The sequence below is a fragment of the Streptomyces hokutonensis genome, from assembly GCF_000376565.1.
Taxonomy (GTDB): Bacteria; Actinomycetota; Actinomycetes; order Streptomycetales; family Streptomycetaceae; genus Streptomyces; species Streptomyces hokutonensis.
This window is the reverse complement of the sequence record NZ_BARG01000090.1, coordinates 1-93926: the sequence shown is the minus strand read 5'-3', so window position 1 is coordinate 93926 and position 93926 is coordinate 1. Positions and strand designations below refer to the sequence as shown.

The following is a 93926-nucleotide window of genomic DNA, read 5'->3' as shown; positions in this document are numbered from 1 at the left end:
CTTGTGGCGGGGCGCGGGAAGCGGGGACTCATTGAATTCGCTAGGTTTCGAAAGGCGCTTTGAGGCGCGGAATGAAATTCACCGTGAGGTTACCGGAATGACGGTGGGGCAGATTCACGAACTCTGGGTGGCCGCTGGTGGCCTGGAAAACCGAGAGGATCAGCCCCAACCGCTCAGCACGGAGGACCGGCTGGCAGCGGTCCGGCGCAACGAGCTGAAGCGCATCTGGAACCTGATGACCGAGGACGGGTGGGAGACCTACTCCCCTGAGAGCGACCCGGAGGTACACCGCTGGCGCCAGGCTCAGCGGGAGCGTCGGGAGCGCGAGAGCCGTGCGGCCTCGGGACCGGCCCCGGAGCTGATCCGCTACCGGATCGTGGCTCAGGGGACCGATCCGGAGCACCCGGGCGCGTCCGTGCTGACGCACTACGCCTACGGGCGGTCGGTAGAGGAGGCCGTCGCCACGGTGCGCGAGGCGCTGGAGAAGCCGGGTGGGGTGTACGGGGACCAGGGACTGTACCGCGTGGTGGAGGTGGCAGAGGAGAGCTGGGACAGCGTGCTCCGGCAGCAGGAGGAAGCCCGCCGTCGGTACCTGACCACGATCCTGGAGAACGCCACCACGACCGTGCGCGGCCGTGAGCTGGACAGCCTGGACGCGGACCTGGTCGGCCGCCTGGACGACTTCTTCACCCGCGCCGTCGTCTTCCCCGACCCGCACACCCCCGGCGTACATCCCCGGCCCCACCAGGCCACGTTCGGCTGGACCAGCGAACAGCCCTACATCGAGCACGCCAGCGACCCCGGCCGCGCCCTGGCCCTGTTCCTCCTGTCCTACCTGGACCACTACGGCCTGAACCTGCAGGCGGCCGCCCGCACCGGTGAGCAGCCGGTGAGCGAGGGCCGGCCTTCCGCCCGTGAAGCAGAGGGCGGAGAAGCGCCGGCGGAACTTGTCGAGCGCGTCCTGGACATCTGCGGGCAGCACTACACGGCCGTCACCGGCACCAACTCCGAGCAGTGGGACCAGGAGTCGGACCGGGAGGTCGTGGGCATCGCCCTGCGGACCGTGCCCATGGCGGAGCGGGACGCCTACCCGCAGGCACTGGACACGTACCTACACGAGCACCTGGCGCTGCTGGAGCGGCTGTGGCAGCGCTACGGGCCCGACGGCATGTTCGCGGGTGAGCTCGTTCTGGTCGACCTGCCAGGGTGTTTCGTGCTGTGCGAGAGGATCGACAGCAGCCCGCTCTGGCTCGAAGGGGTATGGGTGCGGGAAGGCCAAGAGGAAAACGTGCTCGAAAGGCTCAAGAACGCCTGGCTGTACGACACCGGAGCGGGAGAGGGGGACGGACGATGAGCAGGATTCCGCTCAAGAAACACCAGGTCACTCAGAAGTCGGCCTTTCGTAAGTGGGTCGGATTCCCTGCAAGGTCATCCGTGCCCCCACAGGGTGCCCGTGGCACGATCGTGTCAGCGACCGGGTCAGGGAAAACGATCATGGCCTCTGCGTGCGCGCTGGAATGCTTCCCCGAAGGCCGGATCCTCGTCACGGTGCCGACCCTGGACCTGCTCGTGCAGACCGCCCAGGCGTGGCGGGCGGTCGGTCACCGCTCCCCCATGGTCGCCGTGTGCTCGCTGGAGAGCGACCCGGTGCTGAACGAGCTGGGCGTGCGCACCACCACCAACCCGATCCAGCTCGCCCTGTGGGCCGCCCACGGGCCGGTCATCGTGTTCGCCACCTACGCCTCTCTCGTGGACCGCGAGGACTACGAGGCCCTCCACCCCTACGGGCCCTGGCAGGGCAGCGGAGACGGCAAGACGCACAAGAAGACGCGCGGGCCGCTGGAGTCCGCGCTGGCGGGCGGAGAGCGCCTGTACGGGCAGCGGATGGATGGCTTCGACCTCGCGATCGTGGATGAGGCACACGGCACCGCAGGTGACCTTGGCAGGCCGTGGGCGGCGATCCACGACAACGCCCGCATCCCGGCGGACTTCCGGCTCTACCTGACCGCCACGCCGCGCATCCTCGCCGCAGCCCGCCCGCAGAAGGGCGCGGACGGCCAGGAGGCGGAGATCGCGACCATGGCCGACGACCCGGAGGGCACCTACGGCGCGTGGCTCGCAGAGCTCGGGCTGTCGGAGGCAATCGAGCGGGAGATCCTCGCCGGGTTCGAGATCGACGTCCTGGAGATCCGCGACCCCTCCCCCGTCATCGGGGAGTCCGAGGAGGCGCGGCGCGGCCGGCGCCTGGCGCTCCTGCAGACCGCGCTCCTGGAGCACGCCGCCGCGCACAACCTCCGTACGGTCATGACGTTCCACCAGAAGGTGGAAGAGGCGCAGGCGTTCGCGGACAAGCTCCCGGAGACCGCAGCCGAGCTGTACATGAACGACGCCTCCGACGCCGACCTGGCCGCCGCCGACAAGCTGCCGAAGTCCTCCATCGACGCGGAGTTCTACGAACTCGAGGCCGGCCGCCACGTACCGCCGGACCGGGTGTGGTCGGCCTGGCTGTGCGGCGACCACCTGGTGGCAGAACGCCGGGAGGTACTGCGCCAGTTCGCCAACGGTATCGACGTGGCTGGACGCCGGGTCCACCGCGCCTTCCTCGCCTCGGTTCGCGTGCTCGGGGAGGGCGTCGACATCACCGGCGAGCGGGGCGTGGAAGCCGTCTGCTTCGCGGACACCCGCGGCTCCCAGGTGGAAATCGTGCAGAACATCGGCCGCGCGCTCCGGCTCAACAAGGACGGCTCCACCAAGGTCGCCAGGATCATCGTGCCGGTCTTCCTGGAGCCGAACGAGGATCCGACCGACATGGTCGCCAGCGCCAGCTTCCGCCCGCTCGTAGCGGTCCTCCAGGGCCTGCGCTCGCACGATGAGCGCCTGGTCGAGCAGCTCGCCTCCCGTGCCCTCACCAGCGGCAAGCGCAAGGTCCACGTCCAGCGTGACGAGAACGGGCGGATCGTCGGGGCCGGCGGCGAGAGCGAGGACGACGACCAGAAGCAAGACGACACCGACGCCGCTGCCGAGTCGGCGCTGCTGCGCTTCTCCAGCCCGCGCGACGCGGCGACCATCGCGGCGTTCCTGCGCACCCGGGTCTACCGGCCGGAGTCGCTGGTGTGGCTGGAGGGCTACCAGGCCCTGATGCGGTGGCGGACGGAGAACGAGATCACCGGCGTCTATGCCGTCCCGTATGACGTGGAGGTCGAGGTCGGCGTCACCCAGGACTTCCCCCTCGGGCGGTGGGTGCACCAGCAGCGCAAGGCCCTGCGGGCGGGTGAACTGGAAGAGCGGCGCAAAACGCTGCTGGACGCGCCGGAGGCCGGGATGGTCTGGGAACCGGGCGAGGAAGCGTGGGAGGCCAAGCTCGCCGCGCTCCGCTCGTACCGGCGTGCCACCGGGCACCTCGCGCCGCGTCAGGACGCGGTGTGGGGCGAGGGCGAGGCGATGGTGCCCGTCGGGCAGCATGCGGCCAATCTCCGCAGGAAGGGCGGCCTCGGGAAGGACCCCGAGCGAGCGGCGGCACGGGCCGCGCAGCTGGCCGCCATTGACGAGGACTGGGACTGCCCGTGGCCGCTGGACTGGCAGCGCCACTACCGCGTCCTCGCCGACCTGGTCGACGCCGACGGCGTCCTGCCAGCCATCCAGCCGGGTGTCCTGTTCGAGGGCGACGACCTGGGCAAGTGGCTCGCACGGCAGCGCGAGGCAAGCACCTGGGCGCAGCTGTCCACCGAACAGCAGGACCGGCTGTCCCAGTTGGGCGTACAGCCGCTTCAGGCGCCGTCTCCCGCCCCGGCGGCGAGGCATACGGCGAAGGGGCCGACCAAGGCCGAACAGGCCTTCAAGCGCGGCCTGGCGGCCCTCACGCAATGGGTAGAGCGGGAAGGCGCCCACCGGGCGGTGCCTCGCGGGCACAGCGAACAGATCGCGGTCGACGGCGAGACGGAACCAGTGGTCGTGAAACTGGGCGTGTGGGTCTCGAACACGAAATCGAGGCGGGACAAGCTCAGCATCGCCCAACTCGCCGCACTCGCTGAGCTGGGCGTTGAATGGGCGTAGTGCTGAACGTCGAGGGGCTGGCCGGAACTGCCCACGAGCGGCCGGCCCCTCCTTCGCGTCGTTATTCCTTCGCCGCAGAATCCGTCTTGGAGTCCGGGCTTGACTGCGCCGAGTGTTCGCCAACTGCGCTCCGGCGGCTCCAGGCCCGCCGCCCAGCGGTAGCCCCAGCCAGAACAGCGGCTCCGGCTAGCTGCGCTGGAAGCTGAGTGAGCAAGCCCTCCATCAAAAGATCCACGACGCTCCGCACTGGGGCCCCTTTCTAGTCAGCCGTGACACTCCGTCAGTGCCAGGCCACCACGCTGCACCGTGCCTTGGAGTCGTAGAACGCCTTGCTACAGCCCAGGACGCCCTGTTCCACCTACGGATGGGATGGCATGCTGGCCGACAGTTTTGGACGGTTCTGGACGGCGAGGGGGAGCTGTTGTGGGACGGCCCGGAGAACTGAAACGGCCGCAGTTACCCGAAGGTCCTCTGAAGGACCTCGTTGACGCCTTACACGAACTTCATCTCCGAGCAGGGCGCCCCACGCTGTCCGACCTGGCCAGGTCCTTGGAGGGAGGGGTCTCCCGCAGCCGCCTGCACGACGCGTTCACCAGCGGTCGATTGCCGCGCTGGGAGGTGGTCGACGCTCTGGTGGAGACTCTTGGCAGCCGCGCCCGAGGGACTACTCCCGAGCAGGAGCTCGATCGCTTTCACGCCCTGTGGCAAAGCGCGGTTGCTGGCTCCGATCGCCCGGAGCCAGCAACCGCTTCCGAACCGAAGCCGAGACCGACGCCTCCCCCTCCGCTGCCTGGTCCCAGTGCGTCAGTTGTCGATGCAACCGGCAGCCAGAGTGAAGCGTCAGAGCCGGGTATATCGCTGTACATGTCGCGGGCGCTGTTCGACAGGATCAAGGCCGGCCCGTGGCAGGAGAGGATCGAGGACGGCTACCTCTGCTTTCTGACTGGCGACTTCCTCCCGCCCAAACCCGAGCACCTGTTTCCCCGCGAGGACATGACCATCGTCTTCGCGCCGGTGAATCCTCAACTGCGGGTGGCGGTTGCGGACTACGCCCACGAGCATGCCAGCGGTCTCGGATGGGTCCCGACCCCGAAGCAAGTGGCCGTCGCCTGGCTCATGCACACGCCTCCCCCAGCTGCAGGCGTGCTGGCCATGGTGCACTGACGGGCCCGGAAGGACTGGCGCCCCTTGCCTGCCACCGTCATGCGGATGCCCCGCGAACGCGAGACCCCACCGCAGCGAGCCCGACGGAGAGTTGACCAGGCGACGACGTGCAGCTGCCCCAGGCGAGGAAGCCTGGAGCCTCTGCTGTCGTACGGACAGGACACCTCGTCAGATAGACCACAGAGGATGCAGTTGGCACGCGGTGAACTCGCTTTCTCCTATGTGGAGTTACCGCCACCTGCGCGGAAACCAGGGCCTGCGTTGGCGCGGGGGGTTCGCCGTGGTCTGCGCCGTGGACGGTTCGTCCGGCCGGGCGTAATGGGGGTGTCCAAGTACCGCGGCCTGTACGGCCGGCCAGTCTTGAGCGCGCCACCATTCGAAGAGCTGGTTAGTGGCGAGCACCGGGAAGATGAGGGCGTCGACGAACTCCTTGCGCTGGTACGCGTCGGTGGGACGCTGGGCAGGGTCTAGCCGGTACTGGTGGTTAACGATCAAGGCGGAGCAGGTGAGCGGCTGGTGGGGGCGTAGCTGCGGCCAGGTGTCCAGATGCCTCTGAAGGTGAGAGACCAGTTTCTCCGGGGCTGCGCCAGAGGCGGATTTCACCTCGATCAGGCACGTCTCCTGATCCAGTACGGCGAGCAGGTCCGCCGATTTGGTGCCCAGCTCCGCGTCCAGTTCGGTAACGGTGAAACCGGCGGCGCGCAGCACGACAGCAACTGCGGCTTCCAGCTCATGGCCAGTGCCGAACAGCAGGCCCGACCGCACGGGTTCAGCTTCCTGTCGCGCCTGTTCGAGGTCAGTCTGGAGGCGTGCCTTGTCGTCGGCGTAGCGGGTGTCGAGTTCCTGAAGGGCGACGCGGGCTTCCGCCTCTGCGGGGGTCTCCAGGTCGGCATTGACGCTGTGCGGGGATCTGACGCGGCGCAGCGCGGCCGGGATGTGTTCGGGCAGAGCCTTCTGGACGATCCAGTCGATGATGGTGTTCCAGTCGACCGCGTCGGGGATCAGGTACCAGACCTCTTGGCGGTCGCTGGGTGCCCAGCGGGCCAGGACCGGCACGCCCAAGCTGTCCACCAAGATCGGCACCAGCTCCCCTTCAGGCCTGCGGGAAGTTGACCCCTGCGGTCCCTCGAAGCCGATCGACTGCAGAGCCATAGCCCACCAGGGGGCACTGGCTGGACGGTTGCGCAGTCGCAGACCCAGGTCATGGTCGGCTGCGTCCAGGTCGGAAGCCAGGAAGACGTCCGCCCCCGCAGGGAGACGCGGCCCACCGATCGAGCCGGTGAACCCGGGGAAGGCAACACTGGCTGCAGGGGGACCGAAGACAGACCGAGGGCCGTCATCGTCGGCGTTGCCCAGGGTGGCGATGATCAGCACAGGCTCGCCGCGTGAAGCCGCTCCGGCCAGGAACCGCTTGAACTCGTCAGCGCCTCGGTTGCGGAAGTAGCTCGGGTTGATGGCCACAGAGCACGTGCTGGTGTCCATACCGAGCCAGCGCGGCTCAGCTCCCCACTCACTCCACGAGACAGCTGAGTACTTGGCCGAGGCCGCGAAGAGATCGCGCGCGTAGTCAGCCGCCTCCGGCTCGGGTTCCACCATCGTCGCGGGGTCGTGAACAGCAACGTGGACATGAACGAGCCCTTTCGGACCTTGGGAGTGCGCAGCCATAGCGAGCACCGTATCCGCCAGGTACGACGCACAGCCGCCCTTTTCCACAGCGTCTGAGCGGCTTGCCCACCCGGCGTCGCGCGCGGCCCCGCCGTCGCGCGCGAGGAACACCGGCGGCGCCCGATCCCCTCACACGCCGTCCGGGACCTGTCCCACCCTCCCACTTCTCTTTCTTCCTGCTGTGGGGCGTGGACTCGGGGGCGTAGAGGGGATGTCGGCCTCCCGACCACGGCCTGACCAGGCGAGGTGACCTGCGGTTTCACGGACAGGCGCGGCAGAGCGTGCGGACGGTTGTCGGCCGGGTTGTCGGCGGGGATGTGGGGCTGGTCCACGGCGGTGTTGTCGCTCCGTGACCGTGGTCGGGTCTTCGTGGTCGGGGTTCTGGTCGGGTCCGGCTGCTTCCGTGCCCGGTACGCGCGGCGCCGGGAGGACGGTGCCGCACCGGACGGGAAGCGAGCGGATTGGTGATGATCGGCGTGGACGCAGGCAGCGGCGACCGACTGGCGTTGGCCGTGCTGGCGCAGTACCGGATGGCCACCACCGAGCAACTGCACCGGGTGATCGCCCCCGAGGTGCGGATCGAGCAGACGAGGCGACGGCTGGCCCGGCTACGCGCGGAGGGGCTGGTCGACCGCATCACCCTGCCGCAGGCCGGACGAACCCGGGCCTGGTTCCCGACCGCGTACGGCGTGCGACTCACCTCGGAGTGGCCCGAGATGCGCGGGCACCGGCCGTCCAGGACGGTGTCCGATCCGACCGCCGTGCGACTGAAGGCCGGCCACGCCCTGACCGTGACCGAGACCGCGCTCGTCTTCCTCGAGGACGCCCGCCGCCGCGGCGAGGTGTGCGAGCCGCTGGACTGGATGACCGAGGTCCACCACCCGATCGGGAGCGGCGAGGCCGTCATCCCCGACGCGCTCCTGTACTACCGGCGCGGCCCCGTCGACGGGGACAGCGGGGCGATGTTGAGGGCGTTCGTGGAGGTCGACCGGGCCACCATGGGCCCCGAACGTCTGGCTGCCAAGCTGACCGCGTACGAGCGCCTCTACCACTACGCGCCCGTGATCCCGGGGCGCCGGCCGACCCTCCAGGAACCGGCGGTGGAGGAGTGGCGGCGCCGCTACCCGCTCTTCCCCCGGATCCTGTTCGTCCTGGACGGCACCGGACCGGCCGGTGTCGAGACCCGGGTACGTGCTCTGCGCGCGGGGGCCGGGCTGCTGGCTCGCTTCCCGTACGAAGTCCCCGTGCTCGTGGCGCCGCTGGCCGACCTGCTCCGGCACGGCCCCTCCGCACCCGTGTGGCACCCCGTCCACGACCCCGGCCGACGAGTCCGCTGGACGGAGACCGGGCATCGGCAGACCTGACGTACGACCGCCACAGACACGGCACGGGTCTGTACTGCGCTCCGCTGGCAGACCCTCCGTAGTGAAGTAGTCGGCCACCAGACCTGCGTGTATCCGCCCCTTGTCGGCCTGGTCAGCCACGCATCCGAGCGCCAGCGGCCGACCGGTCGAAGCAACACGAGGGGCACTACGAGAGGCGCTTCGAGAAGCACTGCGAGGGGCGCCCGGAGGGGCCATACGAGAAGCAACCGGCCGCCTCGGGGTCCCCGCCGGGCGTCAGCGGTGCGCTGACCAGCCGTGGTCGGGGCTGGATGCGGCACGGCGGGAGCCGTGGTCGGGGTCGTGGTCGGGGCGACCACGGGGCGGCTCCCGGGCTCCGCCGGACGCCCGGACGGGTGAGTTTTTCCCTCGCGTACGCGAGCGGGTATCTAAGCGCATACGCCCAACTTACCTATTTTTATTGGTACTTGACACTGATTCATCCGTTATGCGAAGTTCCGTTGCGGTTGGTCGCCGCTAGGCCGAAGGAGGCAATTCGTGAACGAGGTGTTGACCGCGTCGGCGGGCCAGGAGGACGACGTCGACCCGGAGCGGGCAGCCCGGGGCAAGCCGCTGAAGTTCGTGAAGGGAGTACCGGCGTACGCGAGCGGCAGGGCACCGGCGTTCCTGCGGACGAAGGCCCAACTGGGCGCGGTGCGGCGCAAGCCCGCTGCGGGACAGCGGCCGGCCGCGTACGTCTACGCCCACTGGTACGGGACCCGGATCGCGCTGTGGGACCCGGAGCAGTCGGTGAAGATGCGGCCGTTGTCGGCTCTGCAGCGCCGGCAGATGCAGGCGCGGCGTACCTGTACCGACTGCGGCGAGGCGTTCGAGGTGCCGGTGTGGGGAATGTGCGGCGTGTGCCGGGACCGGGAGGACCGGCGCCGGGAGGATCTGCGCCGCCGGACGTGCCAGGACTGCGGCACCGTCTTCCGGACCCCGGCACCGGCCAGGAGCTGCGGCGAGGGGATGTGCCTGGCGTGCGACGAACGCCTTGAGCGCGGACGGCGGGTGGCGCTGTCGCTGTTGGATCGCTCCTGCCGGCGGTGCCTGGTGCAGCTGTTCCCGCGCGCTGTGTGGGCGGCGATGAACGAGCGGGAGCGGGCGGTGGCCGCCTGGCACTGCACTCCGTGCGACCAGGAGGCCGAGCAGGAGCGCGTCGCGGCGCGGCGGCGGGCGGACCGTGCCCGGTGGAACGACCTCGGGCCGGCCATCGCGTGGGCGCAGAGGATCCTCGCCGACCCGGACGGGTACGCGGTCCTGGACACCGAGACGACGGGCCTGACCGCGACGTCGCGGATCGTGGAGATCGCCGTCACCACGGCGTCCGGCGAGGTGCTGCTCGACACGCTGATCAACCCCGGCGACGAGCCGATCCCCGCGGAGGCCACGGCGATTCACAACATCACCGACGCCATGGTCGAAGACGCGCCCACCTTCACCGAAGTCCTCCCCCGCCTCACCGAGGCCCTCGCCGGGCGCCGGGTCGTGATCTACAACCGGGAGTACGACACCGGACGGCTGGGGTGGGAGCTCCACCTGCACCACCTCGCCCAGCGCACGGTCGACTTCACCAAGCACCCCCGGTACGGCACCCGGCGGCACACCGCCGCGCAGGCCTGGCTGGACGCGCAGGCGTGGGAGGAGTGCGCGATGGAGCAGTACGCCACGTTCTTCGGCGACTGGCACCCCTACTGGGGCAGTTACACCTGGCAGAAGCTGCGCGGCGGTCACCGGGCCCTGGGCGATGCGCGTGCCGTCATCTCACGGCTTGAGGAGATGGCCGCCTACCCCAGCCCCTTCAAGAACACGGAGAAGGCTGCCGCAGCGTGACAACTACAGGCCGTGCTCGGTTTCCAGGTCCTAGGGTGATCTCCTGCCCGTCCCTCTGCCGCTGGAGGAGCGCATGAAAACCCTCGAGCTGGCCCTGCCCACTGCGTGGTTACGGGGGGCGTCGTGAATCAGACCGCACCCTGGGGGCACTGGCGCCCGCAGTTCCGATCCGGCGAGGAATCGCAGCGGATCCGGGCCTGGTACCGGCGCATACCCTGTCCGGGCTGCAAGGCGGCCATCGGCCGCGCCTGCCGCAGTGCTTCCGGCCACCCGACCGACCACCACCGTGCCCGCCGTGACGCTGCCGGGCCGCTCCCCTACGAGGAATGGAGGAAGGAGGGGCTGTTCCAGAGTTCCGGGCCGCCGGTGATCCCGGCGATCCTCGAGGAAAGCCACACGGCCAGCGGCGAGTTCGGCATCGACCAGCCTCTCGGTGACGCCGTAGCGATCGTCTCGCACGTCCTGGCAGACCGGCTCGGCATCCTCCTCGCCGACGAGTCCACCCTGGACCGGTTCGACGACGCGGCCCGAACTCTCGTACTCGCTCGCGGGCCCATCGGGAGCGCCGATCTGGTGACGGTTCTGGCTTCCCAGGTCGCCAAGCTCGCCACCATCATCGCCGGGCCGTTCAACGATCCGGAGACGGTGTTCACTACTCTGATCCGCGACCAGGTCGGCCTTGCCCGTCAGCAGCAGAAGGCGCGCAAGAGCGCCGCCGAGTAAGTCCTGCTCCAGCGTTCAGGACGACGTTGCGCCCGCCGCGCCCCAGCCTCCGAGGAAGTCGGACAGGGCGCGGCGTTGCTGTTCCTCGCGGGCAATCTGTTCGGCAAGGACCTCGCGGTCGATGTACAGGTCGACGGCGGCGAGGTCCAGGCGCCGGAGTTCGGGTGCCCCGATCACATTGCTACGAGTCTGACTCCGCAGGTTCGCTGTCGTCCTCGCCGGTGGCGTTCTCTCCCCCGGATCCCCTCCGACCTGGACCGACATGATCTTCAACCGGCCGGGCTGACAGGGGAACGAAGCCTTCAGGCAACCATGGCACTTCGAACGGGACCGTCCATCCGAGAGGAAGTTCCGGCGCCAGGTTGCCCAAGACCGAACCAGGGTGCCGAAGGCGGTAGTAGCGCTTCAGCATCACCCCGACCACGTTGAGGGCGGTGTCGAGCTCCTCCCAGGACAGCGAAAGCCCGAGCGTTGCGCCATTCCGCTGGCGATGCAGCAGGATCTTGTTCGTGTAGCCGCGGACGGTGTCGAACGTCGTCACGAGGGTGTCGATGTCCGCCTGCACCCGCTGCGCCTCGATGTGGGGCTGCCCTCGCCCTGCGAACAGGTCGAAGCCCTCCTTGAGGCCCGCCTTCTGTTCATCGTCCGGCGCCGGGGCCTCGTCAATCGCCGACTCGTAGCGGACCCGGCTGGCGATCTGCGGAAACTTCACGAGCTCATCGAGGCACCATCGCAGGCTGGACGTGTTTGTCCCGGGATCGCACTCACGCCGGACTCCCGCGACCTGGGTCGCCACATAGAGCCTGGTGAACCAGTTGATGACGATGGTGTTGAGCTCGATGGCGGTCGGCGCCTTCCACATCTCTTCGAACGTCAACCAGACATGGCGGTTGTGAAAGAGCGTGGTGATGTCTCGGTAGGAAGCGTCGTATGCCTCGCACCAGCGGTGCCACCGTGCGTCCGGATCCATAGTCATATGGCGAAGCTATGGGGCCTCTGTGGCCCCTGCCCACGCTTTTGTTCGACTGGACGAAGCGAATCGCCCCGCCGCGGCCCCTGGTAGTTCAGCCCATGGACCTGGGTGCGAGACCACGGAATTCCTCCCAGTCTGACGACTGGACGCGGCCATGAGTCCCTGCGGGCTATGTGGCGGCGGCCTGGAGGGGCTCGGTGAGGCGGTCCAGTCGTGTGTAGAGGGCCCGTACGAGGCGGGCACGGTTCTGGACGCACTGGGCGGTGCCCGTGAGCGGTGTGGACAGGCGCCTGCCGGCTTCGCGGAGGATGACTTCGGCGAGGGCGCCGCGGCCGTCGTTCTTGGGCAGGGCGGCGGCGTGGCGCCGGACGTCGGCGGCCACGGCGCGGGCGTGCCCGGTGAGCTGGAGGGCGATCTGCTCGTAGTCGCGGGGTTCGAGGTCCGGGTTCTTCCATGCGAGGACGGCGGTGACGAGGGCCTCGTGCGGGGCGCGGTCCAGGGGGAGTTCGGCTTCGATCAGGCCCTGGGAGTCGTAGAGCACGGCGTGTGTGTCGTTCATCGGGTTCCTGCCGCGTCGTTGTCCTGGTCGTGGTCGCCGGTGGCGGCGTCCGGGGCCGGGGCGGCGAGGAAGCGGGTGTAGCCGCGGTCGGCGCGCGCGATCAGCGCCGGGGAAGGGCGGCCGAAGGCGGGCGGCTGGAGGCCGGGGCCGTGTGGTGCGGGTTCGGCGGGTGTGGGTGCGCTCATGGGCACCGCCTCCGTGTGCTGGGTGCGTCGGTGGCGTTCGACGCTACGGAGGCCGCCGCCCCGAGCTCAACGAAATTGCGGGTAATTGCGGAGGTTCACTCCAGGGTGTCGATCGCGGCCTGGATCAGGTCGCGGGCGGCGTCGCCGTAGACGGCCGTCTCCGCGAGGCCGGTGAACGCCTTGGCGTAGTCGGCGAGTTCGCGCGGCTGCGTCAGCTTGATCTCCGCCGTCAGCGTCTCCACCACGGCCACGGTGTCGTCGTGGAGGTAGAACGCCTCCAGCGGCCACACGGTGCGCTGCGCGGAGAACGGGATGATCCCGAGCGAGACGGACGCCAGCGGCATCACGGCCAGGAGATGGCGCAGCTGGCCGCGCATGGCGTCGGGGCCGGCGGTGCGGTAGCGCAGGACGGACTCCTCCATGAGGACGACGTAGCGGTGGCCGCCCTCGTAGAGGAAGCGGGAGCGGGCGATGCGGGCGGCGACCGCTTCGGCGACGTCGTCGGGGGTTCCCTGGAAGCGGGTGATCTGCCCCATGAGAGCGGTGGCGAAGCCGGGCGTCTGGACGAAACCCGGCGGCACGTTGGAGACGTAGACCCGGCAGACGCGGGTGCGCTCGTGCAGGGTGTTCAAGTCCTGCTGGACCTTGCGCATCCCGCCTCTGTGCAGGCGGCGCCACTCCAGGTACATCGAGTCGACAGCGCGGGCGGTGGCGATGAGGTCGTCGGCCTGGTCGTCCGCGCCGCAGGCCGCGCACCAGGCGCGGATGTCCGCGTCGGAGGGCGGGGCGTCGCCCTTCTGGATGCGGGTGGTCTTCGCCGGGTGCCAGCCGCACCGGGCGGAGAGCTCCTTCCCGGAGAGGCCGGCGTCCCTGCGCAGGTGCTGCAGGCGCACGGCCAGCGCCTCACGGGCTGCCTGTGCGCTGGACGATGGAGATGCGGTCACGGGGCTGCTCAGGTGCCTAGACGGTGTACTTCTCGTGCGGGACGCCGCGCTCCCAGACCGTCTCGAACGCCGTGGCGCACAGCGCGGCCGCGCCCGGGTCGACGGTGCGCTCCTTGCCGTTGGACGCCCAGTCGCCGCTGCCGGTGAAGTGGTGGAACTGCACGAGCTGTCCGTCCAGGAGCCAGAAGTCGTTGCCGGGCAGCGGGATGTCGGAGGCGCGGCGGCGGGGCAGCCAGCGCACGTCCTCGCCGGCCTGAAGGTTGAGCGGGGTGATGGCGTGCTCGTAGCGGATGTAGTCGGTGACCGGCTCGGACACGATCCGCGCGCGGCGCATCACCACGCCGCGGGCGACCGCACCCTGAACGAGCGGCATCCACTGGGGCCAGAACGAGCGGGCCGGATCGAGGTTCGGGACGCCGGTGCGCAGGAAGGCGGCGAAGTCGTCCGTCTCGTCACCGACGGCGTAGACGTCGCGCATCTCCAGGTGGACCGCCGTGTGACGGGTGTCGGCGAGCAGCTCAGCGAACGTCGCGGTGTTCAGCTGCTGCACGTTCCGCGGCATCGCACGCCTCCCTCAGAATCGGCACCATGCGGGCCGGAATCCGGATCACCCGCTCGTGCGCGGGGATCCCCGTCTTGTGGCCGGCCACCCACGCGGTGGAGCCGACCAGGGCCTGGAGGACACCGTCCGCTTCCTCGCCCTGGAGGACCAGGTCCGCGCTCTCCTCTTCCACCCACACCGTCGGTGATCCCTCGCCGCCGGTGTTGGGATCGATCCCGACGAACCGTAACGTCATCGCTTGCTCCCCTGTGAGTCGGTTGCGCGTAGTTGCGCAGACCGTCCCGCAGGCCGGTACCGACGTCAAGAGCGCCCACGGCGACACCTACAGCAAGGCCGCGGCCTACTCCGGTCCCGGGTCTCGCAGCGGATTTGGGTGGCCGCAGTCCCAGCGCTTCACGGTCTCGGGAGGTTCTCGAATCGCGTTCGCGTGAAAGGGCTTGTCGCAGTGGCCACCGAGCGCGTGACACGGAAGTTGCAGAGCCGCAGGACCACAACCTGACGAAGATTGAGATACTGCCTCCTCTTTGAGACGGGGAAGCCTTGATGATCATCTTTGATACGAACGCGGTGAACCTTCTACCGCCTGAAGGACCGCGTGCCGACATCATCCGGAAGCTGCGGCAGTCGAAGCACCACAGGGTCGCCGTGCCGTGGATGGTGCTGGAGGAAATGGCCGCCCATCAGGCGCACCTCTACCCGGTGAAGCATCAGTCGGTCCTGAACACCCTGGAGAAGCTGCGGGACATACTTCCCTGGGATTTGGAGAGCTCGCTGGAACCGCTGGACCTTGAGCGATACCTGGATCACTGGCGGAAGGTCTACGGAGAGATCTTCGAGGTGATCGAGACCAGCGACAGAGTCATCCGCAGGGCGTTCCAGCGGGAGGCGATGGCCCTGCCGCCGACGAAGCGCGGCAAGGATCACTCCGAGGGCGGCCGCGATGCGGCGATCTGGTTCTCTGTCCTGGAATTCCTGGAACAGAACCCGGACCAGCACGTCCACTTCGTCACGAACAACAGCAAGGATTTCACCGACGGGACCGGCTTCCCGTACCCGATGAACGACGACATCCGCGGCATGGAAGACCGGCTCATCTTCGTGCAGGACTTCGACCAGGTCGTCTCCCAGTTCACCATAGAGGTGTCCGGGAAGGAGGCAGAGACCGCGGCGGGTGAGCTCCTGAGGTCACTGCCTGTTCGGGAGCGGGTTTCTCAGACGGCCGTAGAGGTTCTCAGCTCCCCCGCCGGATTCGCCGGCTTGGGGACCACCAGCGTCGGGGTGGAATGGCGTGAGTGGCTCGCCTCACCCGAGGTCGATCTCCTCAGCGTCACGGACGTGAAGGGACACGAGATCGAAGGCGACGTCTGGTACACGGCCAAGGCCAGCTGGCTGCTGTACGGTCTCGCCCTCAGTGGAGAGGATGCGAGCGCCTCCTACATCGCCTGTGTGTGGCACATGAAGGTCCTCTTCTCGACAGTCGAGGGCGATGAGACACCGACGGTTCTCGCAACAGAAGTACCCTCGCCGCCGGACACTGATGACGAACCGTGCATGAGGATTCTGCAGGGCCTCAAGCAGCGAGTCGCTGGCGTTGCCGCAGATGCGAAGCAGAATCTCCTCGCCGCGCAGTCCTCAGTGGAACGCCTGGTCACCGAGCAGCTGCCGCCTTCCATGCGCAAGCTTGACCTGGCCACCAACCAGCTGGCTCGAAAGTTCGCTGCTGACAGGGCGGCGCTGCAAGCCCTGATGGACAGCCCGGGGGCACGATTTGCTCAGAAGGCTGCCGCAGACCGGGCCGCGCTACAGGCTCTGCTCGACGCCCCGGGGCGCAAACTCGCCCAACAACTCGCCGATAATCAGGCAGTACTTCAGGCATTGTTCGATACCCCAGCTCAAAGTCTCGCCAGGAAACTTGCCGCAAACCAGACAGCGCTACAGGCATTGATCGACGCCCCGGGGAGCAAACTCGCCCGCCAACTCGCCGACTCCCTGCCGAGGCTCGACATCGCCACCGCGGCGCCGCACCCCCATGCCGTTACCGATACGTCCGAGGACGATGCAGAGCAGCTGGAACCCCCAGGTGCCGACGACGATGTCCCCGAAAATGAACCAGATACCGACGGTGGCGACCGTGCTGAATGACAAGGCGGCCGTCGCCAGGGCGTCCAGCCAGCTGTGGAAGAAGTTCGGTCAGTCCCAGAAGCCGACGCGCGTCGATGGTCGCGGCCATGCCCACGGCGAGGGCTTGTGCGAGTTTGGGCCCGCTCTCGGATACTGAGGCTATGGGGGTGTCGTGCGCCGCCGCATCATCGGCCAGGTGCTGGAAGCCAGTGCACAGATGAACAAACGGAGCGAGCGGCGAAGAGCCGCCGTGCGGCTGAAGGTGGGTTCGTCTTCCTCGATGGCGCCCGCGCCGCCGCGGCGACGTGTGCGAGCCGCTGGACTGGAGCGGATGGCGCTGTACCGGGCCACCGACGCAGCGGACACCATGAACATGGCGGCCATGCTGATCGCCGCGTACTGGCCTATCAGGTCGTCGTCACTTTTTCCGCCATTTGTATTCATGCGTGGGAGGGTTGAGCCGGTCCGCCTCGGTGATGTTTTCGCACCTGACCCCCACTGCCCTTTCGGCTTCGAGCCTCGTATCGAAGGGTCCGTTGCCGCTTTCGTCGGTAACGAAGTGCGGCCACCCGCCGCTGTCGCTCCACGCGAGCGTGTAACCCCACCCGGCGTTCCTGTATTTACTGCCCACCTCGTAGCGGATTTCTATCTGGAACTCCATGACTCCATCGCCTCATCAAGTTGCATATCCCAGAACGGGCATTCGCTGTCGCCGCCATCGCAATACTCATCATCACCCTGCGGACGGTGAACGTGCTCGCCCTGCCGCAGCATGGCGTCCGTCACGGCCGTCCGACGTCTGGACATGCCCGATACGGGTTATCCGCAGGCCGGAACGTGATCGATGGTTCCTTCGTACGCTGCTGCCCGAGTCGATCACACGGAGGTGTGCGGGACGCGGTACGGCGTGGTGGTGGAAGAGCTCGCGGTGGAGGTCATGGCGCAACTGCCCGAGGACCGGGCCCGGCGGGAGGTGATGGCGCTCGTGGAGGTCGCGCGGTTGGATCCGCGGGCCTGGCCCGATGTCCGCGACGTCGGCTCGGTGGAGGAGATCCGGAAGGCGTTCGGCCAGCGGTGCTGGATCCAGTACCCCTCATGGACCGGCTCCCCGAGAGCGAGCGGTCGGACACCTGGCTGACGTACGGCGAGCAGGAACACCACGTCCATCTCAGCCACGCCTTCACCACCCTCGGGGACACCCGCCGCGCCGGAGAGAGCCACCAACGCGCGCTAGAGCTGTCCGCGCCGACCAGCACCATGACGCGCACCCTGCTGACCATCGACGGCGCCGCCTGCGCACACCACGACGGCAACAGCACAGAGGCGTGCCGCCGCACGGTCGCCGCTCTGGCCGCACTGCCCGGCGACTTCCGCACCGGCCTGGTCCACCGCCGCGCCCAGGACCTGTACGAAGCGATCCCCGCCCAGCACCACCGCGAGCGCGCCTTACGGGAGTTGCGGGACGTTCTCGCCGCGTGAGGGAGGGCCGCGGTCAGGGGGAGCCCATGATTACCAGTGCCCCGTCGCTCTCCCGCCGGGTCTCATGCAGGCGCAGCGGCGGAGACGAGTAGAGCAGCCTGCCGTCGTCGTAGAGGCGGTACCGATATGTTCCGGCCCGCTCCAGGTCGCGCCGCTGCTGCGGGTCACCGTCGGGCAGAACGAGCTCAACGAACCCGCGACCATCAACCAGGACGCCCCGCGACGTGATCTTTCCGGTGATGGTCGCCACGACACTGTCGGCCATGATCTCGACAGTGTCGCCGTGCATCGGGATGGGCCCGGGGAATCCGGTCATGCCGTCACCCCCGCGAAGGGCACTTCGGCGATCAGGAACTCGAGGAAGCTGTCCACGGTCAGGCGATGTCCTCGTACTCAGGGAGGATGCCGGTCTCGGTACGGACCTTGACCCAGACCTCGGCATCGGCCGGCACCTCGTCGATGCCCGCTTCAGCGGCGGCCGCAGCGACATCGCGTACGGCCATGGGGGTCAGCCGCCAGTCCCGGGTCGTATGCCCGGCCCGGCAGGTGATCGTGGTGTCCTCGCCGTGGGCCGCCAGGGTCAGCCCGGTGCGGGCGCCGCATTCGGAGCAGGTCATCGCCGTCCGGGAGTGGAAGGCTTCCCCGCGGCGGTCTCGGTAGACAGCTGTCCCGGCGATTCGCACCTCGTACTGCGCCGCGTCCATCAACGCCCTTCCGTCGTCCGCTGGTTGGAGTCATCCTCGCGGTGCCTTGCGGGTCTGCGCCACTCCCCTGCGGCACGCGCTCTGGTCTCCGCCGGCACGCGTCCGGAGCGGGGTAGCTGCCGGACGGCTACGGGTGCGTCGCGGAGGCCCGGACCGCGTCGGCGGCCCATCCGGTCAGGAGGTCGACGGCGGCGCCGGGGTTGCCGCGGGCGATGCCGCGGACCATGCCGTCATGGCGGCGGGCCTGTAGCAGGGGAAGGCCGTCGACGTCGTCGGGCACCGGCGGGGGCCACAGACGCGTCAGCCACAGCCAGGTCGCGACCGGCGGATCGCCTGCGGCCGGGACACCGGCTTCAGGGTCGACGTCGATGCTGTGCGCCAACTGCGCGCCGACCAGGGGCACAACCAGGTCCCGCACATGTCCGGAATCCTGCTCGCAGTGCCACAGGAGCGCCTCCAGGGGCACGTCCTGCGGGCTGCGGTCGGTCTGGTGGGCGAGCGCCTGGAGGACGACGGCGAGGACACCCCGGATGCCAACGAAGTCCCAGTGACGCTCGGTGCACAGGGCAGGAGGCTGGAGGGATGCCGTGATCTGACCGGCCCGGGCCAGCGACTGACTCCACTCGTCGGCCGTGTGCGGGGGCTTCATGCCGGAGAACCCTACCCAGTCGGGCGCCCGTGCGGGCCGCTGATCCGCTGCTGCGCCACGGGGTCGGCTCCTCTGTTCGACGGCGTCGGGGCTGCTTCCAAAGGCGGCCAGCGGCGCAGGCCTGCGACCATCACCAGGTCCAGCAGCTCATCGAGGGCCTCCCGCACGGCACGCCGATGCTCAGCGCCCGTGAGGCTCACCCCGTCCAGCACGTACCCGCACCGGGCCGCGACCGGCGCGAGCCGCCCGTGCGTGCCGTCCCGGCCGCCCGCCCGCAGCCCGGCCCGGACGGCCTCCGCGCTCGCCCCGCCCTCCGCCTGTACGGTCACGGCAATCACGCGCTCGTACTCATCGGGCACCCACACGCCGGAGTCGAGATCCTCCCGGAGCTGCGCGAGCGCCTCCTCAGTCCTTGCCATGACCGCGACCATACCGGTCGCTCAGCCGGCCTCGGCGGCCGTGACGAGGCCGTATCCCTGGTACCAGCAGGACTCACAGACGGGAACAGGCGACACCCTGATCGGGTCCGCCGGGGCACGGCGAGGGGCGTCCAGCTGCGCAGCCCTGCTCGGTCGGGTGAATGCGGGAAAATCGGAGAACTTCCGCGGTCCCTGGAACGTCGTGCCGTGCATGAGACCGATCACCGAGGCACACGTGGCGGAGCCGGGACTGGCCGTAGTAGAGATCGCGGCCTGCGACGACCGGACCGCGTTCGCGGTCCAGGAACTGCTCGCCGGGCGGTGGGCAACCGCACAGGCAGACCGTACGACCCGGGAGCCCGGTGAACCCGGGGTACGGCTGCGGCTCTTCCTGGACATCCGCCAGGACGCCGGAGCGTAGCGGCAGGCCGTACGCGGGCCTTCCTCGTGCCGGGCGGGGGCACGGCTCATAGGCTGGAGGCGCTCGGGGCGCGACGCGGAGGTCAGTGATGCCGAGAACCATCTGGTCGGGTGCCATCAGCTTTGGCCTGGTCACGGTGCCGATCCACGTGGTGAGCGCGACCGAGGACCACAGCGTCTCCTTCCGCCAGGTCCACCTGGAGGACATGAGCCGGGTGCGTGTGCGGAAGGTCTGCGAGATCGAGGACCGCGAGGTGCCGGCCTCGGAGATCGGCAAGGGGTACGAGCTGTCCAAGGCCCAGGTCATCCCGGTCACCGACGCCGAGCTGCGGGAGATACCGCTGCCGACGGCGAAGGCGATCGAGATCCACGCCTTCGTGCCGCTGGACTCGATCGACGCGATCCAGATCGGCGAGGGCTACTACCTCCAGCCGGACGGGCAGGTCGCCGCCAAGCCGTACAAGCTGTTGCGCCTGGCGCTGGAGCGCTCGTCGAAGGTCGCGGTCGCCAAATACGCCTGGTCCGGCCGGGAGCGATTGGGTTTGCTGCGGGTGCGTGGTGAGGCGATCGTGCTCCACGCGATGCGCTGGCCCGACGAGATCCGCGACCCGTCCGAGCTGGCGCCGGCGGCGACCGAGGTGACCGAGGAGGAGATCTCCGAGGCGGAGCACCTGATCGAGCGGATGACCCGTGACGATATCGACGGTCCCGGCTTCACCGACCGCTACACCGAGGCGATCGCCAAGGTCATCGAGGCGAAGCGGGACGGCCTCGAACTGCCCAAGGCGCACGAACCGGCCGCCGTGCCGGGCCGGATCGTCGACCTGATGGCGGCCTTGCAGGAGTCCGTCCGCAGCGCTCAGGCCTCCCGCGGCGAGGACGCCAGCGTCCACGAAATGCCGTCCGGGTCCTCGAAGAAGGCCACGGCCAAGAAGACCGCGAAGAAGGCACCCGCCAAGAAGACGGCCTCGAGGAACCCCCGGCGCAGCGCATAGCGGGCACTCCGGCACTTCACCGTGCCGGTGGTCGGGCAGACCCGGTCACCCAAATTTGGGTGACTCCGGGGACTGACGTGCCGTTCTCCCGTTGTCTCCCTCACCCCGCAGGGCGTCGATCATGGGGCGGCCGTGTCGAAGGGCCGGTCCTCCAGCGGAGTTCTGTCGTGTTCCGTGCTGGTCTGCGCATTCCGTCCGGCTGGTGTCAGGACGACGGTGTCCGCAGCGGTCACCAGGTCGGCAAAGACCGTTCCCTGGAACAACGACGGCGCGAGCGCATCTTCTTGCGCCACGGTCCGTAGCTGGGTGAGGAGTTCGTCCTCCGGGGTCGCCGCGATGTGCGTGCCGAGCGCGTCGAAGTCCATGGCGCTCTGCCACTGGTGCAAGAAGTCCAGGAAGACATCCGGCTCCGCAACGGCGGATTCGGCAAAGCTGGAAGCGGCGAGCGCGGCGGTGACGGCGGTGACCATCAACCGAGCGTCGCTCTCGCCGACGGTGTCCGGCTGGAGCAGGTCTCCGGTGCTGGTGTAGTCGACGTACAGTCCGCGGAACTTCACATCGTTGGTCCGGCGCGCAGCCGTGACGACGTCGTCCAGCATCTGCTGAACGCTGGCCGGCACCTTCTCATCGATCAATCCGAGGATCAGGTGCGCGAACTCCGCCTTGGTCTGGTGGCTGGTGAACATCTTCTCGAAGTCAGGGCGGAACTCCTCCCGTACGGCAGGAGGCATGGCGAGCATCGTCATGCACAGGGAGGCCTTGCCGACCTCTTCGAGGGCCAGCGCCGCGAAGGAGAACGAGGTCGGCCACTGCTGCGCGTCCAGGACCGCCTGGGCGCTGGTGAGGAGGGCACGCGCGTTCTTGAGGGAGGCGGCCGCGATGTCGACGACCATGCGCTCCATCACGCCCGGATCGAGGGGGAGTTTCGCCATTCGCCCACTGTCGCAGGCATCAGCCGATCACGGCATCACCATTTGACGTACGCGGTTCAGTGGCCTGCCGTCGGCTGCTTCGCCCCGGCGGTCGTCGGGGCTGGTGGTTATGAAGCCCAGCCGGGTAGCGCCCCACGGGCGCGTGCGTCCTGTTTGGCGACGCGGACGCCGGCGGTGGCCCACTGATCGGCGCCGCGCTCAACGTCCTGCCGGTAGGTGGCACGGTCTCCGACGGAAGCGGCTCCGGGCTCGTTGAGGCCGCAGCCCCAGCAGACGACTCGGTCAGCGGCTGCCGGGCAGGCCGTGCGGGTCCCGCAGCGGGAGCACGCGTGCTCGGTGTCGCGGGCCAGGAGGTCGGTGCTGGTGATCTGGGTGCGTGTGCGGCAGAAGCCGCAGCCGACGGTCATCGGCTGGGTCCAGTCGACGTGTTCCCGGTCGGCAGTGAGGGTGTAGTCCGCGGAATCCGGCTCCCCGATCAGCCCGCACGCCACGCACGCGAAGTACGGTGCGCGTTCCTCTCGGGGAATGTCGCTCACCGGGAATCTCCTCCATGGCAGCTGTGCGTCACAGGTTCTGGCACCGATTGGTGGCGAGCTGCGCGCGTGTTCGCATGAGTCGTCCGCGGCTGGCCGCAGTGTGAGAGACCCTATCGACCCGGCCCGACCGTGGTGGGGAATCCAGCCCAACCAGCCGGCCCCGGAGCCGTCAGGCCCGGCGGCGGAACATGCCTCGGAGTCCACCGGGTTCCGGTCCGTCGTCCAGGTCCGGCTCCGGCTGTGCGGCTGCTTCGGCGGAGGCCTGTTCGCGGGCGACGTCGTCGGCGTGGCAGGCCGCGCACACGCTCAGGTCCCCTGCTTCCCACCGACGTCTGCGCATGCTGGTCTCCTCCCAGCGTTCGTCGGTGTACTTCGCCCCGCACCGCGTGCACACCGGCCGTCGCGCCTCCCGCTCAGCGTCCCGGCGCTGCTTCTCTGCCGCGTCGGCGCGGGCGGCCTGGCGGCGGTAGAGGACGTGGCCGTCGGGGTTGTCGAGCGCGGCCGTGAGCGTCTGCTCGCCCTCGCGCCCCAGCCGCCGCCACACCGCCGCGTCCGCGCCGTGCTCCTGGAGCTGCTCCAGGGTGGTGACGAGGACGGGTACGGCCTGGCCGTAGTCGCGGGCGGTGATGCCCCGGTGGTAGGTGTCGTACCGGCGCGGTGCCCAGTAGTGTCGGCCGGCCTCCTCCAGCACGGCGACCGTGTTGGAGACCTTCGCCTCCGTGGTGTCCGCGAACACGAACGCCACCGGGACCAGGCCCTCCCGGCCGGTCGGTGGGTAGACCCGGCGCCACAGCCGCTTCTCGTGGTCGATGTGCTCGATCGCGTCCGGCCGGGAGCGTGCCAGGTCCACGGTGCGCTTGTCCGCGTCCGGCGCCAGCAGCCGTCCCCACTGCCAGTACCGGCGCAGCTTGTGCACCAGGTCGTGGGCGTCCTCGCTGCGCCGGTCGACCTCCATCAGCAGCACCGGTACCCCCGAGTCCGGCGCCCGCATGACCAGGTCCGCCCGCTGCACGAACCCGTTGCCGAGCCGGTGCGCGACTTCGGTCTGCCAGCTGAGCCGGTGCCCGATCCCGGCGCGGTGCAGTTCGGCTGCCGTCGAGGTGACCGCCGCGGCGTGGTCGTCGTAGCTGCCGCCCAGCAGGGCGCCGGTGACGGGGTGGTACTTCTCCTTGCGCAGCACGGACACGCGGATGCCCTTCGGCTCCAGCAGCTGCTTCGCTTCCTGGTGTCCTCGGGCGGTGAGGACCCATACCTGACGCTGGTCGTCCTGGACGGACTCGATCCTCACCAGCTGGTGGTCCTGGAGATCAAGGAGGTTGTCCCGTGTCAGCTTGTCGTGCTGGTTGTCCGGCCGGGTCAGTTTCCACAGTTGGTCAGGAGTCGCTCTCTGGAAGATCCCCAGTGCTTGTATCAGTTCCCTCCGCCTTGGCTCTGTCGAGTTCTTCCTATGAGTGGGACGCCTTTGGCTATGAGGGTTGTCGGACCTACGTCGACCCCTTGTCCGTGGCGGCTGGCCTGTGGAAACGCCGGAATCGTGGTGTCGGGGCGCGGAGGGGGTGATGGAGGGGGCTGCGGAGGGGGTGTTGCGGGCGCGGTCACGGGCTTGTTCGGGCTCGCCGGCGGTGCTCGCCACGGGGTGCTCCTGGGCGGTGGGGCGGGCCGATCCCGCCATTCGCCTTCTACAGGTACGTCGGAGGCCGACGGTGTGACGCCGTGATCCATGCCTTTGCCGAGCCGTGATCAGACTATGAACGCACGGAGGGGGAGAGTTCTCCCCCTGTCCGGCGGCCAGACTTTATCCACAGGTGAACCGGCTGATGATCTCCCCCGACGCCGTGATCCGCGCGGTGATTCGTGTGAGGAGTGCTGTCCATGCCCCAGAACCCCATAGCCGTGCCGCTCGCGCCGATGACGCCGGCCGCGGTGACCCGTGCCTTCACCTACCTCCAGTACGTCCGGGCGCTCCAGACCGGCGACACCGATACGGCCCCCGAGTTCGGCGACTACGCGCAGCTGCGCAGGGCGCTCCTGGACGTCGCCGACCGCATCGTCACCCCGATCACGGCGCTGCCCAGCTCGGACGAGGGCGGCCCGAGCTCGGACTCCTTCGCCCTGGAAGCGCTCGGGCGTATCTTCCTCAGCGTCCTGCACACCGAGGACGACGTGCGCCCGTCGTCGGCAGTGGGCATCGCCGCGGCCATCATCAGCTTCACCGAAGAGATCCTCACCGAGAACCCCGAGGACGTCACGGACACCCTGGAGCAGCTGAGGGCCGCCGCCTTGGAGCAGGCCCGCGGTGCGCGCCCGGCACCGGGTGCGCGCACCACCGCCTCGTAGTGCGCAGCGCGCCGGCTCGGTGCGGTGCGGGTGGTGCGCATCCGATGCGCACCGGTCCGGAACGATGCCGTGCATCGTGCGCACCGCACCGCGAACCCCCCGCACCGCGCACCGTGTCTGGTGCTCGCCGGACTCCGGCCGGGCGCCTGTATCACGCACCCCCTTGTCCGCGACCCGATCGGCGGTCGCAGCGACAGCTGTCAAGGGGAAACGTGCTGGGTAGCGGACCCTGTCAAGGAGAAACGCGCCGCCCGACCGTGCCGACAAGGGGGTGGCCGGATGCCCTGCGCACCCGGTTTCGGGGCGGTGCGCATCCGGTGCGGCGCGGTGCGGTGGACGATGCGGGGCATCGCGCAGGTGTGCATCGAGTGTGGCGGGGAGGTGCGCTGCGCCCCGGCGCGTATCCGATGCGGTTCATGATGCGCGCGGTGCGCATCGGGTTCAGTCCAGCCACACCGCGGAGTACCGCAGTCGGGAGAGGGCGCGCGCGTCGCGGCGTGCGGCGGCACTTCCGATGCGGTTCTGCCGGGCGCGGGGCCGTCGGGACTGCCCGGCTGCGTGGCGGCGGATCCTGGCCGCTTTGCCCCGCTTGCGCTGCTCGCGCAGCACCTTGTTCTTCTCCTTCGTCGTCTTCGGTTTCCGGGGCCTCTTCCAGAGGGGCTGATAGGCCGAACCCCCGTAGGCGGCGGCGCGCTCCTGGATGGCTTCCTCCACCAGGGCGGCGATGGCCTCGGACGTCGCGTCGACGGGCGGTGTGGTCACGTGACTCCTCCAGTGGGTGTGTGGGGGCCCGGCCGGGGCTGGACGGCGGACTGCTGGGTGGAAGCTGCCGGGGCAGGCTGCGGGCGCGGGCCGCGCGCGACAGCGCGTTCCCGGATGCCGTCCCGGAGCTTGGCGGCGGCGGCCTCGATCGCCCGTCGGGCCTCCTCCACCGTGGCGATGTCGGTCGTCTGCTCCTGGTGGTCCCGGCCGGCTGTGCGGATCGCGCCCCCGGTACGGGCCTCGCCCCGGTCGCGCCTCGAGCGCGGCGGCGGTCCGGCGGGCACGGCGACGGTGTGCGGCAGGGAGCGGAAGCCGATCCGGTGCGAGCGGCGCACCGCGTTCACGCGGGCGGTCAGGGCGCCGGCGGCGAGGCGTGCCTTCTCGTAGCGGGACGCCGACCGGGCGCGGGTCAGCGGGCGGATCACGGCCTGGTCCTCAAGGTCGTTCGGGTACAGGGCGCGCAGATCGGCGGTCATCATCGTGCGGCCGGCCGGGCGGGTGTAGCCGTCGACGGCCGTCTGCACGATCTGTTCGTCCAGGCCGGGCTCGTGGGGCCGGCCGCGCAGGATGTGGGCGAGGTGGCGCCGGGCTTCGGCGAGCAGGTGATGGCGTTTGAACGCGCCGCGCATCACGTACACCACTGCAGCGGTGGCGACGGCCGCGAGCGGGATGTCGACCACCGGCCGCACCCGCGCCCACACCGCCACAGCCGCCGCCCGCGCCTTCTCCGCCATCCGGTACACGGTGCAGGCGCCGAACGCCCGGATCGCCGACTGCCGCCAGCCCTCGCGCAGTTCCGAAAGCGACCGGGGCACCTTGCGCTTCGGCGGGCGCGTCCGGTCGGCGGCCTGCCGGTCCAGCGCCTTGGCGGCCCGCTCCCCCGGCTGGTGCCCGTGCGCCTCTTCGTAGTCGGCGATGAGGACGGGCAGCGCGTCCGCGATCTGCTGACGGCGGGTCGACTGCCAGCCGATGAGCCGCTGATCAATCCCCGCGATCTCAAGGACCGGCCTCCTGCCGGGCGTCACCTCACGCGGCTCCCACGCCCACCCGAGCCGGGCGGACACCTCCTCCATGAAGTGGAGGGTGAACAGGGTGTCGGCCACGACGATGTGCGTCAGCATCGAGTCCGCGGACCAGTTGCCCCACGTCCCTGTGCCGTCCGGGCGCCGGGCGCGGATGGAGACCACCGCATGGTCGTGAAGCAGGGGCTTTTCGGCTCTGGACTCGTAGTGCCGGAAGACCGCGACGATCAGCCCGTCCCTCACCGGGCGGCGGTGTTTGCCGCCGCTCCCCCAGCGGATCTCCGCGACCGACTCCTCCATCCACGCCAGCGTCTTGTCCCGGGCGATGTCCTGGCACAGTTCCAGCACCCGGCGGATCCGGTCGTCCAGCAGCGCCCACGCGATCTGAACGGTCGACGGCGCCCGGAACGTCAGATCCATGGCCAGCCAGGGCGACCGTTCCTTCGCGTTCTCGGTCCGGGGCGACTTGTTGTGCTCGATGGGCCTGCCCAGCACCGTCGCCCGCCGCGCCTTCGCGGGGCTTCTGCCGGCGTCCAGGAGCTCGCGCTCGATCCGGTCGGCGTCGGGGTGCCGGCCTTCCCCCAGGAGCAGTTCGGCCTGCCGTTCGGTCACCACGTCTCCGGCCGCGAGACCGAGTGCGGCCAGGCCCCGGCCCGTCCAGAACCCGGGCGGGACACCCGCTTCGTCCTGGGCGTCGCGCAGCGGCTTGCGCGCCGGGCGGTGGCCGTCGCCGACCATCACGCCGTTGCAGTAGTACGGCCACCCGCCCGGGCCGATCTTCGCTTCGCTGATTGTCACCCGGTCATGAAATGCCGCCCGCGACCTGCATAGAAGCGTCACCTGGGGTGCTTCCCGCCGGGCGGGAGGCCATCACTGGATCATTTCCGTGGAGCCCGTCAGGCGGGCCGTCACGGCAGCCGTGGACGGTCCAGGTCGCTGGATCGAGGCGATGTGGGGACGCCTGACGACGTCGTGCGAATACTGCGGGCAGGCAGCCACACCTCGCACGCCACCACACTCCGCTGGTGGCCAGCCGGCGTTGGTCACCCAAATTTGGGTGACTGCGCGGAGCTCTCAGGCCGTTCGGCGATCCCGTCCCGGTCACCGTGCGCGTGCCCATCAGGCCCGCCCTTCCGCCGTCTGCGTCCGGCCACCGGCCGCAGTTCGGGGCGGCGGTGTCGGGAAGGGCGCAGAACTCAGGGGCTGCCCGACTGGGTAACGCCCTGCGCGAGTTGACCGACGACGTCGAAGACGGTCTGGCCGAGCGCGGTGGGGGCGATCAGCACGCCGAAGACCAGCACGATGACGACGGTCAGTTTCTCGTCGTTCCGGCTCCGGGCGTGCGTACGCCGCCCCAGCCGCAAGACGATGATGACCGCCAGCAGAACCGCAACGTTGATCGTCAGAACCATCGACCAGCCCTCCCCGTCGCATGAACGTCCCAGCACACCTGTAGCCGGAACCACTCCACACGGTGGGTCGATTACTTCTCGTTGGCGGCAAAACGCTTCTGCCCGGCTGGATTTCCGGCCTTGACCAGCCCGTCAGTCCTCACCGCGCAGGGCCTGCGCGGTCTTGTCGCACGCCCTGGCGATGTGGTCCCGGAAGGGGGCGATCTTCGGGTTGGTCACCGCCTCCCGCCGCAGGGCGATGAGCGCCTCGATCCATTCGACGGCGTCCTCGGGAAGGGTGTAGGGCTGTCCGCTCAGCCGCTCCGCGGGGCGGGGTGCCGGAGGGATCAGGGTCGTATCCCGCAGGACCACGGTGTGCTGCACGATCTCGCGGACCGGCTCACGGCTCTGGCCCCCGTCGTCGACGGGGCGCTCCGCCCGGTCCTGCGCGGTACGCAGCTCCCAGGCCCGGCGACGGTGCACCGGGCTGCAGTAGCGAGGCGGCCGGCCCCGGCCGCTGTAGGCCACCGGCTTGCCGCACCACTCACACGTGCGCTCCAGGAGCCGCTCACTGGAGGCCACCAACTCGTGGTCCCCGCCTCGATCGCTGCCGTCCTGCTCACCGTCACGTGGCACCATTTTCGTCACAAACGAAATTCTAGATCCCCGGCTTTTCAAGGCCCCGCTTGTCCTGCGGAGTTCCGGGTTCAGCTGCCGGCGCGACGTTCCTCAACTCGCGAGATCTTGTGGCCCGTCGGCGAGTAGGGTGCGCCTGTAGACGCGATGGGGCGCCCGGCCACCTCTTTTGGCCGCGCGCCTCATCGTGTTTGGACTTCAGCTGTTGCTGGTCTTCATCCTCTCGCAGACGGCGTCGAAGACCCGTGAGTCCTTGTCGTCGACGAAGGCGGCCAGGAGGTGGGTCAGGACCTCGTTCCGAGGGATGCGTGGGCGGTCAAGCCTGTTTGCGAGCGCCAGGGAGCGCCGGTCGACGTCCCGCTTGAGTTCGGCTGGCAGGCCCGTCGACGGCTTGGGGCCCGGTGGCGTCGCTCCCTCTATGGCTCCGGCGAGGGACTGGGCGATGACGTTGACGTCGTCCTCATCGCTCAGTGCGAGGTCTCCGGGGAACAGCTTCACGGTTTCACGTAGCCGTTTGGCCGTGATCTTGTCTGCGCCAGCGGCCTGGACGACCATCTCGTACACGCCGACCGCGGCCTTGAGGCCGTGCTGTTTGAAGAACGGTACGAGCTCGCGTACTTGCCCCTCGGGAGCCTTGTGGCCGCGGACGGTGAGCACTTCACCGAGTTCCCAGCCGTCCCGAAGCTGACTGCACCGGGAGCGGCTGATCCCGTACTCGGTCTCCGACCACTCTTCGATGGTCTTGTAGCAGCGCTCCGGCTCCAGCTTGTGTGGGATCACACGGAACAGGCGACCGGTGGCGACCGTGTCAAGGGACTTGCCCGCGACCCACGTCGCCGTGGACAGCAGCTCGATGCCGGCCACGCAGGCGGCAAGGCGTTCCTGCTCGTCTGCGGTGAGGTCGCCGGCGCCTGCCGGGTCGACGGGGTCGGGGATCTTATCGAGGCCGGGTCGGGCGGCGGTGACAGCTGCGGTGATTCGTTCGGCGAGGGCTTGCTCGCTCAGTGCCTGGCGCTCTTCTTCGACGCGCTCAGCGGTCTTGGTAAGGCTGGTGGCGGCGTCCGTGGACGCCTCGTCGTCGTCCCAGCCGTCCAGGTCGAAGTCCTTGTCGCTCACGCGGCGGTCACCAGCTTGGCGTTGGAGGCGATCGTACGGAAGAAGCCGGCGGTGTCGGTCTTGGGCCGGTAGAACACGACAGGCAGTCCCTTGTTGCGGGATTCCTTGAGATCAGCGGACCGGACGGGGATCTCCCCCAGGAGCGGGATTCGCGGGTGGTTGCGTAGCTGCTTGTAGACGGCGGAGTCGAAGTCGCCCATGGGCTTCATGACACGGCCGATGACCATGCCGAGGATGTCCAGGTCGTCGACCGGGCGCCCCATGGCGGTCATGATCTTCTTGTGCTGGGCGACCTGCATCTTGACGGCCTTCATCGCCCACTCGTCGACGTCGACCATGATGATTGCGGCCGTCGCAGCGGCGGTCTGCGAATCGGTGTCCGTGTCCAGAGCTGGGCGCATGTCGAGCAGGATGTCGTCGTACTCGCCCTGGAAGTGCCCCAGCATCCGGGCGTAGAACTGGTTGGCCGATCCCGTCTCCCGAAGCCGGGAGGGCAGGAAGGCCATGTCCATGCTGGCAGGCAGGACGTCGATGTTCTCCACGCGGGTCTTGGCGACCAGCTCGTGAGGGTCGGACATGTCGATGACGACGGTGGCCTGCGTGGGACCCTTGTCATCGTCCAGCATGGGGACCTTGAAAGAGCTCGTAGCGTTGCCCTGGGGGTCGCAGTCGCAGAGCAGGACGCGCCGTCCGTGTTCTGCGAGCGCTCCGGCTAGGTTGATCGTGGTGGTGGTCTTTCCGACGCCACCTTTCTGGTTACACATGGCGATGATGCGGGTCAGCTCGGGCCTACTGATGCGAGGCGCGGGAAGCCCGCGGGTCCCGGCGAGCGAGTCCGGTGTGGTTTCGGTCATGGCAGGGACGATATCCAGGACGCCACCCCTCTCCACCCAGCACACCCGCATTTACTCACTCCCGACCAAGATCATTCTTCTACAATTGTGGAAGAATGATCTTGGTCGGGAGTGAGTGCGGCGGGTGCAGGTGTCCCGCTCGCAGGGCACTCACCAAGGTCGCAGCACGTCCCGTGAACACAAAAGGGACCCACCTCTGGGCGAGTTGATCGCCGGGCCTGGGGCCTCGTATGAAATAGGGCGGTTCAGCCGACCGGGGCCCCACGGAGAACACGTCAAGCTGACTGCCCAGGAACACAAAAGGCCCGTACCCCTGCGAGTTCGCAGCGGTACGGGCCTTCTTGGTGTGGCGAGCAACCCTGATCAAGGCGCCCAGGTTGCTGGCACTGCTCCGTGGTCGGGGTTGGGGAGGCCGACTGCGGTTGCCGGCGCGGCCGGATGGCGCATCGCGGTGACCGGGACGGCCCCGGGTTCGGTCTCGGGCGCCCAGACCACGCGCCAGGTGTCTTCCCACTCGCAGCCGCACGGGTGGTCCGGATGCGGGTGCCGTAAGAAGACGCCGTGCGCGAGGACCGCGCGCGCGATGCGGTGGATGGACACCGAGGGGTCGTCACCGGGGTAGAGGTGAAGGCTGGGCCAGCCGTGGACTCGGTCCATGTACGCGGCTGCGGCCTCGATGGCGCGTGCCCACCGGTGGTGACCGAGGACGACGAAGCTGTCCGGGTAAAGGGCGTCGTCGTTCGGTGCTCCGACGCCGGCGACGTACAGCCCGCCGTAGGCGATGAATCCGTTGTCGACCGCGTCTTCACTGCTGGGGGTCCAAATGCCTTCGGCGGGGACCGTCGTGCCGTCGTCGGCTTCGCTGGTTTCGATCTCGTACAGGGTGGTGGTCATGCGGCTCTCCTACTGGACCTGGGCGAGAGCGTCCGTCAGGAGTACGACGGGGTCGTGGTCGTACGGGTCGCGGTACTTCGCACGGGCGCTGATGTCGAAGGGCTCGAGCGTCGCGGTGACCGTGAACTCGGGGATGATGGCGGCCATCTGAGCCGCCAGTTCGGTGGTGAGGCGGCCTGTGTCGTGTTCGGCCTGCCCGGTCTGGTTGTAGGGCCCGAGGCGGAGCAGCGTGTATGTGGTGCCGTCGCGGTAGCAGGCTTCGACGTGTACGGCGTAGTGCGCGGCCGACATGCCGACGTCATCGGGCAGATCCAGGCCCGCCGCGGCGTGGGTGAGTGGTGTGAGGGCCGGGTTCCACAATCCGAGGATCTTGTCCGTCTCGCAGCGCAGCCAGCCCTTGCCGGTGTAGCCGAGCTGGTGGCCGTGGAGGTAGGCCGCGGCGTGCGGGGTGTCGGGGTGGACCAGAGAGACGGCGATCAGGTCGGGGCCGTGATCGTCGCCCGGGCGGGGGTGGGCCCTTTCCATGAACGGTCCGACGCGCACGGCGATGTCCTGGTAGAGGCCGGGCGTCCAGGTCTCCATGTCGCGCAGTGCGGCGAGCAGCGCGCGGAACTGGTCGACGGCGGCCTGGTCTTCGGGGCTGAGGGCGCCGGGTGCGTGGCCGCATCGGCTGAAGCGACGCTTCATCGGGCGGGCTCCTGTTCGTGGTTGGGGTTGATCCAGGGGAGGGCGAGGCCGTCGTCGGCGGTGCGGGGAACAAGGTGGCCGTGCAGGTGGAGCACGGTCTGTGTCGCGTCCGGGCCGCAGGAGGTGAGGTAGTTCCACTGGCCGCCCAGCTCCTGGGCGAGCTCGGCGGCACGCAGTTGGACGGTGGCGGAGACGACAGGGTCGGTCGTGAAGTCCGCGACATGACCGTGCGGCAGGACCAGGACGTGGCCGTCGGTGCAGCCGCCGCTGCGGGGCTTGATCGCGAGGGCGTCGGCCCATTCCCGGACGATCGTGGCCGGGGCGCCGTCGTGGATGATCCGGCAGAACGGGCAGTCGGGGCGCGGGTGTTTGCGGGGGACCGGTGGCCGGTTGATGTGGTGGTGGGTGACCGTGACGGTGGCGCCGGCCTCCTGCATGCGCCGTCCGATCGCGTCGGCGATGGCGGGTGCCCGGTGGCGGCCGTACCAGCAGTTGACCAGGAGCTGGACCGGTCGGCCGTTGGCGGCGGCGCGCAGCGCGGTGAGTTCGTGTACGGCGTCGGCGATGATGCGGGCCGCGCCGGGGGTGCCCAGGACGTAGTCGCGTACGCCCTGGTCCTGTCCGGTCTGGCGGGCGACGGTGTCGGCGAGGGCCGGGTCGTCCGGCGGGTTGAGCAGCTGATTGGTCAGGTTGATGCCGAGGACGGCGGCACGGTAGCGGGGCGGGGGAGTGTCCTGCCAGCGTGCGCCGAAGGAGTCGATGAACACGTCGGGGTGGGTCACGGAGTCTCCAGGCTCGTGCGGCCGGCCGTATGGGGCCGCCGCGCGAAGGGTGGGGGCGGGTCAGCGGGTGGCGAGGGCTTCGCTGTCGTGGCGGTGGTCATCAGCTGCGGGGCTCGGGGTGTCGTCGACGGGCCACTTATGCAGGCAGGCGGGTGAGGGGCAGACGTGTACGCGCTGCCCACTCACGCGGTCGTAGTCGAGTCCGCGGCTGGGGCGCCCGCAGGCCGGGCAGTGTTCGACGGAACCGAGGTCCTGGGTGCGGCCGTCCTGGGCGTACATCCAGGTGACGGGGAGGGCTCCGGGGGTGTCCTCGGTTGCCCTGCGGATCTGCCATTCGGTGCGGGTGGGGTAGGCGACGCACCGTGCCCAGCCGCGTTTGATGCTGTCGGCGAGGGCGTGCCCGTCGAACGGGCGCAGGCGCTGGCCGCAGGTGTGGCGGTAGTAGGCGCTCGTGGCGGCCAGGACCTCCCGCATGGGCGGGTGGGCGCTGAAGAGCAGGTCGCCGTCTTCCCCGATCTCCGTGACGAGCAGGCCCCGGTGGGTGAAGGAGACGTCGTCGCCGGACGGGATGAAAGCCGCCCGGTCCATGTCGTAGTCGGCTTCGGGGATCGTGGCCGTGCCCCAGATCCCGATGCCGTCCAGGGCGGTGTCGAGCTGGTGGCGGGCTCCGTCGATGACCGGCTCGGTGCCCAGGGCGTGCGCCCATGCCGCGATCGCGGCTGTGTCGTGTTCATCGACGCGCAGGATCAGGCTGTGCTGGGGGCGGCCGGGCTCGGGGGAGATGCTGCTGGAGATCGCGAACCCGGCCAGCGGAAGGTCGGGGTGGTTCTCCAGGAGGCGCCTGCCGACGGCGATCTGCCCGCTCTCGCGGGATGCGTACCGCTCCAGCTGCGCCAGCAGCTGCTGGGCTCGCTCCGGTAACGGTGGGCTGATGGGCATCCGGGGCTCCTTGAAGAGATGAAAGAGGGGGAGCGCCGCGCCCGCAGGATGGCGGGCACGGCGCTCCGGGTGGTGTGGCCAGTGGTGTCGGTGATGCGTGCTCAGACGGTCGTGCGTGTGCGGGCGATGGTGTCGGCGAGGTGCAGCAGGGCCGCGGTGTTGCCGTGGACGGCGTTCGCGATCTCTTCGACCTGTGCGTTGTTGAGGCGGTCGGCGTCGAGGCCGTCGATCGCGCGGATCGCCTCACGGAGGTAGTCGCGGCGCGGGGCGGGGAAGGTCGGGGTCTCGCGGCGGGCGGCGGCGACGTCGGCGAGCGAGTGCAGCAGACGGACGCGTCCGAACGTGGGGTCATGGTCCTCCCAGTCGGCGGTGTGGAGTTCAACCTGCTTGTCGTCCTCGCTCCAGGCCGCGCGCACCTCGTAGTAGGCGTACGGCTCCACCTCGGGCTGGGTCAGCCGGGCGGGCCGCAGGGTGCCGCGGTCGTCAACGCCTGCGGCCTCGATCGGCTCGATGCCGAGGTCGGCGAGGCGGGCGTTGATCAGATCGGCGTAGCGCTGGGCGCGATGCAGGAGTTGCGCGACGGTGCCGATCTGCTGCTCCTGGTGGGCGGCTTCGGCAGCGGCAAGCCAGTCCGGTACGACGGTCTGGTCGGCGGCGGGCGGGGTCATCGGCTGTTCTCCTCAAGCGTGTTGGGGTGGTTCGGGGTCCGGGTCCGGTCGCCGGAAGGAGCGGGCGGGGCGTGGACGGTGGTGGCGAGGAAGGCGGCCAGGGCGCGGGGCTGGTCGGTGGTGTCGAGCGTCCACAGCCGGATGGGCATCCGGCCGACGGCCGTGTCGATGTAGGTCATCCGCCACCACAGCCACTGCGGCATGCCGGCCTCGTGGGGCTCGGTGGTGCCGTAAGCGCTCGCGCCGGTGATGTGGGCGGTCGTGTTCAGGGCCTGCGCCCAGGCCTTGAGGGCGGGCCTGCCCGCGACCTGGATCAGGGCGGCCGGTCCGAGGCCGCGTACGTGGGCGACGTCCACCGACAGGGCGGGGAGGTCGGGGTGCGCGGCGAGCAGGGCGTCGGCCGCGTTGGAGGCCGCGCAGTAGGGGCTCGGGTGAGGGATGGTCATGGGTTCCTCGGGTGGGGGCTGTCGGTCGGAGCGTTGCGGGTGAGGCCTCGGAAGGGCCGGACGACGATCGATCCGTCGGTGCGGCGGATCGCCACGTTGCGTGGCCCGGCGGAGGGTCGACGGCCGGGCCACTGGAAAAGCAGCCAGCCGCCGGTGACGTCGGGTGCGCGGCGGGCGCAATACGCGGTGAGCACGGTGACGGGCTGGCCGCGCTCGATGTACGTCCGGCCGGTCATCCCGCTCACCGGGCGGGGAAGGCGTCGTGGTGCCGGCCGTCCAGGAGGCGTCCTGCCTGCGTCTTGCCCACGCGGCGCATGCGGAGCGTGTCCTGCTGGGCGGGTGCTTCCCCCTCCGTCCATGTCCGGCCCTGGGCGTCGATGAGGGCGACACGGCCGCGGTCGTGTCCGTGGTCCTCGGGTGCGTGCTGCCCCCACTGTTTGAAGAAGAACGGCACCCCGGCCATTTCGCACTGATCACGCAGGTGGCGGGCCCACTGCGGGTGCATGGGGCGTGCCCGGGGTCCACTCTCTCCTCCTGCGATCACCCAGTCGATGCCGTGGAGACCCCTCTCGCAGCATCCGCTGGCGTGGACGAAGGAGGTGGTGAGACCGTGACCGCGCTCGCTGCCCATGGTGATGACCGCCTGTTTGAGGTCGACGGGCCCCAGCAGCGGTTCGCAGGAGAGGAACCGCACGGCGGCCGGGGTCTCCAGCAGGGCGGGGATCCGGATGTCGGCCCATGTCTGGTCTTCGACCGAGACGCCCAACCACAGGTTGGGCAGCGGCTGTCCGCCCAGCATGGCGCCGACGGCGAGCCAGTCCTCCTGACAGCCGGTGAAGTGCTCCCGGCCCTGCTCCGCCACGAGATGCCAGAACGCCGGACGGGACAGCAGCGACTTCATACGGCCGTGCCGCTTGGTGAGGACCTGGTACGTGTGCTGCGGGGTGAGGGCCATGACGGCGAACACCTGGGCGATGTAGTGGTCGGGGATGTCGGTGTGGAACAGGTCGGACATGCTGTTGAGGAAGACGCGGCGCGGGGTGCGCCACGTCATCGGCAGCCTCAGCCGGTCCGGCCGGAGCGTGATGTCGAAGCCGTTCTCGAAGTGGTGGCCGGCGGTGCCGCGCCACCGTTCGGCGAAGGTTTCCGCGTAGCAGTTCGTGCAGCCATCGGAGATCTTCGTGCAGCCGGTGACCGGGTTCCAGGTGGATCCCGGCGTCCCGTCCTCGGACCGCGTCCATTCGATCGACGTGTTCTCAGCCACGGTCGTCCTCGTCGTCCACGGGGTGGGTGTAGCGGATGGGCTTGCCGTGGCTGAGGGCGTAGCCGATCTCGCGGCGGGTGCTGTCGCCGATGTAGCCGCCGGGGTTGACCACGAGGACCTCGTCGGCGAGGTCGATCTTCCGCAGGTGCAGGTCGTCCAGGACCTTCTTGAGGCGGTCGGCCTGGACGGGGTCGGCCCACAGGGGGTGGGGCTCCTTGAGGTTGCAGCCGGGCGCGAGGACGATCCGGCCGGCCGCGGTCTCGTACAGGTTGGCCTCTTGGAACTTCTCCCAGTACCTGGTGGATCCGCACAGCACAACGACCTTCGGACGGCGGGCGGCCTGCCGGTCGCGTGCGTATCCGTCGGTGCCGAGGGCGGTGAGGCGGTGGACGGTCTTCCAGAATGCGCGGGCAGTCATGCGATTCCTTGTCTCTGAGATGTGGGTTCTGATGTGCCGGGACAGGTGGTGCTGCGGGGCGGCCGGAGCGGTGTCGACGGCCGCCCCACAGGCAGGTTGGCGCCCGTGGTCCGGGCGGAGTGGTTCAGCCGCTGATGCTGGTGAGGCGGATCGGCATGAGCAGGCCCCGGAACGTGTCGGCCTGCTCGGGGGCGTGCAGCAGGACGGGCTTGGTCGGGGTGGTGAAGCTGAACTGGGTGAAGGGCGCGTCGATCTGCTGGAGGGTCCTGAGCAGAAGCCCGGGGTTGAAGGCGATGGTCAACGGGTCGCCTTCGAGGTCGGCGTGGACCTGGTCGCGGCCGCGGCCCTTGTCGTCGGTTCCGGCGCGCACGGTGATCTGCCCGTCGGCGACTTCGAGGAGCATCGGGTCGGCTTTGCCCAGCAGCGGCTGGATGTGCTTGATGGCGTCGATCAGGTCCTCGGTGCCGGTGGTGGCGACGGCCTCGAACTCGGTGGGGAACAGGGCGGCGTACTTGGGGAGTTCGCCTTCGATGAGGCTGCTGGTGGCCCACCGGCCGGGGACGCTGATGGCGAACTGGCCGTCGGTGATGGTGAGTTCCGCCGTGTCGGCGTCGGCGAGGATGCGGGCTGCGTCGCGCACGGCGTCGGCCGGTACGAGCGTGTTGCCCGCGACGCGGGGCTTGTTCTTGCCCTTGCCCTTGGGGTCCGGGTTGGGGGTCCACGGCAGGTCGGCAACGTGGAACGCGTACCGGTCGGTCGCGGACAGCGTGAGCGTGGTGTCGCTGAGGCTGACCTGGACGCCGGTCAGGTTCGCGAGGGTTTCGTCGGTACTGGCAGCCGCGGCGACCCGAGCGCCGGCGGCGGCCAGGAGCGCGCCGTCGACCGTGCCGCTCGTGGCGGAGATCGTCGGCAGGGTCGGGTAGTCGTTCAGCGGCAGGGTCGGCAGCAGGATGTGCGCGCTGCCGCAGGACAGGGCGAGGTCGGTGCCGTCCAGGGCCAGCGTGGTGGGCTTGCCCTTGGGGAAGGCCTTGACGATGTCGGTGAAGACGCGGCCGGGGACCAGGAGCGTGCCGGGCTCGGACACCTCGCAGTCCTCGCGGGCGCGGGCGGAGCGGTAGTAGTCGTACCCGGCCAGGGTCAGGGTGTTGTCGGCGGCGGCTTCGAGCCGCATGCCGGCCATGACCGGCGTGGGCGGGTTGCCGGGGACGGCGCGCAGCGCCCACTGGGTGGCGTCGGCGAGCTTGTCGGTGTCGATGGTGAGTTTCATCAGGGCCTTCGGTCTCGGCTGCGGAGGTGAAAGGGCCCGGGTGGGCCGCCTCGAGGTGGAGGCGGCCCACCCGGGCCGGTGAATGCTGATGGGCCGCGTGAGGGCGGTCTACTGGTCGCTGTCGTCGATGCCGGTGACGGGGATGTCGCCGAACATGTCGTCCAGGGCTCGGGTGACCGCGAGGCGGTCCTCCGGCCGGGTGGCATCGAGGACGGCCTGGGTGAGTTCGATCAGGTCCAGGCCGTCGAACAGGTCGGTCAGCTCCGCGATGGTCTGTCGGTCCACGACGGTGCCCTCGGGTCGCTGGCTGCGCAGGTAGCAGATCAGGGCGTCGACATGGTCGGCGAGTTGGTGGGCCAGAGCCGGGCTGATGTCGAGGATGTACGCGTGCTCCGGGGCTGAGCTGAGGAAGCCGTTGGGACTGATCTGGATGCCGATGGTCCGCCCGGGCGCGTTGCGCGTGAGTTCGTACAGGGCTTCGCCCAGCGCCTGGATCGCCCGGGCCCTCTCGTCGGGCTCTTCGGTCTCCGGGGCGTCATCGTCCTCGCCCTCTTCCCGCAGGAGTTCCTCCAGTTCCAGTTCCGTCTGGGACAGGACTTCGAGCTCGTCGGCGTCCAGCCGGATGTGACCGTCGGCGGTGTCGGGGAGGGTGAGGTGGCCGGTGACGCGCAGCAGGTCGCCGGTCTGGCACTCGGTCAGCAGCGTGTGCGCGAGGTCCGGGTTGCTGGTGACGCAGGGGATGACCGCTTCCTGTTCCTCCGTGCAGCCGTCGGGGGAGGAGGTCAGCCGCCAGGCGGCGGTACCAATGCCGGTACCGGGGACCGGAACACGGTCCAGGTAGCCGGTGAGCACGTACACAAGGGGTTCCATCAGCGTGCCGCCGCCTTCCTGCGTCCGGTGCGGCCGGCGGCCTGGCGCTGCAGGGCGCGGGGCAGGGAGCCGATGGACTTGCGGTGCCGGGCTCGTGCGCGGGCCTGGACACGAGCGTCGGCGAGGCTGCACCCGTCGCACGACTCGGTGCCGGCGGCCTCGTGGCAGCGGTGGCCTTCCACGGTGCCGTGCGGGGCGGTGATGTGGTGGGCGGCGGCCAGCGAGTACAGGGTGTCGCCGGTGACACCGGTGCGCTGGGTGATGCTGCGTTCGCTGAGACCGTCGCGCAGCAGGACCAGCGCCACGGCCTGGTCGGCCGTGAGCGGGGTGAGCGTGGCGGGCATGGCGTCGGTCGCCATGGGGCGAGTCCTTCCGGAGTCCAGATGATCCAAGGGCGCGGGCCGTCGCGGCGACGGGACACGTGAGGAGGCCTGCGAGGGTGCGGGTGGGGCTGTTCGAGAACGGCACGACGTGGGGCGTCCGGGCCAGGCCGCTTTGGACAGCGCGGTCTTGACGTGCGGGGCGCTCAACTTCCGCAGAGCACGCTGTTTGAGGATCTGGACCGCGTGGGCGTTGCGGTCCATACGGCGGCCTATCTCGTCAAACGGCAGGTCGTGCCAGTAGCGCAGCCACAGGCACTCCCACTGATCGGATGTCAGATCACCGAGGGCTTCACGGAGTTCGGCAAGGACCTCGGCCCGAACCATGTGCTCGGTGACCTGTTCGCCGACATCGCCGACGGCCACGTCCTGGTCGTACATGTCGCCGGTCGTGACCTCCCGCCGGTGCCGGGAGCTCTTGTAGTGATCGAGCAGCAGGTTGCGGGCGATCGTGGCCAGCCAGGCTCCGAAGTCCCGGCCGCGCCAGGTGAACGTGTCGATGCGGTCCAGTGCCCGGACGAACACGTCGGCGGTCAGGTCCTCGCTCAGGGGCCGGTCGTGGGTGCGGCGCCACAGGTAGGTGTAGATCTGCGGCCGGTAGCGGGCGTACAGGAGGCCGAACGCCTCGCGGTCGCCGCCGCAGGCCCGGTCGACGATGGCGGCCACCGGCTCCTCCGCCTGGGAGGTCGACCGCGTCGTCGTGTCGATGACGGTCATGCGCCGCCCCCCGCGTTCGCGGCGGCGAGCCGGCCGCGCAGGTACGGATTCGCGTCGCCGATCCGCCGCAGCAGCTTCGGCGTGGGCTTCCACAGGCGCTGGGTACCGCGGGCCGGGACGGGCGTGGTCAGCCGCTGCACCCGAGCCAGCTCCCAGTGGAAGCAGCCCTCTTGGGACCAGGGCGTGCACGCGCCGTCGTCGGCGTGGATGCCGGCGAGGTCGGCGATGGCGACGACCGCCCCGCGCACCAGCTCGTAGTCGGCGTCCAGCGTCTGCCGTACGGCGGGCAGGGCCAGGGCGCGGGTGTCGACCTCGGATCCGGCGTGGATGAGCAGGGTGCCGCGCCACCGGGTGGACCACACCCTGTTCTCGATGCGCTTGGCGACCTGGTCGTCCTCGATGGCGATCAGGTCCGACCAGGGCGGCCGGATGGTCATGCACCGGATCGGGGTGAGGTCGTGGTCCGCCACGGTGTGGGGCCGTTGGGAGACCGCGGCGAGCGCCTCGTAGTTGGTGCGCTGCTGCTGGGGGGTCAGCGGCAGCGCTCCGGCCGGGGTGCGGGTGCGGAAGTAGGTGCCGGTGGGGACGGCTTCGAGGGACAGCCGGGCCAGCAGCGCGGTGTCCGCGACGGGGGCGAGGGTCATCGCGGGTCCTTGGGGGCGACGGGGTGGGCGGTGGTGCCCGTGCGTCCGAGGCGCCTGCCGTTGACGGTCGGCTCGCAGGCGTGCTTCGGGGTAGCGATGCGGTACAGGCCGGTGCCCTCCCGCTTGTGCTCGTACATCGCGCCCTCCGCGCCGCGCAGCACGTACGTGTAGTCACGCGAGTGCAGGTCGCTGGGGCTGGACGCGCCGATGGACACCGCGACGTCGACCGCCTGCCCGTCGACGTCGACGGGCTGGTGCAGCAGGTGGTGCAGCTGCTCCAGGCGCTGGGCGCGGTCGGCGGCGGGGCAGGTGAGGGCGGCGGCGAGCTCGTCACCGTGCAGGCGCGCGGCGATGCCGTCGTCGCCGACCCACTGCTGAAGCCGTTCGGCGACGGCGATGATCAGCGTGTTGCCGACGTCGTGCCCGAGGGTGTCGTTGACGGCCTTGAAGTCGACGAGGTCCAGGAACACGAGCAGCGACTCGTCACCGTGGCAGTTCAGGACACCGGTGGCGTGTTGGACGTAGCCGGGGCGGGCGTGCAGGCCGGTGAGCTGATCACGGTGGGCCCGCTCCAGGAGCCGGGCGGTCTCCGCCAGGCGATGACGCTCGGCAGCCAGGCGCCGGTTCAGCGTCACGACGTGCACAGCCCATCCGGCCAGCGGAAGGACGGCTGTGGTCAGGAAGAGTGCGCGCTGACCGTTTCCGGCGTGCGCGCGCAGGACGGAGTCCATACTTGGGATCTCCCTCTCGTCTCGTACGGGATGGGTTGGGCCCGGGACAGTCGACGAAGCCGGCAAGCAGAGCGGCTGTCCCGGGGCGGAGCTACAGGTCGAAGTCGCTGACGCGGAGCCAGCTGTAGGGGCTGTTCCAGCGGCCGGCCGTGGCGGCGGGCCAGTCGGGCTCCCAGCCAGGCCGGTAGCCGCGGGCTCCCCAGCCGTCCGGCCGCTTGGCGGGGATCGCGAGTCCGGCCTCCTGTGCGGCGCGTGCCGCTTCGTAGACCTCGTGCGCGATCCGTACGGCTGAAGAGCGGCTGTCGGCGGGGCCGGTGAAGACGTGCACCCCGCTCAGGGCGGGCTGGGCGGGATGCCTGATCGGGACGTCGACCTCGTAGAAGGGCAGGGGCATGACGTCCAACTCCTCTCGTTGCTGGTGTGCCTAAGGGGCCACTGCGGCCGTCCCGGTCCGGCGGACTGCCGGGGCGGGAGGGTCCCAGAGAGCGCTCAGACCGAGCCGGTGAGGGAATCGGCTGTGCAAGTACCGGCCGTCGGGCCCGGCTCCCCGCACATGGAGGAGTCGGGCCCGACGGCCGGAGGAGCAGGGTCAGCGGATGGCTTCGAGGGCGCTCCGCAGATTGGTGCGCGCCCGCGCCAGCAGCTCACGCCGGTCCTCCCGGGGGCCGTTCAGCGCCTCGGTGAGGTGAACGACGGCATCGTCCAGGTCCCCGCCGGCGGGGTTGAGGACGTCACGGACGCCTGCGACCAGGTCGATGAACTCGTTCGGTGTCGGGTCGTGTGGTGCGTCCTCGGAGAGGAGGGCGGCGAGCTCCCGGCTGAAGCAGGCGCTGAGCGCGGCGAACGTGTTCTTGGCGGGCTGGGCGGAAACGGCCACAAGGCCTCCTTGGTAGTCACTCTGGAGGGTGAGGGGCCGCCGGGGCCCGGCGGCCGTGTGCACGGGTGCTGCTCGGTCGTCGGTGTGCAGGGTCAGTCGCCGACCATGCCGCGGTACTCCTGCGTCATCTCCCAGACGATCGGGGAGAGGAGTTTGTCGGCCTTGCGGAGGAACACGGTGCGCTCGGTGTCGTCGGTCGCGTGGTGGGCCTCGGAGAGGTAGGTCGCGGCGGTCTCCACGTCCTCGTGACCGTTGATGCCGGCCATCGAGAAGTTGCGGGCCGCGGTGCCGAGTTGATCGGCGAGGGTGCCGATGTCGGCAGCCTGGTCCTTGTCCTTCTCTGCGGCGTAGGCGATGTCTTCGGCGTAGTTGCGGATGATGTCGGCGGCGGTGATCGCGGTGGTGGGCATTGCGGTTCTCCTACTCGGTGGCTCGGGCCGTCGCGTTCGACGGCGAAGAGTCGGGCTGCGGGGTGTTCGTGCTCGGTACGGCCGGGTCCGGGAGCGACTGTGTGCCGTCTCCCGTGTGCTGCTGCCGGTCGGCAAGGGCCAGGAACTCGAATCCGAGGGCGGGCGCGGACAGGATCGTGCGGAGGATCGAGACCAGGCCGTCGCGTTCGATGGGGTTGAGGCGGTCCCAGAGGGCGTGGGCGTCGGCGTGGACGCCGACGGCCTGGAGGTAGGCCTCTTCCGTGGTGACGGTGGACTCGGCTCCGCACCGGCCGCACCGGTAGGTGGCCTGGTCCCAGCCGGAAGCGGATCCGGGGGTGGGCTCGGTGGTCATCCGCGGACCTCGTGCAGTGCCTGCGCGGCGTGTTCGTCGGCTTCCTGGTCGACGTCGTCGAAGCCGCCGTGGACGGTGCAGACGATGTCCTCGTGGGTGTCCAGCTCGCCGGTGAGCGCGCGGTGGAGGCAGGTGATGCTGAAGGCCGGCGCCCACGCGTAGCCGCCGCACTCGGGGTCGAACGGGCAGGGCACCATGACGTCGAAGCCGAGGTCGCCTTCGCCGTCGACGTCCGTGCGCAGGGCGAGGGTGAGGTACTGCTGGCCGAGGCGGATCTCCGCGACCCGGTCGCCGGCCGCGACGTCGGAGCCGTCCTTCCACCGCCACATGGGAAGGATCTCCGGGCCGAAGACGCGCAGGGGCAGGAACAGATCACCCAGGCCGTCACCGCCGTCCAGTCCGAGGTCGGCCCTGCGTGCCTCACTCAGGCCGCGCAGGTACGGCTCCAGCCGGTACAGGGATTCGGCGAACACGATGGTGTTGAAGCCCTCGGTGGCCAGCCCCTGGTGGGCGTGGGTCATGGCCTTGTGCTGGGTGCGGACGGTGTCCTCGGGCACGCGCCGGTTGTCCGGGCGGCCCTCCTGCCGGGCGAGGCACAGCGGGAGCGGTGTCGCGAGGATGACCGCGATGGTCGGCATCCCGTGCCGCTTTGCGGCCATGACCAGGTCGACACGTACCGGCTGTTCGAGATTGGTCGCGTCGATCACCGTGTTCAGCTTCCGGGCCATCCGGCGTTCCAGGATGAGCTTGAGGACGTCGGCGGCGTCGCCTGTGGAGTCCTGGCAGCCGGGGTCGTCGCTGACAACGCCGCGCAGGCCATCGAGCGAGAGGACCTGGGAGGCGGGCCAGGTGCCGGCCAGCGTCGACTTCCCCGCTCCGGAGGCGCCGATCAGCACGATCAGGGCGTTGTCCGGCAGCTCCGGGTACTGCGGCATCGGTACGGTCATGTGGAATCTCCTTGCGGGTCAAGGGAGTTGGCAGCCCAGATGAGGCGCTGCCCGGCGTTGTCGGTGAGCAGGGCGGCGGCCTCGTACAACGGGCACGAGGCGTCACCGTCGCGGTCGGGCTCGATCTGCTCGGCTCGCTTCGCGGCGGCAGTGAGCAGCTGCGCGACAGCGGCCAGGAATCCGCCGGGCGGGTCGGTGTCCTCGCTCAACTCGCGCAGGATCGCGGCGAGTTCGAGGGCGGCGACGTCGTCGGCGGTGAGGTCGTCCTGGATCTGCTGAAGGGCCAGAGAGGCGATGCCGACCGAGGCGCGGACGCGTTCCAGACGTGTGCGGGTCGCTGCGGGCGCCGTCACAGCGCGAGGCTGGTGGCGGCCAGCGCGAGCAGGGCCAGCGCGGCGAGGGACAGGTCGACCGCGCGCCGCAGGTGGGTGAACTTCCGTACGGCGATGGCGGACAGGACGCGGATGCGGGCTGCGCGGGTGTCGCCGTCCATGCAGGCGCGGATCTCGTCGTCGTCCAGGCGTGCCCAGTACGGGAAGGACGCCCGGTCATTGCCGCCCAAGCGGGGCCTGACGACCAGGAGCAGCAGCACGGCGGCCACGCCCAGGGCGAGGACGGCGAGCGCGCCGAACACCTTCGTCACGGGCGGCAGGTCGTGGTCGGCGACGGACGCGAGGCCGGCGAGGACGGCGCCGTTGAAGGCGAGAAGTAAGGAGGACTTGTTGTCCGTGCGTCCGATCTCGGTGACGACGGCGGCGTAGGCGGTGTCCAGGTTCATGTCGATGAGGGAGACGGTGTCGGTGAGGGCCGTCATGGGCGGGTTCTCCTTGCCGGAACGTGAGGTGGGGCGGCCCACGTGATGTGCAGACCGCCCGAGAGGGGAGTGGGGACGGCTGGTGCGGTTCGCGCGCATCAGCCGCTGTTGGGCTGTCACGGCCGGGTGTCGCCCCAGGCGCCCAGGCGGTGCCGACTGCCGCAGTCGGGGCGGTCGCTGTGGTGCGGGAAGCGGCCGCCGGTGGCACGCAGGTCGTTGAGGACCTCGAGTAGGTCCCACTCGCCGTCCAGGGCGGTGTCGACGTAGCCGTTTCCGCAGGTGCAGGGCGCGATGAGGGTGAGGACGTCGCGCTCCTGATCGCCGTCGGTGGTGTGGTGCAGCCACCAGCCGCCGTCCAGGTAGGCAACGGCGCACGGCTCCAGTCCGGCCTCCGGCAGGGCGGGCCAGCCGGTCCAGTCGTCTTCGTCCACGGCCTTGCCGAGCGTGTCGGGGTAGTGGCTCCAGACGTGGTGCAGGGCAGCGGTCTTGGCGTCCTCGCGCTGTTCGTCCTCGCCCTGCGTACCGATCTCCAGGGCGATGTCGAAGAGCACGGCGAGCGGCGAGTCCGCGCCGACCACGACGGCTGGCGAGGTGAGGGTCTCGGTCACGTGCAGCTCCTTCGGGTGTTCCGGGCGACCGGGCTGTCCGGTCCTCCGCGCCGTCCCCAGCCAGCGCAGGAGGCTGACCGGAGGCGGCACGGGGATCCGTCAGAACGGGGGTTCGTCCGACCAGGGGTCCCGGTCGGGCAGGAGTCGGAGGGTTCGGGCGGGGCGGTCCCAGCACCAGCACAGCTCGCCGCCCGGGTAGAGGTCCTCGGACCACCAGCCGCCCGCGCCCCTGCAGTCGGGGCAGTTCGGGCGGGGCCGGGGGGAGAGTCGGATGCTGTGCCGGGAGACGGTCAGCTCCCAGGCGCCGGCCTTGAGAGCGACGACGGCCGCCGTGACGGTGAGCGGTACGGCGGCCGCGAGCAGCAGGACGGTTCGGGAACACATCTGGTCAGGACCGGTCGAAGGGCTGGACGGTGAAACGGGTGCCCTGACCGGGGCTGGCGGGCGTCGCGGTGAGGAAGCCGGGGTCGGCCTGCGCGATATCGGCCAGCAGCGCCTTGATCCAGTCGGTGGGGCGCGTGGAGATCGACGCGGATCGCGTCGAATTGGGAGAGGCGCACCGGGTGCGGGACCGTGCCGTAGCGGTGTCCCCACAGCCGGGTGCGGATCATGTCGGCGGCCTCGATGTCGTCGGGCCGGACGGGCACGCCGCGCGGCATCGCCCGGCATACGGCCGCGTGGGCGTTGGCGGCCTTGGCGGCGTCCGTCTCGGACATCGGGTTGTTCGCGGCGTTCTTCACGGCACGGTGGGCGCAGCCGAGGCACGCGACGGCGTACTTGGCGGTGCCGCGCCCGACGTCGGCGGTGTAGACGAGAACGGTCCCGCCCCCCAGGGCGCGGTAGCGCTGGACGACGACCGTGCCGTCCGGTGTCCAGTCCGCCGGGTCGGGCATGCCGGTACGGCGGGTGAACAGGCTGCTGATGGTCATGAGTGACGTCTCCTTGGAGCGGTTCGTTGGTCAGGCAGCCCTCAGTGCCGAGGACCGGGGCAATGAGGCGGGCGCGGGTTACGCAGCGGCCGTGGCGTCGTCCGTCGGCAGCTCCATGCGGATCAGGCTGTCGGCGGTGCGTGGGATGCCCAGGCGGTCCTGCTCACGGATCGCGTCGTCCGGGGCGCTGAACGCGGCGCACGGCCGCCCGCCGCGCATGAGGACGTACACGCTGGCCAGCGGCTCGCGCGGGGTAATCCACGGTGTGGCGGCGTCCACGGCGAGCGTGGTGGTGCTCCAGGATGCGCCGAGCCATTCGTCGTCGAAGTCCTGTCGGGAGGGCTCCCATCCGTCGGGGGAAGCGCCTTGCCTCTGGGCGGCCGCCCTGGCGTCTTCCACGGTGGTGTGGACGGACTGACGTCGCCCGAAGCGGTACAGGAGGGTCACCGTCTGCGGCTCGGTCAGCTCGCGCATCGCCTCCAGCCCGCTGCGGCCTTCGGCCGTGTCGGCGGTGCGGAACTGGTCGGCGTGGGCGAGCAGGACGCGGGCGGCGTGGTAGCCGGCCGCCGCGGGCGAGAGGGCGGTGGCCAGCAGCGCGGCGATCTCGTCACCGGCCCGGTAGAGGCTGTCGAGCTTGCTGCGGAGCTTCGCGATCGTCCCGTCACGCTCCTCCAGGAGCTGCTCCAGGTTGAAGCTCTTCTGCTCGAAGTCGTCCGCCCGACCGCTTTCCTGGGCGAGTTCGCCTGCCAGTCCGGGGACACGCTGGGCGGTCTCCACCGCCTGCTCGTACGTACGGCGGGTGGAGCGGCGGATGATGCTGAACACGGGCTTTCCCCCTTTTGGTGGGTGGAGTGACCGGGGTGTTCCGGCTCCCCGTCACCGCCCGGACCGCCGGGCGGCGGGACGGGCGGATCAGGCAGCCGTCCACGCTCGGGACGCTGGCCGGTCAGGCGGCGAGCAGGTGAGTGCCCGGGGCCGGGGACATGACGGTGTCGGGGCTGGGCTCGATGCCCAACTCGCAGGGATCGCAGCGACCTTGGGTGCGCAGAGGGAGACAGGCGTAGTACCGATTCCGGCACTCGGGACACGTCTGCCTCGCTGCCATCGCCCGGTCCAGCGCCAGTTCCTGCGCCAGGGTCGGGACACGCTTGGGGACCGCGAGGTCGATGCGGTACAGCCACCCCCACCGGGTCCCGCCCCGGCAGATGAGCCGGGCGACAGGATCGTGGCCTCCGGGACTCAGACCCAGCGCCCGCAGCTGACGCCGGGTGGCGAGCCCTTCCCTCGGGACGGGGCCCTTCCCTCGTATCGCGGCGCGCACGGCCACGGCGCCAGGGGCTTGGAGGTTGCGGAACTCCGGGAAGCCGCCGTCGTCGTAGAGGTCGACGTCGACGAGGGCGACGTCCTCTTTGACGAGACTGTCCATCACCCCCTCCAGGCGCCGGGCAGCCGGGCGGGGCGGTGCGGGTAGCGGGGGCCGGGACGCTGTGGGCGGGGTCGGCCGATCCGGCGGCGCGGTCGGGGGATGAGCACGGGCAGGTCCTCCAGACGTCGGTGGGCAGCAGGCAGCACGCCCCGCCGGCGCGGGGTTGGTCGGCGGGGCGCGGGGTGGTGCTGGCGGCCGGTCGGCCTGTCCGGGCCTCGCCCGCCGCACCGGAGTAGGTGGGCGGGCGAGGACCAGGCGGAGCGACCGGAGTTCGGGGGAGGGCAGCGGCGGACTTTGGGTCCGCGGCTGTCACCGCCCGGTCGTCGTGGCCGACGGGCTCGGGGAGGGGGTGGCGGGCTGGCCGTCCGCACTGGTGTGGGAGCCGAGCACGATCGCCAGGACGGCCGCGGCGGCCAGCGCGAGGCGCTTGAGCAGCGACATCTTCTTCTTGGCCGGGGTGGCGTCCTGCGCGGGGATGAACCAGCCGTACACCGGCTGCGGGGTCTGGGTGTTCTTCGGCATGACGAATCTCCTTGCGTGCTCTGGGGACAGGGACGGTGGTGCTGGCGGCCGGTCGGCCTGTCCGGTGCTCGCCCACCGCGCCGGGGCGGGTGGGCGAGGACCAGGCGGATCGACCGGAGGTCAGTCCCGGAAGGGGCAGCCGTTGTTCGGGGGGTTGTTGTCGGCGGGCGCGGCCGGGACCGGGACCGGGACGTGAACGGCGACGTGGATCTCGGGCCGGACGCTGACCTTGGCCGGACGTCCGGCGCGGGCACGGCGGCGGCGCAGGGTCAGGCCGCGCATCGCGAACGCGGACAGGAACGTCCAGGCGAGAACGGCGAAGGCGACCGCGATGGGGCGGCTGGTGTCCGGGGTGGCCGTCCAGACCATCCACGCGGTGGCCGCGCCGTGTGCCGCCCATGTCGCGCGCACGCCGTTGTTCTTGGAGAGGCAGCCGAGGACCAGGGCGACGATGCCGGTGAGCAGCCACAGCGTGTAGACGGTGGAGGCTGCGACGGGCAGGCCGGCGGAGCGCTGCGCGATGTACGTGCGGACCGGCTGGTCGACGACGGCGAACACGCCGCTGGAGGTGTCGACGCCGACCTGCACCGTGGGCACGGCGGTGAGCAGCTGCTGCAGCGCGTCCAGGACGACTTCGCCAGCGGCCTTGGTCAGCAGTACGACGAAGGAGGTCCCGGCCACCATCAGGACGGCGCGGAGCCAGGGGGCCATGTGCCGGAAGCCGACCTCGGGGGCGCGGAGCACGTCCTCCCACATGTTGTGCAGGACGCCGTCGTCCTGCCACGCGGTGTCCCACCAGGCGCGCAGCGTGGCGAACCGCGGCTGCTTGGGCGGCGCCTTCGGGAAGGGCACCGGGAGGTAGGTGAGCTCCTGGCGGTTCTGGCCGGGGGTGTGGTCGTGGGAGGGCACGGGGCAACTCCAAGGTGTCGGTGGGGTGTTCGCGGAGCGTGCGAGTGGGCCCGCGCAGTGAGCGGCGGGCCGGAGGCGACTGCTGCGGTCGGCGGGCAGATCCGGGATGCCGAGGGCCGATGACCTGGCCGTGTCGGGATCGGCTGCGACTGGCCTCGAGGCCGGACGGCCTGTCCCGCACCCGAAGCCCGGCCCGTACGGCGGGGTGTCGGATGCGAGGCAGGGCAGCCGGTGTCAGCGGACGTCGTTGCGGGTGCGGGAGAACATCCCGCGCTGGTTGCTGGTGTTGTTGATCTCGGTGTTCTGGGTGACCGAGCCCTCGTACACGTTGTTGGTGACGGCGCTGCGGGCGCTGCTGATCGCGCCGCCGATCGCGGTGACGGCCATGGCGAAGCCCGCGAAGGGCAGGGTCACCATCAGCACGCCGTTGAGCGTGACCGAGGCGAGGCCCTTGAGGACCAGCCAGGCGCAGCAGCCGAGACCGACGGAACCGGCGCCGACACCGATGCTCGCGACGGCGATCCCGGCCGCCCAGGCGGGCACGATCCGCTTGTCGTCCTGACGGACGGGCGGGGCGTCGCCGTAGGCGGGCAGCGGGGTGTCGTCGCGGAACGACGTCGTCATGTGCCGTACGGGGGGCGTCTCCGGCCCGTAGAACGACCTGGCGATGATCCGCTCGGCTTCGGCCTCGGCTTCGTCGTCGGTCATCGGGCGGGCGATGTGGTCGAAGTTCACGGTGTTCTCCATCCGGGCAGATGTGGGGGCGCCCTCCCGGCCGTGGCGGCGGGGAGGGCGCAAGGGGTGGGGGAGTGGGGCGGGTTATCCGATGTGGCTGAGCATTCCGGCGAGGCTGCTGATGCCGCTGGTGATGGCGGGGGCGATGCCGGTGGAGGCGAGGGTGAAGCCGAACAGGACGGCGGCGAGGGCGGGCCAGACACGCAGGTAGCCGCTGCGGAGCAGGATCAGCACGGCGATTCCGGCGAGGACGACCAGGGAGACGGTCAGCGCCACGGTGGGCAACTCCTTCGGGAGGGCGGTGTAGATGACGGCGACACGGGGGCGCTCTCCCCGCCGTGTCGGCGGGGAGGGCGCAAGGGGTGCGGGAGCGGGGCGTCCCGCGGCGGGTCTCGGGACGCCTTTGATCACATGGGCAGGCTGATCAGGCCGGATGCGTCCTTCGGGGCGAGCTTTTCCTCGCCCCGAAGAGTGCTGACCGTGGTGCGCACGGAGCCGCGCTTCGCGTCCTTCCCGCCGTCCACATCGAGGGCCGCGAGGAGGTCCGCCTCCGACAGGGGGCCGGAGTCAAGTGCCGCGAGGATCCGCTCCTTGAGCGTCTTCGGCATCGCCGGCAGCGACTCGGGCTCACCTTCGTCGCCCCCGCCGTACTCCAGGCCGTCACCGCCCTCTGCCGCCTGGCCTCCCTGGCCGTCCTTGGGCGGCGGGTAGATCAGCTTCAGAGGCTGGCCCGGGGGCGGTGCGGACCCGTAGAGCTGGCGGATCACCGGGTCGAACCCCTCGTGCGGCGAGAGCGAGCCGATGAGGAAGAAGCGTGCCATCGACGACGGCCGGGCCGACGTCAGGTGGTAGCACATGCCCTGCGAGTTCGGCCTCTCCTTGCTGCGGTCGACGGGCGCGCCCCACCTCTGGATACGGCGGGCGGCACCGAGGATCTTCGGGATGGGCTGGAGGTTCTCCCCGGTGGGCAGCAGACCGTCGCCCACGAGCGAGGCCATCATCTGCGAGCTCCACCGAAGGAGGATGACCTCGCCCTCCTTCAGCATGGCCCTCAGCGTGTCGCTGCCTCCGAGCTCGTCAAGGTGCCCGGCCTGCGCGGCGAGCACGATGCCGATGCCGACGCTGCGCCCGGTCCGTCCGATTTCCTTGATCAGCCGTGCTGCTTCGGCCCGGAACGGGCTGCCCTTTTCGAGCAGGCGGTTGGCTTCGTCGATGACGACGTACTCGAGCGGGTCCGGGTTGTCGATCAGGAAGCCCGAGCGGCCCATGTCGGCGTACCGGTTGAACCGCTCTTCGGCCTTCGCGACGGCGGCCCGCAGCAGGCCCATCGCCTCTTTCAACGTCCGTACGTGCGTGGCGACGTTGCCCTTCGCCTCGGGTACGGACTGGCCACCCTTGAGGTCGGCGAGGTGTACGACGATCCCGTTGCGCTTGCAGGCGGCGAGGAACGCCTGAAGGGCGCGGCTCTTCCCGGCGCCGGTCGTGCCGAAGATGATGATGCGCTGGGCGTTGCCGGTCTCGGGGTCGTGGACCCGCATCCGCAGCGGTTCGCCGTCGTAGTACGAGCCGATCCGGATGCAGCCGTTCTCATCGAGCTGGAGGTCTTCGAGGGTGATCGCGCGCATCTTCGCGAGCGGGTTCACGGGGAAGACGCGGACGACGGCCTGGCGGCCGCGCCCCTGCTCGAAGATGACGCGGCTGGGGTCGTCGACCTCCAGGAGGTCGCACAGGGCGTCGTGGTCGGCGCCCTTCACACCTCCCGGCCGGGTGCGCAGCATGTACTCGCGCATCACCTCCTGCTTTTCCGCAACGTGCTTCTTCGCAAGAGCTGCCGGGGTCACGGGTTGAGCTCCTTCGACATGTCGTACTCGTTGATCTCGGTGAGGGTCACGCCGGGCAGCGCGGACCGGCCGATCTCCGCCCACACGTCCTCATCGCGCGCCGGGCCCGCCTCGGGCCTGGGGCCGATCAGCAGCATCGCGAATCCGGCGCCGCGCCCGGGAATCTCCTGCATCTCCAGCAGTTCCCCGGGCACGTTCATCAGGGCCGACAGGCGCTTGATCTTGATGTCGGGTACGGGCTCGCCCTTCTCGATCGCGGTCAGCGCGACGGCGACACGGCGCCCGTCCTCGATCGCCCGCACCGCGATCACACGAGTGCCCTCAGCGACGCCGTCCTTCTTCGCCGCGTTCAGGGCCCACCACCGGCCCGCCGGATCGTCGGGAATCGCGATGGCAACCTCGGCTCCGGCGCCCGCGCCGTCCTGGTCGGCCTCGGTGTCGTCGGGTTCGACGACGGGCTCGGGCCACTTCGCGACGCGCTTGGCGAGCTTCCCGGGACGCAGCCACCACACTCCGGCCGTCCACAGCACGGCGACGCCGCCCTGGACCAGGCGGCCCTCGGTCGCGTCCCACGCGAGCTCGGTGAAGAGGTTGGAGACGAGGACGGTGTGCGGCGTCAGGTAGATCGTGTAGACGATCGGCTTCTTCATCGGATGGGCCAGCTGGAACCGGGGCGACAGGAATGCCCCGCCCAGTCCGGCCGCGACCGTGGTGAGGATCGCGGGCAGGGTGCCGGCGTCGGTGAACAGCCCCGCCACCATGGCGCCACCGCCCGCGAGGGTCGCGAGCCGGCCGACGCCGCTGACCGCGGCCGAACCGGCACGGCGGGTGGTCTGGATGTACGTGCGCAGCGGCATCGCCGGCACTCCTTTCAGGTATGCGGAAGGCGCCCGGTCCTCGAGGACCGGGCGCCTTCGGGGGCGGATTGGGTCAGCGGTTGCTGTACCACTCGCGTTCGGCGACGTCGGCGGTGCCGGACTGCATGGCCTCGTTGACGTCGCCGTAGTCGTTCTCGTGGTCGCGGGCTGCGTTGTCGAACTCGGTCGACATCTCGGCTGCTTCAGCGGAGAGCGCGTCGGCGAGCGCGAGGGACTCGCGCATCGTGGCTGCCGCGTCGTGGTGCGAGGAGGTGACAGAGTCGTCGACGGCCAGCGACGCGGCGACGTCGGCGAGCCCGTCGACGGTCTGCGCGCAGTCCTCCACGTACGAGTACGCGCCCTTCACTGCCTGCGAGAGCAGCCGCATCGCGACCGCCGCGATCCCAAGACGGGCGATGACGAGCATGAACGTCAGGGCGTCCGCGATGACGTCGACGATCCGGCCCCCGTTCAGCGGGGTGAGCTCGCCGCCTTCGGCCGGTGCGTCCGAACCCTCGCCCGGGGCGGGCAGGTCGGACGCACCGGACGCGGTGACTTCCGCGCTGGTCTGTACGTTGGTCGGTTCGATCGCGCCGCCGCTCCCGGAGGCTTCGACTTCAGAACTCATGGTCACACCCCGCTTCGGTCGTGGTACTCGCGCTCAGCCGGTGCGACGTGCCCGGCTTCCTTCACCCGGTCGGCGCGCAGCTTGTCGGCTTCGACGGCGGTGTCCCGTGCCGTCAGGATCGCCTCGGAGGCACGCGGCAGGGAGTCCCGCAGCGCCTCAGCCTTGTCCTGCACGCTGCCGGCCCGCTCCATGAGCCGGATGCACCACTTCACGAGGACGCCGGGCACCTTCTTCTCGATGCACATCGCGTAGAGGGATTCGAGCCCGGACTTCAGGCCCTCGCACTTCGCGGCAACGAGGTTCATGTGATCGACGCCCTGAAGGATCTGCTCGCTCATCTCTTCGTCGGACTCGATCAGGTCGTACACGGTCAGTTCCGCGTCGACGAACTGGGTGTCGCCGACCTCGCCGACTGCAACGGCACTACCCATGACGATCGGGCTCTCTTTCGGTACGGATCGGGTGGGCACGACCTGACCGGATGATCCGGCGGGCAGCTCCCTGCGACCTGTGGTGATGCTGCCGGCGGGCTGGCGTCGCCGCCGTTCGGCCCGGATGTCCTCAACCGTGTAGGTGACGTCCCAGCCGGGCGGGGGGCGCAGCCACTCGCCGTCGCCGCCGGGCATCGACCCGGGGTCGGTCGTAGTGCGGCCCTTCCTGCGCCGCCGACCCGACCTCGGTCCCGTCCCCGTCGTGCTCCCTTTCGGCTTCCGGCGCGCGGTGCGCGGCTTCTTCCTCCGGGGCGGCTTCGGTGTCTTCTTCGTCCTTCCCTTCGAACTGGCCGGCTTCGGCTTCTTGGTCAGGTTGACCTTCTGGGTCTTGGGCGGCGTCGGCTTCGGCTTCTTGGTCAGATCGACCTTGGTGGTGGGGGCCGGCTTCGGCTTCTTGGTCAAGTCGACCTTCGAGGTCGGGGCCGGGGCCGTGGGCGGCGTCGGCTTGGGCTTCTTGGTCAGATCGACCTTCGAGGTCGGGGCCGGGGTCTTGGGGCTGGCGCCGGCGGCCTTCTCGCGTTCACGCTTCGCCTTCTGCTTCTCAGCCCTCCGCTTGCGCCGATCGGCTGCCTCGGCTGCAGCTTCCTTCCGAGCCGCCGTACGGTCGGCCAGGTCGGCCTTGCGATGGTCGGCCGCGGCCGCCCGCTGCGCCTTCGCTTCGTCGTTCTTGCGCTGCTGGCGTCCGGTCGCGAGCTTCCCGAGCGTGCCGGGGGACTGCTTCGCCCCGCTCGGTGAACCCTTGCTCGATCCCGAGCCCGACGATCCGGTGCCGCCTCCGGCCGCACCCTTCGAACCCTTGCCTGATGAGCCCGGCCCGGAGGAGCGGGAACCGCCGCCAGCAGCTCCGTTCGGTCCCTTCGCTCCCGTGCCGCGGCCGCCGGCCCCTGCGGAGCCGTTGGCCGAGCTGCCCCGGCCGCCACCCTTCGGGGAGGGCTTCTGCTGCTGCCCGAAGGTGCCGCGCCCCGAGCCGGCGCCAGCGCCGGACCCGCCCGAACGACCACCGCCGCCCCTGCCGGCCGCGCCGCGTCCGAACTCGGGCCCGGACTGCACGCCCTTCTTCGCACCGGCTGCCGCGTTGGCGACCTTCTGCTTGTCGGCAGCCTCGCGCGCCTTGTCGGCCACGGCGTCATGGTGCTCGCGCCGCGCCTTCAGGTAGTTCGCCACCGACCACGTGCCGCGCAGCGCCGCGACGGCGATCGCCGCCATCGTGACCATCGCCATCGAGGCCGTCGCGCGGGCCGGTGTTCCGGTTCCGCTTGAGGCGTTGGCGACCATCTGCGGGGCGACGTCGTCCGGGTCGACCGCGCTCGAATCGCCGTCGTCGCCGGGGGTCGGGAACGGCAGGAAGAAGGCGGGCGGCGGGGCCAGGTCACCGGGTTCCGGCGGGGCTGGCACACCGTCGTCGGGAGCGGCGCCGGGGGGCGCCAGGTTGAGCATGGGGAGCGTGATGACGTCCGCGCCCCGACCGTCGTCGGTCATCTTTTCGTCCTCACTTGACGTAACCGCCTGCCTCGCGTACGCGCGCGCGTGACGCGCGCGTCCGGCGACAGCCTGAGCGGCCGGATTCCTTGATTTGAACGTTGATTTTGAACGCGGAGAGTTACGAGCCGAAGCCCTTCTCCTTCAGGTACTTGCCGAGCTGTTCGCCCAGCGCGGCCCACATTGGATCATCATCGGGAAGGTGCGCCCGGGCCGCGTCGACGAGGACGACCACGCGGTCGCGAGCTGTGGCCGCCCCGTTGATCCGGGGCGACCACAGCTCGAAGGTGAGGCGCCTGGACCGCGCGGGATCCTTGCCCGGCATCACGCGCCCTTGTTGAGGTGCGCGAAGAACGGGTGCGGGTCCTCAGCGGGTTCCGTTTTCGGCGCGGGCGCGTCGATCTGCGGCTGCCCGCCGCTGGCCTTCAGCTCCTTCAGGCGCTGCTTCTCGGCTTCCTTCACGGCCCGCTTGTCGGGCAGTTCCTCGTAGCTGCGCCGGTACCGCGCGCTGTACGCGGTGAGCTGAACGATCACGTCCTCAAGGTCCGCGACGACCTTGGCGAGCGGCCGGACCGTGTGGTGCGCCCGCAGCTTCGCCTGAAACGGCAGGTCACCGGGCAGCTTGTCGGCCTCGATCAGATCGGCCTCGATCTCGGCGAGCAGGGCCTTCGACTCAGCGAGCAGGGGGGCGAGGTACTGCCGGCGCTGCTCGATGAACACGCGCCGCTTCTCCGGTCCTTCCGCAAGCAGGTCAGGCGTCCACACGCCCGTGTTGGGCTTCCTCGTCTCGCTCATCAGGGTTTTGCTCCTCTACAGGGTGGTGCGATCCGGATCGGGGGAGGATTGGGGCGGCGTTTCGGCGCCTTCACCGTGTCCCCGAGTTGTCATCAGCAGCTCGGGGGCCGGTGGATCCGTCGAAACAGCTCGTTCGTGCAGGTCACTGCCCGGGTCGGTAGCCGCCGACAAGCAGGTCGGCCGCCTCCTGGCGGTACTTCGAGGCCGTGTCCGTGGAGGACACCGCCGTCTCGCGCTGGACGTCGGCGATCGAGACCACCCGGGACAGCGCGGGGTGGATTTCGTCGGTGCCCAGGCCGACCGTCACCAGGCCAGCCGCGAGCGCCATGCGCGCGACCTTGCGGACCGCCCGCTCGCGCGAGGTGAGCTTCGCCTCGTCTTCCATTTCGACCGCGCGCCGCTCGACTTCGGCGACGGCGAGCCGCGTTTCGGCAGCGGCCATCTCCGTTTCGGCCTCGCGCAGCAGGGCGGCCTGGACGTTGGCGTCAGCAGTCGCCTTGCGGTCGTTCTCCTGCGCCGCCAACCGGTCGGCTTCGGCGGCGCGGCGGCGCGTTTCGGCAGCGGCCATCTCCGTTTCGGCAGTACGCCGATCGGCTTCGGCAGCGCGCTCGCGAGCCTCCGCGATCTCTGCCGTCTCGATCGCCTGTGCCTCCGTCGCGGCGATCCGGTCGGCCTCCGCCGCCGCCTTCCGCTTCTCCGCCGCGCGCCGCTCCAGTTCGGCCGTCTCCAGGTCGGCGGCAGCCGCCGTGCGGCGCTCCTGGGCTTCCTTGCGCTCCGCCTCCGCCTCGCGGGCGCGGGCTTCGGCGACCAGGGCCGTCTCCAGCGCCTTCTCCTCCAGCTCAGCGGCCCGCTCTGCGGCGCTGGCCTGGGCTCGGGCGTGGGCTCGGGCCTGAGCAGTCGTGCCTTCCACCCGGGCGCGGACCGCTTCGAGTTCGCCGCCTGCCTCCAGCCGGTCGGCTTCGGCCTTCTTCTGCGCGATCTCCCGCCGCGTCTCCGCATCCAGGTGCCGGCGCTCGGCTTCCTCCGCCCGCTCCTCAGCAGCGCGTTCCTGCTGCTCGGGCATCGCGAGGGCCTGCGCGACCGTGTAGCCGTAGGCGGCCATCTTCATCGGCAGGCGCTCATCCTCGGACGCCTTGTTCAAGTCGCCCTTGTACTTGCGCTTGAGCCACTGCTCATAAGCGGTGAGGTCCTGCTGACGGCGGATCATCTCCGGGTAGGAGGTGACCCCGTACAGCCTCATCCGGCGGTAGAACTTCGGGGTCGCCAGCGGGGCGAGGATCCAGCGGTGCAGCGGGATGCGGTCGGCGTGCGTACCGGCTTCGAGCTGCGCCTTCTTGATGAACAGCCGCCGTGCCGCCTCCACACCGATCACGAAGAGGACCGGCATGACGCCGTGCGAGGCGGACTGGACCGGGTCGTGGCCGATCTCGCCCTGCGAGGACGCGTTGAACCACACGGTGGCGCCGGTCATGCCGTGCGCGGCCATCCGCAGCACCGGCCACGGGATGCCCTTGAGGATCAGGTAGAGGTCCAGGGCCAGGAACGCCAGGATCGAGGCGTCCACGCCGACCGGGAACCAGGGCGCGAGGCCCTCGCTGAATCCCCAGCTCAAAGCAACTTTGGCGAGGGTGTCGTACGACATGGCGAAGCCGATGGCGCCGACCAGCGTGCCGAAGACCGATGCGAAGTACGGCAGGGCGGCCGTGAAGCGGTCCCGCTTGGGCTTGATCGGGTTCCGCTTCCGTGTCTCCGAAACGCCCCCGGCCGCTCCCGAAACGAACTCGGGTGCGTCCGAAACGGCGGTCGGCGTCCGCGAAACAGGGGAGTCGGGTGCCGCGTTCTGCGGCATGTCGGTGATCGTCATGAGGTCCTCCGGAGGGGTCGTTCAGGGGGTGGGCGAAACGGTGGGGGCCGCTCCCGAAACGCGGGCGGCTGCTCCCGAAACGGCGGTCGGCGGAGCCGAAGTGGGCCCCGAGGGGCCGTTGCCTTCCCGGAGCGGGCCGTGCTGAAAAGCCCGCTGCCCGTGGTGCGGGCGGCGGGTCCGGGGGAGTGCTGGGGGGCGGGATCGAAACTGTCCGTGGCTCCCGCCGGGCGGGAGCGAAAGGGACTGTCCGACTCCCCGTCACCGCCCGATCCGGTCCGCCGTGGTGCGGTGGCCGGTGCGAGCGGATCAGGCAGTCGTCAGGCCGTGATCGCGAGGGGACGGTGCGGGTCGATGACCCGGCCGTCGGGGAGCAGCTCGCCGGTGTCGTCGAAGACCAGCACGGCGTTGCACAGCAGGCTCCAGCCCTGCTCCGGGTGGCCGGCCACGACGCGAGCGGCCTCCGCCGCCGGGCTGTCGGCCGACGGGCAGTGCGGCGTGTGCGTGCACAGCGAGTCCGGCAGCAGAGTGGTGCCGGCGTCGGTCGTCGCGGTGTCGAGCGAGGTGGTCATCGTGCCCATCAGGGCCTCCCTGGGCTGTCGGTCCGGGCTGTCCGGCTCCCCGTCACCGCCCGTCCCGGCCGCCACGGTGCAGCGGTCGGTGCGAGCGGATCAGGCAGCCGCCAGAACGGATCAGGCAGCGGCACGGCTACGTGCGGCCTGGCGCTTCATGCGGCGACGGTCCGTCTCGTCGGTGCCGCCCCACACACCCAGCTCGTTGCGCTCCAGCGCACCCTGGAGGCAGCTCTCGATCAGCGGGCAGCCGCGGCAGATGGCCTTGGCCTCCTCGATCTGGACCAGCGCCGGGCCGGTGTTGCCGAAGGGGAAGAACAGCTCGGGGTCCTCACCGGCGCAGGCCGCGCGGGGCAGGACTGGCGCGTCGGTGGAGACGGGCGCGTAGGCGTGGTTGCGTACGATGGCGATCGAAACTCGCTTCATTCGGGCCTCCCAGAAGGTCCAGTGCATGAGAGAGACAGCCCCAGGGCGGCCACCCGGGGGCTGTTGCATGTCTGCGACGGCCAGACGGCCGGAGCGGGGTGACATCCCGACGCTCTCCGCCGGCCCCGCCCGGCGAAGGCGGAGACGACGGGCAATGCCGGAGGTCAGCGGCGCTGCTGCTTCTGCCGGGCCTGGTAGGCGTCCTGGAGCAGGGCGAAGCGCTCGTGGATCGGCGCCCCGGCCACGCACTCCCGACCGTCCTGGCAGGCCTCGCAGTTGACGGTGTGTTCGGTGGAGTCCTGGAACGCCTTCATGTAGCGGACGTACAGGTCATCCGTCTGCGGAGTCGTCATCGCCGGTTGTTCTCCGACTTCTTGTTCTGCTCCGCGTTCTTCTTGGAGAGTTCCTCGCGCTCCGCGTCGGTCATGCTGGTGATCACGCCGCCACCTCCCAACCGGCAAGCGCCGGGGCCGTGTTGGGCAGGAACACCAGGGCGACGTCGACGCGGACGGCGTCCTCGGGCTCCGGGCCCCGAGCGTCGTCGTCCCGTTCTTCCTGTTCGATGAGCTCCTTGAGCCCGGCCGACGGCCGCGGCATCGTGCATGCCATGCTGTTCTGCATCAGGTCCTCCAGACAGGTCCTGGACAGCCCCCGGGATCCCTAGTCCCTGGGGCTGTCGCCGTTCTGGCTGCCGTACGAGCAGCCACGGCCCCGGCCGGCCCGAGGTGATCGGGTCGGCCGGGGCCGTGGTCGATCGTGCGGAAGCCGGTCAGACGGCGCCAGCCGGAAGAGCGCGGGACACGAAGTCCTTCGCCTTCTGGAGGATCGGCGCGGGAATGCCGTGCCGGACTCCGACCTCCTCAACCTCCGCGTCGCTGAGGCCGTAGTACATCGAGGCACCGTTCACGTAGATCGACAGCGCCTTGTAATTTTCGTCCGGGAGGACACCGCCGTTCTGCGCGACGATGTCGGCGAACTGCGGAAACGCGCAGTTGAGAACCTTGAAGGCGTAGTCCCTGTCCTCCGGCCCGGGCCCGTCCGTATCCGGCTGCTTCCGGAACCACCAAGGACGGGCCTCCAGCTCGGTGACCCGCTCCTCGGCACGCGCCGCCCGGGAGTTGGCGATCTCGTACGCTTCCTGCGCCGCCTCCCGGGCGAGACGAGCGTCGTTCAGTTCGTCGGTCAGGCGCTGTACCTCGCCGTCCTTCGCCGCAACGCTCGCGGCCTGGGCGACGACTTCCTCCTCAGCACGGGCGAGCTTGTCGCGTAACGCGTCAGCGGTTGTACGTCGTACAAACGGCAGCTTCATGCGGCTGTCCCCTTCATGTTGCTGTTCGACTCGGCTGGTCCGTACGAGCAGCCACGGCCCCGGCCGGCCCGAGGTGATCGGGTCGGCCGGGGCCGTGGTCGTTCGTGCCGGTGTCAGCTCTGTGCGGCGTTGCGAGCAGCGTCGCGGGCGTCCATCTCAGCGTTGAACTCGTCGTATTCGGCCTGGTCCATCGCCTCGTACATCGCGTGCATCTCCGCCATCTCCTGCGCGTGCTCGGCTGCGCGGGCGAGGATCTCCTCGATTCGGTCCATGTGGTCCTCCGTGGCCAGGGTGTTGTTCGTGGTTGGGGAGCCGGGCAGATCAGGCGCTGATCCGTACCGGGTTGAGCGGTACCTCGGGACCGCGGAACTCGGAGACCGCGCCCGCCGCGTGCTCGCGGCACTGGTTGTTCAACGTCTCCACTGCCGTGCCGCCGTTCTTGGCCCACTGCTGGCTGCGGACAGCCGGCCACCGTTCGGCCTGCCGACGCGCCCTGCGCCGCTCCTCGCGCTCGTAGTGCTGCTGGGACTTGCGGCGGGTGGGCTCTTCGTGAAGGGCGAGGACGTAGCGGCGAGCCAGGATGCCGCCGTCCGTGCAGTGCTGTCCGCCCACGCACCTCGTGCACCCCTTGCGGTGAGCAAGGTAGGACTGGCGGGTCGACTCCAGCGTCACCTCCGCCTCCATCCGGGAGACCGGAACGGCCGGCGCCGGGAGCGGCTTGTAGAACTGCTGGGCAGCACGGCGGTTGTCCTGCGGCATCGCGTCCCGCAGCAGGCGGTCCTGCCGTGCCTGCCAGCGCCGCACGTCGATGTCGACAACCACGGCCTGGTGGCTGCCGGGGCACTTCATGTGCTTCTGGCCTTCCAAGACCTTGTCGGAGACGCAGTGTTCGCGGATCTTGAGGTTCTTCTCGCCCATGATCCGGCGCCAGGTCCGGCAGTCCGGGCAGGCGATCGACTTCGTCTCGCCCGGCCGGACGTTGAAGTCCTCCGGGGCCATCCTGCTGAGCAGGAGGGGCGCGCGGCGGTTGGTGTTCTTGGTCCGGACGCGACCGGGACGAATCTGGGGCATCGAAACCTCCTGACGTGGGGGAAAGCGAGTGCTGCCTTCTCTGCCGCGCCAGGCCGGCCTTGCGGCCGGAAGGTCCTGACGGACAGACAGCGCAGCAGCGCTGTTCGAGATGGATCTGTGGTGCTCGGTATTTGGTACAGGTGCCTCGGCCGGGGGAGCTCGGCTCACCCCACTGCCGCCATCCCGAAGGACGGTGACTCCTGCTGTTTTGCAGTGGTGCTAGGCACGTAGCCCCTGCTCAACAGAGCGTTAGGGCTATCGCTATTGCCAAGTAGAGACCATGCGGCAGCGCCAAGTCAATAGCGATAGCTCTATTCGTGTTGATCGCTTGTGCTCGCCCATCGCTGCCTGATAGAGCTAGCCCTAGAATCAGATCCGAGTAGCACTCCGGAAGGTGGCTCCGATGCCCGTCTCGTATCGCGACATCGCCGCTGACCTGCGACAGCAGATCAGCGAGGGGCGGTACGTGCCGGGCGACAAGCTGCCGATGCTGACCGAGCTTCAAACCGAGTACGGCGCGGGCTACCAAACGGTGCGGAGCGCCATCTCCCTTCTGGAACAAGAAGGTTTGGTCGTCGCGGTGCGCCGAAGAGGGACGATCGTTCGGGAACGCCCGGAGAAGAGACGCATCACCCGGTCGCGCCAGGTCTTCCGTGACGAGATCGGATACTTCTTCGACCCGACCGCCCAGCCGTGGGTGGCCCTGGAGACCCCCACCCTGCGGTGGGGCGTCGTTCCAGTCGACCTCGCTGCCCTCATGAACCTCAGCGTCGGAGCCGAAGTCTTCATCCGGGACCGTGTGATGGGCGACCCCGAGACCAAGAAGCCGAAGCAGCTGGCGACCACCTACCTGCCGGCCGACCTTGCCCGAGGAACGCGCCTCGCCGAAGCCGACACCGGCCCGGGAGGCATCTACGATCGGCTCGAGGAGATGGGGCATCGCCCCCTGCGCTGGAGCGAGGGCGTCTCGGCTCGCATGCCTTCCCCTGAAGAAGCCGAGGCCCTGAACCTTCCTGCCGACGTAGGCGTTCCGCTCTTGCGTGTCGTACGAGTCACGACCTCGCCCACCGGCGAAGTCGTTGAACTCAACGACACCCGGATGAGCGCCGAAGAGTTCGAGATCGGCTACTCCATTCGCCGTCACGCCAGTGCCCGGCTCTCGGACGTAGACGAAGACGAAGAAGACCACTGAGCAACACCTCCCTGACCGGGCTTGACTGCGTGCAGTTCGGTTCTAGGCCCAGGGGAGTCATGAGTTCCAGATCTGACATGTGGCCTGACGAACTGGCCACATCAGCCACAGGATTGGGGCGGGATGGCACAGAGGCCAAGGGAGTTGACGCCCGAGGTATCGCCCTTGCACAACTGGGGTTACGAGCTTCGGGAGCTCCGGAAGCTGCGTGGGTGGAGCCTGCGTGAGCTGGCAAGGCGAGCGAGGATTGACCACAGTCACCTGGGGCGATTCGAGCGCGCCGATCGGAAGGCCGACCGTGCACAAGCCGCGCTCCTGGACCAGGTCTTGGGGGCGAACGGCATGCTATTCCGCCTGTGGGAGCGGATTGACGATGCGCGTGGCCATGTGGCCAATTCGCCGGTTCATGTGGCCAAGTCGTCAGTGGATCTAGCTTTGGGCTTGCTTGACGAGGCAGCGTCGGACGCTGAGGGGCTCTCTGTCCCGTGTCGTCTACGTGATGGGTCGGTGGTTTGGGTGGCTCTGGATCGGCGTGCGCTGCTGCGCACTGGGGTGGGGCTAGGAGCCGCTGCTGCGGTCGGAGTGGGTTCGCCAGCAGCAGCGGATTCGAGCGCCGTACCAGGCCTGGTACGCAAAGCGCGGGCCGCATCAGCGTATGGGTCCACGCCGGTGGAACACCTGCGCCGCACCCGTCGCCTCCTGATCGACAGCGACAACCTCCTGGGGCCTCGGCAAGTCGTCGGCGCGGTACGCGATCACATCCAGGTCATCCAGGAGCTTCGGCGGGACGCAAAGGGCATCGACCGGCGCGACCTGATGGAGCTTCAGACGCAGTACGGCGAGTTCCTGTCCTGGATCTACCAGGACCTGGGTAACCCGAAGGCGGCGTCGTACTGGCTGGACCGTGCAATGCAGTGGTCGCACACGGTCGGCGACACCGATCTGAGCACATACGTGATGGCCCGCAAGGCCCAACTGGCCGGTGACACAGCGGATTTGGTCGACGTGGTAGACCTCGCCGAAGCCGCACAGCGCATGGCGCGGCCGCGCAGTCGGCTCGCCGCTGTCGCACGCACATATGAGGCGTACGGGCACGCGCTGCGTGGCGACGCTGACGAGAGCGAGCGGGCCATCGACGACGTCCGCAACGCCCTCGATGGCGCAGCCGTCGACCCCACTCCGTGGGGCGTGTGGCTGTCCGCCTCGTATGTGGAGATCCATCGCGCGCAAGGTCTAGAGGCCCTCGGCAGGCACGACCAGGCCGCGGACGGTTTCGCCGTTGCGATCCGGATGATGCCGGACGGCTACCACCGCGACCGCGGCGTCTACATGGCGCGGCAGGCCGTGGCTCTGGCTGGCGCCCGTGCCCCGGAGCAGGCCGCCATGATCGGCATGAACGCGCTGATGGTCGCGGGGGACACCGGATCTGGCCGGATCACCAACGAACTCGCCCGGCTCGACAAGGCCCTGATTCCCTGGCAGCGAGCCCCGGAGGTCGAAGAGTTCCGCGCCGCCTTCGACTCCGCCCTCGCCCACGAGACAGAAATGGAAGCCTGATCAAATGACCGCCCGCCCGTACGTTCTGCTGTCCGCCGCCATGTCGGTCGACGGCTACCTGGACGACACCAGCCCTGAGCGACTGCGCCTGTCCAACGCGGAGGACTTCGACCGCGTCGATCAGGTTCGCGCCGAATCCGACGCCATCCTGATCGGCGCTAACACCATGCGCCGGGACAACCCTCGCCTGCTGGTGAACAGTCCGGAGAGGCGCGCGCAGCGCGTCGCCGACGGCAAGCCGGAGTACCCCCTCAAAGTCACCGTCACCGCGAGCGGCGACCTCTCCGCCGACCTCAACTTCTGGCACCACGGCGGCGACAAGCTAGTGGTCACCGTGGACAGCGCAGTGGAGAAGGTACGCGCCGTCCTCGGCGACCTGGCCGACGTCGTAAGTGTCGGCCCCGAGCTCGACTGGGGACTGGTCCTCGATGAGCTTGGGCGCCGCGGCATCGGCCGGCTCATGGTGGAGGGCGGTGGCACCATCCACACGCAGCTAATGGCCGCGAACCTCGCCGACGAAGTCCACCTCGCTATCGCCCCGCTCCTGGTCGGCCAGCCCGAGGCGGCTCGGTTCCTGGGCGCCGCGGCCTATCCGGGTGGGTCGACCGCCCGGATGAAGGTGCTGGAAGTCCGCGCGATCGACGACGTCGTGTTCATCCGCTACGCCCCCAAGGAGCGCGGCTAATGTACGCGCCCGACCGAGCCCAGGACCTGCCCTGGATGCAGCGTGCAATCGTCTTCGCCGCGCTGTGCTCTCCGGCCACAGGCGCCTACTCGGTCGGGCGCCTCGCATGAGCGCACCTCGGGAACGCGTATATCTGATCGGCTCTCCCAGCTCACCACTAGTGAAGATCGGCTGGACCGACAATCCGAAGCGCCGTCTCCGTAACCTGCAAACTGGTTCGCCTGTACCTCTCCAACTGCTCGCCGTCTTCGAAGGCGGCAGCATCCTCGAGGCCGATCTTCATCGCCGCTTCGCCGACAAACGCCGTCACGGCGAATGGTTCGATCTCGGACCGGACCCTGTGAAGGCCGTAAGCCCGTTCGTGAGGGTGGCTCAGGTAGAGGAAGCGGAGCGCATAGGGCCGCAGCAGTCGAAGCACGAGTTGCGCTACGACGACGTCACTCTGCAGGAGTGGGCTGATTACTTTCCTGAAGACCCGCCACGTGTACACGAGCGCATGGAGCGGGAGTGCCCAACCTACAAGGAGGCGTGGAAGTGCCTTTGCGGCATCTGACCTTCCGTCATGGTGATCCCCCTGCCGCATGCTTCCCGTCCCACGGGACGCGACCGGGACTCACAGCCCGCTCCCCGGGATTCACCGAAGGCTCTGTGCAAATGCCCTTCCACTGGTGCTCAAAATCTGTTCGGATCTTGGGAACTTGCCGATTCACCAGGGCGTTTGTGCGCCTGAAAGGCTTTCACATCAGGAAGGAGGGACTCTTTTTGACACCCAGGCAGGCAAATCCGAAGGTTGCGACACGTGAACCCCAGGGGTCTCGAACGTCGAACCGGGGGAGTATCGTGGCCTCGTCATTGATCAAAAACGACGATGGCCCCCATGCCCTCGGCCTTCAGCAAGCCGGGAAGGGGGCCAACGCGGCCAAGGTTCCTGTAGCGAGGATCCAAGGCCACCGACCACCCTTTCAGCGAGTCCAGGTGATCGATATGGCTCAGGGTACCCGTACCCTCCCCCCGACACACAGCACCCCGCCGTGGTGCCAGCAGCGCGTGCGCGCAGGCTGGCCCTTCGGTGGGGTGTTCGTGCTGCCCAAGGAACCCCGTCCCTCTGCTGAGGGGGTTGGGATGAGGTAGGTCATCGGGGGCGGCGCCTGCATCGCAGGACTTCTGGCCGCCCCGGGCTGACTGGTCTTTGGTGATTGCCCGTCACCAGGTCCAGCGCCCATCTGCTCTCCGTGAGGCTTGCCGGCCTCTTGGAGGAGCTGCTCGCCCCGGCGCCAACCGGCTGCGAGCGGTTCGAACTCGGTTCTGCCTGAACCAGAAGCACCCCCTTCACAGGAGGGGCTTCGTCGTGCCCACCTTCAAAAAAGGAGGCGTCGTCATTCTGCACGACTGCCCGGGCTTTCGCCAGCCCGCTTATGCCTGTTTCATGCTCTTTTGCTCTTCCGCGACGTCCCGTCTCGCGCAATCTCACAGCCCGACTTGCCCTGTACGTCCCGCTGTTCGGGACAGTTTTGCGATCTCGCTGACGTCTGGTGTCACACGGGACTCGATCTCGACACCCGTAGAAGGTGTGCACCTCTCTATCCCGACTCCTGTCGCACCCGCGTCCCGAACCGTCATCCACAGGCGTGCTGCTGCTCGCCGGAATCTATCCACAGGTGACCTGGTCCATGGTCGCCGAATGGATCATGTCCTGACGTCCTTCCAGGCGGGCCGGTGAGCGCCGTGGCGGCGCCGGCCGCCGTGATGATTCCCGCTGCGCGTTCGTCCGACGACGTCGCGGTCGCTGTGCTGCCCGTGCTGTACGTGCCGGAGGCGGACCAGTGGCTGTCGGCGTCGACGGGCCGGATCGCGCTGGACGGCTACTCGTGGATGCAGGCGGTCCACTGGGTGGCCGGGTCGGGGCTGTACCGGCCGCGGCGCTACCGGTCGCACGGGCCGCGCTCGTTCGGGACGACGACGGTGCGCGTCGCCCAGGAGCTCGCGCAGCTGTTCCCGTGCCGTCCGGGCATCGGGTATCTGGTGCGCCGCACCGGCCTGTCCGAGCGGTCGGTGGAGTATCACCTGGGGATGCTGCGGGAGGCCGGGCTGCTCGCGTACATCGTGCGCGGGACCCGGGTGTCGGGGGAGACGGCGCGGGCGTCGGAGTTCGCGCGGATGGTCCCGGTGGAGTTCGACCGTGCGCTGGGGATCCGCACGGTGCTGCGGGATGAGGACGCGCCCGCGTACACGCGCGCGATGTCCGGGATCGCGGAGGCAGGCCGGGAGTTGATGGCGAAGCTGGCGAAGAAGGCTGCCCGCAAGGTCCGCAAGCCGCGCTCGAAGGCGTCGTCGAAGGCCTCGGTGAGGAGTGCCCGGAGGGGTGCTGAGCAGGGGGTTGTGACGGCTGTTTCGGATGAGGTCCGTTGCACCCCAATGCAGGTCGGTACCTCAGCGTCTTCCACTGCCGGTACTACTTCTCTTCCCCCTGAGAGCAAGCTCGCAAGCGGGGTCAGCAAGTTTCCCACCCCGAAGAAGTCCAAGGCCAAGGCCGGCGGTCGCCGGAAGCTGAACGTGATCGGACGTCGCTACCAGCTGGCCCGTGAGCTCACGCAAGAGCTGGACTGGCTGCGCGGCTGCTCGGTGCCCCGGATCGCCTGGGTGGCCCGGAACGTCGCTGATGCCGGATGGACCGTGACCGACGTCCGTGGCTGGCTGTACTTCCGCGGCGAGGCGGCCCACGTCCGTCGAGGCTCCGGTCTGCTCGCCGTGCTGCTCGCCAACGCGGAGAACGTTCTGGACACCCCCGCCAAGCGTGCCGACGCGATCGAGCGGTGGCGCGGCGCCCAGGAGGCAGCCCGCCGTGACCGCATCCGGCAGGTCCGCGCCCGCACCGAGCGGTACGAAGGCGACTGGCAGGCCCCGGTCAGCCGCTCCCTCCAACTCGAGGTAGAGGCCGCTTTCGCACAGGTCAGGGACATCGAGTACGGCGGCCGCCACCAGGAACAGGACCACGACGGCGACGGCCAGGACCCGGGCCTGGAACCGGGCAACGAAGAGCTCACCGCGCTGATCTCCGCAGCCAGGGGCGAGCTGATGCAGGGCGAGACGACGCTGATCGATGGCTTCGACAAGGAGACGGCGCTGCGGATCTTCGGCGAGGACCTGGTGCTCCGCGCCCACCAGATCGAGCGCCTCGCCCACAGCTCGCTGACGACCATCCGACACCGGTAGGAGGACCACGTGACCGAGACGATCAACCCCACCGCGCAGACCGGCACCACCACCCCGGAGGTGTCCGGCGTCGACCTCGCTCGGGTCGCCCTGCGCCAGGCCAAGGAGGCCGCCAAGAAGCGCGGCGACAGCGAGGCCCGCGCCCCGCGCCGCCGCCAGCACACGTCCGTACGGCGCGACGGCCGGGAGCCGAGCGGGTTCGCCGCCGTGCTCCAGGGCCTGATGGCCGACCGGGCCTGGGAGCTCCCGGCCGCCGGCGGCACCGTACTGGACCGCTGGCCCGATATCGCGGCCGCCATCTCCCCGAAGCTGCCCAGCCACGTCACCGCCGTCGCCTACAACCCGGCGGCCCGGCAGCTGGACCTGCGCCCCGACTCACCCGCCTACGCCACCCAGCTCCGGCTCATCACCGCCCGGATCATCGCCACGGTGAACAGCGCGGTCGGCACGGACGCGGTACGCACCATCCGCGTCCTGCCCGCTGGCGCCGCACCCCGTACGCACCCTGCCCCGGAGGCAGCGGCGACGCCCGGGGCGCCGGTGAAGACCAGGGAGACGGCATCCGCGGGCTACCACCAGGCCCTCGCGGCCCATCAGTCCGCCGCGCCCCCCAGCCGCATCGACCCGGGCATCGCGGAGGCAGTCGACCGGCAGACCCGCCGGATGCGTGAGCTCAGCCGACGGGCCTTCCCCGAGCCGCCGGACGACGCGCCGACCGCGATCGAGACGGCTCGTGCCGAACGCCGGCGCCAGGCCGCGGCGACCGAGGCCGCCGCCCGGCGCCGGGCACGGCAAGAGCGCGCGGACCGGCAGTCCGGGACGTCGGCCGACGCCCCGGAGTCGACCTCGCTGCGAACCACGGCCTGAGCCAACTCGTAGATCAGCACCCCCTGTTACTGGTGGTTGTCCCGGCGTAGCGTTACGGGTACACGACTGGTACGCCGTGCGTCGCGTTGCGCACCGAGAAGGGGGAGCCGTGCAGGCAGGGACCGTGCTGGACGGCCGCTACCGGCTGATCGAGCCAGTCGGTGCGGGCGGGTTCGGGCAGGTCTGGCGCGCACACGACCCGCGGGTCGACCGCCCGGTGGCGGTCAAGGTTCTCACCAGTGACGGCAGCGCGGACCACGACCGGCAGGTGGCCCGGTTCGCCCGCGAGGCCGCGGTCGCCGGCGGCCTGTCCCATCCGCACATTGTCACCGTGCACGACTTCGGATCCGCCGTGCACCGCGGACGGCCGTACGCGTACCTGGTGATGCAGCTGCTCCTCGGCAAGTCCCTCAGCGCCGTCCTCGAGGCCGGCCGACTGCCCTTCCCGACGGCCCTGTACACGGCGTCATGTGTCGCCGACGCCCTGGACGCCGCGCACGAGGCGGGCCTGACCCACCGGGACATCAAGCCGTCCAACATCATGGTCCGCGACGACGGCGAGGCGACGGTCGTCGACTTCGGCATCACCAAGGGGAACGACGCACGGCACGACATCACCACCACCGGCGTCCTGATCGGCACCCCGGCCTACATGGCGCCCGAGGCGCTGTCCGGGACCTTCGACCACCGCTCCGACCTGTACTCGCTCGGATGCGTGCTCTTCGAGGCGGTCACCGGTCGCCGGCCCTTCACCGGCACGTCCTGGCAGCTGATCAACCAGCACCTCAAAGAGACTCCCGCCCCACTGCGCACCCTGCGCCCGGACGCCCCTGTGGAGCTGGAGCGGTTGGTCAGCCGCCTCTTGGCCAAGGACCCCGCCCAGCGGCCGGACAGCGCCGATGAGGTCTATGGCCTCCTCGAAGAGATCAACGACAGCTACTTTGGTGAAACCCGGCCCATCGGTGACCTTCCGCCCGTCCGGGGGGCCGACATCACGTCCGAGGTGCAGCTCCACCCGGACGAAGCCACCGGCGGTGTGGTCATCCCCCTGCGCATGACCGCCCACGAGACCTGCCCCTCCTGCGCCACCACAGGCGACGAGACGAGGGTGCTGGCCTGCACCAGGTGCAAGGGGGAGGGCCGGATCGTCCGCGCTCGGCGCACCTTGCAGGTCCGCGTCCCCGCCGGCGTCAAGAACGGGCAGACGATCCGGCTCAGGGAATACGGTGCGCCGGGGAAACACGGCGGCGCGCCCGGGGACCTGTACGTCACTGTGCACGTCATCGCCTGATCAACCGCCGGAATCAGGGCGCCCGAGGCCAGCTCGCGCGGTGCGAGGTTCCCAGTTCCCGACAGGCAGTCAGATTGTCACCCTCAGTGAAGCTATGGGGCGTGCACGCGAGGCGCGCACACCGATGTGCGCCGGGTATGCGCCGGGTAGTGGACCTGGTGTGATGCAGAACACGCTTGGGGTTGGCAGAGGTGTTCGAGCTGTCCATCGTTCGGGTCGGGCCTGGTCAGGGCGCTACTGAGGGTGACTAGCGGTGCTTGTTGAAGATTGCATAGTGCGGTCCGGCGGGGACGCTCCGTGATTTTTCCGCGGGCCCGTGAGTGATCGGCCCCGGGAATCACTTAGGTAGGTCCCAGGCCCCAACGGGCCTTCGGTGCGCACGAGTTGGCGCCGGTCCCAGCCGACCTTCGAGGAAGAGGAAATGCCTGCCATGTGCCGTGCCGACGGGAGGCCCGCGTGAGTTACGACGACGCCCTGGAGGGCGCTCAGGCCCCTGCCCCGCGTGGGGGACTGTCGCAGTCCCTGTACCTGCCGCTGGACCTGCCGCTGGAGTTCGAGGCCTTCTACCTCGGGCACCAGGAGGCGTTCCACGCCTACGCCGAAGTCCACTTCGGCACCCGTGAGACGGCCGAAGAGGTCATCCACGAGGTGTTCCTGCAGATCCACGCGGGCTGGCCGGAGCTGCTGAGCGCGGGCAACCTCGAACAGGGCGCCTGGGCGATCATGCGGCGGGCCGTGCACGACCGCCTCGAACACGAGGGGCGCGCGCCGGCGTTCGTCATCAACGGGCCCATCGCCCAGGCGATGGACAAGGCGCTGGCCACGGCCCGGGACAAGCTGCAGAAGATGGAGTCGAGCAGCGGCCTGTACGAGGCGATCGCGGAACTGCCCAACCGCCAGTTCGAGGTGATCGTGCTGCGCTACATCCTCGGCTACCCGACCTCCCGGGTCGCCTGGTACGTCGGCATCGACGAGCGCACCGTCGGCCACCACCTGCGCCGCGGCAAGGAACGTCTGCGCGTCAAACTCGGCCTGCCCGACGAACGCAAGAAGCCCAAGAGGGGACAACAGCCGTGACAGCCACCACCCTTGACGCCCTGCTGGACGGTGCCCGCCTGCCGGTCACCGCCCCGCGACGCTTCGATGTCGCCGCGGGCCTGCGCCGGCTCGCCGCCGACGCCCAGCGCCTCACCCCCACCCCGGAGATCGCCCGTGCCGCCCAGGCCGGCCACCGCCTGGGCGTCGTGTGCCGGTGGGTCCTCAACGAACCGGCCGCCGCCGACCACGTCGCCAAGATCGCCGAAGAGCCCGGCAGCGGACCGCTGACGGAGGAGCACATGGACGTCGACGGCGCCCTCGTCTTCGCCTGCCTGCTCTACCTCACCCGCCACCCCGAGTCCGCCCAGTTCTGGTGGCAGCTGGCCGCCGGGGCCGGCAGCCGCGCCGCCGCCTACTGCCTCCACCTGCACCACCTCTCGCTCGGCGAGTCCAAGCGGTCCTGGCACTGGTTCCACCAGCTCACCCACTCCATGGCCGACACCGCCCCGCCGGACGCCGCCTTCCTCGAAGGACTGGAGCTGTTCGCCGGATACGTCCGCACCAACGGCTCCACCGCCCTGGCCCCCACCTGCCGCCTGGAACACGAGGTCGACCGCCTCGCCGCCCGCACGCCCGGCTCTTCCGTCATCGTTGCCCGGCCCGACCGTCAGCTCGTCGACGAGCTCCAGGAGTTCACCGCCGGCCGCTGAAGACCGGCCCCGCAGGAAACAGAAGCAGGCAGAAAGAAAGGGGGGAGTCCTGTCCCGGCCACCGGTTCCGAGGCCACAGCCGGACGGACTCCCCACGACGCCAACGGAAAGGGACGTCATCCATGAACCGTAGCCTCCGCCCGCCGCGCACGGGCAAAAACCGGCGTACTGCTGCCGCCGCGTGGCTTGCCCGCCGACGGCGCACCGCGCTCACCCAGGTCCTGCGCGGGGCCTGTTACGGCATGGGCACCGGAGCCATCGGCCTGGTCTTCATGCTGATGGAGTACCGCCTGCGGTAACCCCTCGGGTGCGGGGCCCGGGGCAAGCCCGCCCCATACCGAGGCACTCCCGGCACCACCGCCGGGCAGGAGCCTGAAGGCACGTCATCCCATACCCGCACAACAGATGCGCGGCTGTGGCAGGGTGACGACCAGTCGGCCCGTCGCATTCCCCCGTTGCGGCGGGCCGTACCTCTGTCCCGCCGCAACGGCCGCCGTTGCCGAGGGCGGCGCGGTCGACGAGGGACCGCCTGCCGACGGGCTGTCCGACGAGCCGCCTGGCAAGCTGAACGACGAGAACAGGCACGTCAGGAGCACAACATGGCCAAGCAGGAATCTGCCCCGGACGCGGTAGCGCTTCGGGCGGCGCACGTCTTGGACCGCTGTGTCATCGGACCGGTGGATGTCCCCGAGCACATGCGCCAGTTCATGGAGGACCTGGTGGCGGCGCTCCTGCGGGTGGGGCTGCCCGTCCGGGACCCGAGCGGTGTCGATGGCGAAGCGGCGACCGGCGTGATGCTCGCGCTGGGTCCCGGGCCGGCGGGTGCTGCCGTGCGGGTCATCTGGCGCCAGCACCACTCCACCGGCGGGGTGGGCGAGGTGTGGCGCACGCAGCAGGACGCCATGCACACCGCGCTCCGTACGATCCTCACCGCGCAGGGCTACTGGATGAGCGACGACACCGGTGACGCGCCGACCGTCTTCGGCCCCAACCGTCCGTGAGTCCGACCTGACGGAGGCACTCACGGACGGTCTCGGGCCGGTCGTATCGTCGGTGACGGAACCCCTCAGCCGGTCATTCCTCCAGGACCTTCGCTGTCGCGGCGGCGATCTCGGCACGCCCCCGCTGGCGCACCCACCCGATGAGCCCGCCGGGTACCTGCGGTGATCCGTCCTGTTCCCAGAGGTCCTGCAGATCGTTCAGGCCGGTCGGCGAGTACGGGACTTCACCCCATGTGCGAAGCACGGGCATGTGCCAGTCCGCGGGCAGGAACCGAAGTCTGGCGCTGACCGACGCGTCACCGGTGTCCCCGCTGTGTTCGAGCGTGACGGCGATGGCCGCGAGCTGCTCGGCACGGAAGTCGGCGCGACGCTCCTTCACGAGATCCCGGCGCGACGTCACCAGCTGCCAGACCGCGATGGTGATCGCCGCGACGGAGAGGACGACCGTGACGACGTCGCCCAGAGTGATTTCCCATATGAACTTCATGGGCGCCGTAGTAGCAGTCAGCCCACCGCGCGCGCCAATCGCCCGCGCCCAGGGCCTAGTTGAGGCACCAGCCGCCGGTCCGTCCCGGGTACCGCTTCCACCGTCCGTTCAGTCTTGGTGTTCGGCTTCCTCTGGCGCGGGCGTCTTGGTTCGGGGCGAGCGGCTGTGTCCTCGGGCGATGCCGCTGACGCGTTCCGGCTTGACCTTGAGGTGCGGGGCCATGTCGGTGTAGCTGATGCCGTCGCGTTCGTTCAGTGTCACGACGACGTGCTGCCGGCGGCGTCGGAGGGCCTTCTGCAGGTCGGGGATCGCCAGGAGGGCGACGCTGAGGAGTGCGGCCTGCTCGATGGTCTCGGGTCCTTCGATCAGGCCGGCCAGCGGTTTGAAGACGTCGGGGAGCTCGGGGAGTTCGTCCATACGGCAACTGTAGTGGGTACCCGCTAAAAAATCTAGTGGGTACCCACTTGACATGACTGATGGGTACCCACTAAATTAGAAGTATCGCAAGACGGAACGACACCTTGAGACCTCAACAGAGGAGCCGGGAATGACGAACGACACCCCCGCCGTGACCGTCGAGATCACCCGCTACGCGGTATCCCTCCACGGAGAGGGCGGAGTGTTCGCATCGATCAACGTCGAACAGCAGGGAAGCGGACGCTGGGCCATCACCCTGGCCCCCGACATCATGGACGTCAACCACGACTGGTCCTACGTGCCGCCCGCGTCCGAGCGCGACGACGAGTGGGCCGCCGCGCACTTGTTCGATCACGACACTGCGCTTGAGCTGGCAAGGAAGGAAGTCGAACGGCAGGTACGCGAGGCGTAACGCGGTGGGGTTCCTCCCGAGGCAAGCGGGAGGAACCCCACTCACTGTATGACGCGCACCCCGCAGGCCAGGACAACCCGGAACCGGCCTTCTGCATCACGAAGGGGCACCATGGACACCACCTACGTCACCTTCGCCTACGGCGTCCACGTCGGATCCAGCCTGGAAGAGGCCGACCGGATCGACGCACTCGGCACGCTCACCGATCAGTGCCCCGAGGTCCACTACGTGGCCGGAGGATCCTGCACCGGCGACTCGATCTTCCTCGCCGCCTACAGCCAGTCGATCGACGGTGGTGAGTACGGCGGGGCGGCGGGCATCACCACCGAGCGGCGCGCCGGCTGGGATGTCCAGCTCGCCCACGCGATCCGCGTTCTGGGCTACAGCGGCCTGGAGGCGCCGGACTGGCTGTGCATCACTTCCCTGACGTGACCCCGCCCACCCCGAGACCCCCGCCGGCATACCGGCGGGGGTCTCGCCATGCCCGGCGTCGCCGCCGTCGGGCAGGAGCAGGCATGCCGGCGGTCCAGCCTGTACACCCAAAAGATCTAGTGGGTACCCACTTGACGGAATTGATGGGTACCCACTAATTTTGAATGCATCAACCCCGTCCCGTACGAGGAGGGCCTCATGGCCACCACCGCCCGCCGCACCCAGCTCCAGACCTTCGCTGTCGGCGGCGAGCGGTTCACCGCAGTGGCCATGACCTCCCGCGACCTCGCCGCGCTCGACATCGAGCACCTCGGACTTCCCGAGGACCGCACCGGCATGCAGGGACTGCGCGGCTGGGACGTCTACGACGGCGCCGGCACCCACATCGGCCGCGTCATCGGCCGGTCCACGATCGTCGCTGCCGAGTGGTTCGACACCCTCACCGACGACTGGCTGCTCGCGAAGTGGTCCTGCCGCCGCCTCGAGCGCGCCGTCCACGAGATCGTGCGCCTGCGCGACGACCACGCCGACCAGCGGGCCGCCGCCGACGCCCGTCGTACGGAGCTCCAGCACCGTGCCGACTACGCCGACCACCTCCAGCGCCACGGCCTGGTCCTCGATGAGGACGGTGACGAGCGGTACGCCGGCCGCGCGGACCACGCCGCTCTGGCACCCGGTTTCGGCGAATCCTTCGCCAACTGACCTTCCCCGCCCGGCCCTTGGCGGCCGGGCCCATCCCGCACTACCCCCACGCCTGGAGTGGAGAGAGACCATGCAGAGCCTTACCGAGACCTCAGCGAAGACGACCACTGAAATCAACGAGGCAGCCCGCGCTGCCGAGCGGGAGGCCGCCGAGGCCTTCGCGAACCAGCTGCGGGACGCGCTCGGGCTGACCCCCGACACGCCGCGCTTCCACTGCGGGCACGACCAGCACCGCCGCGTGGACAAGCTCATCCGCCGCGCCCGCGAGCGTGTCCTGGACCAGGCCCCGCTGGAGGGCGACTTCACTCTCGCGGCCGGCTACACCGCCACCTGCGCCTGGCACCGGTTCATCCACCTGGAGCTGGCCACCGACGCCGCCCTGGAGTACGTGCAGACCCTCAGCGCCTGGGACTTCTGCCAGTTCCTGGGCGACCTGGTGGTGGCCCGCGCGACGACCGGCAAGGCGCAGGACGCCTACTTCTGCGCGCTCGCCACTCGCGTCACCACCGCGGCCCGCGCCGTCGTCGACGCGGTGGCAGCCGTGGACGTCGAGCCGCTCGCCCAGCAGTACACCGAGATCCTGCGTCTGGCGTTCACGCCGTACCTGCCGGATCCGGTCTTCGACCTGAGGATCGCCCCGTACTCGGTGTCGATCACCTACCGCCGTGAGGCCGGCGCCACGGAGACCACCTGGGAGGCCGTGGTCTCCGGAAACCGCGTCCTGCGCAACGGCGTCGTCGACATGGACGCCGCCAGCATCACGCTGAGCAGCACGAACCCCTTCGACACGGAAACCGCGCCCGAGTGGCTGACGGGCCTGATCGAGCAGTACACCCCGACCTCCTGGTAGTACCGCCAACCCCCGGCCGCGCGCCGGGGGTTGGCCGTTCGACCGCCCAACTCGCCCCGGAACAGGGAGACATGACCATGGAACTGGCCTCATCCATCACGACCGGCGTGATCGGCCTGCTGGGGATCCTGATCGGCGTCCGCGTCCAGGACCGGTCCACCGGGCGCCGTGAGCGACTCGCCCAGCAGACGCAGCAGCGCGCTGAGCTGCGCGACGTGATCGTGAAACTCCTCTCCAGCCTCGCCGCGATGCGCCGCTTACAGAACGCGCGATCCGTCCTGCGGGAGTCCGGCGCGTCCGAGGCGGAGCAGGAGGCCGCGAAGACGGATGCGCTGAAGGCGCGCACCACGGTGGGCGAAGCCCTGACCGAGCTCCAGCTGCTGACCGACAACCCGCGCGTCTTGGAGCTCGCCGACACCCTGGTCGACATCACCTTCACCCTGCACGAGGCCCCCGACCGGGCTGACCGCGACCGGCGCGGCCACCTTGCCCGGGCCGCGCACAACACCTTCGTCGCCGCGGCGCGCCCGCTCGTACGGGCGTGACCCGCCGGGCGCGGTTGCCTCCGTAACGGCATGACCAAGTAGCCAATGTTTGCGATCCGTACGCTTTTGGTACGTGATCCGTACGGTTTCCGCTATGCTTGTGAGGCAGGAGGTGTTCCATGTCCGAGTTGTTCGACCGGGTTGACGCACTGGTGGCGTCCCGGTCCCCGCTGCCGCCGCCGGCGGAGCGCAAGCGGCTGCGTACCGCGCACGGCCTGACCCTGGACGAGGTGGCCGAAGCACTGGAGGTGCGCCGGGCGACCGTCAGCGGCTGGGAGTCGCTCACCAAGGCGACCGAGCCGCGGGGCAAGGAACGCGAGGCGTACGCCCGTCTGCTCAATCAGCTCGCGGAGCTCTACCCCGCTGATGCCAACGCCTCAACACCCGTTCAGGACACGGCCGTTCCCGCGACGTTCGCGAGTGCCCCCGCCCCGGCGCCGGAAGCGCGGACCCTGTCCGCAGGTCCAGCGCCCGAGGCTGCGGCCATGGCGACGGAACACACCCCGTCCCGCCCCGCCGCCGCGTCGCGTCCAGCGCCCGCCGCCAGGCCGTCGTCGACCTCGCGGCGTCCGGCCGCGCGGAAGGCGGCCCCGGCGAACACCCCGGCCGGCACCGACCCGCGCTTCGTCAACGGCCCGCTCGCGGTCGTCGACGTCGACGAGGACGGCCAGGTGTTCGCGTACTGCGTGGGCGGTCTGGTCCTGGACGTGCCCGCCAAGTCGATCCCGTCCCTGGTCGACTGGACGCTGAAGGAGGCCAGGCTCGGTCAGCCGAAGCTGTCCGGGCCGGGCAAGGACGCCGACCCGCTGATCGTCCTCACCAAGTCCGCGCTGGAACGCTACGGCCTGCCGGTCGCCCTCGCAGAGGAGGAGCGGCTCGCCGGGCGGATCCCGGAGAGCCACAAGGTGATCAAGCAGCTGGCCCGTGCGGAGTGGAAGCTGACGAAGCGCGGGTTCGGGCCGTGGGCACGGATTTACCGCCCGGCGCAGGGCTCGGAGCGCAACTGCGTGCAGCTGTGCATCCCGTCGTGGAACGCGCTCGATCCCCGCAGCTGGGGCCACGCCGGGCAGCTCGCGCCGGCGGAACTCGCCCGGGTCCTGGGTGTGTACGCGGCGCGGGTGATGACACCGCGCGGTTCCACCGCTGTGACCAGCCTGGAGCTGATGACCGGCTTCCACCCGCCGACCCGCGCCTCCGAGCCGGACGCCGACGGCAAGCGGCACTCCGAGCACAACCCCGGCTCGCTGGGCAAGGACCCGGTGGACTGCGCGCCGTGCGAGGCCCCGGACAACCACCCGCTCCTGAAGGATCTGCCGCGCTTCCACACGCGGACCCCGGCGGAGAAGCTGTTCGAGGAGGCGTACGACTGGGCGCGGCCGTTCAGCGACGTCGAATACACCCGGCGGTACCTGGTGGGCATCGACGTGAACATGGCGTTCGCCGCCGGAGCCAACGGATTGACCGTCGGTCTCGGTGCGCCGACACAGGTGGAGGCGCCGGTGTTCGATGCGAAGCTGCCCGGCGCGTGGCTTGTGGATCTCTCCCATGTGGATCTGTCGAGGGTGAAGGTCGGCAAGGACAAGTGGGTGGACCTGGACGGCAGTCTGCTGCCGAGCCCGTTCACGCCGTCGGGCGAGCGTCCGACGGGTCCGGCCTGGTACGCGACGCCGACGGTGGCGTACGCGGTGGAGCTCGGCTACGACGTCACGCCGATCGAGGCGTGGGTGCGCTATGAGAGCGGGCGCTACCTGGACTCCTGGTACAACCGGCTGCGTGACGCCTTCCTCGCCACCATGGCCGACCTCGGCGTGCACGCGGACACGGACCCGGCCGACTTCCTGACGGCGATGGTGGGCTGGCGCCAGCGCGACCCGGAGCTGGCGATCGTCGTGGACGCGGTCAAGGGGACCGTCAAGGGCGGTCTGGGCAAGCTGCGCGAGCGGCCCCGGGGCGAGGGCTGGAAGGCCGGTGAGCCGTGGCGGGCGCTGTCCCGCCCGACGTGGCGGCCGGACATCCGTGCGGCGGTCATCTCCCGCACCCGGATCAACCTGCACCGGAAGATCGTCCGGCACGCGGCGTTCACCGGGCAGTACCCGGTGGCCATCCTCTCCGACTGCGTCGTGTACGCGGTCGACGGCACCAGCCCGCTGGACTTCCTGCCCTACAAGGACGGCAAGCCGCTGCCGGGCGGCTTCAAGCTCGGCATCAACCCCGGCCTCGTCAAATGGGAAGGCACGCAGGAACTGCTGTGGGGCGAAGGCGTCCGCGAGCAGTTCAACGCGCCGGAACTCAACCTGGCCCGGTACATCAAGGACGGCACCGTCACCAACATCGACAACGGGGAGTAGGAGATGAGCCTGTTCGGGGACGGCCTGGACGCCGCGGTGCAGAAGGCCTTCACCCGCCCCGCGCCCAAGAGCGCGGGCGCGCAGATGCGCTACCTGGTCAAGCAGCTGGGGGGCACCAAGGCCGTCGCCCAGATGCTGCGCGTCTCCCAGCGCACCGTGGAACGGTACGTGAAGGACCAGATCAAGAAGCCGCGCGCCGACCTCGCCGCCCGCCTGGAGCGCGAGGTGAAAGCCCGCTGGCAGCCACAGATCCGGGCCAAGGCCCGCGCGAAGGCGGCGACCACCGGCGGCATCGTCATCGACACCCGTGCCCGCCTCGGCTACACCGCGCCGATCGGGTCGACGGACCAAAGCCGCATCCGGCACCTGACCGTCGCCCTGCCGGCCCGCTACGCCGCCCGCCTCTTCGACGCCCAGGAGGCTGGCGCCACCGACCAGGAGCTGCAGGAAATCGCGGCCGACGCCCTGAGGGAGGTGTACTTCCAGGACAACGGCCGTCGCGCCGGCAGCCTGGAGGAAGTGCGCTTCACCGACATCGAGCATCTGGAGTTCGACCTGTAGAGGCTGCCGCCTGAACTGCCCGCGAGTCCCGGACCAGTTGGTCCGGGACTCGCTTGCGTACCCGCATGAGGCCGGGTGGCCGTCGTGCTCCGTCACACAGGCCGACGCACACGTCGGCGACATGCCCCGAACGCCACAATCGAACACGCGAGCGAATTTGGCGTTATGGTGGTGGCCTGAAGAGGCACAGGTCAGCCAGGGGGTACGCGAGAGACGGGAGGTGCGGGGTGATGGATTTACTCATCTGCACACCGCGTCCGGCTACTCCGCCCGCTACGGCGCCTCCCTGCCCAGCGCGCTCGTGCAGCGCGCCGTGGAGCGGGGGATGACGACGCTCGCGCTGACCGACCGGGACACCGTTGCCGGTGCGGTCCGATTCGCTCAGGCCGCCGCGACCGCGGGACTGCGGCCCGTCTTCGGCGTGGACGTCGCGGTCGCCCCGCTCCAGACGCCGGCACCACGGGGCACCCGGGCCCGTACGCCGGTCCGCGGCGGTGCGCACGTGGTGGAGGCGCCGCTGCGGATCACGCTGCTCGCGCAGAACGTAGCGGGGTGGGCGCGGCTGTGCCGTCTGGTATCCGCCGCGCATGCCCAGGCCGACGGCTCGGTGCCGGTGGTGTCGTGGCCGGTGCTGCGCGAGTACGCCGGCCAGGACCTGGTCGTACTGCTCGGTCCCGCCTCCGAACCGGTCCGGGCGCTGGCGGGCGGGCGCCCGGACCTCGCCGAGGACCTGCTGTGGCCGTGGCGTGAGCTGGCCGGGCCGCGTCTGCGGCTGGAGGCGGTGTGGCTCGGGCGTTCGGGCACGGGGCCGGGGTCGCTGCGGCTGGCCGCGCGGACCGTGGGATTGGCCGACCAGCTCGGGGTGCCCGCGGTGCTGACCAACGCCGTCCGCTACGCCGACCCGGGCCAGCACCGGCTCGCGGACGTCCTCGATGCCGCGCGGCTGCTGCGGCCGGTCGACCGCCGGCACCTGGACGGCGGCGAGCGCTGGCTGAAGGACCCCGGCGCCATGGCGGCGGTGGCCGACCGGATCGCGCAGGCCGTCGGCGCCGACCGGGGGAGGGCCGCCGTACTGCTGGGCGAGACCGAGGCGACCGCGCAGTCCTGCCTCCTCACCCCGGCCGATCTTGGGCTTGGGCGGCCGCACTTTCCCGAGCCGTCAGTCGTGGGCGCCGGCCCCGAGCCCGGCGAGGCCCTGAACCTGCTGCGCCGGCGCTGCGAGACGGGGATGGTCGCCCGCGGCCTGGACACGGACGAAGACGCCGTACGGCAGCTCGGCTACGAACTGGACGTGATCGGACGCCTCCGGTTCGAGCCGTACTTCCTCGCGGTCGCGCAGGTCGTGGCCGACGTGCGGGCCATGGGGGTCCGGGTCGCCGCGCGCGGCTCGGGCGCCGGGAGCATGGTCAACCACTCGCTGTTCGTCGCCACGGCCAACCCCCTCGATCACCGGCTGCTGTTCGAACGCTTCCTGAGCGAGCGGCGCACCTCGCTGCCGGACATCGATCTGGACGTGGAGTCCGCCCGCCGCCTGGAGGTCTACGACAAGATCATCGAACGGTTCGGGCGGGAGCGGGTCGCGGTCACCGGCATGCCCGAGACCTACCGGGCCCGGCATGCCCTGCGCGACACCGGCCTCGCCCTCGGGCTCGCCCCCAAGGTCGTGGACGAGATCGCGAAGTCGTTCCCGCACATCCGTGCGCGCGACATCCGCGGCGCTCTTGCTGAGCTGCCGGAACTTCGCCAACTCGCGGCCCGGGCTGGGGAGTTCGGCCCGCTGTGGGAGCTGGCCGAAGGCCTGGACGCACTGCCGCGCGGCTACGCCATGCACCCGTGCGGCGTGATCCTCTCGAACGCGTCGTTGCTGGACCGGGTGCCGGTGCAGCCGACCCCGGCCGGCTACCCGATGGTGCAGGCCGACAAGGAGGACGTCGAACTCGCAGGGTTCGGCCTCCTCAAGCTCGATGTCCTCGGGGTGCGGATGCAGTCCGCGATGGCCCACGCCGTCACCGAAATCCGCCGTACGACCGGCCGCCAGCTCGATCTCGACAACCCCGACCACGTCGACCTCAACGACGAGGCCTCCTTCGACCTCATCCGCAACTCCGACACGGTGGGCCTGTTCCAGCTCGAAAGTCCTGGTCAACAAGACCTCGTGGGCAGGCTGCAGCCGCGGCACATGCAGGACGTCATCGCCGACATCAGCCTCTTCAGACCCGGCCCGGTCAGCGGGGGCATGCCCGCGCTCTTCATCGCGGCCCGGCACGGCGCCGCCCCCCGCTACCCGCACCCGGACCTGGAAGCGATCCTCTCCGACACGTACGGGGTGGTGATCTGGCACGAGCAGATCATCGCGATCCTCGCACAGCTGACCGGCTGCGACCGGGCCGCCGGCGACGTCGCCCGCCGCGCCCTGGCCGACCCGGACCGGCTGCCCAGGGTGGAGGAGTGGTTCCGCCGTGCGGCGGGGGAGCGCGGCTACAGCAAGACCGTGCTGGATGAGGTGTGGGAGACGGTCGCCTCGTTCGGCGCGTACGGTTTCTGCCGCGCGCACGCGGTCGCCTTCGCCGTCCCCGCCCTCCAGTCCGCCTTCCTGAAAGCCCATCACCCCGCCGCCCTGTACGCGGGGCTGCTGGAGCATGATCCGGGCATGTGGCCGCGCCGGGTCATCGTCGCCGACGCCCGCCGCCACGGAGTCCCCGTCCTGAACGTCGACGCCAACCACTCCCGCCCGCAGCACAGCGTCGAACAGACCCCTGAGGGCTGGGGCGTGCGGCTCGCCTTCTCCACGGTCAAGGGCATCAGCGAGCAGGAGGTCGCCCGCCTCGCGGCCGGCCAGCCCTACACCTCGCTCCAGGACCTGTGGCAGCGGGCCCGCCCGTCGCTGCCGATCGCGCACAAGCTGATCCGGATCGGCGCCCTCGATGCACTCGCCGGCAACCTCACCCGGCGGGATCTGCTCCTGCAGGCCACCGAGTTGCACCGGCACGCCCGCAACCGCGCCGCCACCGACGGACAACTCCCGCTCGGCGGTGAGCTCGTCACCGCCGGCCCCAGCGGCCTGCCCGAGATGACCGGCCGCGACAAGCTCGGCGCCGAGCTCGACACGCTGTCGATCGACGTCACCCACCACCTGATGGACCACCACCACCGGCTCCTGCGCGAACTCGGAGCCACCGACGCCGCCCACCTGCGCACCCTGCACCGAGGACAGCGCGTGCTGGTGGCCGGGGTACGGGCGTCCACGCAGACCCCGCCGATCCCGTCCGGCAAGCGGATCATCTTCGTCACCCTTGAGGACGGCTCCGGCCTGGTCGACCTCGCCTTCTTCGAGGACTCCCACGAGGCCTGCGCGCACACCGTGTTCCACTCCGGGCTGCTCCTGGTGCGCGGCACCGTGGAGGCCCGCGGCCCGCGCCGTACCGTGGTCGGCGAGATGGTGTGGGACCTGGACGAAGTCGCCGCCGTCCGCCGCGACCACGGCCCCCAGGCCGCTCTGGACCTGCTCGGACGCACCACGCCCGCACCCACCCCCGCGCAGCCCGCAGCGCCCGCCCGGACGCTCACCGACGGCACCGCCGGAGCCCGCCTCCACCCCTACGCCGACCTCCAGCCCGCCGGCACCCGTTCCGCCGATCTGCGTCGTCTCGGGCACCGGAGCCAGGGAAGCGCAGGGTGATCGCCGTGCGGGAACAGCACATTCTTCGGGTCCGGTTCGACCTTCCACCGGGCCACGATCCCGACCTCCTGGAGAAGCTGCGCCGCCTCATCGAGGACGTCACACCGCGCGTACAGATCCTCGAACCGGACACCGCCCTCGCCGACCTCACCGGTGCGCTGCGGTTCTGGCACCGGGACGCGCGCGGTGTCGCCGACCTCATCCAGTTGCGGGCGATCGCCCTGTACGGGGTGCGCAGTGCGGCCGCCGTGGCCCCCAATTTGCTGCTTTCCGCCATGGCGGCCGCGCTCACCCCGCTCGGCAAGCGGACCGTCATCGAGGGCTCGCCCGAGGCGGTCGACGCGTTCCTGCGGCCCCGCCCTGTACGCGAGTTGCCCGGGATCGGCAGCCGGACGGCCGCCACCCTCGCCGAATACGGTCTGCACACCGTCGGTGATGTCGCCGACGTCCCCCAGCTCACGTTGCAGCGCCTGCTCGGTGCCCGCGCCGGCCGCACCCTCCACGAGCGCGCCCACGGCCGCGACACCCAGGTCGTCGACTCCACCCCGACCCCGGCGAGCATCAGCGCCGAACACGCCTTCCCGCGCGACGAACTCGATCCGGCCGAACACCGGCGCGCCCTGCTGGCCCTCGCCGACGACCTCGGAGCCGGCCTGCGCGCCAGCGGTCAGATCGCCCACGGGGTGACCTGCACCATCCGTTACGCCGACCAGAGCTCCACCCGCCGCAGCCGCACCCTGCCCGAAGCCACCTTCCACACCGTGCTCCTGGCGCGCGCTGTGTACGGCGTGTACGAATCCCTCGGACTACAACGCGCCCGAGTGCGCTCCATCGCACTGCGCGCCGATGCGCTGCGGCCGGCGACCAGCGCCACCCGTCAGCTCACCCTCGACAACGCGGACGACAAGCCCCTCACACTCGAAGCCGTCGCCGACCGCGCACGCGCCCGTTTCGGGCACGGCGTGCTCTACCCCGCGGCCCTCGCAGTCACAGCGCGGACAGCAGGTGCCCGCCGAACCGGCGAGGCCGGCTGACCCGGCGGCGACCCGCGATGGTAGTTGGTGCCAAAGAGTGAATTGCTGGACCTTTGCGCGGTATTCAAGCACGCAAAGTCCGAATTGCCCGCCGTTTAACGGGGGATGTGGTTAGGAACGGCCTTCCGGAAGCCGTAAACTCGGCGGTGGGCGTTCGTTATCCCGTCCCTCACTTCCCCCGGCGCCGCGGCCCGGAGGAGGCGGCCCTTCCGGAACCAACAAGTCCCGAGGCCGCACGGAGGTGACAGCGTGGACAACGAACAACCGGACTGGAACTTCTGGTGCTTCGTCACCAGCTTCCTGGAGCTACTACTCCAGGTGATGACGAACCACTAGTTCACAGTCCGGCGTCCGCATCAAGGAACCAGGACCGCCTCCCAGCCAGGGGGGCGGTTCTGCGTTGTACGCCAACTTCACAGTTGGTGTTGCCAGCATACCTACGAAAGCTGCGGATTTTAAAATCAAACTCCCTCGTTTGGCGAGAGTGATTTCCTTCCTGGACTGTCAAACGCTTCTGGGAGCAGTTCAGACGTTTTCACGGGCCTCGCAACTTTGGTGATTGGTGATTTGACGCAACATTGGATGTCGTTTTCGCGCTGCTTCGTCACGTTTCGCGCGGCGCTGGGCTGCGGCCTGACGGAAGTACGCGGCGGGCGCGAGCCACATTTGCCGCTGCCGTACCCCCTAGCACCCGTGACGTGTGCTCGCGTGCTGGACGGTGGGTAGCTCTCAGGGATGGCGAAGAAGACGAAGAAGAAGCGGCCGTCGACCACCGGGCTGGTGCGGCTGACGCAGCAGAAGGTCGTCGACGGCTTACCGGGGCCGGACGGCGTACGGATCCGGTACGCGGTGCCGGAGGAGACCGGCGTGGTGACCGAGCTGCTGAAGGCGGCCGACGACGACCTGGAGACCGGCCATCTCGAAGCGCTCGCCGACGGGCGGTGCGGTACGTGGCTGCTGGACGCGCTGGCCGGCCTCAGCCTGACCGAACCGCTCGTGCGGGCCGCAACGGCCGACCGCCTCCAGCCTGCGGCGGCCGCGCTGTCCCTGCCCCTGGTCGCCCAGGACCGCGAAGGACAGGTCGTCGGGGCGCTGTTCGCCGTTCCGTCCGGCACGGTCATATCCATGATCGGCCAGCTGCCCGGATACCGGCAGCACGCGCTGCTGTCGATGCTCAAGTACGCGAAGATCAAAGCACTCGCGGTGCGCGAGGACGCCCGGGGGCGCGGTATCGGGGCCGCGCTGCTGAAGCGGTGCGTGCAGGTGTACTGGCAGTTGGACTACATGCTGTTGTTCGGCGAGTTCGCCACCGAGCGCGATCTCGGGCCGTACTACAGGCGGCAGGGCTTCACCGTGGTGGAGCCCGGGCAGACGGTCGACGTCGGCACCCTGCTCGCCGGCGTTCCGGTCCACCTCGGTGCGGGGCCGGGCGAGACGTTCTTCTACCGATGGCGCGGCAACATGCGCTGAGGCGTCCGGCCGGGCGGCCGTGGAGGGCGACGTGCGCGGGTCACGGGTTTCGAGGCCTCAGCCCGGATGGCGTGTCCGCCTCGGCTACGCCGCTTCCTGGCCCTCACCGGCCGGGCGGGCGAGGGCGTGCTTGAGCTGGGAGCGGGCGTCGAGCCGTTCGGGCCCGGGGATGTCGTTCCAGAAGGCGTGCGTGAGGATCACGCCCGTGAGGTCGCGTTCCTTCTCCCGCAGCACGGCGACCTCCTGTCGCTCCTTCTCCGGCCATCCCGGAGAGTCCGGGTATGCGCGGGAGGTGGCGAGCCAGTAGCCCTCGGGGCGCTGCCAGGCATCCATCGGTTCGACGGAGTACGGCAGCCGCTTGTACAGGGCGGCGAGGTCTGCGCGCACCTGGTTGAGTTCCTGCTGCGCTGCGATGAGGTCACCGGGGAAGTCGTACGTTGTAGCCACGGCCCCAACAGTAGTTCGACCCGGCGGCCTCGCTGCCCGTACGACGCGGCACCACGCGCCCGGCTCAGGGCTGGTCGGGCGGGGCGTCCTGCAAGTACCAGCCGTGGACGGCCATGCACTCCTTCGTCCACTCCATCAGCAGGTGTGAGCCTTCCTTGACGCGATCCTCGTCATGACCGCCGTCGTCGGCGAACCACTGGACAAGAAGGCCGGCCGCCGGGCGGCCCACGTCGCCGGTGTCGCACACCGGGCACAGTTCCAGGTGGATCGGCCGCCCGTGTTCGTCGTCCTGCGGCGCCACCCCGCTCATGATGAGGCTGCCCCGGCAGCGTGAACACTGCGGCAGCCGGTCGGAGAACTCCAGCAACCCCATGGCCAGCCCCCTTGATCTGGACGTGGTCCCCCACCCAAGACCCGCTGACCTGTGCCGTCAACCCCTCCAGCAACGGTCGGGCATCCGGCCACGGAATCTGTCCACAGGGGAACGGGTGTCTGCTGGATGAATGATCGACAGCGACGGCACACAGCAGCCTGCCCCGCGCCGCAACAGGGTCCTGGACGCCCTCGTGCGGGCGGAGCGCAAGGTGTTCACCCGGCCCGCGCCGAAATCCGCAAAGTCCCAGATCGAATTCCTCTACACGCGGGCCAAGCGGTCGACGAAGGCCCTCGCCGAACAGCTGGGCGTCTCGCCCCGTACCGTGCAGCGCTATCGTGCCGGACAGCAGACGAAGCCTCAGAAGAGGCTCCAGGCAGTCCTGGTGGAGGAGACCGAATCCCGGTGGCAACCGCAGGTCAGGGCACAGGCGCGGGAGCGCGCGGCGACGACCGCCGGTATGCATGTGGAGGTGTACGCCTACTTCGGATTCGAGTGCACGGGGAGCTCGGACGACGGCCGCGAGCGGTTCATCAGCACGGCGATCTCACCCGCCTACGCCGCTGAGATCCTCCGTCTGCAGGAGGCCGGTGCGACGGAGGAAGACCTGCATCCGGTCGTCGCGGAGGCCATCACCGAGTCCTATTTCACGGATTGGGGCTCCCGCGCCCAGGGTCTCCGTGCGGATTTCACGCACGTGCGGTCGATAGAGATTGAGTTCTGACCACACAGAATTCAGGGCCTGCTATAAACCTTATTCACGGGCCGCCGCACAGCGCTCTGGCGGCGGCCCGATCCTTTATCCGCACCCCCGAACGCGAGGCCCTGATGAGCACCCCCTGGACCCGGCGCAGTGTCCGCCGGCCTCTCGCCGCTCGCGGGGCGGCGCCCCGCGAGCCGGCCGACCCCGCGCGCATCGGACGGCGGGTCGTGCGTCGCCGGGCGACGGGGATGTCGGCGGCCGACGTCGCGTCGGCCATCGAGGACGCCCGCTTCGACGCGCGGCAGGACTCGCGGCACGAGCACCTGGCCGACGACGAACGCGGTCGCGCGGAGCTCGCGGAGTGGGAGCGCATCGGGCAGCTGCTCGCCGGCGCGGCCCCGGACGCGGTGTACGACCCCGGCGTCGACGTCGTCGTCCAGGAGGAACTCGCCGCCGAAGCCGCGGCCGCGGCCGCCCGGCAAGCCGAGCTGCGCGAAGCCGCCCGGATCGCCGCCCGCGCCGATGAGCTCCAGGCGCTGCGCGAGCTGGGCACGCTGGAGCAGACCGAGCCCCGCGAGGGCGACGAAGCCGTCCGGGACGAACTCACCCGGCGGGCCGGCTGGTCCGTCCAGGCCGACGTCGACACCTGGCTCGCCGGCGCCCTCGCCGCGTACCGCGGGCACTACGCGGATCCGGCCGCCCGCGCGGCCGCGGCCGTTCTGCTGCCTGCGCAGCTGCTCACCCACGCCGCGCTGCTCACCGAACTCGCCCACCTCGCCCCGGACGCCGACGCTGGCCAGCTGGCGTTCGCGGCACGCCTCGCCACCGCCGCCCCCGAAGCCGCCGGCGACCTCGCCGCGTTCCTCACCCGCGCCCGGTCCGGCCGGAGCTGACCTCACCCTGCGCAACCTCACAGGTCTCCCGGGAACCTGTGACACACCCTGTCAGCGAAGACCCCAAATGCCCCGGTATACCTGTGATGCCTGTGAGGCGGGAAGGCTGTTTTACCAGGCAGACGCGTTGCCGGGAGGCCACCTGTGAGCTTGTGACCTGACCGCCGCAGGCCGGTTCCGGGCGCGCCGCTCTGTGATCAGAAGCGGTCGGCTCCGTTCGCCTTCGCTCGGCTTCCGGCCGGTTGCGGTCGGCACCGTTGTGGAACATGCGGTGCGGGGACACTCAGATGCGTACACGCGTGTCTTGTCCGACGGGAGCGAGCGAGCCGTGACCTTTGTCGACCATCGCCATGAGCGGGACATCGCCCGGGAGTTGGGCGGCCCCGCCCCCTACGACCCGACCTGGCTTGGCGGTCAGGCCCGCGCCCTGGGAGGCGTGGACAGCGTCGCGGTGGCCCGGTTGTACGGGGCGGCCCGGGACGGCTGCGACGACTGCCGCGAGGACGCGCTCGAGCAGCTGAGCCGAGTCCCGGGAGAGGTGGCCGCGCTGGCCCTGTGGGCCTGCACGCGCGTGATGGACACCTTCAACGACCTGCCCATGGAGCTGAAGCACGGCGACCCCGCCTTTCGACAGCTGGCGCGGGCCTACTCGGACAGCACCTTCCGCCACGGCTTCGACGTACGCGAGCTGACCGACCTGTACGAGGTCTGCCTGCGCCTGGACCCGCAGGCCCTCCAGCCCGCCGCGGAACAGGCTCTGCAGCTGCTGCTCGCCGACGCAGGCGATCCGGTCCTGTTCGGCTCCCTCACCAGTGCCTGCACGCCCGGTGACGAAGACGGTGACCCGGACTACACGCTCACGAGGGAGATCGTCGGCTCGGAAGCCGTCATCACCGTCACCCCGCACGCCCACTGAGACCGCCTGTGCCACGGCGCCCGGGCCCCAGCACATCCGACAGCCACATCGGGCCCGTACAGACGGTGATCGCGCACTGTCACGCAGCGGGTGTCACGCTCCCTCGATCGGGTGTCCGCGGCACCTGTCACGCTGCCCGCCCGGCCCGGAAACACGGGCCCCAGGGGCCGATTTGGGCCCGGGCCGGTCAGCGTGACACCGATCCGGGTCCGGCTACGGTGCGCGTTCGTCCCGGATCGTCTGCCCGGCGGCGGGCGCGCTGGGAGAGTCGTCGGGTGACCACAACGAACACCGCCGCCACAGCCGAGCTCTACGCCCAGGCCCTCCAGGACACCGCCGACCGTCCGGGGCAGTGCGTCGTGCCGTGGGGCGTGTGCCCCGAGCACGGCGCCACGCTGAAGTCGAGCGGGAACCGCACCTGGTGCATGGACGTCGCCTGCTTCACCTCGTGGGAGTACGACCGGCTGGACGCTCCGTGCCCGGAGCCGGCCACCCACACCGTCCGGGTCGACGGCGGCAGTAGTGGGTACGCCGTGTGCGACGGGCACGCGCTGACCGCCCGCACGCACATCACCAACGGCCAGGTCGTGCCCGGCCTCCCTGCCTGAACAGTCCGGCCGATCTGTGTCATCGACCCCCTGTTTTCCCAGGTGGGCATGGTCATCTATGTCACTGTTCAGCTGATCTGTGTCATCGCGCGGCCGGACCCCGCGCCCTGGCGATGCCCTGCCCGGAACCTGGGTCCCTGGGTCCTGGGACCGGTGTCGTCTCAGGTGGACTCAGAACGTGCCGGGAGCTGGGTCCACCTGGGTCTCTGGGTCTTGCACCCTCGTGCGAGCCAGTTCGTCCGGAGTGGTCCCCAGGGCCCGGGGCGGCCGATACCGTGGGAGCAGACGCCAGTTCTGCCCTCTGGAGCCCTCGATGAGCGAACAGCCGGCCGCCCCCGCTGACCATCCCCGGCAGCAGCTGGAGCCCGCGGCCGCCGACGCGGTGCGCGCGTACGCGGCCAGGACCCGCGAGAACGCCGACCAGTTCGCCGCCGTCCTGGAGGACATCGCGGCCAACGGCTTGCCGTCGCTGGAGGACTGCACGCCGTGGGAGGAGCTGCGCGAGGCCCACCTCGCCCGGCTCGCCTCGCAGCGCCCGGCCGTCGCCTGATGGCTCCGCAGCACGGCTCCCGCCGCGCCCGGATCGTCTTCTCGGACTCCGCCGCGAAGCAGCTGGAGAACATCAGCAGCGAGTCGGAGGTCCACGCCCTGGACCGCGCCCTGGTCGTCGTCTCCGTCGACCCGGACGTCGGCGAGCCGATCCCCGGCGATGCCGCCGGACCCCAGCTGCGCCAGTACGCCGACGAAGTCGAGCGGGTACGCCTCCTGTACTGGGTGAGTGCTTTGCGCACCGTCGTGGTCGTCGCGTACATCGAGGTCTAGCCGCCGAAGGAGACCGCGTGCCGTCCCTCGTTCAACAGCTGTCCGCCCACCGTCAGCTCACCGCGTTGCGTGCCGTCGTACGGTGCAAGGCGAAGTCGACGGTCCTCCGGGAGGGACCGGCTGCCGGTGACGGGCCCGGCGCGGCCTGGGTCGCGTTCCTGTGCCCCACGCACTCCGAGGGTCTGCCCGAATGGCCGGCCACGCAGACTCACGCCGATCAGGACTCGATGCCGTGCGGCTCCGTCCTGGACTTCCGGCCGCCCGAGCAGCTGCTCCAGTCGCACGCGGATCTGTGGCTGACGCCCCTGACCGGTGTGCGCGCGGATACGTACGGCGGTGTCTGGTACGACGTCCTGGAGCAGGCCGAGCGGGTGGTGCGCGAGCGCCTGGAGCAGGAAGGCGACGCCGACGAGGACGGCCCGTTGCAGAGCATCGTGACGATGATGTGGTTCGCCTGCCGGGCCGCCAACGAAGGCGATCTCATGCAGGCGGCGGTGTCGTTGGGCTACTGCGAGACTCTGGCGCAGTCCCTGGAGGCGCGGCCCGAGGACGGTCTTGCACCCCAATAGTGGTGAGTACAGATAGTGCTTCTGGTGCGGGTTGTAGATCCCTGCCCCTGAGAGCGGAGCTCGCAGAACGGGATGGGAGAGGGGCTACTGCCCGCCGCGCCGCCGTGTGCACCCTGCACGCCGCGCACCACCGCCTGGTCCTCAACCTCCTCGGCCACCCGATCCGCCTGGGTGAACTCAGACCCCAAGCTGACAGTGCCTGAAGGAAGTTGACGCAGGAAATCCCTGCATCACAGCGCGCCGTCGTGCAGTCACGCAATACCCTTCAAGGGGCGAAGGGGGATGACGCATGGCAGACGGGGGAAACTGGCCTAAACCTGGTGACAGTGAACCAGTAAGTTGTCGTGGATACTGCGGCATTCTCGTAGCAATCTGGGCAATAGGGATGCTGATTATCATAATCGGCAGCAGGAGGTAGCAGGCGGCGCGATCCCAGCGCCAACCACTGCTCCGCTGATTCTCGACGCCGGACCCGCCAGCATCCCGCGCGCATGATCCTTCCCGGCCCCGTACGGCCGTCCGCGGCGGCCTGAGGCCTCCGGGCTCCCGAGCGGCGATCAAGGCCGTCAGAGGCGCTCACGGCCCCGCGCAGTGCTTCGAGGGCCCAAGGCCGCTGGTTTCCTCGGAGTGGCTCCACGATCGTCGTGCCGCCGCGTCCCGTCGCGCTGGTGCTCTCAGCTGCTCCCGGACCGAGCTCTGCTCTCAGGGGGAGGGATCTACAACCCGCACCAGAAGCACTATCTGTACTAGCCACTATTGGGGTGCAAGATCCGGTGTTGATCAGCCCCGTCCGGCCGGGGCACCGGTGCTCCCGGTGAAGTCCGCCGTTGCTGCCGGTTGCACGGTGCAGGGTCCATTGCGCAACGGGCTGCTGCTCCTGGTGGTGAAGGGTGCAAGGCCGGTTGCTGCGCGGGGTCGGGGACTGTGGCGCAGTATTCGCACGACCCGTGCGGCCCAAGGGTGCTGCACGGGCAGCAGGCCGGCCTCGGTCGGACAGCAGCGGGAAGCAACGGTCCCCGGCGAGCTCCTCTCCCACGCGCTGCAGCGGGACTGCCGACCGTTGCGACCGGGACCTGGTCGTGCTGCTCTGCTGCACGGTCCGCAGTCCGTGCAGCGGGTCGCTTCACGCGTTCGGGTGTGCGGGCGCCGGGGTGTGCCCGGCCCCTTCCGCACATGAGAACGGCGCTGCACCCGTGGATCAGGTGCAGCGCCGTGGTGTCGGCCGGGCGCAGCTCAGGCCACGCGCAGTTTCTTGCGGCGCTCGAGGGCGAGTTGGTCGCGGTAGTCCTGGACGGCCTGGTGGTAGCGGGCGACGAAGTGCGGGTCGTCCAGCCGGTCCGCGGGGTCCATCGCATCGATGGCGGCCCGGGCGTCGGCCGGCGTCTCGTACGAGGCGAGCATCGCGTTGAGGCGGTAGATGCCGTTGCGCTGCTTCTTCACCAGCCGGGCGAGTATCAGCTCGCGCAGGCCGGACGTGATGCTGGGGCGGCTCAGCCCGAGCAGAGCAGCGATCTGGAGTTGACCCATCTCCACCCGCCCGCCGGGCTCGCTGCGTGAGCGCAAGGCGAACAGGACGCGATAGGCCGGACCCGGCAGGTCCAGGGCCGCGACGACGCCCTCGGCGTTGACCGGCGCGAACAACATGCCCCTGCTCATCGCTCGCCCTCCTTCTGCGTCGTCATCAACTCGAACCGCTCCCGCCGCTCCCGGCGCTTCTCGGCCCGCTCCTTGCGGAACTCATCGATCGCCTCGCGCATGTGCTGCAACGAGGGGAACCTGACGAGGTCCGGGAGCGCCGCGGCCCTCAGCTCCGCAAGCGCATCGGCCTGATCCACCTGAACATACTCGGTGCTCCCGTCGGACAGCCGGACCAGTTCGGCCGCGACGTAGGAGTACGGCGGGTTGAACTGGTAGACGCCGCGCCCGATTTTGATCACGATGCCGTGGCCCATGATCTCCTTCAGCGCCAAGTTGACCTTCTGCCGCGGCACGTCCAGGATCTCCGCCATGTCGTCCTGGGTGAGCGGGATCCGCCCGCCGGCACGCTGCCCCGCGATCAGCAGCAGGATCAGCCGCAGAGGCAGCGCCTCCCGGTAGTACTGGGCGATCACCAGGAAAAACTCCAACGCCACCATCGCGAAGGCGTTGGGCCGGTCCGGGTCGGAGAAGAACTCCAGCTGCTGACGCTGACGGCCGACCGTGATCTCCCGGCCGGGATACGACCGTGCCAGGTCGTCCAGGCCGTCGATCTTCCGGAGCCGCTCGCCAAAGGCCCGCAGCGGATCGTCCGGCGGCAGACCAGGGTTGGGCGCGGGTCTGGCGACGCGCCGGCGGCGCTGTGACTCGGACACGAGCAGCTCTCCAAATTTCCAAGATCCCGGGCGTGCAGCAACGTAGCAGAAGGTCAGTACTTCTGACCTCCAGGTCGGCATTTCTGACTTCCGGCGAGTCTTGTGTCCCCCCAGGGGTGACACATCTCCTGCACGAACTCCTGCGGACTGGGCATCCATAGGGGTGCGGCACTCCGGCGACACCTGGAGTGGAAGGTCAGCATTACTGACCTTCCACATAGCAGGAGGTCGGCATTCCTGACCTTCCGTCCGCATCGAGGTCAGGTATTCCGACTTTTCAGGGCCGATGTGTCTACTCAGAAGGGACATTTGAGGGGTCGCATGTCCGTCGTAGGTAGTCACAAGCACCCCACGCGCAACGCTGTGACCAGCAAAAACGCAGGCTCTGCCCCAATCTGATGTCGCACTACAACCTGCGGGCCGGGCACCGTCGGGGCCGAGGCGGCTTCGCGTGCGGCTCCGTGGGTCAGCTGCGGACCGTAGGCGGCAACAGCGGCTCTGAGTCTCGGGTGGTGCCGGCCGTGACGGGACAAGCAGCAGCAAGGCGTTGCTCGGGCCGGGACTCGGTTGCGCCGCCCGGCCCGAGGGGCCGTTCGGCTCCGGTACCTCCGCACGCCTGAATTCTGCCTTTTCGTTATGCGGGGTTCTGTTCTTCGGCTTAGGTCTGCCACTTCCCCATTCGTGATCGCGTGAATTGGTGGCCCGAAATTACCCCGCTTGGGGCTTACTTTAATTGGTGCACTCGCCGGG

113 protein-coding genes are annotated in these 93926 nt (G+C 69.9%); 41 read left to right on the top strand and 72 right to left on the bottom strand.

The window, feature by feature from the left end:
* Positions 1 to 97: 97 nt before the first annotated feature.
* From SSP08S_RS46150 to SSP08S_RS46140, 3 genes are all read left to right on the top strand, one after another.
* Positions 98 to 1354 carry a hypothetical protein gene (locus tag SSP08S_RS46150; protein ID WP_019074449.1) on the top strand — a complete coding sequence of 419 codons (1257 nt, stop codon included), beginning with the start codon at positions 98 to 100 and terminating at the stop codon, positions 1352 to 1354.
* The gene (locus tag SSP08S_RS46145) at positions 1351 to 4053 is read left to right on the top strand and encodes a DEAD/DEAH box helicase (RefSeq protein WP_026179408.1); all 2703 of its coding nucleotides are present in this window, start codon (positions 1351 to 1353) and stop codon (positions 4051 to 4053) included. Before SSP08S_RS46150 ends, SSP08S_RS46145 begins: the two co-directional genes overlap by 4 nt.
* Before the next feature lie 864 nt (positions 4054 to 4917).
* A complete protein-coding gene (locus SSP08S_RS46140) occupies positions 4918 to 5217 on the top strand; it encodes a hypothetical protein (protein ID WP_019074447.1) in 300 nt (99 codons plus the stop codon).
* A 228-nt stretch (positions 5218 to 5445) separates the two neighbouring features.
* On the opposite strand, the gene SSP08S_RS46135 is transcribed toward SSP08S_RS46140, so the two are convergent.
* The gene (locus SSP08S_RS46135; protein WP_245608091.1) at positions 5446 to 6882 is read right to left on the bottom strand and encodes a hypothetical protein; all 1437 of its coding nucleotides are present in this window, start codon (positions 6880 to 6882) and stop codon (positions 5446 to 5448) included.
* A 467-nt stretch (positions 6883 to 7349) separates the two neighbouring features.
* On the opposite strand from SSP08S_RS46135, the gene SSP08S_RS46130 reads away from it, so the two are divergent.
* The 3 genes from SSP08S_RS46130 (at position 7350) to SSP08S_RS46120 (ending at position 10820) form a co-directional block, all read left to right on the top strand.
* Positions 7350 to 8246 carry a replication-relaxation family protein gene (locus SSP08S_RS46130; RefSeq protein ID WP_019074445.1) on the top strand — a complete coding sequence of 299 codons (897 nt, stop codon included), beginning with the start codon at positions 7350 to 7352 and terminating at the stop codon, positions 8244 to 8246.
* Positions 8247 to 8762: 516 nt separating this feature from the next.
* Entirely contained in the window at positions 8763 to 10097 is a 1335-nt protein-coding gene (locus tag SSP08S_RS60185) for a 3'-5' exonuclease (protein WP_019074444.1), read from the top strand.
* 123 nt (positions 10098 to 10220) lie between these two features.
* Positions 10221 to 10820, top strand: a complete 600-nt coding sequence (locus tag SSP08S_RS46120; RefSeq protein ID WP_245608090.1) for a zinc finger domain-containing protein — start codon at positions 10221 to 10223, stop codon at positions 10818 to 10820.
* 15 nt (positions 10821 to 10835) lie between these two features.
* Here SSP08S_RS46120 and SSP08S_RS62730 read toward each other — a convergent pair whose 3' ends face one another.
* The 7 genes from SSP08S_RS62730 to SSP08S_RS60180 form a co-directional block, all read right to left on the bottom strand.
* Positions 10836 to 10997: a hypothetical protein gene (locus SSP08S_RS62730; RefSeq protein ID WP_019074442.1), complete on the bottom strand. Its 162-nt coding sequence runs from the start codon at positions 10995 to 10997 to the stop codon at positions 10836 to 10838.
* A 4-nt stretch (positions 10998 to 11001) separates the two neighbouring features.
* A complete protein-coding gene (locus tag SSP08S_RS46110; RefSeq protein WP_158697305.1) occupies positions 11002 to 11796 on the bottom strand; it encodes a hypothetical protein in 795 nt (264 codons plus the stop codon).
* Positions 11797 to 11962: 166 nt separating this feature from the next.
* The gene (locus tag SSP08S_RS46105) at positions 11963 to 12352 is read right to left on the bottom strand and encodes a DUF6415 family natural product biosynthesis protein (protein ID WP_019074440.1); all 390 of its coding nucleotides are present in this window, start codon (positions 12350 to 12352) and stop codon (positions 11963 to 11965) included.
* On the bottom strand, positions 12349 to 12537 hold the full coding sequence (locus tag SSP08S_RS46100) for a hypothetical protein (RefSeq protein ID WP_019074439.1): 189 nt from the start codon (positions 12535 to 12537) through the stop codon (positions 12349 to 12351). The genes SSP08S_RS46105 and SSP08S_RS46100 overlap by 4 nt, the downstream gene beginning before the upstream one ends.
* A 95-nt stretch (positions 12538 to 12632) precedes the next feature.
* Complete coding sequence (locus SSP08S_RS46095) at positions 12633 to 13481, bottom strand: helix-turn-helix domain-containing protein (RefSeq protein WP_026179406.1); 849 nt, start codon at positions 13479 to 13481, stop codon at positions 12633 to 12635.
* A gap of 16 nt (positions 13482 to 13497) precedes the next feature.
* Positions 13498 to 14043, bottom strand: coding sequence for a DUF6879 family protein (locus tag SSP08S_RS46090; RefSeq protein ID WP_019074437.1), 546 nt, complete (start codon positions 14041 to 14043; stop codon positions 13498 to 13500).
* Complete coding sequence (locus SSP08S_RS60180; RefSeq protein ID WP_078532766.1) at positions 14000 to 14278, bottom strand: hypothetical protein; 279 nt, start codon at positions 14276 to 14278, stop codon at positions 14000 to 14002. Before SSP08S_RS60180 ends, SSP08S_RS46090 begins: the two co-directional genes overlap by 44 nt.
* 308 nt (positions 14279 to 14586) lie before the next feature.
* On the opposite strand from SSP08S_RS60180, the gene SSP08S_RS46080 reads away from it, so the two are divergent.
* The gene (locus SSP08S_RS46080; protein ID WP_019074435.1) at positions 14587 to 16185 is read left to right on the top strand and encodes a PIN domain-containing protein; all 1599 of its coding nucleotides are present in this window, start codon (positions 14587 to 14589) and stop codon (positions 16183 to 16185) included.
* A 138-nt stretch (positions 16186 to 16323) separates the two neighbouring features.
* On the opposite strand, the gene SSP08S_RS62180 is transcribed toward SSP08S_RS46080, so the two are convergent.
* Complete coding sequence (locus tag SSP08S_RS62180) at positions 16324 to 16608, bottom strand: hypothetical protein (RefSeq protein ID WP_158697304.1); 285 nt, start codon at positions 16606 to 16608, stop codon at positions 16324 to 16326.
* Positions 16583 to 16825 (bottom strand): hypothetical protein, encoded by a 243-nt coding sequence (locus tag SSP08S_RS62175; RefSeq protein ID WP_019074433.1) that lies wholly within the window; start codon positions 16823 to 16825, stop codon positions 16583 to 16585. Before SSP08S_RS62175 ends, SSP08S_RS62180 begins: the two co-directional genes overlap by 26 nt.
* 246 nt (positions 16826 to 17071) lie before the next feature.
* Here SSP08S_RS62175 and SSP08S_RS57320 point away from each other — a divergent pair, with 246 nt between their 5' ends.
* The gene (locus tag SSP08S_RS57320) at positions 17072 to 17302 is read left to right on the top strand and encodes a hypothetical protein (protein WP_439654603.1); all 231 of its coding nucleotides are present in this window, start codon (positions 17072 to 17074) and stop codon (positions 17300 to 17302) included.
* Positions 17260 to 17643, top strand: coding sequence for a hypothetical protein (locus SSP08S_RS63915; RefSeq protein ID WP_019074431.1), 384 nt, complete (start codon positions 17260 to 17262; stop codon positions 17641 to 17643). The genes SSP08S_RS57320 and SSP08S_RS63915 overlap by 43 nt, the downstream gene beginning before the upstream one ends.
* 13 nt (positions 17644 to 17656) lie before the next feature.
* Here SSP08S_RS63915 and SSP08S_RS46055 read toward each other — a convergent pair whose 3' ends face one another.
* The 4 genes from SSP08S_RS46055 to SSP08S_RS46040 form a co-directional block, all read right to left on the bottom strand.
* Positions 17657 to 17959 carry a hypothetical protein gene (locus SSP08S_RS46055; RefSeq protein ID WP_019074430.1) on the bottom strand — a complete coding sequence of 101 codons (303 nt, stop codon included), beginning with the start codon at positions 17957 to 17959 and terminating at the stop codon, positions 17657 to 17659.
* A gap of 58 nt (positions 17960 to 18017) precedes the next feature.
* Positions 18018 to 18347, bottom strand: a complete 330-nt coding sequence (locus SSP08S_RS46050) for a hypothetical protein (RefSeq protein WP_019074429.1) — start codon at positions 18345 to 18347, stop codon at positions 18018 to 18020.
* A gap of 127 nt (positions 18348 to 18474) precedes the next feature.
* Complete coding sequence (locus tag SSP08S_RS46045; RefSeq protein ID WP_019074428.1) at positions 18475 to 18996, bottom strand: hypothetical protein; 522 nt, start codon at positions 18994 to 18996, stop codon at positions 18475 to 18477.
* Between the two features lie 11 nt (positions 18997 to 19007).
* Positions 19008 to 19415: a hypothetical protein gene (locus tag SSP08S_RS46040; protein ID WP_158697303.1), complete on the bottom strand. Its 408-nt coding sequence runs from the start codon at positions 19413 to 19415 to the stop codon at positions 19008 to 19010.
* 211 nt (positions 19416 to 19626) lie between these two features.
* On the opposite strand from SSP08S_RS46040, the gene SSP08S_RS46035 reads away from it, so the two are divergent.
* Complete coding sequence (locus tag SSP08S_RS46035) at positions 19627 to 19836, top strand: DUF6207 family protein (RefSeq protein ID WP_019074426.1); 210 nt, start codon at positions 19627 to 19629, stop codon at positions 19834 to 19836.
* 88 nt (positions 19837 to 19924) lie between these two features.
* On the top strand, positions 19925 to 20830 hold the full coding sequence (gene ku, locus SSP08S_RS46030; RefSeq protein WP_019074425.1) for a non-homologous end joining protein Ku: 906 nt from the start codon (positions 19925 to 19927) through the stop codon (positions 20828 to 20830).
* Between the two features lie 119 nt (positions 20831 to 20949).
* Here the strand turns inward: ku and SSP08S_RS46025 are convergent, their stop codons facing one another.
* The 3 genes from SSP08S_RS46025 to SSP08S_RS46015 all read right to left on the bottom strand — a co-directional run bounded on the left by SSP08S_RS46025 (position 20950) and on the right by SSP08S_RS46015 (position 23658).
* Positions 20950 to 21762 carry an AbiV family abortive infection protein gene (locus tag SSP08S_RS46025; protein ID WP_019074424.1) on the bottom strand — a complete coding sequence of 271 codons (813 nt, stop codon included), beginning with the start codon at positions 21760 to 21762 and terminating at the stop codon, positions 20950 to 20952.
* A 107-nt stretch (positions 21763 to 21869) separates the two neighbouring features.
* The gene (locus SSP08S_RS46020; protein ID WP_019074423.1) at positions 21870 to 22298 is read right to left on the bottom strand and encodes a hypothetical protein; all 429 of its coding nucleotides are present in this window, start codon (positions 22296 to 22298) and stop codon (positions 21870 to 21872) included.
* Positions 22299 to 22467: 169 nt separating this feature from the next.
* Complete coding sequence (locus tag SSP08S_RS46015) at positions 22468 to 23658, bottom strand: replication-relaxation family protein (protein ID WP_245608092.1); 1191 nt, start codon at positions 23656 to 23658, stop codon at positions 22468 to 22470.
* Positions 23659 to 24170: 512 nt separating this feature from the next.
* Between SSP08S_RS46015 and SSP08S_RS46010 the strand changes: the two genes are divergently transcribed.
* Positions 24171 to 24635: a hypothetical protein gene (locus SSP08S_RS46010; protein WP_019074421.1), complete on the top strand. Its 465-nt coding sequence runs from the start codon at positions 24171 to 24173 to the stop codon at positions 24633 to 24635.
* 441 nt (positions 24636 to 25076) lie between these two features.
* On the opposite strand, the gene SSP08S_RS46005 is transcribed toward SSP08S_RS46010, so the two are convergent.
* The 29 genes from SSP08S_RS46005 to SSP08S_RS45865 form a co-directional block, all read right to left on the bottom strand.
* Entirely contained in the window at positions 25077 to 25397 is a 321-nt protein-coding gene (locus tag SSP08S_RS46005; RefSeq protein ID WP_019074420.1) for a hypothetical protein, read from the bottom strand.
* Positions 25394 to 27157 carry a MobF family relaxase gene (mobF, locus tag SSP08S_RS57310; protein ID WP_026179404.1) on the bottom strand — a complete coding sequence of 588 codons (1764 nt, stop codon included), beginning with the start codon at positions 27155 to 27157 and terminating at the stop codon, positions 25394 to 25396. Before mobF ends, SSP08S_RS46005 begins: the two co-directional genes overlap by 4 nt.
* Positions 27158 to 27615: 458 nt before the next feature.
* The gene (locus tag SSP08S_RS45995; protein WP_019074418.1) at positions 27616 to 27831 is read right to left on the bottom strand and encodes a hypothetical protein; all 216 of its coding nucleotides are present in this window, start codon (positions 27829 to 27831) and stop codon (positions 27616 to 27618) included.
* A gap of 132 nt (positions 27832 to 27963) precedes the next feature.
* A complete protein-coding gene (locus SSP08S_RS58530) occupies positions 27964 to 28458 on the bottom strand; it encodes a hypothetical protein (protein ID WP_158697302.1) in 495 nt (164 codons plus the stop codon).
* A gap of 186 nt (positions 28459 to 28644) precedes the next feature.
* A complete protein-coding gene (locus SSP08S_RS58525; RefSeq protein ID WP_019074416.1) occupies positions 28645 to 29562 on the bottom strand; it encodes a hypothetical protein in 918 nt (305 codons plus the stop codon).
* Positions 29559 to 30416 (bottom strand): ParA family protein, encoded by an 858-nt coding sequence (locus tag SSP08S_RS45980; RefSeq protein ID WP_019074415.1) that lies wholly within the window; start codon positions 30414 to 30416, stop codon positions 29559 to 29561. Before SSP08S_RS45980 ends, SSP08S_RS58525 begins: the two co-directional genes overlap by 4 nt.
* A gap of 363 nt (positions 30417 to 30779) precedes the next feature.
* On the bottom strand, positions 30780 to 31310 hold the full coding sequence (locus SSP08S_RS45975) for a hypothetical protein (protein WP_019074414.1): 531 nt from the start codon (positions 31308 to 31310) through the stop codon (positions 30780 to 30782).
* A gap of 9 nt (positions 31311 to 31319) precedes the next feature.
* Positions 31320 to 31997: a hypothetical protein gene (locus SSP08S_RS45970; RefSeq protein WP_019074413.1), complete on the bottom strand. Its 678-nt coding sequence runs from the start codon at positions 31995 to 31997 to the stop codon at positions 31320 to 31322.
* The gene (locus tag SSP08S_RS63910) at positions 31994 to 32779 is read right to left on the bottom strand and encodes an HIT family protein (RefSeq protein ID WP_019074412.1); all 786 of its coding nucleotides are present in this window, start codon (positions 32777 to 32779) and stop codon (positions 31994 to 31996) included. The genes SSP08S_RS45970 and SSP08S_RS63910 overlap by 4 nt, the downstream gene beginning before the upstream one ends.
* Before the next feature lie 60 nt (positions 32780 to 32839).
* Positions 32840 to 33718 carry a hypothetical protein gene (locus tag SSP08S_RS45960; protein WP_019074411.1) on the bottom strand — a complete coding sequence of 293 codons (879 nt, stop codon included), beginning with the start codon at positions 33716 to 33718 and terminating at the stop codon, positions 32840 to 32842.
* Positions 33719 to 33819: 101 nt separating this feature from the next.
* Positions 33820 to 34386 (bottom strand): hypothetical protein, encoded by a 567-nt coding sequence (locus SSP08S_RS62940; RefSeq protein ID WP_019074410.1) that lies wholly within the window; start codon positions 34384 to 34386, stop codon positions 33820 to 33822.
* Positions 34383 to 34832 (bottom strand): hypothetical protein, encoded by a 450-nt coding sequence (locus SSP08S_RS45950; RefSeq protein ID WP_019074409.1) that lies wholly within the window; start codon positions 34830 to 34832, stop codon positions 34383 to 34385. Before SSP08S_RS45950 ends, SSP08S_RS62940 begins: the two co-directional genes overlap by 4 nt.
* On the bottom strand, positions 34829 to 35068 hold the full coding sequence (locus tag SSP08S_RS45945) for a hypothetical protein (RefSeq protein WP_019074408.1): 240 nt from the start codon (positions 35066 to 35068) through the stop codon (positions 34829 to 34831). The genes SSP08S_RS45950 and SSP08S_RS45945 overlap by 4 nt, the downstream gene beginning before the upstream one ends.
* Before the next feature lie 5 nt (positions 35069 to 35073).
* A complete protein-coding gene (locus SSP08S_RS45940; protein WP_019074407.1) occupies positions 35074 to 36096 on the bottom strand; it encodes a DUF5131 family protein in 1023 nt (340 codons plus the stop codon).
* On the bottom strand, positions 36089 to 36514 hold the full coding sequence (locus tag SSP08S_RS57290) for a hypothetical protein (protein WP_019074406.1): 426 nt from the start codon (positions 36512 to 36514) through the stop codon (positions 36089 to 36091). The genes SSP08S_RS45940 and SSP08S_RS57290 overlap by 8 nt, the downstream gene beginning before the upstream one ends.
* A 124-nt stretch (positions 36515 to 36638) precedes the next feature.
* Positions 36639 to 37781, bottom strand: coding sequence for a DNA polymerase III subunit beta (gene dnaN / locus SSP08S_RS45930; protein WP_019074405.1), 1143 nt, complete (start codon positions 37779 to 37781; stop codon positions 36639 to 36641).
* A 108-nt stretch (positions 37782 to 37889) separates the two neighbouring features.
* Positions 37890 to 38651, bottom strand: a complete 762-nt coding sequence (locus tag SSP08S_RS57285; protein ID WP_019074404.1) for a hypothetical protein — start codon at positions 38649 to 38651, stop codon at positions 37890 to 37892.
* Positions 38651 to 39748, bottom strand: coding sequence for an RNA polymerase sigma factor (locus SSP08S_RS58520; protein WP_019074403.1), 1098 nt, complete (start codon positions 39746 to 39748; stop codon positions 38651 to 38653). Before SSP08S_RS58520 ends, SSP08S_RS57285 begins: the two co-directional genes overlap by 1 nt.
* A complete protein-coding gene (locus tag SSP08S_RS57270; protein ID WP_019074402.1) occupies positions 39745 to 40392 on the bottom strand; it encodes an ASCH domain-containing protein in 648 nt (215 codons plus the stop codon). Before SSP08S_RS57270 ends, SSP08S_RS58520 begins: the two co-directional genes overlap by 4 nt.
* A complete protein-coding gene (locus tag SSP08S_RS45910) occupies positions 40389 to 41123 on the bottom strand; it encodes a GGDEF domain-containing protein (protein ID WP_019074401.1) in 735 nt (244 codons plus the stop codon). The genes SSP08S_RS57270 and SSP08S_RS45910 overlap by 4 nt, the downstream gene beginning before the upstream one ends.
* Positions 41124 to 41214: 91 nt before the next feature.
* A complete protein-coding gene (locus tag SSP08S_RS45905) occupies positions 41215 to 41517 on the bottom strand; it encodes a hypothetical protein (RefSeq protein ID WP_019074400.1) in 303 nt (100 codons plus the stop codon).
* 195 nt (positions 41518 to 41712) lie between these two features.
* Complete coding sequence (locus SSP08S_RS45900; protein ID WP_019074399.1) at positions 41713 to 42000, bottom strand: hypothetical protein; 288 nt, start codon at positions 41998 to 42000, stop codon at positions 41713 to 41715.
* Between the two features lie 92 nt (positions 42001 to 42092).
* Positions 42093 to 42410 carry a hypothetical protein gene (locus tag SSP08S_RS45895; RefSeq protein WP_019074398.1) on the bottom strand — a complete coding sequence of 106 codons (318 nt, stop codon included), beginning with the start codon at positions 42408 to 42410 and terminating at the stop codon, positions 42093 to 42095.
* 10 nt (positions 42411 to 42420) lie between these two features.
* Positions 42421 to 42783 (bottom strand): hypothetical protein, encoded by a 363-nt coding sequence (locus tag SSP08S_RS57265; RefSeq protein ID WP_019074397.1) that lies wholly within the window; start codon positions 42781 to 42783, stop codon positions 42421 to 42423.
* The gene (locus SSP08S_RS45885; RefSeq protein WP_019074396.1) at positions 42780 to 43730 is read right to left on the bottom strand and encodes an ATP-binding protein; all 951 of its coding nucleotides are present in this window, start codon (positions 43728 to 43730) and stop codon (positions 42780 to 42782) included. The genes SSP08S_RS57265 and SSP08S_RS45885 overlap by 4 nt, the downstream gene beginning before the upstream one ends.
* Positions 43727 to 44083 carry a hypothetical protein gene (locus tag SSP08S_RS62935; protein ID WP_019074395.1) on the bottom strand — a complete coding sequence of 119 codons (357 nt, stop codon included), beginning with the start codon at positions 44081 to 44083 and terminating at the stop codon, positions 43727 to 43729. Before SSP08S_RS62935 ends, SSP08S_RS45885 begins: the two co-directional genes overlap by 4 nt.
* On the bottom strand, positions 44080 to 44544 hold the full coding sequence (locus SSP08S_RS45875) for a Pycsar system effector family protein (RefSeq protein ID WP_019074394.1): 465 nt from the start codon (positions 44542 to 44544) through the stop codon (positions 44080 to 44082). The genes SSP08S_RS62935 and SSP08S_RS45875 overlap by 4 nt, the downstream gene beginning before the upstream one ends.
* A 116-nt stretch (positions 44545 to 44660) precedes the next feature.
* Complete coding sequence (locus tag SSP08S_RS45870; protein WP_019074393.1) at positions 44661 to 45152, bottom strand: hypothetical protein; 492 nt, start codon at positions 45150 to 45152, stop codon at positions 44661 to 44663.
* A gap of 99 nt (positions 45153 to 45251) precedes the next feature.
* Entirely contained in the window at positions 45252 to 45536 is a 285-nt protein-coding gene (locus tag SSP08S_RS45865; protein WP_019074392.1) for a hypothetical protein, read from the bottom strand.
* A 225-nt stretch (positions 45537 to 45761) separates the two neighbouring features.
* On the opposite strand from SSP08S_RS45865, the gene SSP08S_RS45860 reads away from it, so the two are divergent.
* The gene (locus SSP08S_RS45860) at positions 45762 to 45962 is read left to right on the top strand and encodes a hypothetical protein (RefSeq protein WP_158697301.1); all 201 of its coding nucleotides are present in this window, start codon (positions 45762 to 45764) and stop codon (positions 45960 to 45962) included.
* Between the two features lie 197 nt (positions 45963 to 46159).
* On the opposite strand, the gene SSP08S_RS45855 is transcribed toward SSP08S_RS45860, so the two are convergent.
* From SSP08S_RS45855 to SSP08S_RS45750, 20 genes are all read right to left on the bottom strand, one after another.
* The gene (locus SSP08S_RS45855) at positions 46160 to 46906 is read right to left on the bottom strand and encodes a hypothetical protein (protein WP_019074390.1); all 747 of its coding nucleotides are present in this window, start codon (positions 46904 to 46906) and stop codon (positions 46160 to 46162) included.
* Positions 46907 to 47027: 121 nt separating this feature from the next.
* The gene (locus tag SSP08S_RS45845; protein WP_019074388.1) at positions 47028 to 47507 is read right to left on the bottom strand and encodes an RRQRL motif-containing zinc-binding protein; all 480 of its coding nucleotides are present in this window, start codon (positions 47505 to 47507) and stop codon (positions 47028 to 47030) included.
* A gap of 309 nt (positions 47508 to 47816) precedes the next feature.
* Positions 47817 to 48029 carry a hypothetical protein gene (locus tag SSP08S_RS45840; protein ID WP_019074387.1) on the bottom strand — a complete coding sequence of 71 codons (213 nt, stop codon included), beginning with the start codon at positions 48027 to 48029 and terminating at the stop codon, positions 47817 to 47819.
* 120 nt (positions 48030 to 48149) lie between these two features.
* Positions 48150 to 48938, bottom strand: coding sequence for a hypothetical protein (locus tag SSP08S_RS45835; protein WP_019074386.1), 789 nt, complete (start codon positions 48936 to 48938; stop codon positions 48150 to 48152).
* 234 nt (positions 48939 to 49172) lie between these two features.
* Complete coding sequence (locus SSP08S_RS45830; protein WP_019074385.1) at positions 49173 to 49685, bottom strand: hypothetical protein; 513 nt, start codon at positions 49683 to 49685, stop codon at positions 49173 to 49175.
* Between the two features lie 72 nt (positions 49686 to 49757).
* The gene (locus tag SSP08S_RS64655; RefSeq protein ID WP_369407117.1) at positions 49758 to 50084 is read right to left on the bottom strand and encodes a hypothetical protein; all 327 of its coding nucleotides are present in this window, start codon (positions 50082 to 50084) and stop codon (positions 49758 to 49760) included.
* Positions 50081 to 51514 (bottom strand): DNA/RNA helicase domain-containing protein, encoded by a 1434-nt coding sequence (locus SSP08S_RS45820; protein ID WP_245608089.1) that lies wholly within the window; start codon positions 51512 to 51514, stop codon positions 50081 to 50083. The genes SSP08S_RS64655 and SSP08S_RS45820 overlap by 4 nt, the downstream gene beginning before the upstream one ends.
* Positions 51511 to 52371: a hypothetical protein gene (locus SSP08S_RS45815; protein ID WP_019074382.1), complete on the bottom strand. Its 861-nt coding sequence runs from the start codon at positions 52369 to 52371 to the stop codon at positions 51511 to 51513. Before SSP08S_RS45815 ends, SSP08S_RS45820 begins: the two co-directional genes overlap by 4 nt.
* 73 nt (positions 52372 to 52444) lie before the next feature.
* Positions 52445 to 52999: a hypothetical protein gene (locus SSP08S_RS45810; RefSeq protein WP_102133544.1), complete on the bottom strand. Its 555-nt coding sequence runs from the start codon at positions 52997 to 52999 to the stop codon at positions 52445 to 52447.
* Between the two features lie 2 nt (positions 53000 to 53001).
* On the bottom strand, positions 53002 to 54969 hold the full coding sequence (locus SSP08S_RS58515) for a hypothetical protein (protein WP_026179402.1): 1968 nt from the start codon (positions 54967 to 54969) through the stop codon (positions 53002 to 53004).
* Between the two features lie 121 nt (positions 54970 to 55090).
* Entirely contained in the window at positions 55091 to 55294 is a 204-nt protein-coding gene (locus SSP08S_RS45800; RefSeq protein ID WP_019074380.1) for a hypothetical protein, read from the bottom strand.
* Entirely contained in the window at positions 55294 to 55764 is a 471-nt protein-coding gene (locus SSP08S_RS45795) for a hypothetical protein (RefSeq protein ID WP_019074379.1), read from the bottom strand. Before SSP08S_RS45795 ends, SSP08S_RS45800 begins: the two co-directional genes overlap by 1 nt.
* A gap of 142 nt (positions 55765 to 55906) precedes the next feature.
* Positions 55907 to 57628, bottom strand: a complete 1722-nt coding sequence (locus tag SSP08S_RS45790) for a DUF2637 domain-containing protein (protein ID WP_026179401.1) — start codon at positions 57626 to 57628, stop codon at positions 55907 to 55909.
* A gap of 317 nt (positions 57629 to 57945) precedes the next feature.
* On the bottom strand, positions 57946 to 58137 hold the full coding sequence (locus tag SSP08S_RS57255) for a DUF5999 family protein (protein ID WP_043260279.1): 192 nt from the start codon (positions 58135 to 58137) through the stop codon (positions 57946 to 57948).
* A 180-nt stretch (positions 58138 to 58317) separates the two neighbouring features.
* Positions 58318 to 58623 (bottom strand): WhiB family transcriptional regulator, encoded by a 306-nt coding sequence (locus tag SSP08S_RS57250; RefSeq protein WP_019074377.1) that lies wholly within the window; start codon positions 58621 to 58623, stop codon positions 58318 to 58320.
* A gap of 164 nt (positions 58624 to 58787) precedes the next feature.
* A complete protein-coding gene (locus SSP08S_RS45775; protein WP_019074376.1) occupies positions 58788 to 58976 on the bottom strand; it encodes a hypothetical protein in 189 nt (62 codons plus the stop codon).
* 82 nt (positions 58977 to 59058) lie between these two features.
* The gene (locus SSP08S_RS45765) at positions 59059 to 59244 is read right to left on the bottom strand and encodes a hypothetical protein (RefSeq protein WP_019074374.1); all 186 of its coding nucleotides are present in this window, start codon (positions 59242 to 59244) and stop codon (positions 59059 to 59061) included.
* Between the two features lie 148 nt (positions 59245 to 59392).
* Positions 59393 to 59932 carry a hypothetical protein gene (locus SSP08S_RS45760; RefSeq protein WP_019074373.1) on the bottom strand — a complete coding sequence of 180 codons (540 nt, stop codon included), beginning with the start codon at positions 59930 to 59932 and terminating at the stop codon, positions 59393 to 59395.
* A gap of 113 nt (positions 59933 to 60045) precedes the next feature.
* The gene (locus SSP08S_RS62170) at positions 60046 to 60204 is read right to left on the bottom strand and encodes a hypothetical protein (RefSeq protein WP_019074372.1); all 159 of its coding nucleotides are present in this window, start codon (positions 60202 to 60204) and stop codon (positions 60046 to 60048) included.
* Positions 60205 to 60253: 49 nt separating this feature from the next.
* Positions 60254 to 61003: a hypothetical protein gene (locus SSP08S_RS45750; protein WP_019074371.1), complete on the bottom strand. Its 750-nt coding sequence runs from the start codon at positions 61001 to 61003 to the stop codon at positions 60254 to 60256.
* A 403-nt stretch (positions 61004 to 61406) separates the two neighbouring features.
* On the opposite strand from SSP08S_RS45750, the gene SSP08S_RS45745 reads away from it, so the two are divergent.
* The 11 genes from SSP08S_RS45745 to SSP08S_RS58510 all read left to right on the top strand — a co-directional run bounded on the left by SSP08S_RS45745 (position 61407) and on the right by SSP08S_RS58510 (position 72557).
* Positions 61407 to 62195, top strand: a complete 789-nt coding sequence (locus SSP08S_RS45745) for a GntR family transcriptional regulator (RefSeq protein ID WP_019074370.1) — start codon at positions 61407 to 61409, stop codon at positions 62193 to 62195.
* Between the two features lie 123 nt (positions 62196 to 62318).
* Positions 62319 to 63752 (top strand): helix-turn-helix domain-containing protein, encoded by a 1434-nt coding sequence (locus SSP08S_RS64895; protein WP_026179398.1) that lies wholly within the window; start codon positions 62319 to 62321, stop codon positions 63750 to 63752.
* Positions 63753 to 63756: 4 nt separating this feature from the next.
* Positions 63757 to 64437, top strand: a complete 681-nt coding sequence (locus tag SSP08S_RS45735; protein ID WP_019074368.1) for a RibD family protein — start codon at positions 63757 to 63759, stop codon at positions 64435 to 64437.
* Between the two features lie 106 nt (positions 64438 to 64543).
* Complete coding sequence (locus SSP08S_RS60160) at positions 64544 to 64990, top strand: GIY-YIG nuclease family protein (RefSeq protein WP_078532759.1); 447 nt, start codon at positions 64544 to 64546, stop codon at positions 64988 to 64990.
* Between the two features lie 1163 nt (positions 64991 to 66153).
* A complete protein-coding gene (locus SSP08S_RS45720) occupies positions 66154 to 67650 on the top strand; it encodes a helix-turn-helix domain-containing protein (protein WP_019074365.1) in 1497 nt (498 codons plus the stop codon).
* A gap of 9 nt (positions 67651 to 67659) precedes the next feature.
* Positions 67660 to 68517: a DciA family protein gene (locus tag SSP08S_RS45715; protein WP_019074364.1), complete on the top strand. Its 858-nt coding sequence runs from the start codon at positions 67660 to 67662 to the stop codon at positions 68515 to 68517.
* 109 nt (positions 68518 to 68626) lie between these two features.
* Positions 68627 to 69808: a protein kinase domain-containing protein gene (locus SSP08S_RS45710; RefSeq protein ID WP_043260274.1), complete on the top strand. Its 1182-nt coding sequence runs from the start codon at positions 68627 to 68629 to the stop codon at positions 69806 to 69808.
* A gap of 456 nt (positions 69809 to 70264) precedes the next feature.
* On the top strand, positions 70265 to 70885 hold the full coding sequence (locus SSP08S_RS45705) for an RNA polymerase sigma factor (protein WP_019074362.1): 621 nt from the start codon (positions 70265 to 70267) through the stop codon (positions 70883 to 70885).
* Complete coding sequence (locus tag SSP08S_RS45700; protein WP_019074361.1) at positions 70882 to 71556, top strand: hypothetical protein; 675 nt, start codon at positions 70882 to 70884, stop codon at positions 71554 to 71556. The genes SSP08S_RS45705 and SSP08S_RS45700 overlap by 4 nt, the downstream gene beginning before the upstream one ends.
* Positions 71557 to 71678: 122 nt before the next feature.
* A complete protein-coding gene (locus SSP08S_RS62720) occupies positions 71679 to 71855 on the top strand; it encodes a hypothetical protein (RefSeq protein WP_019074360.1) in 177 nt (58 codons plus the stop codon).
* A gap of 300 nt (positions 71856 to 72155) precedes the next feature.
* The gene (locus SSP08S_RS58510; RefSeq protein ID WP_019074359.1) at positions 72156 to 72557 is read left to right on the top strand and encodes a hypothetical protein; all 402 of its coding nucleotides are present in this window, start codon (positions 72156 to 72158) and stop codon (positions 72555 to 72557) included.
* 73 nt (positions 72558 to 72630) lie between these two features.
* On the opposite strand, the gene SSP08S_RS45685 is transcribed toward SSP08S_RS58510, so the two are convergent.
* Positions 72631 to 73044: a hypothetical protein gene (locus SSP08S_RS45685; protein ID WP_019074358.1), complete on the bottom strand. Its 414-nt coding sequence runs from the start codon at positions 73042 to 73044 to the stop codon at positions 72631 to 72633.
* A 108-nt stretch (positions 73045 to 73152) separates the two neighbouring features.
* The gene (locus SSP08S_RS45680) at positions 73153 to 73461 is read right to left on the bottom strand and encodes a hypothetical protein (protein ID WP_019074357.1); all 309 of its coding nucleotides are present in this window, start codon (positions 73459 to 73461) and stop codon (positions 73153 to 73155) included.
* A gap of 130 nt (positions 73462 to 73591) precedes the next feature.
* Between SSP08S_RS45680 and SSP08S_RS45675 the strand changes: the two genes are divergently transcribed.
* The 10 genes from SSP08S_RS45675 (at position 73592) to SSP08S_RS45625 (ending at position 85494) form a co-directional block, all read left to right on the top strand.
* A complete protein-coding gene (locus tag SSP08S_RS45675) occupies positions 73592 to 73873 on the top strand; it encodes a hypothetical protein (RefSeq protein WP_019074356.1) in 282 nt (93 codons plus the stop codon).
* 111 nt (positions 73874 to 73984) lie between these two features.
* Positions 73985 to 74305, top strand: a complete 321-nt coding sequence (locus SSP08S_RS45670; protein ID WP_019074355.1) for a hypothetical protein — start codon at positions 73985 to 73987, stop codon at positions 74303 to 74305.
* A gap of 198 nt (positions 74306 to 74503) precedes the next feature.
* Complete coding sequence (locus tag SSP08S_RS45665; protein WP_019074354.1) at positions 74504 to 75007, top strand: hypothetical protein; 504 nt, start codon at positions 74504 to 74506, stop codon at positions 75005 to 75007.
* Positions 75008 to 75077: 70 nt separating this feature from the next.
* Positions 75078 to 75857, top strand: a complete 780-nt coding sequence (locus SSP08S_RS45660) for a hypothetical protein (protein ID WP_019074353.1) — start codon at positions 75078 to 75080, stop codon at positions 75855 to 75857.
* Positions 75858 to 75934: 77 nt separating this feature from the next.
* The gene (kilB, locus tag SSP08S_RS45655) at positions 75935 to 76402 is read left to right on the top strand and encodes a plasmid transfer protein KilB (protein ID WP_158697300.1); all 468 of its coding nucleotides are present in this window, start codon (positions 75935 to 75937) and stop codon (positions 76400 to 76402) included.
* 119 nt (positions 76403 to 76521) lie between these two features.
* Positions 76522 to 78750, top strand: a complete 2229-nt coding sequence (gene tap, locus SSP08S_RS45650; RefSeq protein ID WP_019074351.1) for a telomere-associated protein Tap — start codon at positions 76522 to 76524, stop codon at positions 78748 to 78750.
* Positions 78751 to 78753: 3 nt separating this feature from the next.
* Positions 78754 to 79311: a telomere-protecting terminal protein Tpg gene (gene tpg / locus SSP08S_RS45645; RefSeq protein WP_019074350.1), complete on the top strand. Its 558-nt coding sequence runs from the start codon at positions 78754 to 78756 to the stop codon at positions 79309 to 79311.
* Positions 79312 to 79531: 220 nt separating this feature from the next.
* Positions 79532 to 82990 carry a DNA polymerase III subunit alpha gene (locus SSP08S_RS45640; protein ID WP_026179396.1) on the top strand — a complete coding sequence of 1153 codons (3459 nt, stop codon included), beginning with the start codon at positions 79532 to 79534 and terminating at the stop codon, positions 82988 to 82990.
* Between the two features lie 5 nt (positions 82991 to 82995).
* Positions 82996 to 84024: a DNA polymerase Y family protein gene (locus SSP08S_RS45635; protein ID WP_245608088.1), complete on the top strand. Its 1029-nt coding sequence runs from the start codon at positions 82996 to 82998 to the stop codon at positions 84022 to 84024.
* A gap of 735 nt (positions 84025 to 84759) precedes the next feature.
* A complete protein-coding gene (locus tag SSP08S_RS45625) occupies positions 84760 to 85494 on the top strand; it encodes a GNAT family N-acetyltransferase (protein ID WP_019074347.1) in 735 nt (244 codons plus the stop codon).
* Positions 85495 to 85578: 84 nt separating this feature from the next.
* Here the strand turns inward: SSP08S_RS45625 and SSP08S_RS45620 are convergent, their stop codons facing one another.
* Positions 85579 to 85941, bottom strand: a complete 363-nt coding sequence (locus SSP08S_RS45620; protein ID WP_019074346.1) for a DUF8825 domain-containing protein — start codon at positions 85939 to 85941, stop codon at positions 85579 to 85581.
* A 64-nt stretch (positions 85942 to 86005) separates the two neighbouring features.
* Positions 86006 to 86314, bottom strand: a complete 309-nt coding sequence (locus tag SSP08S_RS45615) for a DUF6300 family protein (RefSeq protein ID WP_019074345.1) — start codon at positions 86312 to 86314, stop codon at positions 86006 to 86008.
* Between the two features lie 130 nt (positions 86315 to 86444).
* Here SSP08S_RS45615 and tpg (SSP08S_RS45610) point away from each other — a divergent pair, with 130 nt between their 5' ends.
* The 7 genes from tpg (SSP08S_RS45610) to SSP08S_RS45580 all read left to right on the top strand — a co-directional run bounded on the left by tpg (SSP08S_RS45610) (position 86445) and on the right by SSP08S_RS45580 (position 90825).
* Entirely contained in the window at positions 86445 to 87038 is a 594-nt protein-coding gene (gene tpg / locus SSP08S_RS45610) for a telomere-protecting terminal protein Tpg (RefSeq protein WP_019074344.1), read from the top strand.
* Positions 87039 to 87142: 104 nt separating this feature from the next.
* Positions 87143 to 87910 carry a hypothetical protein gene (locus tag SSP08S_RS45605; RefSeq protein WP_026179395.1) on the top strand — a complete coding sequence of 256 codons (768 nt, stop codon included), beginning with the start codon at positions 87143 to 87145 and terminating at the stop codon, positions 87908 to 87910.
* 328 nt (positions 87911 to 88238) lie between these two features.
* Entirely contained in the window at positions 88239 to 88826 is a 588-nt protein-coding gene (locus SSP08S_RS45600; RefSeq protein WP_019074342.1) for a hypothetical protein, read from the top strand.
* Positions 88827 to 89101: 275 nt separating this feature from the next.
* Positions 89102 to 89434: a hypothetical protein gene (locus tag SSP08S_RS45595; RefSeq protein WP_019074341.1), complete on the top strand. Its 333-nt coding sequence runs from the start codon at positions 89102 to 89104 to the stop codon at positions 89432 to 89434.
* Between the two features lie 313 nt (positions 89435 to 89747).
* Positions 89748 to 89984: a hypothetical protein gene (locus SSP08S_RS45590; protein ID WP_019074340.1), complete on the top strand. Its 237-nt coding sequence runs from the start codon at positions 89748 to 89750 to the stop codon at positions 89982 to 89984.
* Entirely contained in the window at positions 89984 to 90256 is a 273-nt protein-coding gene (locus SSP08S_RS45585) for a hypothetical protein (protein WP_019074339.1), read from the top strand. The genes SSP08S_RS45590 and SSP08S_RS45585 overlap by 1 nt, the downstream gene beginning before the upstream one ends.
* Before the next feature lie 17 nt (positions 90257 to 90273).
* Positions 90274 to 90825: a hypothetical protein gene (locus SSP08S_RS45580; RefSeq protein WP_019074338.1), complete on the top strand. Its 552-nt coding sequence runs from the start codon at positions 90274 to 90276 to the stop codon at positions 90823 to 90825.
* A 1233-nt stretch (positions 90826 to 92058) separates the two neighbouring features.
* Here SSP08S_RS45580 and SSP08S_RS45575 read toward each other — a convergent pair.
* Together SSP08S_RS45575 and SSP08S_RS45570 are read right to left on the bottom strand one after the other, a co-directional pair.
* Complete coding sequence (locus SSP08S_RS45575; RefSeq protein WP_026179394.1) at positions 92059 to 92481, bottom strand: helix-turn-helix domain-containing protein; 423 nt, start codon at positions 92479 to 92481, stop codon at positions 92059 to 92061.
* Positions 92478 to 93257, bottom strand: a complete 780-nt coding sequence (locus SSP08S_RS45570) for a hypothetical protein (protein WP_245608087.1) — start codon at positions 93255 to 93257, stop codon at positions 92478 to 92480. The genes SSP08S_RS45575 and SSP08S_RS45570 overlap by 4 nt, the downstream gene beginning before the upstream one ends.
* Positions 93258 to 93926: the final 669 nt, after the last annotated feature.

Coding starts and splice junctions, on each gene's coding strand:
- SSP08S_RS46150 (WP_019074449.1), top strand. CDS start 98: ATGACGGTGGGGCAGATTCACGAACTCTGGGTGGCCGCTGGTGGCCTG.
- SSP08S_RS46145 (WP_026179408.1), top strand. CDS start 1,351: ATGAGCAGGATTCCGCTCAAGAAACACCAGGTCACTCAGAAGTCGGCC.
- SSP08S_RS46140 (WP_019074447.1), top strand. CDS start 4,918: ATGTCGCGGGCGCTGTTCGACAGGATCAAGGCCGGCCCGTGGCAGGAG.
- SSP08S_RS46135 (WP_245608091.1), bottom strand. CDS start 6,882: ATGGCTGCGCACTCCCAAGGTCCGAAAGGGCTCGTTCATGTCCACGTT.
- SSP08S_RS46130 (WP_019074445.1), top strand. CDS start 7,350: ATGATCGGCGTGGACGCAGGCAGCGGCGACCGACTGGCGTTGGCCGTG.
- SSP08S_RS46110 (WP_158697305.1), bottom strand. CDS start 11,796: ATGACTATGGATCCGGACGCACGGTGGCACCGCTGGTGCGAGGCATAC.
- SSP08S_RS46105 (WP_019074440.1), bottom strand. CDS start 12,352: ATGAACGACACACACGCCGTGCTCTACGACTCCCAGGGCCTGATCGAA.
- SSP08S_RS46100 (WP_019074439.1), bottom strand. CDS start 12,537: ATGAGCGCACCCACACCCGCCGAACCCGCACCACACGGCCCCGGCCTC.
- SSP08S_RS46090 (WP_019074437.1), bottom strand. CDS start 14,043: ATGCCGCGGAACGTGCAGCAGCTGAACACCGCGACGTTCGCTGAGCTG.
- SSP08S_RS60180 (WP_078532766.1), bottom strand. CDS start 14,278: ATGACGTTACGGTTCGTCGGGATCGATCCCAACACCGGCGGCGAGGGA.
- SSP08S_RS46080 (WP_019074435.1), top strand. CDS start 14,587: ATGATCATCTTTGATACGAACGCGGTGAACCTTCTACCGCCTGAAGGA.
- SSP08S_RS62180 (WP_158697304.1), bottom strand. CDS start 16,608: ATGAATACAAATGGCGGAAAAAGTGACGACGACCTGATAGGCCAGTAC.
- SSP08S_RS62175 (WP_019074433.1), bottom strand. CDS start 16,825: ATGGAGTTCCAGATAGAAATCCGCTACGAGGTGGGCAGTAAATACAGG.
- SSP08S_RS63915 (WP_019074431.1), top strand. CDS start 17,260: ATGGACCGGCTCCCCGAGAGCGAGCGGTCGGACACCTGGCTGACGTAC.
- SSP08S_RS46055 (WP_019074430.1), bottom strand. CDS start 17,959: ATGACCGGATTCCCCGGGCCCATCCCGATGCACGGCGACACTGTCGAG.
- SSP08S_RS46050 (WP_019074429.1), bottom strand. CDS start 18,347: ATGGACGCGGCGCAGTACGAGGTGCGAATCGCCGGGACAGCTGTCTAC.
- SSP08S_RS46045 (WP_019074428.1), bottom strand. CDS start 18,996: ATGAAGCCCCCGCACACGGCCGACGAGTGGAGTCAGTCGCTGGCCCGG.
- SSP08S_RS46040 (WP_158697303.1), bottom strand. CDS start 19,415: ATGGCAAGGACTGAGGAGGCGCTCGCGCAGCTCCGGGAGGATCTCGAC.
- SSP08S_RS46035 (WP_019074426.1), top strand. CDS start 19,627: ATGAGACCGATCACCGAGGCACACGTGGCGGAGCCGGGACTGGCCGTA.
- ku (WP_019074425.1), top strand. CDS start 19,925: ATGCCGAGAACCATCTGGTCGGGTGCCATCAGCTTTGGCCTGGTCACG.
- SSP08S_RS46025 (WP_019074424.1), bottom strand. CDS start 21,762: ATGGCGAAACTCCCCCTCGATCCGGGCGTGATGGAGCGCATGGTCGTC.
- SSP08S_RS46010 (WP_019074421.1), top strand. CDS start 24,171: ATGCCCCAGAACCCCATAGCCGTGCCGCTCGCGCCGATGACGCCGGCC.
- mobF (WP_026179404.1), bottom strand. CDS start 27,157: ATGGTCGGCGACGGCCACCGCCCGGCGCGCAAGCCGCTGCGCGACGCC.
- SSP08S_RS45995 (WP_019074418.1), bottom strand. CDS start 27,831: ATGGTTCTGACGATCAACGTTGCGGTTCTGCTGGCGGTCATCATCGTC.
- SSP08S_RS45980 (WP_019074415.1), bottom strand. CDS start 30,416: ATGACCGAAACCACACCGGACTCGCTCGCCGGGACCCGCGGGCTTCCC.
- SSP08S_RS45975 (WP_019074414.1), bottom strand. CDS start 31,310: ATGACCACCACCCTGTACGAGATCGAAACCAGCGAAGCCGACGACGGC.
- SSP08S_RS45970 (WP_019074413.1), bottom strand. CDS start 31,997: ATGAAGCGTCGCTTCAGCCGATGCGGCCACGCACCCGGCGCCCTCAGC.
- SSP08S_RS45960 (WP_019074411.1), bottom strand. CDS start 33,718: ATGCCCATCAGCCCACCGTTACCGGAGCGAGCCCAGCAGCTGCTGGCG.
- SSP08S_RS62940 (WP_019074410.1), bottom strand. CDS start 34,386: ATGACCCCGCCCGCCGCCGACCAGACCGTCGTACCGGACTGGCTTGCC.
- SSP08S_RS45950 (WP_019074409.1), bottom strand. CDS start 34,832: ATGACCATCCCTCACCCGAGCCCCTACTGCGCGGCCTCCAACGCGGCC.
- SSP08S_RS45945 (WP_019074408.1), bottom strand. CDS start 35,068: ATGACCGGCCGGACGTACATCGAGCGCGGCCAGCCCGTCACCGTGCTC.
- SSP08S_RS57290 (WP_019074406.1), bottom strand. CDS start 36,514: ATGACTGCCCGCGCATTCTGGAAGACCGTCCACCGCCTCACCGCCCTC.
- dnaN (WP_019074405.1), bottom strand. CDS start 37,781: ATGAAACTCACCATCGACACCGACAAGCTCGCCGACGCCACCCAGTGG.
- SSP08S_RS57285 (WP_019074404.1), bottom strand. CDS start 38,651: ATGGAACCCCTTGTGTACGTGCTCACCGGCTACCTGGACCGTGTTCCG.
- SSP08S_RS58520 (WP_019074403.1), bottom strand. CDS start 39,748: ATGACCGTCATCGACACGACGACGCGGTCGACCTCCCAGGCGGAGGAG.
- SSP08S_RS57270 (WP_019074402.1), bottom strand. CDS start 40,392: ATGACCCTCGCCCCCGTCGCGGACACCGCGCTGCTGGCCCGGCTGTCC.
- SSP08S_RS45910 (WP_019074401.1), bottom strand. CDS start 41,123: ATGGACTCCGTCCTGCGCGCGCACGCCGGAAACGGTCAGCGCGCACTC.
- SSP08S_RS45905 (WP_019074400.1), bottom strand. CDS start 41,517: ATGCCCCTGCCCTTCTACGAGGTCGACGTCCCGATCAGGCATCCCGCC.
- SSP08S_RS45895 (WP_019074398.1), bottom strand. CDS start 42,410: ATGCCCACCACCGCGATCACCGCCGCCGACATCATCCGCAACTACGCC.
- SSP08S_RS57265 (WP_019074397.1), bottom strand. CDS start 42,783: ATGACCACCGAGCCCACCCCCGGATCCGCTTCCGGCTGGGACCAGGCC.
- SSP08S_RS45885 (WP_019074396.1), bottom strand. CDS start 43,730: ATGACCGTACCGATGCCGCAGTACCCGGAGCTGCCGGACAACGCCCTG.
- SSP08S_RS45875 (WP_019074394.1), bottom strand. CDS start 44,544: ATGACGGCCCTCACCGACACCGTCTCCCTCATCGACATGAACCTGGAC.
- SSP08S_RS45865 (WP_019074392.1), bottom strand. CDS start 45,536: ATGTGTTCCCGAACCGTCCTGCTGCTCGCGGCCGCCGTACCGCTCACC.
- SSP08S_RS45860 (WP_158697301.1), top strand. CDS start 45,762: ATGTCGGCGGCCTCGATGTCGTCGGGCCGGACGGGCACGCCGCGCGGC.
- SSP08S_RS45845 (WP_019074388.1), bottom strand. CDS start 47,507: ATGGACAGTCTCGTCAAAGAGGACGTCGCCCTCGTCGACGTCGACCTC.
- SSP08S_RS45840 (WP_019074387.1), bottom strand. CDS start 48,029: ATGCCGAAGAACACCCAGACCCCGCAGCCGGTGTACGGCTGGTTCATC.
- SSP08S_RS45830 (WP_019074385.1), bottom strand. CDS start 49,685: ATGGAGAACACCGTGAACTTCGACCACATCGCCCGCCCGATGACCGAC.
- SSP08S_RS45815 (WP_019074382.1), bottom strand. CDS start 52,371: ATGCCGCTGCGCACGTACATCCAGACCACCCGCCGTGCCGGTTCGGCC.
- SSP08S_RS45810 (WP_102133544.1), bottom strand. CDS start 52,999: ATGAGTTCTGAAGTCGAAGCCTCCGGGAGCGGCGGCGCGATCGAACCG.
- SSP08S_RS58515 (WP_026179402.1), bottom strand. CDS start 54,969: ATGACCGACGACGGTCGGGGCGCGGACGTCATCACGCTCCCCATGCTC.
- SSP08S_RS45800 (WP_019074380.1), bottom strand. CDS start 55,294: ATGCCGGGCAAGGATCCCGCGCGGTCCAGGCGCCTCACCTTCGAGCTG.
- SSP08S_RS45795 (WP_019074379.1), bottom strand. CDS start 55,764: ATGAGCGAGACGAGGAAGCCCAACACGGGCGTGTGGACGCCTGACCTG.
- SSP08S_RS45790 (WP_026179401.1), bottom strand. CDS start 57,628: ATGACGATCACCGACATGCCGCAGAACGCGGCACCCGACTCCCCTGTT.
- SSP08S_RS57250 (WP_019074377.1), bottom strand. CDS start 58,623: ATGAAGCGAGTTTCGATCGCCATCGTACGCAACCACGCCTACGCGCCC.
- SSP08S_RS45775 (WP_019074376.1), bottom strand. CDS start 58,976: ATGACGACTCCGCAGACGGATGACCTGTACGTCCGCTACATGAAGGCG.
- SSP08S_RS45765 (WP_019074374.1), bottom strand. CDS start 59,244: ATGCAGAACAGCATGGCATGCACGATGCCGCGGCCGTCGGCCGGGCTC.
- SSP08S_RS45760 (WP_019074373.1), bottom strand. CDS start 59,932: ATGAAGCTGCCGTTTGTACGACGTACAACCGCTGACGCGTTACGCGAC.
- SSP08S_RS62170 (WP_019074372.1), bottom strand. CDS start 60,204: ATGGACCGAATCGAGGAGATCCTCGCCCGCGCAGCCGAGCACGCGCAG.
- SSP08S_RS45750 (WP_019074371.1), bottom strand. CDS start 61,003: ATGCCCCAGATTCGTCCCGGTCGCGTCCGGACCAAGAACACCAACCGC.
- SSP08S_RS45745 (WP_019074370.1), top strand. CDS start 61,407: ATGCCCGTCTCGTATCGCGACATCGCCGCTGACCTGCGACAGCAGATC.
- SSP08S_RS64895 (WP_026179398.1), top strand. CDS start 62,319: ATGGCACAGAGGCCAAGGGAGTTGACGCCCGAGGTATCGCCCTTGCAC.
- SSP08S_RS45735 (WP_019074368.1), top strand. CDS start 63,757: ATGACCGCCCGCCCGTACGTTCTGCTGTCCGCCGCCATGTCGGTCGAC.
- SSP08S_RS60160 (WP_078532759.1), top strand. CDS start 64,544: ATGAGCGCACCTCGGGAACGCGTATATCTGATCGGCTCTCCCAGCTCA.
- SSP08S_RS62720 (WP_019074360.1), top strand. CDS start 71,679: ATGAACCGTAGCCTCCGCCCGCCGCGCACGGGCAAAAACCGGCGTACT.
- SSP08S_RS58510 (WP_019074359.1), top strand. CDS start 72,156: ATGGCCAAGCAGGAATCTGCCCCGGACGCGGTAGCGCTTCGGGCGGCG.
- SSP08S_RS45685 (WP_019074358.1), bottom strand. CDS start 73,044: ATGAAGTTCATATGGGAAATCACTCTGGGCGACGTCGTCACGGTCGTC.
- SSP08S_RS45680 (WP_019074357.1), bottom strand. CDS start 73,461: ATGGACGAACTCCCCGAGCTCCCCGACGTCTTCAAACCGCTGGCCGGC.
- SSP08S_RS45675 (WP_019074356.1), top strand. CDS start 73,592: ATGACGAACGACACCCCCGCCGTGACCGTCGAGATCACCCGCTACGCG.
- SSP08S_RS45670 (WP_019074355.1), top strand. CDS start 73,985: ATGGACACCACCTACGTCACCTTCGCCTACGGCGTCCACGTCGGATCC.
- SSP08S_RS45665 (WP_019074354.1), top strand. CDS start 74,504: ATGGCCACCACCGCCCGCCGCACCCAGCTCCAGACCTTCGCTGTCGGC.
- SSP08S_RS45660 (WP_019074353.1), top strand. CDS start 75,078: ATGCAGAGCCTTACCGAGACCTCAGCGAAGACGACCACTGAAATCAAC.
- kilB (WP_158697300.1), top strand. CDS start 75,935: ATGGAACTGGCCTCATCCATCACGACCGGCGTGATCGGCCTGCTGGGG.
- tap (WP_019074351.1), top strand. CDS start 76,522: ATGTCCGAGTTGTTCGACCGGGTTGACGCACTGGTGGCGTCCCGGTCC.
- tpg (WP_019074350.1), top strand. CDS start 78,754: ATGAGCCTGTTCGGGGACGGCCTGGACGCCGCGGTGCAGAAGGCCTTC.
- SSP08S_RS45625 (WP_019074347.1), top strand. CDS start 84,760: ATGGCGAAGAAGACGAAGAAGAAGCGGCCGTCGACCACCGGGCTGGTG.
- SSP08S_RS45615 (WP_019074345.1), bottom strand. CDS start 86,314: ATGGGGTTGCTGGAGTTCTCCGACCGGCTGCCGCAGTGTTCACGCTGC.
- tpg (WP_019074344.1), top strand. CDS start 86,445: ATGATCGACAGCGACGGCACACAGCAGCCTGCCCCGCGCCGCAACAGG.
- SSP08S_RS45605 (WP_026179395.1), top strand. CDS start 87,143: ATGAGCACCCCCTGGACCCGGCGCAGTGTCCGCCGGCCTCTCGCCGCT.
- SSP08S_RS45590 (WP_019074340.1), top strand. CDS start 89,748: ATGAGCGAACAGCCGGCCGCCCCCGCTGACCATCCCCGGCAGCAGCTG.
- SSP08S_RS45585 (WP_019074339.1), top strand. CDS start 89,984: ATGGCTCCGCAGCACGGCTCCCGCCGCGCCCGGATCGTCTTCTCGGAC.
- SSP08S_RS45575 (WP_026179394.1), bottom strand. CDS start 92,481: ATGAGCAGGGGCATGTTGTTCGCGCCGGTCAACGCCGAGGGCGTCGTC.
- SSP08S_RS45570 (WP_245608087.1), bottom strand. CDS start 93,257: ATGCCGACCTGGAGGTCAGAAGTACTGACCTTCTGCTACGTTGCTGCA.